Genomic DNA, 115,343 nt, shown 5'->3' with positions numbered 1-115,343 from the left:
GCGATCCGTCGCTGTACAGCGCGCTCGCCGAGCAATGCCGGCGACTCGACGCACTGGGAATCGGCTACGAAATCGTGCCCGGCGTACCGGCTTTCGCCGCCGCCGCCGCCGCGCTGAATCGCGAGCTCACCGTCCCGGGAGTAGCGCAGACCGTCACGCTGACCCGGGTATCGACGCTGTCGACGGCCATGCCGGCCGGCGAAGACCTGCCAACCCTGGCCCAATCCGGCGGCACGCTGGTGCTGCATCTGGCCGCCGCCCAGATCGATGCCATCGTCGCGCAACTCCTGCAAAGCGGCTACCCACCCGAAACACCGACAGCGGTCGTGGCTTACGCAAGCTGGCCGCAAGAAACAACGCTGCGCGGCACGCTGGCCGACATCGCCGGCCAGATGCGCGAGGCCGGCATCACCAAGACCGCCGTTATCATCGTCGGCGATGTGCTTGCCGCCGAAGGCTTTACGGACAGCTACCTGTACTCGACCGGACGAACCCGCGGGAGTCGACACTGATGCGAGTGCTGCTGCTCGGTGGCACCGCAGAGGGGCGCGCGCTCGCCAAAGTATTGCACCCCGATGTCGACGTGATCAGCTCGCTGGCCGGGCGAGTCCCCGACCCGGCACTGCCCGTCGGAGAGGTGCGCATCGGCGGATTCGGTGGCGTCGACGGCCTTAAAAACTGGTTGCGAGAACACGGCGTCGATGCCGTCGTCGACGCCACGCACCCGTTCGCGGCGACCATGACCGCGCACGCCGCGCAAGCCTGTAGGGAACTGCGGATAAGGCACCTGGTGTTGGCTCGCCCGGCGTGGGACCCCGGCACCGCGATCGAAGTCGTCTCCGATAGCGAAGCGGCGAAAACCGTTGCCAACCAACGGTATGAACGGATATTTCTCACCACCGGCCGCTCGGGGACCAAGGCCTTCGCGGAAAGCGACGCGTGGTTTCTGATCCGCGCAGTCACCCAACCCGATGTCCAGGCATTACCCCGCCGCCACCAGGTGCTGTTGTCCCGTGGGCCGTACGACTACGACAACGAAATCGCCATCATGCGCGAGCACCGCATCGACGCCTTGGTGACCAAGAACAGCGGTGGCGACATGACGAAGGCGAAGCTGGATGCGGCTGCGGCACTGGACATTCCGGTGGTCATGGTCCAGCGACCGCCGCTGCCGGACGGCGTGCTGAAGGCCGATACCGTCGAACAGGCGGCGGATTGGGTTGCGCGCCAAGCCTAACCGGTGAGGTCGTCGCGTTCCGCGTCGGCCATTAGCGCATCGCGGGCACGGGCGACACGGGACCGGATGGTGCCCACCGGGCAACCACACACCGCGGCGGCGTCGGCGTAGGGCAGCCCGAGCAGCTGGGTCAGCAGCAGGGCCTCGCGTTGCTCGGGAGTGAGGTTGGCGATCATCGTCGTCACCTCGACCAGGTCCTCGAATCCGCGCGCGTGCCGGTCGCTATTGCGCACGTGCTCGGGATTGGCACCCGGGGCGGTGCGCGGCCGCGACTGGACGTGGCGAATGTGATCGGCGACCACGCGGCGCGCGATGGACAGCAGCCAGGTGCGGGCGCTGGAGCGGCCGGAGAACCGCTCGATCGCCCCGATCGCCCGCAGGAAGGTTTCCTGGGTCAGATCGTCGGCGTTGCCCGCGTCGGAAAGGTAGGTGACGAAGCGCCACACGTCTTGCTGGGTGGCTTTGATGAATGCCTCGAGAGCTCGCTCGTTGCCGCGTGCGGCTGCCAAGGCCAGTTCGGTGACGGCCTCGTCGTCGCTGGACGCGGTCATGGCCAACCACCTTAGTTGCGCGGGTGCGGTCAGTCTACGACGGGCCGTCGTAGACTTTGCGGCGAGGTCCGACGGAGAACGGTTGATCGGCCGCAGATGGCCGCGGCGGCGAGTGGGGAAACTGGCGGGCAGCTCGCCATCGAAAGAATCGAAGTCGGATTCGCCTGACCCGCGGCCGCCGGTCCGTTCGCGCGCCACCAACACCGCGAACGCCAGCCCCAGCAGCACGGGTACGTGACTGGCGACGCGTGTCGCGGTGACCTGGCCGTCCAGGGCGTCGGCGGCCACATAACCCATCAGCCCAAGGGAATACGCACCGGTTATCGCCGCCACGCCGGTCGCCATCACCGGCCACACGCCGGCCGCGATCATGGCGGCCCCCAACGCCAACAACCAGGCCGTCGACTCGTGCAGCAGGTGCTCGCCGGACATCGCGCCGTGCATGTGATGCGACACCATCCCAAAGCTCATGCCGCCGATTTGCGCAGCCGCGATCACCACCTGGAAGGCGCCCACGGCGATGAGTCCCCACCGCGCGTAGCGCGCCCGAACGGCTCGCATCCAGCCGTTACGCGCTGCCGGGTCCTCGTCGATGCTCGCCATGATTCGGGCGACCAGATCTGGGCCGTCACCGGGTTCGATCGAGGCCAGCCGCCGAGTCTGGGTGGCCGCGCCGATCAGCCAGGTTCGACACCCACGGCACGTCTCCAGATGGGCATCCACCTGCTGGGCGAGCACGTCTGTTCGCTCGCCGTCCAATCGGGCGGAAAGCGCTTCACGCGCAACATCACACCGCATCCCTGCATCGTTGCGCATGCGTGCGCCGGGCGCAAAGAAGAAACCCGGTGGGAACTAAATCGCGGGCCGCAACGACCACTAAGGACAGCCCACATCGCCCCGGAAGGCCCGCTTTCATGACCGCCCCGATCTGGCTCGCGTTTCCACCCGAGGTGCATTCCACGCTGCTGAGCAGTGGACCCGGACCGGGGCCGCTGTTGGCGGCGGCCGGGGCGTGGTCGGCGTTGAGCACCGAATACGCCGACGCCGCCGACGAACTCACCGGACTGCTGGGCGCGGTGCAGGCCGGGGAGTGGCAGGGCCCGAGCGCGGAGCAGTACGTTGCCGCCCACGCCCCGTACTTGACCTGGCTGCTTGCCAGCTCCGCGGACAGCACGGCCGCGGCCGCATTGCACGAGACGGCCGCCGGCGCCTACACGGCCGCGCTGGCCGCCATGCCCACGATGGGCGAGCTCGCCGCGAACCACGCGATTCACGGTGCCCTGGTCGCGACGAACTTCTTCGGCATCAACACGATCCCGATCGCCGTCAACGAGGCCGACTATGCGCGCATGTGGGTGCAGGCCGCCACGACGATGAGCACCTATGAGGCGGTCAGCGAATCCGCGCTCGCCGCGGTGCCGCCGTCGACCCCCGCGCCGCAGATCATGGCGGCGGCCGCCAACACGTCGACCACCCAGCAGCAAGCCACCACCGCGGCGCCGCAGTACCCGTCCTGGATGGATCAGCTCGAAGCGTGGTTGCGCCAATACACCAGTAGTTTTGCGTGGCCGGTGTCCAAGGAACTCAACCCCGGTGGCTGGCCGTTCCCGCCGGTGCCCTGGGTCAACAGCCTCGCCTCGTTCTTCACGCAGTTGGGGCTGTCGCCGACGCTGGCCAGCGCGATGGGCTGGGCCATCTTCCACACCCTGATGATCTTCTGGCCGTTCATCCAGGTCGCGGTACAGCTGGCCGTGGTCGCCATCCCGGCCATGATGGCCGTCGCCGCTGCCGGTGCCGCTGGTGCGGCGGCGGGCGCCGCGGCGATCGCGGTGAGCACCGCGGTTCCCCTGTCGATCCAGCCGCCGTTGCCAGCAATGGCGCCCACGCCGATGCCCACCGCGCCGGCTCCAGCGGGTTTTGGCAATGTGCCGACCAGCTCGAGTGTCAGCGCGCCCGCTCCGGCACCCGCGACGGCAACCGCCATGCCCGCGCACGGTGCTCCGCCGGTCGGTGGCGGCCCCGGCGTTGGCTTCGGCCCGACCAGTACGACCGGACTCGGCGCCGGTTTGTCCGACGCGCTGTATGCCGTTGGGCTGTCCGGACTTTCGGGTAGTGCCAGCGCGCGAAACCGGTCTCGCCGCAAGTCCGAGGAGCCCGCGCCGGACGACGCCGACGCCCCGGCCGCGTCGGCTGCCGCATCCGCCAAGGAGCGGTTGAAGGCCCGCCGACGTCGCGGCGGAACCGCGAAGGACAAGGCCTACCGATACGAGTTCATGGACCTCGAGGACACCCCCGCCGCGCCGGACGACGAGCCCGCCACCACGGCCGGGGAGTCCGGTGCGGGGCCGCTCGGATTCGCCGGTGCCGCGGCCAAATCCGGTGCGGACCACGCCGCAGGGCTGACGACGCTGACCGGCGACGGGCTCAATGACGGTCCGTCCGTGCCGATGCTGCCGAAAACCTGGGACAAGGACTAGCCGGCTTCAGGTAGGGTAGCGCCGCGGCGTGAACACCTTGTCGCCGGAATCGTCTGTGTACCACTGGGTTTGAGACGACCCGACAATCAGCAGGCAGCGCATGTCGACGTCGGCCGGATCAAGGTCGGCCAGCCGCACCACGCGGACATCCTCGTCGGGCCCGGACACGTTGCGGCCGATCACCACCGGCGTTCCCGGCTCGCGATGGGTCAGCAGGATGTCGCGCATGGCGCCGACCTGCCAGGTCCGGCTCTTGGACGCGGGGTTGTAGATGGCCAGCACCAGATCGGCCGCCGCCGCGGCGGTCAGGCGCGTCTCGATCATGTCCCACGGCTTGAGCCGATCCGACAGCGAAATCACGGCATAGTCGTGACCCAGCGGCGCACCGACGCGGCTGGCGACGGCCTGGGCCGCGGTCATCGCCGGGATCACGCGAACCTGAACCCCGGGCCACTGTTTGGCCTCTTCCAGCACGGCGGTGGCCATTGCGAACACTCCCGGATCGCCCGACGACACCACCGCGACGGCGCGGCCCTGTTCGGCCAGTGCGCAGGCCAGGCGCGCCCGCGCGGGTTCGTCGGTGTTGTCGCTGGGGTGGCGCTGCTGGCCGTCGCGCACCGGGACGCGATCGAGGTAGTTGCCGTAGCCGATCAGGTCGGTCGCGGCGGCCAGCTCACGTCGGCTCTGCGGTGTCATCCAGTCCTGGTCGCCGGGGCCCAGCCCCACGACGGCGACGGCCCCGACCGCCGAGCGTTCCCGCAACCGGCGTCCGCCCGGCAGCATGGCCAGGGAGAAGTAAGGCACGCTGGCCTCGTCGACGTCAGCGGCCGGCAAGATGCGCTGCGCGGCCGTGCTGGCCCGTTCCACGTAGAACGCTTCGTCCAGTCGCCCGGACGCTGAAAGAGCTTCCCGCACAGTGTGATACGAACGGCCCAACTTGAGCACCACGGCAGCGTCCGCCTCGGCGAGCCGGCGGGTCAACTCGGCGACGGGCAGGGTTCCCGGCAGCACCGACAGCACCTCGTCGCCGGCCACCAGTGGGGTTGCCACGGCCGCCGAAGCGGCGCTTACCGACGTCACTCCGGGCACGATGACGGCGTCGAACCGCTGCGTCAACCGGGTGTGCAGATGCATATACGAGCTGTAGAACAGCGGATCGCCTTCGGCCAGCAGCGCCACGTTGCGTCCCGCGTCGAGGTGCGCGGCGATGCGCTCGGTGGCCTCGATATAGAAGTCCTCCATCGCACCGGCGTAGCCGGCGGGATGATCGCTCACCTCGGTGGTCACCGGATAGACCAGGTGCTCCTCGATCTGGCCGGGCCGCAGATACGGTTCGGCGATGCCGCGCGCGATGCTGCGGCCATGCCGGGCGCTGTGGTACGCGACGACGTCGGCCTCGCCGATCAACCGCGCCGCCTTGACGGTCACCAACTCCGGATCGCCGGGGCCCAGGCCGACGCCCCACAGCGTGCCTCGCTGGTCTGAGGAGTCCGTCATTCGGTGTCGCTCGCGATCGCGTTGACGGCTGCGGCGGCCATCGCGCTGCCGCCGCGGCGGCCCCGCACCACCAGATACGACATTCCGCGTGGGCGTTCGATCAGCTCAACCTTGGACTGTGCCGAACCGACGAATCCCACCGGCCCGCCCAGCACCGCCACCGGTGCCGGCGCGCCCTCGTCGATCAGCTCGAGCAGCCGGAACAGCGCGGTAGGCGCATTGCCGATCGCCAACACCGCACCGTCGAGCCGGTCGGCCCACAGTTCCACGCCCGCCGCCGACCGGGTGATCTGCTGTCGCGCGGCCAACTCGGGTGCGCGAGGGTCGGCCACCAACGACACGACCTCGTTGCCGGCGGGCAGCCGTGCTTTGGTGATCCCGGCGGCCACCATCGACGAATCGCACAGCACGGGAGCACCCTGTCGCAACGCGGCGCCAGTCCGCGCCACCACGTCCCGGGTGAAGGCCACATGCTCGGCGACGTCCACCTGCCCGCAGGTATGGATCAACCGGACGACCACCTGGGCCACGTCGGCGGGGAATCGGGCCAAGTCGGCCTCGGCGCGGATGGTCGCGAACGACTGGCGATAGATCTCCGCCGCGTCGCGGATGTAGTCGAGCACCTGCCCACCCTACGGCCCCCTAACTTCGAAGCAGCCGGTATCCGTCGCCGGTGGCGACCAGCACCTGTCCGGTCGGCGGGCTGCCGCACGCGCGTTCGCAGCCGACCAAGTGACGATGCACCGGCGAATCCGTCCCGACAAGGTCGGCCGCGTCCGCCCGCACGTCGGCGGCCGAGCGAGCGCAGCCCGGACTGCCGGTGCAGGCGCTGATGTCGAGCCAGGGGGAGTTCTCGTCGAATACCAAACCCAGCGGCGCCAGCACCCGCAGCGCGGCGTCGGCGACGCCCTCGTCGAGGTCGCACACCAGCACCGAACGCCACGGCGTGATCACCATCGGGGCCTCGATCACGGCGAGATACTCCGCGACGTGTGCGGGCAGCACACCCAGCGGTACCGCGGCGCCCAATGCAACCCGGCCTTGCTGACCCGGCCAGTCCTGGGCTATCCAGCCCACCGGCGGTTTGGGGACGGGCGCAAACGGGACGGCACCGAAGTCCGCGCCGGGCAGTAGCTCCTCGATATCAGTCAATTCGTTGATACGCCAAGCGCTTTCGCGTATCTCGGTGAATCGGACGGCGATCCCGACCAGCGTCGCGACCACATCGTCGACCGCCATCCGCAGGCCGGTGTCGCGTCCCATCAGCAGTAGTGCGTAGCCGTCGTCGCAGACGTGCACCCCGACGTCGGCGCCCAGCCCGGACACGTCGGCGCGGCCGTCGTCGATGCTGAACCAAAACCGGCCGCCCAGATCGACCAGTTTCGGCTCGGCGCAGATCGCCGCATCCAGCGCGTCCACCCAGGCCCGCACATCCGCGCGTCCCCCCGCACGCCCGGACAGCGGCGAGGCGACGATGTTTCGCACCCGTTCGTGCGTCGCCGACGGCAATAGCCCGGCCTTGGCGATGCCCTCCGCGACGGCCGCCACGTCAGTGATCGCGCGCAACTGCACATTGCCGCGCACCGTCAGTTCCAACGTTCCCGAGCCGAAGCCGCTGGATAGGCCGGCCAGCGCCGCCAATTGCGCGGCGGTGATCATCCCGCCCGGCAGTCGCACGCGCACCAGAGCGCCGTCGGCGGCCTGGTGCACCTGCAGCGCGCCGGGGCACGCGTCACTGTCGCGGGTTCGGGCCATGCAATCCACGGTAGAGCAGAACGCCGCGCTGAAAACCACGATCGTGTGCCCGCCTGGCCCATGAACCGACCTTGTATCGGCACCGGCTAACGGTCGCCGAAGTCATATTTATCCAGACCGTCGTCGTGGCCTTTACACATGAGGTCGGCACAACGCCGCCGTGGCCGCGACGAAATCTGCGTCTGGTGCTTCTCGCCATTCCACTGCGTAACGCCGATGGTGTACAGCTCGGTATCTCCACCGCAGATCGGGCACTTATGGCTCGGGTCACGCTCGATAATCGGTTCGATCGCCATGAAGCTCAAGGCTAGAAGGTTTGCGCCAAAGAGACTGTGGCCCAAAGACCCGCAGCACCGGGCACTTCGTCCCTACCAGTTCTGGCCGTGCCGCAATTAGATGGTCATTGTCCTGGATTAGCCAATCCGTATCGACTCCGGGAGGTCACCATGCCTGAAGGTACCGTCGCGCGCGTCACCGAGATCAGCGCGAGATCCGACACCAGCTTCGAAGATGCCGTGAAGACCGGCATTGCTCGGGCCGAGCAGACCTTACGTGGCGTCAAGTCGGCCTGGATCAAGGAACAGGTAGTGGATGTGGAGAACGGCGGAGTTGTCGCCTACCGCGTCAACATGCTGGTCACATTCGTCCTCGACTAGAGCCGCAGGTAGCCATGTCGACGAGAACCAGCGTTACAGCGCTCGACCATGCAATAGATTCCGCACATACGTGGGTAAATGATGTCGCCGCGGAGTTCGACACCGAGGATCGCGAGTTCGCTTACCGAGTCCTGAGAGCATGGCTGCATACCCTGCGCGATCGGCTCACGGTAGAGGCGAGCGCTCATTTTGCGGCCCAGCTGCCCGACCTGATCAGAGGCGTTTTCTACCAGGCGTGGGACCCCAATGCCGTCCCCGACAAGTACGACGCCGACGCTTATACCGTCCGGTTCTCTCGCGAGGCGAACATCGCACTCTGCGACGTTGGCAAAGCCGCTGCAGCCACTACCGCGGCCGCGTTGCATCATCTGCCGGCTGCCCAGATCGACAAGGCCCTGGGGCAGTTGCCCATCGAAATCCGCAAGATACTGCAACCCCAGTAGGGCAGAAGATAACGCGGGTGGCGGTAAAGGATGGCTTGCCCGGGGCTGACCGCAAATCAGAACGGCGGCGGCTGATTTCGTTCGGCGACGTGAGCGGCGTTTAGTGAACGCTCTGCGTTGATGCGACGGACGCGGTCTTGCTCGCGGGTGCGCCGCCGCTTGGGCATCATGACCCCGCGGCAGTCGAGCCGGTCGGCAGCCCTTGGCGCGCCGGCTAATTCGCCTGTTGGCAGGCACAGCGTGGGAAATAGCAGCAGACTGCCGGGCCGGGTGGTGTAGGTGTGCCCGCTGGGTGAAGTCCAGACAACCGCACCGTCGGGATGCTGTTCGTCCCGCCAAGCTGTCCAGAAAGTCTTGAGCAGGTGATGTTTTCGGCACAGGCATTTGAGGTTCGACGGATGTGTGGGGCCGAACGGGTAGGGGATCGTATGGTCGATGTCGCAGATCTCGGCGGGACGATCGCAATTGGGGAATCGACACGTCAAGTCGCGGCATCGCACAAATGCTTCGAGCGCCGCCGACGGACGGTAACTCGGCTCGCCCGCACTGCCGGCGCCGGGATGACGCAACGGCCGCACCTTCGCACCATCTCGAATCAGCTCGGCGAGCCGTGGCGAGGGAACCGTCCCGCCACCGGTGATCAACGCGGACGGCCGGTTAACGCTCGAGGGTACGGGCGTGCTCTGCAGCGCCGACGGCTCGGTGACGACGTGGATGACGACGCCCGTCGCGCGCTCGTCGGACTCTAGGCGCGCCGCGCATTCGGCATTGTCGCAGCCACAGCTGAGTCGCTCTGCTCCCGCGGCGAGCGCGCCCAACGCATCGGCACGGCGCTGGGCGAGGGTCCGCGGGTCGTCGTCGCAGACATCGTGGGCCATGTGCAGGAGCCGTCGGTCCAAAGCCGCGGCGTCGGTGGCGTACAGCCGGCCCCACACCGCGGCGGTTCCCGACTCGTCATTGGCCAGGTCGACCACCAAGTCCCGGCTGCGCGCAGCCGCTCGGCTCCGGCGCACTGCACCGGGGTCATAGCGGTCGACTATCGCGTCGATGGCCTGCGCCGTCTTATTCACCGACAGTGGCCCGTATCGGGCCGCGCTCTTGGCCAGTGCCGTATCGACCAGCCGCAACGTGTCCGGGTCCTTGATCAATTCCGTGTGCCACACGATGGCCGCGGCCAGCCGAGCGCTGATGGCGCCGTCAAAGAAGAGGGCTGCTACTTCTGGTAGCCGGTCGCGCAATGCCACGGCTTGATGCATCTGACCGGACGCCATGGAGTGACTGATGCCTTGTGCAGCAGACACTTCGGCGGCCATCGCATCCCAGTTGTCACATGACCACATCGCATGGTCGACGGGACCCACCGCGCGGCGGCGCACCAGTTCGGCGATGGCCGCCAGCCGGCGCGATGAAGCGGCGGCTTCGGCTCGCGTCCACTCCGCGATCGCCGCGACCACGGTCGCATCGTCGGCGCGCAGTAGCTCGTCCGCACCCTGCAATCCATCGAACATATGTTCGAGTATACCCCGATCTACTGCCTCAAACTTTTGGCAGGGTCGCAGGTTGTGGATAACTGCGGACGTGACTGAAAGGTTGTTTACACGGTTCGGTCGCGGCGAACAAACATCCGGACCCTCTTCGATGGCGACGCCCTCGACATGGAAATCCAAGACTTCCGGATCGTCTGCAAACCCATCAGACCGCACCCCCAAACAGGCCTACCTCCACCTAGAAACCTGCCAACTTCTTGACGCAAGACAGACGTCCACCGACAAGTCCGAAGATTGCCGCGGGTCGCGGTGGGCACCCTGCTGTGGTGCAGACGATGGAGTACGCCCCAGGACGCTTGGCCGATGTCTTCGGGGATCGAACTCAGCCGGCCGTTCTTGTATGGCACGGCATGCAGGCCAATGCCCGCGCTGTCGTCCGGCCGCTGGCCGGCGTGCTGGCCGACCGCGGCGCCAACGTCGTGGTGGCCGACTGGGATTCGCATTCCCACGACGGAGGCCGCGCGGACTTGTTGGGATCGGTCGAGTTCATGCGCCAGCGCTGCAAGGGCTTCGTGCTCGTCGGGTGGTCGATGGGCGGCCTCGCCGCGGCAGGGTTGACACTGACTCGCCGGGATGTCCCGCTGACCCATACCGTCTGTCTGGCAGGCGCTTTCACGGTCCCCGACCCGATCACGGGTCGCATCCCGGGCGACGGACTGAGTCCCGGCCCGGCCGGTCCGCCGTTCACCCTGCTGCACGGCCTGGACGACGATGTGGTTCCGGTGACGGCCAGCCGCGACTTCGCCGCCCAGCTCGAAGCCGTCGGGTGGCCGGTGCAGCTGGCAGAGTTGGCGGCCGATCACGGGTCGATCGCCGGAGCGGAGTACGACCCGACCGCCGATCGCTACCGCGCGGCCGAGCCTGCTGACGTCGTGGGCGAGGTCGCCGCACGGATCGCGGCGGTACTCCATTGAAAACGATATGAACACGCGCGGGGCGGCGGCATTTGTGGCAATGTTTGCTGAGGGGGAAACGGTACGCACGGAGAGCTGCGATGTTCAAGATAGCGAATCGCTTGGCACTCATCCTCCCGACCGCTTTCGCACTCGCCGCCGCCGCGACCGCGATGTCGCCGGCGATTAGTCGAGCGGCCCAATGTGGCGAAGGGACCGTCTACGACGCGCCATCCAACACGTGCGTCGTCGCCGCCCAAGCGCCGGCCCCCCCGCCGCCGGCTGCCCCGCCGCCCCCGCCCCCGCCGCCGGCTTGGTCCGGCCCGCGGCCACACGTCTGGGTCAGCGTCTGCGCGCCCATCCGTTTCATCAGCATCTGCACCGGGATCTGAGCGGGCGCCGTCCGCCCACCGGTCGCGTTACGGTACGAATGATGAGTGGCTGAGCCGACGATCGTCCTGCTGTCGACATCCGATACCGACCTGATCAGCGCCCGTTCCAGCGGGAAAAACTATCGGTGGGCCAACCCCGCGCGGTTGTCCGACGAAGAGGTGCCCGACCTTTTGGCTGACGCCGAGATTGTGGTGGTCCGGATCCTCGGCGGCTATCGCGCCTGGCAAAGCGGCATCGACACCGTGCTCGCGAGTGGCATTCCGACGATCCTGGTCAGCGGCGAGCAGGCCGCCGACGCCGAGTTGACCGGACTGTCCACACTGGCCGCCGGAATCGCGGTGCAGGCGCACATCTACCTGGCCCATGGTGGCGTGGAGAACCTGCGCCAGCTGCACGCCTTCCTGTCCGACACCGTGCTGATGACGGGCGTCGGCTTCACCGAACCGGTGGTGACCCCGACCTGGGGGGAACTCGAGCGGCCCGCGGCCCGGCAAACGACGGGCCCCACCATCGCGGTGTTGTACTACCGCGCGCAACACCTGGCCGGCAACACCGCCTACATCGAATCGCTTTGCACGGCAATCGAAGACGCCGGCGCACGACCGCTGCCGGTCTACTGCGCGTCGCTGCGCACCGCCGAGCCCGAGCTGCTGCAACGGCTCGGCGACGCCGACGCGATGGTGGTCACGGTGCTGGCCGCCGGGGGACTGCGGCCCGCGGCCGCATCGGCCGGTGGGGACGACGACAGCTGGAACGTCGAACACCTTGCCGCCCTGGACTTTCCGATCTTGCAGGGGCTGTGCCTGACGAGTTCGCGGGATCAGTGGGACGAGAACGACGACGGCCTGTCCCCGCTGGATGTGGCCACTCAGGTGGCGGTGCCCGAGTTCGACGGGCGCATCATCACCGTCCCGTTCTCGTTCAAAGAGATCGACGACGACGGGCTGATCTCCTATGCGGCCGACGCCGAACGCTGCGCGCGGGTCGCGGGCCTGGCTATCCGGCACGCACAGCTGCGACACGTCGCCCCCGCCGATAAGCGGGTGGCCCTGGTGTTCTCGGCGTATCCCACCAAGCACGCCCGCATCGGCAACGCGGTAGGACTGGACACCCCGGCCAGCGCGGTGGCACTGGTCCAGGCGATGCGCGAGCGCGGCTATCGGGTAGGCGATCTGCCCGGAATCGACGCCAATGACGGCGATGCGCTGGTCCACGCGCTGATCGAACGAGGCGGGCAGGACCCCGACTGGCTCACCGAAGAGAAGCTGGCCGGCAACCCGGTCAGGGTGTCCGCCGCCGACTATCGCGCCTGGTTCGCCACCCTGCCCGACGAATTCCGCGAGGCCGTCGAGACCCATTGGGGTCCCGCACCGGGAGAGCTGTTCGTCGATCGCACCCACGATGCTGACGGCGAGATCGTCATTGCTGCAATGCAATCCGACAACCTGGTACTGCTGGTGCAGCCGCCGCGCGGGTTCGGCGAGAACCCGGTGGCCATCTATCACGATCCGGACCTGCCACCGAGCCACCATTATCTGGCCGCCTATCATTGGCTCGACGCCGGATTCGGAGCGCACGCGGTGGTGCACCTGGGCAAGCACGGAAATCTGGAGTGGCTGCCGGGCAAGACGCTGGGCATGTCGGCGGCCTGCGGATCCGACGCCGCACTGGGCAACCTGCCGTTGATCTACCCGTTCCTCGTCAATGACCCTGGCGAGGGCACTCAGGCCAAGCGCCGGGCGCACGCGGTGCTCGTCGACCATCTGATCCCGCCGATGGCCCGCGCCGAAAGCTACGGCGACATCGCGCGTTTGGAGCAACTGCTCGACGAGCATGCCAACGTCGCCGCCCTGGATCCCGGCAAGCTGCCCGCCATCCGCCAGCAGATCTGGACGCTGATCCGGGCCGCCAAGATGGACCACGATCTGGGCCTGACCGAACGGCCCGAAGAAGACTCGTTCGACGACATGCTGCTGCACGTCGACGGCTGGCTGTGTGAGATCAAGGATGTCCAGATCCGCGACGGGCTGCATATCCTCGGGCAAAAGCCCACGGAGGAAGCAGAACTCGACCTCGTCCTGGCCATTCTGCGGGCCCGCCAGCTGTTCGGCGGCGAGCAGGCCATCCCCGGTCTGCGACAAGCACTCGGTCTCGCCGAAGACGGCACCGACGAGCGGACGACTGTCGATCAAACCGAGGCGGCCGCGCGGGAACTGGTCGCATCGCTGCAGGCCAGCGGCTGGAACCCGGACGCCGTCGACACGATCACCGACAACTCCGACGTCGCCACGGTGCTGCGATTCGCGGCCACCGAAGTAGTGCCCCGGCTGGCCGGTACCGCGGCGGAGATCGAACAGGTGCTGCGGGCACTCGACGGCCGGTTCATACCGGCAGGACCGTCGGGGTCACCGTTGCGCGGCCTGATCAATGTGCTGCCCACCGGCCGCAACTTCTACTCCGTCGACCCCAAGGCGATACCGTCGCGGTTGGCCTGGGAAGCCGGTGTCGCGCTTGCCGATTCGCTGCTGAACCGGTATCGCAACGACCACGGGGAGTGGCCGCAGTCGGTCGGACTGTCGGTGTGGGGCACCTCGGCGATGCGTACCGCGGGCGACGACATCGCCGAAGTCTTTGCGTTGCTCGGTGTTCGGCCGGTGTGGGACGACGCGTCGCGTCGCGTGGTCGGATTGACTGCCATTCCGCTGGCCGAGCTGGGCCGCCCGCGGATCGACGTGACGGTCCGCATCTCGGGATTCTTCCGCGACGCGTTCCCGCATGTCGTCACGATGCTTGACGACGCGGTGCGCTTGGTGGCCGAACTCGACGAACCCGCCGACGCCAACTTTGTCCGCGCGCACGCGCAGGCCGACCTGGCCCAGCATGGTGACCAACGACGCTCCACCACAAGGATTTTCGGTTCCAAACCGGGCACGTACGGCGCGGGGCTGCTGCAGCTGATCGACAGCCGGAACTGGCGCGACGATGCTGACCTCGCCCAGGTGTACACGGCCTGGGGTGGGTTCGCCTACGGACGTGACCTCGACGGTCGCGAGGCGGTCGAAGACATGAACCGGCAGTATCGCCGAATTGCCGTGGCCGCCAAGAACACCGACACCCGCGAGCACGATATCGCCGACTCGGACGACTACTTCCAATACCACGGCGGCATGGTCGCCACGGTGCGAGCGCTGACCGGCAAGGCACCGGCCGCCTACATCGGCGACAACACCCGACCCGACGCGATCCGCACCCGCACACTGTCCGAGGAGACCACGCGGGTGTTTCGGGCCCGGGTGGTCAATCCGCGCTGGATGACCGCGATGCGCCGGCACGGCTACAAGGGTGCGTTCGAGATGGCGGCCACCGTCGACTACCTCTTCGGCTACGACGCCACCGCCGGGGTGATGGCGGACTGGATGTATGAACAGCTGACCGAGCATTACGTGCTGGATCCGGAGAACCGCAAATTCATGACGGAATCCAACCCGTGGGCGTTGCACGGCATGGCCGAACGACTGCTGGAGGCCGCCGGGCGCGGTATGTGGGCGCAGCCGCAACCGGAAACCCTGGACGGGCTGCGCCAGGCGCTGCTGGAAACCGAAGGCGATCTCGAAGGCTGACCTAGATGAAGTCGGATCCGCCGTCCACATTCACCGTTGCCCCGGTGACGTAGCCGTTGCGCCGGGACGCCAGATAGGCGGTGATGGATGCGACCTCTTCGGGAAGCCCGGCGCGACCAAGGTCACAGGGTTGATGAAAGTTGTTGTCGATCCAGGTCATGACATCCACCGGGTCGGTGGCGTCCAGGCCGTCGGCTGCCAGGATCTCCCTCAGGTTATCGGTGAAGCTGGCGGTGACGATGGTCCCGGGACACACGCAGTTGACCAAGATGCCATCGGCAGCAAGGCTTTTGGAAAGATTCTTGGTGACGCTGGCCAACGCCGCCTTCGATGCGGTGTAGGCGACGATGCGCGGGTTCTGGCGTTGAACGGAGTGTGCGGACAGCGTCACGATGCGGGCCCAGTCCGCCGCGCGCAGCAGCGGCAACGACGCGCGAATCGACCGCACGGCCGACATCGTGCCCAGCGCGAACGCCTCCTCCCATTGCGTGTCGTCCATCGCCTCGAAGTAGCCGTCGCCCGGGCCGATCGTGTGCACCAGACTGTTGAGTCGGCCCCAGCGTTCGGCCACGGCGGCGAAACCCTCGGCGATGGATTCCGCGTCACCCATGTCCACGCTGATTCCCACGGCGTCGGGTGCGCCGGCTGCCAGAAGCGATTCCACGGCGGCATCGAGCGCTTTTCGGCTGCGCGCCATCACCGCCACGCTGGCGCCTTCAGCCGCAAGGGTTTCGGCGATAGCCAGTCCCATTCCCTTGCTGCCACCGGTCACCACCGCCGTCGATTCGTTAAAACCCAGGTCCATCGCTACTCCCTCGATCAGTCGGGTGAACAGATCTGATTGATCGCACCCAGCGGCACGCCCAACGCACGCAGGCAGAACCGGAGCGCGTCGTTGCGGACCTCGGTGCGGTCGCAATCGCCGGTTCGCCACTGCCGGTTTATGCTTGCCCACACCACGCCCTGGATGAACTCCGCGCCGTTGACCGGGTCGATGTGGTGGAACACCCCGGTCTGCAGCCCCCGCCGCAGCGCGTCGCCGAGCGGCTGGAGCATCTCGGCGTATGCGGGCTGAATCAGGCTGGGGGAGATCGACGTTTGCGATTGAGCTTCCAGCGACAGCCGCCGCAGATCGGATTTGACGGTGTCGTCGAACGCCAGGTCGAGCCGCCCGTCGATCCACGCCGCGACCGCTTCGATCTCGTTGGTGGCAACCGACATTCGCCGCTGCAGCCGCCGCCTCTCCGCGCGTGCGGTCTCCAGGAACACCGCGGCAACCAGTTCGTCCTTCGAGTCGAAATGCCGGTAGAAGGCGCGGGTACTCAACTTGGCGCGGTCCAGCACGGCGGCGATGCTCAAGCCGGGAACCCCCTGCTCGCGCAGGGTCGTCGACGCGGCCGCCAGAATCTCGCGACGCACCGCCGGATCTGGCTCCAGCTTGTCGCGGCGCCGCGTCCGGGCAGCGCTGGCGCGCTCAGGCGGTGGCATCGTAGGCGGCGAGGTAGTCCGCGAAGCGTTGGCGAACCCCCTCCGTGCTCAGGCCGTACTCGGCGAGGTCATAGTCGTGTGCACCGCGAGAGCCGGGTCTGTGGCTTTGCGCCCATTGCGTGACCGCGTTCGAGGCGGCGTCGGTGAAGCTCAACCCCAGGCGTTCGTAGCCGGCCTGCAACGTGCCCACCGGGTCGGTTTGCAAATCGGCGAAGGAAATGTCGGCGAAGCGGTCCCGGCCACCATCCGAGCCCACTCGGGAACGGAAATCCATTGCCCGCCGGACGGCTTCGACCCAGCTGTCGAGTTGCTCGGCGCCCAGCTCGTGCGGATCGTTGCGGTTGCTGCTCCAGCTGCGGACGTACTGGATCAGGCTGCACACCGAACCCAGCACCTTGGCCGGATCGCGGTGACTCCACAGGAATTTGGCGTTCGGGTAGGCCGCGACGAGCGCGTCCAAGGCGAACATGTGCACCGGCGTCTTGAGGTGCCACAGAGTCGGCGGGCAATGCCATTGCAACAACCGCAGCACCCGCCGGTGAAAAATGTAAGTCTCGCGCATGTCGCAGTCCATCAGCCACGCCAGGTATCCGGGGGCACGCACCGCGCCGTCAAAGTGGAAGGTACGAAAGCTCATTCCCATCAGGTCCTGGCATTCGGTCGCGGCCGTCGCTTCGGAGTTGTGCATCGTCTTCATCAACGGGAACATGTCGTCGAGCATCTTCAGGCTCGCCTCGGTCTGTGCGATTCGCGGATCGGTGTGCTGTGTCGCAGCCTCCGGCGGCGGAGTGGGCGCCTGAGATTCCCACGTCCGCAGCGACCGGAATTGCGGATCGGCGGCGACCAGTTGGCTCAATGCCGTAGTGCCGGTGCGGGGCAGGCCGATCACGAACACCGGGCCGCCGACGACCTCGTCGTCGATCTCGGGATGCTGTCGGTAGGTGTCCTCGACCTTGAGGCGCTGGATCAACGCGTTGCTGATCGTCGCGTGCTGGATGACCTGGCCGATGTCATTGAGGTCGGCCTCGGTGTTCAGCGCGTCGACGATGCGATCGAGTCCCTCGCGGTAGTACGGCGAACCGAAATCGTCGAGACCGGTTGCCGCCCTTGCACCGTTCTCCAATTCGTCGGCATCAAACGTCATCGGGCGAACCTTTCGCGCACAGCGGTACGGCGCGCCGCGATGATGCAGGCCCGCTGCTCGGGCGTCACCGACGCGGTGTCCGGCGGCAACGCCGCGCGAATGTCGTCGAACGCCACGACTCGTGTCGACGGCGTCGGCGCCGTTTTGGTTCGCACGCAACGCAAGATGATCGACCCGTTGCTGAAGCCCGCGGTGTCAAGCCAATTCGCGACGCCCGGGTCTTGCGAGCACAGCACCACGCGTACCATTCCGTCGGTATCCACCGCAGCCTGGAAGGCATTCAGGCTGGACTGATGACGACCGTAGTGAATCGTCTCCCACCAGGGATTGCCGATGGAGAAACTCCAGTAAAGCCCTTCGGGCGGTTCGGATTCCACGACCAGTGCCTCGCCCGGGCCCAGCTCCCAGCGGCCGATCACGGGCCGGTTTTCCGCGGCCGCGCCGATATCGGAGCGGTCGATCGGCGGCAGGAATCCGTTCGTCGGTGCCGCGGCGCCGAATTGCAGGAAGAACGCGAGGTTGTCCTTCACGAAATCGCCGAGGGCGACCAGCTGTCGTGACACCGTCACGGCCGGATCGACCGCGCGGCCGGTTGCGCCAACCGGGTCGCCGATCCGTTCGATGCGCAACGACGACGCGACCTCGGTGTTCCAGTCGTAGAAGAAATGCCGCACCGTCAATATCGGGTGATCACCGTCGAGGCGCATCCAATTGCCGGCCGCCTGCTTCGAAGCGGATAACACCACCTCGAAGTTCCCGTCGGCATCCACCTCGAGTTCGTCGACCAGTTCGTTGGCCGTCGCGACGATGCCGTTCATCGTCTGCAGACCGACGTAGCGGGCGGTGCCCCGATTGCCGAACAACCGATAGCTTTCACCCCCGCGCAGCACGGCGCTGGTGTAGATGCAGTCCGGACACTCCATTCCCCAGGTCACGAGATCGTCGGTGCTGGTGCGCTGCACACACAGGATGGGATCGGGGTCGAAACGCAGCACCTCGTGGATGCCGGCGGTGAGCAGCACCAGCAGGTGGCGCATTCCCGCGGCGAGGTCGACCCGATTGCGGCTGGCGGGGTTCGACCGCACGATCCCCGCTGCCTCGCGCAGTTGGTCCTGCAGATAGGACCACGCCTGGGACAGCTCGACATCGTCGACGTCGGGGCCGGCCAGCGCCGCCTCGGTGATCGAGAACGGCAGCCATGTCATCGGCTTGTTCGGATCGCTCACGCGTGTCCTCGCTCCGGTCGTTGCGACAGGTGCTTAAACGAAAATGACGTTCTCAGTTAACACGATTGCAGCCGACTGCTGAGAATGTCAACGTTCACGGGTAGGTTGAGACCGTGACGCCCACCTTTGCCGACCTCGCCAAGGCGCAATACATCTTGCTGACCACCTTCACCAAGGACGGTCGGGCGAAGCCAACCCCGATCTGGACCGCGGTGGACGGCGACCGCCTGCTGGTGATCACGCAGGCAAACTCCTGGAAGGTCAAGCGGATTCGTAATACACCCCGCGTGACGATGGCGACCTGCACCATGCGTGGTCGCCCGACGAGCGAGGCGGTCGAGGGCACCGCGGCCCTGCTCGACAAGTCGGACACCGGCACCGTTTACGACGCGATCGGCAAGCGTTACGGCATCGTCGGCACGGTCTTCAACTTCTTCAGCAAGCTACGCGGCGGTATGGAAAGCAACATCGGTCTCGAACTGCGAGTGGCCCAAGGCTGAAGCCTTCATGAGTACGGTGCTGATCCCGATCCCGGATCGTGACTTCGACCCGACCGAGGTCGCCGTCAGCTGGCGGGTCCTGACCGACAACGGGCACCGGGTGATCTTCGCGACCGAAAGCGGAGCGCCCGGTGTCGCCGACGACATCATGGTTACCGGCCGAGGGCTCGACATCTGGTCCGCGCTGCCGTTAGTGGGCTCACTGTCACTCGTCGGCCTGGCGCTGCGCGCCGACAAGAACGGTCGCGCCGCCTACGCCGCGATGGCGGATTCACCGGAGTACCAGCACCCCGTCAGCTGGCATCAAGCCACGCTGGACGGCGTCGACGCGGTGCTGCTGCCCGGGGGTCATCGCGCCCGTGGGATGCGCAGCTACATCGACAGCGACATCCTGCAGCGCCTCGTCGTCGAGGCCTTTGCCCGCGACATGATCGTGGCCGCGATTTGTCACGGTGTGCTGCTGGCCGCGCGCAGTATCGATCCCAACACGGGTCGCTCGGTGCTGTACGGACGCAAGACCACGGCGCTCACCTGGGCGATGGAGCGGCTGGCCTGGCGGCTGACCCGAATCACCCGATTCTGGGATCCCGATTACTACCGGACCTACACCGAAGCGCCCGGTCAGGCGACAGGCTTTATGTCCGTGCAGTCGGAAGTCACACGCGCGCTTGAAGATCCGACGGATTTCCGCGACGTCGCACGCGGTACGCCGCACTGGCGGCTGAAGTCGTCCGGGATGGCGCGGGACACCGCGACCGACTCGCGGCCCGCATTCGTCGTCGACGACGGCAACTACATCTCGGCGCGCTGGCCCGGCGATACCCACACCTTCGCCGGCGTCGTGTCGGACAAACTACGTCGTTAGGTGCTCCCCGAAGAAGGAGAAGACGCGACTCCAGGCGTCTTCGGTCGCGGCGTCGTCGTAGCCGAAGCCCGTGATGCGCAGCAGTGGTTGGGCGGGAAGGGTATTGGCGAAGCTGTGCCCGGCCTCCGGATAGACCTTGACGTCACTGGTGATCTGCTTGGCCGCAACCACTTCGCGCAACTTCTCGGGTGCGCCCTTGCCCAGCGGGTCGCGCCCGCCGAAGCTTGCCACGATCGGGCACGCCCCCTCTAACGTGTCGTTCAGGTGCCGGGGCAGGGGAGCGCCGTAAAACGGAGCGGAAGCGCCAAAACCCTTGGGCGACATGATGAGTGCAAACTGGCCGCCCATGCAGAAGCCGGCGATCCCAACCTGCCCAGTGCAGTCCGGCCGCTTCAGCAGGTAGTCGCGGGCCGCAAGAATGTCGTCGAGAGCACGGCCGCGCTGTGTCATCAGCTCACGCATCACCCGGGTGATGCATCGGATGCGGCCGCCGCGCGCGTACATGTTCGGCGTGAGCGCCAGATACCCTGCCCGTGCGATGCGGTCGTTGGTCTGCTGCTTGTCCCGGCCGTAGCCGAAGGCGTCGTGGATCACCACCACACCCGGCCAGGGGCCCTCACCGGCCGGTGTGTCCAATAGCGCATCGATCGGTCCGTCCGGCGTATCGATCTCAATCGTGGTCATATCGTCATCTAACTGCAGCCGCGACATCGACCACCAGGGGAACTCGAGTGCAATGCACAGACGTTGGCATCACATGGTGAGCCGGTTGTTACTCGTCTACGCCGTCGTCGAGCTGGCGGCGATCTTCGCGCTGGTCTGGACGGTCGGGTGGGGCTGGACCCTGCTGGCACTGCTGGGCACGTTCGTGATCGGCTGGGGCCTGCTGGCCCCGATCGCGGGGTCGCAGCTGATTCGCGATATCGGGCGGATGCGCTCCGGCCTCAAGGAACCGCGCACCACCCTGGGCGACGGCGCGCTGGTGACGGCGGCGACCGCGCTGGTCCTGGTTCCCGGCTTCGTCACCACGCTGGTGGGGATGCTGCTGCTCCTCCCGCCGGTGCGTGCGGCCGCCGGACCCGGACTGACCCGGGTCGCGCTGCGGAGTTTTCAGCGACACGCACCACTGGTCGTGACCGAGTTCACCCCTAATCGCGGGGACTACATCGACGGCGAGGTCATCGACGTCTACGACGTCGAGCCGGCCGCGCTGCGCGAGAACCGGCCCGCCGACGACCATTGGGGCGGACCGCGCTACGCGTCCGGCCCGTACTGATTGGTTCTCGCTCCACGTAGTTTTGCCCTGTGACACCGATTCCCACCACTCTGCTGCTCAACGGGCGGGTGCACAGCCCCACCAATCCCGACGCGACCGCGATGGCGGTGCGCGGCGAGGTCGTGGCCTGGCTGGGCAGCGACGACGTCGGCCGCCGGCAGTTTCCCGACGCCGAGCTGGTGGACCTCGAGGGTGGCTTCGTGGCCCCGGGATTCGTCGATAGCCACATTCATGTGACCGCGACCGGCCTCACCCTCAGCGGCCTGGACCTGCGGGGGGCCACTTCGCGCGGGCAGTGCCTGCGGATGGTCGCCGACTACGCCGCCGCCCACCCCGGCGAGCCGATCTGGGGGCACGGCTGGGACGAGTCGTCGTGGCCCGAGAACAGCCCGCCGTCGACCGCCGAGCTCGACGCGGTGGTCGGCGACCGGCCGGCCTACCTGGCGCGCGTCGACGTCCACTCCGCGCTGGCCTCGACCGGGTTACGCAGGCTGGTGCCGGACCTGACGGCAGCGCGCGGTTTCACCGCCGACCGGCCGCTGGCCGCAGACGCCCACCACCTGGTCCGTGCGGTCGCCCGCGGCCTGCTCACGCCCGCGCAGCTGACGGAGGCCAGGACCGCCGCGCTGGGCGCCGCGGCCGCGGCCGGCATCGTCGCCGTCCACGAATGCGCGGGGCCCGAGATCGGTGGCCTCGACGACTGGCTACAGCTGGCCGCCGTCGACCACGGCGTCGAGGTGATCGGCTATTGGGGTGAAGCGGTCAGCACCGCCGCGCAGGCCCGCGCGCTGATGGAACAGACCGGCGCCCGGGGCCTGGCCGGTGACCTGTTCGTCGACGGAGCGCTGGGCTCGCACACCGCCTGGCTGCACGAGCCGTACACCGACGCCCCGGACCGCGTCGGCACCTGCTATCTGGATGCCGACGTCATCGAAGCCCATGTACGGGCATGCACCGAGGCGCAGGTGACGGCAGGCTTTCACGTCATCGGCGACGCCGCGGTCTCGGCGGCGGTCGAGGCGTTCGAACGGGTCGTCGCCGGCCTCGGGGTGGTTGCCGTCGCCCGCTGCGGGCACCGGTTGGAGCACCTCGAGATGGTGACGGCCGACCAGGCCGCCAAATTGGGCGCGTGGGGCGTCATCGCCAGCGTGCAGCCCAATTTTGATGCCCTCTGGGGCGGGCGCGACGGCATGTACGCCCACCGCCTCGGCGCAGAACGAGGCGGCCGGCTCAATCCTCTCGCGCTGTTAGCATCCCAAGGCGTGCCCCTCGCGCTAGGTTCCGACGCCCCGGTGACCGGGCTCGACCCGTGGGGAAGCGTGCGCGCGGCCGTCAATCACCACACCGGGGGCAGTGGCGTCTCGGCCCGGGCGGCGTTCGCCGGCGCCACTCGCGGCGGTTGGCGCGCGTGCGGCGTGCGCGACGAAAACATGGGCGCCCTGGTGCCGGGTGCGCCGGCCTCCTACGCGGTCTGGGACGCCGGAGATCTTGATGTGCACGCCCCGGACGACAGCGTCCAGCGGTGGTCCACCGACCCACGGTCGCGGGTTCCGGCGCTGCCGCGCCTGGGCCCGGCCGACGAGCTGCCGCGGTGCCGACGCACCGTGCACCGGGGTGCTGTCATCCATGGTTAGAGACGACGCGGCCGAGGACGACGGCGAAGCCGAGGACGAGCGGGAACCCGACGAGGCCGGCCCGGAGCCTGACGAGGCGGACCCGGAACCCGACCGTCCGGGCCCGGCCGGTCGAATGGCTGCCGGCGGCCACGGACTAGCGCGGCTGGGCAAGCGCGCGATCGCCCGGCTCCCCGGTATGGGAGTCGCGCTGCGGCCCAGGCTGCCGCGGCTGATCGCCGCCATCGCGGGCGGAGCGCTGCTGTGTGCCAGCTTCCCGTCGGTCAACTGGTGGTGGGCGGCCGTCGTCGCCGCCGCGTTGCTGGCCTGGGTGCTCAAGCATCCCGCCACGACACTGGCGGGCGGATTCGGTTACGGATTCCTGTTCGGGTTCGCGTTCTATGCCCCGCTGCTGCCCTGGATCAGCCTGCTGGTGGGCGCCGTCCCGTGGCTGGCATTGGCCACGATGTGCGCGCTGTTCCCCGGCCTGTTCGGCCTGCTCGCCGTCCTGGTGCGTCGACTGCCGGGGTGGCCGCTCTGGTTCGCGCTGCTGTGGACGGCCCAGGAGTGGCTGAAGTCGATCGTCCCGTTCGGCGGCTTTCCCTGGGGCGCGGTCGCCTACGGCCAGGCCGAGGGCCCACTGCTGCCGTTGGTCCAGCTCGGCGGGGTGGCGCTGCTCTCCATGGGGGTCGTCCTGCTGGGCTTCAGCGTGACCGCGATCGCGCTGGAAATCGCCAAGTGGTGGCGGACCGGCAGCCGGGCGCGCGGTGGCGCCGCGGAGGAAGGGGTGGCGGCCGCGGCGCCACCCGCGGTCGTGTTTCCCGGCGTGTGCTTCTGTCTGGTGCTGTTTGCCGCGGTCATGGTCTGGCCACAGGTGCGGCACTCCGGCGCCGGATCGGGTGGCGAACCGACGGTCACGGTCGCGGCCGTGCAGGGCAATGTGCCCAGGCTCGGCCTCGGCTTCAACGAACAACGGCGCGCGGTGCTCGACAACCACGTCGACGAGACCTTGCGATTGGCCGAGGACGTCCGGGCCGGGGCCGCCCCGCAACCACAGTTCGTGATCTGGCCCGAGGATTCCTCCGACATCGACCCCTTCGTCAACGCCGACGCCGCCCAGCGCATCGCGGAGGCGGCGCACGCGATCAATGCGCCGATCCTGATCGGGTCGGTACTCGCGGTGCCAAATCACGACCAAGGACCCGAGCAGTACACCAACACCGCTATCGTCTGGAACCCGGTCACCGGCCCGGCCGGTCGCCACGACAAAGAGATTGTCCAGCCGTTCGGCGAATACCTACCCATGCGGTGGCTATTCGAGCATCTGTCGAGCAAGGCCGGCCTGGCGGGCAATTTCGTCCCCCGCGCGGGCACCGACGTGGTGCAGATCGCCGGCGTGCCCGTCGGCGTGGCCACCTGCTGGGAGGTGATCTTCGACCGGGTGCCGCGCAAGGCCGTGCTCAACGGTGCCCAGTTGTTGGCGGTGCCTGCCAACAACGCCACCTTCAACAAGCGCATGAGTGAGCAACAACTCGCGTTCGCCAAGGTTCGCGCCGTCGAGCACGACCGATACGTCGTGGTCGCCGGCACCACCGGGATCAGTGCGGTGATTGCCCCCGACGGTGCCGAGCTGGTCCGTACCGACTTCTTCCAGCCTGCTTACCTGGACATCCAGGTGCGCCTCAAGACGATGCTGACGCCGGCAACGCAGTGGGCCACGATTGTGCAGTGGGTCTTGGTCGCGGCCGCCGGAGCGGTCATTCTGGCCGGAATACGGCACAATGGGAGCTTCCCGCGTTCGATTCGCCGGCGGTCCAGGTCATCGGCTGAATCGGCAGACGTCGGGGCCGCCCCGGACGAACCCGGGCCCGACGAGGAAGTGCCGGCGACCGCGCACGACGCTGCTCCGGACACACGCGGCGACTACACTGCGCTCCACCACAAGGGCGGCCGACAACCTCGGTATCTCGGGCGACACAGAGGAGATAAATGACCACCGGCGAGCAGGCGACCCGGGCTCCGGCCAATCGTCCCAGCCAGCGTGTCCTGGTTATCATCCCGACCTTCAACGAGCGGGAGAACCTGCCGCTGATTCATCGGCGGCTGACGGACGCCTGCCCCGACGTGCACGTGCTGATCGTCGACGACGGCAGCCCCGACGGGACCGGTGAACTCGCCGACGAGCTGGCCGCTGCCGACGGCGGCCGCACCCACGTCATGCACCGCACGGCCAAGGACGGGCTGGGCGCCGCTTACCTCGCCGGATTCGGCTGGGGATTGAGTCGGGACTACGCGGTGCTCGTCGAGATGGACGCCGACGGCAGTCACGCGCCCGAGCAGCTGCGCCGGCTGCTGGACGCCGTCGACGCCGGAGCCGACCTGGCCATCGGTTCGCGCTACGTCGAGGGCGGAGCGGTGCGTAATTGGCCGAAGCGGCGCTGGGCCCTGTCCTGGACCGCCAACACCTACGCGCGCCTGGCGCTCGACATCGACATCCACGACATCACCGCCGGCTATCGGGCCTACCGGCGCGAGGTGCTCGAGGCGATCGATCTCGACGGCGTGGACTCCAAGGGCTACTGCTTCCAGATCGACCTGACCCGGCGCACCCTGGACAACGGATTCATCGTCGTCGAGGTGCCGATCACCTTCACCGAGCGCGAACTCGGCGTCTCCAAAATGAGCGGATCCAACATTCGCGAGGCGTTGGTGAAGGTCGCGAAATGGGGTATCGAAAGCCGCCGTAACGGCGCTCGGGCCGCCCGCGCCACCAACCGCAGTTAAGCGGCGGGGCTCAGCCGCGCCGCTTGGAGCGGATCAGCTCGAGGCGCTCCTTGAGCAGCTCTTCGAGTTCTTCGACGCTGCGACGCTCCAGCAGCATGTCCCAGTGGGTGCGCGGCGGCTTGACCTTCTTCGGCTCGGGTAGGTCACCCTCGATCAGGGTGCCTTCCATGCCGTTGCGGCAGAGCCAGGTGCCGGGGATGTCGGCGTCGTCGGCGAACGGAACCTCGAATTCCTCGCCGTTCTCGGTGCGGTACTTCGCGAGCTGACGCGGCGCCAGATCGTGGTTGCGGTCGGTCTCATAGCTCACGGCTCCGAGGCGACTGCCCCTCAGTACACGATCAGCCATGGCTGTTACTCCTTTTAATTGCTCTGAGCTGTAGGCTCCGGTGACGCGATTCTAGTCGCATAGCAAACGTTAGAACGTTGTGCGTAGTTCCCGAGTCCGCATGCGGCATATGCGACTCGACCATCAATGATACCGGGATCGCGCAGGGGGGCCGACTAAAGTCGGCAGGCGTGAGCCGCCGTTCCCACCCACAACCATGCCGCTGGTGCGGTCGAGACGTCACCGAAGTCGGGATGGGTCGGCGCCGTCAGTACTGTCGGCAGTCTTGCCGGCAGCGGGCCTACGAGCAGCGGGCTTCGATGAACCGGGGCGAGGTGACGGCCCTGCCGATTGATGCCGTCGTGCTGTCGGCCGACGATGCGTCCGACCTATCAGATCGCGTCTACCAGGTCCGATGCGCTGCGGAGGATGTCGCGACGGCGCTGGACGAAGGCGCCGAGGCGGCCGAACTGCGCGAACTCTGCGAGGTGCTGATCCGCGCGGCCCGGGCCGCCGACGGCTGGCGTCGAGCGGTCGTCTGACCGCACTTGACCACGACAGATGGTTAGCCGGGTACAGTCGCGCCATGGACGGGCGCCCGTTCCTACGGATTACGGGACGTTTTGAAATCCTGTCGGAGTTGGCCATACTCACCAGCGACATCTTGGGTCGTAGCAGCACGACCACGTCGCTCATGCCGCAACTGCCGTGACTCGGCATCCGGTGGTTGAACGGCCAGTGTTAGGCAAGGGGTACTGAGGTGGATCAACTCCAGCATGCGACCGAGGCGCTGCGGAAAGCGCTGGTCCAGGTTGAACGCCTGAAGCGCACCAACCGTGCGCTGCTGGAGCGCTCCAGCGAGCCGATCGCGATCGTCGGCATGTCCTGCCGCTTCCCGGGCGGTGTCGATACCCCCGAGCGCCTGTGGCAGATGGTGGCCGACGGCCGCGACGTCATCTCGGACTTTCCGACCGATCGCGGCTGGGACCTGGCGGGGCTGTTCGACCCGGATCCCGACGCCCGGCACAAGACGTACGCGCGCACCGGAGGGTTCGTCGACGACGTCGCGGACTTCGACCCCGCGTTCTTCGGTATCGCACCCACCGAGGCGCTCGCAATGGACCCCCAGCACCGCATGCTGCTGGAGCTGTCGTGGGAGGCGTTGGAACGCGGCGGTATCGACCCCAGCGGGCTGCGCGGCAGCGCCACCGGAGTGTTCGCCGGACTCATCGTCCAGGGCTACGGCATGCTCGCCGAGGAGATCGAGGGCTACCGCCTGACCGGTATGACCTCCAGCGTCGCCTCCGGGCGGGTGTCCTACGTGCTGGGGTTGGAGGGCCCCGCGGTGTCGGTGGACACCGCGTGCTCGTCGTCGCTGGTGGCACTGCACATGGCGGTCCAGTCGCTGCGGTCCGGCGAGTGCGACCTCGCCCTGGCCGGCGGCGCGACCGTCAATGCCACGCCCACGGTTTTCATCGAGTTCAGTCGCCATCGGGGGCTCGCCCCGGATGGCCGGTGCAAGGCCTACGCCGGCGCGGCCGACGGGGTCGGCTGGTCCGAGGGCGGCGCCATGCTGGTCGTGGAGCGGTTGTCGGATGCGCGCCGACTCGGCCATCCGGTGCTGGCGGTGGTGCGCGGCTCGGCGGTCAATCAGGACGGCGCTTCCAACGGGTTGACCGCGCCCAACGGTCCGTCGCAGCAGCGGGTGGTGCGTGCGGCGTTGGCCAACGCCGGGCTGTCGGCCGCAGACGTCGATGTCGTCGAAGGCCACGGCACGGGTACCACATTGGGCGATCCCATCGAGGCGCAAGCGTTGTTGGCGACCTACGGCCAGGATCGCAGCGAGCCGTTGTGGCTGGGTTCGATCAAGTCGAACATGGGTCACACCCAGGCCGCCGCCGGCGCAGCGGGCGTGATCAAGATGGTGCAGGCGATGCGGCACGAGACGCTGCCCGCGACGTTGCACGTGGATCAGCCCAGCCCGCACGTGGATTGGACCGTGGGCGCGGTGTCGCTGCTGAGCGAGGCGCAGCCTTGGCCCGCGACGGATCACGCACGCCGCGCGGGGATCTCGTCGTTCGGCATCAGCGGCACCAATGCTCATGTGATCGTCGAATCCGCCCCGCCGCAAGAACCGGGCGAAGCCGCCCCAACTCCCGCGGTCGTGCCATGGGTACTGTCGGCAAAGTCATTGTCGGCGTTGGCTTCTCAGGCTTCTCGGTTGGCCGGGCACGTGGCCGCCGATGACGGGCTGGATGTCGCCGACGTGGCGTGGTCGTTGGCGGGCCGGGCCACCTTCGAACACCGGGCCGTGGTCGTCGGTGGTGACCGCGACCGGTTGCTGGCCGGCCTGGAGGAATTGGCCGGCGACCAGCCGGGCGCCTCGATCGTCCGGGGCGCCGCGTTGCCCGCGGGCAAGAACGTCTTCGTCTTTCCCGGTCAGGGCTCGCAATGGGTCGGCATGGGCGTCGAATTGCTCGATACCGCACCGGTATTCGCCCAACACATCGAAGCGTGCGCGCAGGAGTTCGCGGAATTCGTCGACTGGTCGCTGATCGACGTGCTGCGCGGCGCGCCAGGCGCTGCGAGTATGGACCGCGTCGACGTCGTGCAGCCGGTGCTCTTCGCGGTGATGGTGTCGCTGGCCGAATTGTGGAAGTCGGTCGGGGTCAACCCCGACGCGGTGATCGGCCACTCGCAGGGCGAAATCGCCGCGGCCTATGTCGCCGGTGCGCTGTCGTTGCACGACGCCGCGCGCGTGGTGACGCTGCGCAGCAAACTGCTGCGCTCGCTGGCACACCCCGGCGGCATGGTTTCCATCGCGTGCAGCACCGAGCGCGCCCGAGAATTGCTGGCACCCTACGGCAACCGGATCAGCATCGCGGCCGTCAATGGCCCGTCCGCGGTTGTGGTCTCGGGCGAGGTCGCCGCGTTGGAGGAGCTCATCGGCTTCTGCGCCGATCTCGATCTGCGGACCCGCCGTATCGACGTGGACTACGCGTCGCATTCGGTCGAGGTCGAGGCGATTCGCGACGAGCTGACCGCGGCGCTGGCCGGCATCGAGCCGCGCAGCTCGCGGGTCGCCTTCTTCTCCACCGTATCCGGAAGCCGGTTGGACACAGCCGGTTTGGATGCGGCCTACTGGTACCGCAACATTCGCCAGACCGTGCAATTCGAGCAAGCGGTGCGCACCGCGTGCGAAAACGGATACCGGACATTCATCGAATCGAGTCCACATCCCGCATTAGTCGCGGGCATCGAGGACACCTTCAACGACAGCAACACCGCCGGCGACACCGAAGCCATCGTCGTTCCCACCCTGGGTCGTGACGACGGCGGACTCGAGCGGTTCCTGACCTCGGCCGCCGCGGCCTTCACCGCGGGCGTGAACGTGAACTGGCGCGGGGTACTCGACGGAGCCGGCTTCGTCGAACTGCCCACGTATGCCTTTGACCGACGCAGGTTCTGGCTGTCGGGCGAGGGCGTCGGCGCCGACGTCGCAGGCTTGGGGCTGGGCACCAGCGAGCATGCGCTGCTGTCTGCGGTCGTCGAGCTGCCGGCCTCGGGCGGGGTGGCGCTGACCGGACGCCTGTCACCCAGCCAGCAGGGCTGGCTGGCCGATCACGCCGTCTCCGGCACGGTGGTGTTCCCCGGTGCGGGGTTCGTGGAGCTCGCCATCCGCGCCGGCGACGAAGTCGGATGTTCGACGGTCGACGAGCTGACGCTGCAGGCGCCGTTGCTGTTGCCGGCCGGCGATTCCGGATTCGGTTCGGTGGCAGTGCAAGTCGTGGTAGGCCCGGCCGAAGAGTCGGGGCAGCGCAGTGTCGCGATTTTCTCGCGCGTCGACGCCGACTCCGCGTGGGTGTGCCATGCTGACGGGGCCTTGAGCTCCGCGCCGGTCGAGCCGAGTGCCGATCTGTCGGTGTGGCCGCCGGCGGGTGCGGTCGCGGTGAACGCGGCCGACGGCTACGAGAAGCTGGCGGCCCGCGGGTACGGCTACGGCCCGGCGTTCCAGGGCTTGACCGCCACCTGGGTCCGCGGCGACGAGGTGTTCGCCGAGGTGCGACTGCCGGATGCGGCCGGCGGTGTCAGCGGGTTCGGGGTGCACCCGGCATTGCTCGACGCGGCAATGCATTCCATGGTCATGGCTCACCAAGCGGACGACCAGGCCGCCGATGTGGTGTTGCCCTTTGCCTGGCAGGGCATTTCGCTGCACGCCGGGGGCGCGTCGGCGGTTCGCGCACGCATCGCGCCGGCGGGTACCACCGGATTCTCGATCGAGCTTGCCGACGGGCTGGGATTGCCGGTGCTCTCGGTGGGCACCATGGTCGCCCGACCGGTCAACGAGCAGCAACTGCGCGCGGCGATCTCGAGCTCGGGCCCGGACCGGCTGTTCGAGGTGGTGTGGTCGCCGGCGCCGGCAGCCACCGCCGCTAACGGTTCATCCCACCAGCTACTTGAATCCGTTGCCACCGAGGACGATCCGGTTGCGGCTACCTATCCGCGCACCCACCACGTACTTGCGGCCGTGCAGTCGTGGCTGACCGAACACGACTCGGGCGTCTTGGTCGTGGCGACCCGCGGGGCGATGGGATTGCCGGGGGAGGATGTCACGGATCTGCCGGGCGCCGCGGTGTGGGGGCTGGTGCGGTCGGCGCAGACCGAACACCCTGGCCGGATCGTGCTGGTGGATTCCGATGTACCCCTTGACGATGACGCGACAGCCGCAGTGGTAGCGGCCGGTGAGCCTCAGGTATTGCTGCGTGGCGCAACGCTTTACACCCCACGGGTACGGGGCAGCCGCGCGGTCGACGGCATCTTGGTGCCGCCCGCCGAGGGGCCCTGGCGGCTGGGCATCAGCAACGCAGGCACCTTTGAAAACCTGCGCCTGGAACCGGTTCCCAACGCCGGGGCACCGCTGGAGCCGGGCCAGGTTCGGGTGGCACTGCGGGCCATCGCCACCAACTTCCGCGACGTCATGATCACCCTGGGCATGTTCACCCACGACGCCCTGCTCGGCGGCGAGGGTGCGGGTGTGGTGGTCGAAGTGGGTCCGGGCGTCACCGAATTCGCGGTCGGCGATTCGGTCTACGGATTCTTCCCCGACGGCAGCGGCACGCTGGTGCCCGGCGATACCCGTCTGCTGCTGCACAAGCCCGCCGACTGGTCCTACGCCGAAGCCGCCGCCATCTCGGCGGTTTTCACCACCGCATACATGGCGTTCATCCATCTGGCCGACGTCAAGCCGGGCCAGCGGGTGTTGGTGCACGCGGCCGCCGGCGGCGTGGGCATGGCCGCCGTACAGCTCGGCCGGCACCTGGGCCTGGAGATTTTCGCCACCGCGAGCCGCGGCAAGTGGGACACGTTGCGGGCCATGGGCTTTGACGACGACCATATCGGCGACTCGCGCAGCCTGGACTTCGAGGAGAAGTTCCGCACGGTCACCGGCGGGCGCGGCATGGACGTGGTGCTGGACTCGCTGGCCGGTGAATTCGTGGACGCATCGCTGCGTCTGGTCGCTCCCGGCGGCGTGTTCTTGGAGATGGGTAAGACCGACATCCGCGACCCCGGTGTAGTCGCCCGGGAGTACCCGGGTGTGCGCTACCGCGCCTTCGACCTGTTCGAGCCGGGCCGTCCCCGCATGCACGAGTGGATGCTCGAGCTTGCGCAACTGTTCGACAGTCGCGTGCTACGGCCGCTGCCGGTAACGACTTTCGATGTGCGACGGGCCCGTTCGGCGTTGCGGTATCTGAGTCAGGCCCGCCACATCGGCAAGGTGGTTCTCACGTTGCCCGATGCGTGGGCGGCGGGAACCGTGTTGATCACCGGCGGTACCGGGATGGCGGGTTCGACGCTGGCCCGTCACCTGGTGACGCGCCATGGCGTGCGGAACCTGGTGCTGCTGAGCCGCAGCGGCCCGGATGCTCCCGGATCTGCCGAGCTGGTCGCCGAGTTAGAGGCGGCCGGGGCGAGCGCACAGGTGGTCGCCTGCGACGCCGCCGATCGCGCCGAACTGGCCGCCGTGATCGCCGCGATTCCCGAGCTGACCGCGGTCATTCACGCCGCGGGCGTGCTCGACGACGCCGTGGTCACCTCCCTGACGCCCGAGCGAGTGGATGCGGTGTTGCGGGCCAAGGTGGACGCGGCCTGGAACCTGCACGAGCTCACTCGCGAGCTGAATGTGTCTGCGTTCGTGATGTTTTCGTCGATGGCCGGCCTGGTGGGTTCGTCGGGTCAGGCCAACTACGCCGCGGGCAACACCTTCCTGGACGGGCTGGCCGCGCATCGCCGTGCCCACGGACTGCCGGCGATCTCGCTGGGATGGGGGCTGTGGGACCAGGCCAGCGCCATGACCGGCGGACTCGACGCCGCCGACCGCGCCCGCTTGAGCCGCGACGGCATTCTGGCGTTGTCGTCGGATGAGGCGATGGAACTGTTCGACACCGCGCTGATTGTCGACGAGGCCTTCATCGCGCCCGCCCGCCTCGACCTGGCGGCGCTGCGCGCACATGCCGCCGTCGTACCGCCGATGTTCACCGACCTGCTCAACGCGCCGGCCCGCCGCCAGGTCGACGACTCGCTGGCCGCCGCGAAGTCGAAATCGGCTCTGGCGCATCGGCTGCACGGGCTCTCCGAACCCGAGCAGCATGCGGTGCTGTTGGATCTGGTCCGCTCGCACATCGCGACCGTGCTGGGCAACACGACCGTCGAGGCGATCGACCCGGACAAGGCCTTCCAGGACCTCGGCTTCGACTCGCTGACCGCGGTCGAAATGCGCAACCGGCTGAAAACCGCTACCGGACTGGCGCTTTCGCCCACGCTGATCTTCGATTACCCGACGCCGAACGGACTGGCCGGTTACCTGCGCACGGAGCTCGCCGGAGTTCCGCAAGAAATCGCGCACACCCCGGCCGTGGCGGTCACCGGCGACGACCCGATCGTGATCGTGGGCATGTCGTGCCGCTACCCGGGTGGGGTGAGTTCTCCCGAGGACCTGTGGGAGATGCTGACCGAGGGCCGCGATGTGCTCACCGAATTCCCGAGCGATCGCGGCTGGGATATCGCCGGCGTGTACAACCCGGACCCCGATGTTCCGGGCACCTGCTACACCCGCACCGGCGGCTTCGTGGACGGGGTCGGCGACTTCGATCCCGCCTTCTTCGGCATCACGCCGACCGAGGCACTCGCGATGGACCCGCAACAGCGGATGTTCCTCGAACTTTCGTGGGAAGCCTTGGAACGGGCCGGGATTGAGCCCGGCGCGTTGCGGGGCAGCGCGACGGGCATGTTTGCCGGGGTTTACACCCAGGGGTACGGCATCGGCGCCGCACCGACCGCGGAGGGTTTCCGGTTGACCGGTCAGTCCTCGAGCGTCGCGTCGGGCCGAGTGTCCTACGTGCTGGGGTTGGAGGGCCCCGCGGTGTCGGTGGACACCGCGTGCTCGTCGTCGTTGGTCGCGTTGCACATGGCCGCACAGTCGCTGCGCTCCGGCGAGTGCGACCTGGCCCTGGCCGGCGGTGTCACGGTCAACGCCACCCCCGACATCTTCGTGGAGTTCAGCCGGATGCGCGGGCTGTCCGTCGACGGTCGCTGCAAGGCGTACGCGGGGGCCGCCGACGGCACCGGATTCTCCGAAGGTGGCGGCATGCTCGTCGTCGAGCGGCTGTCCGACGCCCGTCGGCTCGGCCATCCGGTACTGGCGGTGGTCCGCGGCTCGGCCATCAATCAGGACGGAGCCTCCAACGGGCTGACCGCCCCCAACGGCCCCTCGCAGCAACGCGTGGTGCGCGCCGCGCTGGCCAGCGCCGGCCTGTCGACAGCCGACGTCGACGTGGTGGAAGGCCACGGCACCGGCACCACCTTGGGCGATCCCATTGAGGCCCAGGCGTTGTTGGCGACCTACGGCCAGCACCGCACCGAGCCGCTGCTGCTGGGTTCGATCAAGTCGAACATGGGTCACACCCAGGCCGCCGCGGGGGTGGCCGGTGTGATCAAGATGGTGCTCGCGATGCGCCACGAGCTGCTGCCGGCGACGTTGCACGTGGATCAGCCCAGCCCGCATGTGGATTGGTCGGCGGGTGCGGTGTCGTTGCTGACCGAGGCGCGGCCGTGGCCCGCCGTGGGGCGCGCGCACCGGGCGGGTGTGTCGTCGTTCGGCATCAGCGGCACCAACGCCCACGTGATCATCGAGGCTGCCCCCACCGACGTCGACGACGTCGAGCGCGCAGTAGGACCGGTGCTGCCGTGGGTTGTGTCAGCAAAGTCGTTGTCGGCGTTGGGCTCTCACGCGTCCCGGCTTGCCGCCTACCTGCGCGGCCACCGTGACCTCGAGTCCGCCGATGTGGCGTGGTCCCTGGCCGGCCGGTCGAACTTCGAACACCGGGCCGTCATTGCCGGCGCCGATCGCGCCCAGTTGCTGGCCGGCCTGGACGAATTGGCCACCGGCGAGGCCGCTTCGGTGATCCGCGGCAGCGCAACCACAGGCAAGACCGTCTTCGTGTTCCCGGGTCAGGGCTCTCAGCTGCTGGGCATGGGCATGGGCCTGCACGCCGGATATCCGGTGTTCGCCGGGGCGTTCAACAGCGTTGTCGCCGAACTCGACCGGCACCTGCTGCGCCCGCTGCGCGACGCCATGTGGGGCCGCGACGAGGCGCTGCTGAACACCACCGAATTCGCGCAACCCGCCTTGTTCGCGGTGGAAGTCGCCCTGTTCCGGCTGCTCGAATCCTGGGGTGTGCGACCCGACTTCGTGATGGGTCACTCGATCGGCGAGGTGGCCGCCGCGCACGTCGCCGGTGTGTTGTCGCTGGAGAACGCCGCGGTGCTGGTGGCCGCCCGGGGTCGCTTCATGCAGGCGCTACCGGCGGGCGGGGCGATGATGGCCGTGCAGGCCGGCGAAGAGCAGGTGCGGCCGTTGCTGACGGCCGACACCGGCATCGCGGCAGTCAATGCGCCGGGCTCCGTGGTGATTTCGGGTGCCGAAGACGCGGTCACCGCGATCGCCGAGCGGTTTCGTGCCGACGGCCGCCGCGTGCACCGGCTGGCCGTCTCGCACGCGTTCCACTCGCCGTTGATGGATCCGATGATCGACGAATTCGGTACGGTCGCGGCCGGACTCGCCATCGGCAAGCCCACCATCCCGATCGTGTCGAATGTGACCGGCCAGCTGGCCGGTGACGACTTCGCCACGGCGGCGTATTGGAAGCGACACGTGCGCGAGGCGGTGCGATTCGCCGACAGCATCCGGTTCGTCAACGCGGCGGGTGCAACCCGGTTTCTCGAAGTCGGGCCCAGCGGCGGCCTGACGGCGTCAATCGAAGAATCGCTTCCCGACGCGCCGATCATCACGATGTCCGCAGTGCGCAAGGACCGTCCGGAGCCGGAAACCCTGACCGCGGCGATCGCCCAGGGGTACGTCGCCGGCATGGACGTCGACTGGCGCGCCGTCATCGGCCGGGCCAAATTCGTCGAGCTCCCCACCTATGCCTTCCAGCGACGGCGCTTTTGGCTGGCCGGCGACGGCGCTCCGGCCGACGCGGCGGGCCTGGGCCTGGCGGCCAGCGAACACCCGTTGCTGGGCGCGGTGGTCGAGCTGCCGGCCTCGGGCGGGGTGGTGCTGACCGGGCGGCTATCGCCGAGCGTGCAGACCTGGTTGAACGACCATGCCGTCGGTGGGGTTGTCCTGTTCCCCGGCGCCGGATTCGTCGAGCTGGCGATCCGCGCCGGTGACGAGGTGGGCTGTGGAATCGTTGACGAATTGAATCTCGCGGCGCCCCTGGTGTTGCCGGCCGGCGGGTCGGTCGCGGTCCAGGTGGTGGTCGGCGGTGCCGACGGGGGCGGTGTTCGCGAGGTGTCGGTATTCTCCCGCGGCGAGGCCGGTTCCGGCTGGTCGTTGCATGCCGAGGGGATGCTGCGCGCGGGCTCGGCCGAGCCGAGCGCAGACCTTTCGGCCTGGCCGCCGGTCGGTGCGGTCGCGGTCGACATCGGCGACGGTTATGAGCGGCTGGCCGAACGCGGCTACGGGTACGGGCCCGCGTTCCGCGGCCTGAGCTCGATGTGGCGTCGCGGCGACGAAGTGTTCGCCGAAGTGACGCTGCCGGCGGACGCCGGGGTGTCGGTGGCCGGGTTCGGGGTTCACCCGGTGGTGCTCGACGCCGCGCTGCATGCGGTGATCCTGGCTTCCGATGCCGACGAGCTTGCCGAAGGTTCGATGCTGGTGCCGTTCTCCTGGCAGCAGGTCTCATTGCATGCAGCGGGTGCGGCGGCGGTCCGGGCGCGGATCGTGCCGGTGGGAGATTCCGCTGTGTCCATCGAGCTGGCGGATGGCCTTGGGCTGCCGGTGCTTTCGGTGGCGTCGATGGTGGCGCGGCCCGTCACCGATCAGCAGTTGCTGGCCGCGGTCTCGAACTCGGGTCCGGACCGGCTCTTCGAACTCGACTGGATCGTGCAGCCGTCATCCTCGGTACAACCGGCCTCGGTGTCTGCCTGGGGTGCAACGGAATCGGAGCCCGTCGAGGGACAACGGCAGGCGGTGGTGTTCGAGTCGACGCCGGTTGTTGACGACATTCTGGCCGGGGTGTACGCCGCCACCCGCGCGGTGCTGCCGGTGCTGCAGTCGTGGTTGGCTCGTGAGGGCGCCGGCACGCTGGTGGTGTCGACCCGGGGTGCGATGACGTTGCCGGGGGAGGACATCACCGATCTGGCGGGTGCCGCGGTGTGGGGCTTGGTGCGCTCGGCGCAGACCGAGCATCCCGGGCGGATCGTACTGGTCGATACCGACGGACCGCTCGACGACGAGGCGGTCGCCGCGGTCCTGGCCGCCGGGGAGCCGCAGGTATTGCTGCGTGGCGCAAAGATTTACATCGCCCGCGTGCACGGTAGTCGCGCGGTCAGCAGTCTCTTGGTGCCGCCTGGTGATGGCCCGTGGCGGCTGGGGATGAGTAATCGCGGCACTTTCGAGAACCTGCGACTGGAACGGATCCCCGACGCCGACGCGCCGCTGGGACCCGGACAGGTCCGGATCGCGCTGTCGGCCATCGCGGCCAACTTCCGCGACGTGATGATCGCGCTTGGTCTCTATCCGGACCCGGATGCGATCATGGGCATCGAGGCGTCCGGCGTCGTCTTGGAAACGGGTCCGCAAACCGCCTCGCAGGGAGGCCGTTTCGTTGTCGGCGATCGCGTCATGGGCCTGTTCCCCGACGGAACCGGAACAATCGCCGTTACCGACGAGCGACTGCTGGCCAAGGTGCCGGCCGGGTGGTCGCACACCGCCGCCGCGACCACCACGGTGGTTTTCGCCACCGCCTACTACGCCCTGACGGATCTGGCCGCGGCCAAGCCCGGTCAGCGGGTGCTGGTGCATGCGGCCGCCGGCGGCGTCGGGATGGCCGCCGTGCAGCTGGCCCGACATCTGGGTCTGGAGGTCTTCGCAACCGCCAGCCGCGGCAAGTGGGACACGTTGCGGGCCATGGGTTTTGACGACGACCACATCTCCGACTCGCGCAGCCTGGACTTCGAGGACAAGTTCCGCGCGGTCACCGCCGGGCGCGGCATGGATGTGGTACTGGATTCGCTGGCCGGCGATTTCGTCGACGCTTCACTGCGGCTGGTGGCTCCCGGCGGAATCTTCCTGGAGATGGGCAAGACGGACATCCGTGAACCCGGTGAGGTCGTCATTGAGCATCCGGGTGTGCGATACCGCGCGTTCGATCTCTTCGAGGCGGGACCCGAGCGCATCCAGCAGATGCTGGACGAGCTGGTCGCACTGTTCGGCGACGACGTGCTGCGGCCGTTGCCGGTCACCAGGTTTGACGTGCGACGTGCTCCGGCGGCGTTGCGCTACCTGAGCCAGGCCCGCCATGTCGGCAAGGTCGTGATGACTGTGCCTGTTGGGCCAGGTAACTGGCTGCGTGCCGGCACCGTGCTGATCACCGGTGGAACCGGCATGGCGGGCTCGGCACTGGCTCGTCATGTGGTGTCGCGGCATGGCGCCCGCAATGTGGTGTTGGTGAGCCGGCGCGGTCTGGATGCACCGGGCGCCGCGGAATTGATGACCGAGCTCAGCGCGACCGGGGCCCAGGTGCAGGTGGTGGCCTGTGACGTGGCCGATCGCGAGGCGCTGGCCAAGGTGATCGCCGATATCCCGGTGACGCGACCGTTGTCCGGCGTGATCCATGCGGCCGGGATGCTCGACGACGCCGTCATCTCCTCGTTGACCCCGGAGCGGGTGGATGCGGTGTTGCGGGCCAAGGTCGATGGCGCCTGGAACCTGCACGAGTTGACCCGCGATCTGGATGTGTCTGCCTTCGTACTGTTTTCGTCGATGGCCGGGTTGGCGGGAGCGTCCGGCCAGGCCAACTACGCCGCCGCCAACTCGTTCCTGGACGGACTGGCGCTGCACCGGCGAAGGACCGGGTTGCCGGCGATGTCGCTGGGGTGGGGGCTGTGGGACCAGGCCAGCGCCATGACCGGTGCGCTCGGCGCCGCCGATCGTGCCCGGTTCGGCCGGGACGGCATCGTCGCGATGTCCTCCGAACAGGCGCTGGAATTGATGGACACCGCACTGATCGTCGACGAGCCGTTCCTGCTGCCCGCTCACATCGACCTTGCCGCGCTGCGGGTGAAGTTCGACGGCGGAACGCTGCCGCCGATGTTCGTCGATCTGATCAACGCGCCGACCCGGCGTCAGGTCGACGATTCGCTGGCCGCTGCCAAGTCGAAATCGGCTCTGCTGCAACGCCTTGAAGGCCTGCCAGAAGACGAGCAGTACGCCGTGCTGCTGGATCTGGTGCGCTCCAACATCGCCACGGTGCTGGGAAGCGCCAGCCCCGAGTCCATCGATGCGGACCGCGCATTCCAGGAGCTCGGCTTTGACTCGCTGACCGCGGTCGAAATGCGCAACCGGTTGAAGTCCGCGACCGGCCTGGCACTTTCACCCACGCTGATCTTCGATTACCCGAACTGCGCGGCGCTGGCCGGCTATATGCACGCCGAGCTCATCGGAACCCAAGAGCAAAGCACTCCGTCGGCCGCGCCCGGGGAAGCCGACATCCAGCGTGTGGTGGGCTCGATCCCGGTGAAGCGACTCCGGCAGGCGGGCGTGCTCGAGTTGCTGCTCGCATTGGCAACCGAAGACGCAACCGTGCAGGTCCCCGCTGCAGGGGTGAGTGCCGAAAAGGACATCGCGGACATGGACCTCGAGGACTTGCTCAATGCCGCGTTGAGCGACGACGAATAGCCGATGAAAGTCGGAAGTCAGTGAGAATCGCGGTCACCGGGGCCAGCGGTGTCCTCGGCCGCGGTCTGTCCTCCAGACTGCTCAGCCAAGGCCACCAGGTCGTGGGCATCGCGCGGCGCCGACCCCAAAGTTGGTCGAGCGCGGCCGATTTCATCGAAGCAGATATCCGGGACGCGAGCGCGGTCAAGCGCGGGATCGGAGGCTCGGACGTCGTCGTGCATCTCGCCTGGGCACGCTGCCCCGGACCCGACGAACGCCTCGGTCATGAGGTCAACGTCGGTGGCACGGTCAACGTCCTGGAAGCGATGGCCGAGACCGGCTCCAGGCGCATTGTTTTCGCGTCGTCCGCGCACGTCTACGGCAGGGCCGACGGGCCGAACGGTGAGCAGCAGCCGATGGTTCCGATGCTGGCCGACGGCGTGCATCAGGCCCGCGTCGAGGACCTGCTGGGTGCGTCGGACGCCGAATGGGTCGCGATCCGCTCGGCGCTGATCGTCGGGCGCAACGTCGACAACTGGGTGCGCGGGCTGCTGGCGTCGCCAGTGTTCCCCGACGGATCTGACGATCGCCGCATCCAGGTCGTCCACCTCGACGACGCACTGCGGCTGTTCACCCGCGCCGTCGCCGACGCCGACATTGCCAACGGCCCAGTCAATCTGGCCGCCGCGGGCGGGCAGACGTTTCGTCAGATCGCTGCCGCGCTGGGTCGCCCGATCCTACGGCTACGCGGGCCGCTGCGGCCCTGGGGACGTGAGCTGGAGCTGGTGCGCGGCGCCGCGCTGATGGATACCGCGCGGCTGAGCGAGCAGTGGGGGTTCGAGCCCGCGTGGAACTGCGACGAATGTATCGAGGACTTCGCGGTCGCGGTGCGCGGCCGCATCGCGTTGGGCAAGCGGGTCGTTTCGTTGCCGTGGCGGCTGGCCAACGTGGTGGACCTGCCGGCCGTCGATGCGGCGGCCGATGACGGGGAGATCCCCAGATTGGCTGGGCCGCCAGGAGTTAACGGCGAGTTCGACACCCCGATCGACCCGCGCTTTCCCACCTTCCTGGCAACCAATTTGTCCGAGGCGCTGCCAGGGCCGTTTTCGCCCGCGTCCGCGTCGGTGACGGTACGCGGGTTGCGCGCCGGCGGTGCCATCATCGCCGAGCGGCTGCGGCCAGGCGGAATGGTCCAGCGCGAAATCGCCATGCGCACCGTCGCGGTTTTTGCCCATCGGTTATACGGGGCGATCACGTCGGCGCACTTCATGGCCGAAACCGTGCCCTTCGCTAAGCCGTCGATGATCGTCAGCAACAGCGGGTTCTTCGGCCCCAGCATGGCTTCGCTGCCCGTGTTCGGCGAGCAGCGCCCCGCCGAAATCAGCCGGGCCCGAAGGCAATTGCGTAATGCTCGCAATATCGGGGTGTTCGGTGTCAATCTCGTGGGCCTGAGCTCCGGGGCGTCCCGCGATACCGAAGAGTTCATCGCCGACGTAGACCGGCTGGAACGGCTGGCCGAAGATGTGACCAAGCTCGATGATCGCCGGTTGCTGAGCCTGATCGGGTTGGCGCGCGACCAGGTGGTGCACGGATGGGTGTTGGCCTCGGCGTCATTCATGCTGTGCGCCGCGTTCAACGTGTTGCTGCGTGGCTTGTGCGGCCGCGACACCTCCCCGGCTGCGGGGCCGGAACTGGTCAGTGCTCGATCGGTAGAGGCGATGCATCGGTTGGTTCTTGCGGCACAAAGTGATCCGAACGTAGTTCGGCTGCTGGACGAACCGGGGGAGCGGCTCGACAAGCTGGCCGTCGACGCGCCGAAATTCCACGCCGCGGTGCTGGCCGAGCTGGCGTTGATCGGTCACCGCGGCCCCGCAGAGCTCGAGATGCTCTCAACGAGCTATGCCGATGACCCCGAGCTGCTGATCCGGATGGTGGCCAGGGCAATGAGCGCGTCCGCGGCGCCCCAGCCGCACCAACCGCGAATTCCGTTGCGGGCCAAGCCGGTAGCGATGTTGGCAGCCCGCCAGTTGCGCGACCGCGAAGCCCGTCGCGACAAGGTGGTGCGTGCCAACTGGGTGCTGCGCGGTCTGCTGCGCGAATACGGCCGCAGGATGGCCGACGCCGGGGTCTTCGACGCCGCCGCCGACGTCTTCTACTTGTTGGTCGATGAACTCGATGCGCTGCCGTTCGACGTCAAAAAGCTGGTGGCACGCCGCCGGGCCGAGCACCGCCGCCTGAATACCGTCGCTCCGCCAACGGTATTCAGCGGGAGCTGGGAGCCGTCCACCAGGTCGGTGCCGGCTCTTTCCAGCGGAGACACCCTGCGCGGCGTCGGCGTGTGCGGGGGACGGGTGCGCGGCCGGGTGCGGATCGTGCGGCCCGAAACGATCGACGACCTGCAACCCGGTGAGATTCTGGTCGCGGAGGTTACCGACGTCGGGTACACCGCGGCTTTCTGCTACGCCGCGGCGGTCGTGACAGAACTCGGCGGCCCGATGTCGCACGCGGCCGTAGTGGCCCGCGAATTCGGGTTCCCCTGTGTGGTCGATGTTCATGGGGCAACCACCTCATTGCCGCCGGGCGCGCTGATCGAAGTCGACGGCAGCACCGGAGAAATCACGGTGGTTGACCTTGCCCCCGAAGAGACACTGCCGAATTAGCCGAATTCGAGGTCCAGATCGAGCGGCCCGATAGGTCACGGGTGCGACGCAGCCTGCTGCTGGGCCGCTTGGCGAGCCAGCCTGTCGTTGTGAATCCTGACGAGTTCGCGGAAACCAAGCCGGTGATATTTCGGGATCGGCTGGATGCCCCACACGTCCTGGGCGGTGGCTTTGCCTTCTGCACCCTCCGGCGGCCCGAGCGGGGGATAGGGGTACTTGCACTCCAAGGTGTCGTTCGAATACCGAATCTTCAAGAGTTCACTGCAGATTTCGGTGAGGCTCAGCGTCGGGTAGCCGTAGTAGACAGCCATGAAGGGCAAGGTGAACGCGCCTTCGATCACCAGAGCCACCAGGCACACCAGCACGGCACGCTTGATCCATTTATGCATTCGTGCGTAGTACGGCGTGGTCCCCGGCTCGAGGCTGTCAGTCGGGGCCTTTTCCTCGGTAGAGGATGGTGCAGTCATGGCAGTGCTCCTAATCCTGTTCAGTCGGAGAAGATTTCTCGGTTGACGGTGTGCAGATAGGGGATGGCGAGGAAGGGGGTGATGTAGAAGATGTCGTAGAGCCACCAGCCGACGACCGGGAACACCACGCCGGCGTAGCGGACGTCGGCGAACATCGTCATGTTGAAGATGTAGGCCGACCAGATCACCACGCCCATCCAGCAGGTGACGACCATCCATTGATGACCCCACCGCTTCATCTGCAGGAAGCCGATCGCCGCGGCCACCCGCATCGAGAACACCGTGAGGATCAGCCCTGCCACATAGGCTTTTTCGCCCGGCCCTGCAGCACCGCCGATCCACAGCTCGTTGTAATGCCAGAAGTAGCCGGCGTCGAACATGTTGCCCCATCCGACCATCAGCACCCGGTTGATCAGGGTGTGGTTGGCGACCAGATCCAGCGACCAGCCCAGACTGTTCAACATGCCGTCGATCAGCGTCAGATAGCCGATCAGCGTCACGATCATCGGGCGCACCGACAGACCGGCACGCAGGGCTTGACGTTGCAGGAATACTCCCCGCATAAAAATTGGGAAACCGATCAGGCCGGGAGCCCACATGCCCATCAGGGCGGCGCCGACGATCATCCACTTGTCGGCTCGCCGCTGAGCATGCCGGGACTCGTCGTGGTGCTCGTCCAGCCCGACGGCATTGGACGCCGGCGTGCCTTCCGAATTGCGGTTGAGCAGTGGAAGATTCACAGATCCCACCAACCCCGTGCAAACGACATATAGAGCTGGATTCCGAACATCGCCAACAGGTAGCCGTAGATGGCGATTTGAAAGACGATGAGCGCCCTCTTACGCTTTTGTTCTTGGCGATCCATGTCGGTGCTCCTTTCCTGAGGTCCTGCTAGCTGCTCGAGGCGATGGCCAGGCTGGCCGCCGCGACTTCGCGTAAACCGTCGGTGATGGCGCCGTCGGTACTCAGCGGCGCGAGTATGCAAGCGTCGGCCGCATCGATTTCCGTTGCGCCCGTGGCGATCAACTGAGCTGCCGTGACCAGCACGCGGGTGGACGGCGGCTCGAAGTGAAACGCTTCGTCGGCAGCGCGGATCGCGACCGCGCATCCGACCAGCCGTTGCGCGCTGGCCAATGAGATTCCGGATTCGGCGACGATCACGTCGGCCTCACGGTCCGGCGGCAAATACCGCATCCCGAGAGTCACGAACCGTTGGCGGAAGGACGGTTTCAGCTCCTTGAGTGAGCTGCGGTAGGCCGGGTTATACGAACACACCAGCATGAACTCCTCCGGCGCGGTGACGACTTCACCGGATCGATCCAGATACAACGACCGCCGGTGATCGGTCAGCGAATGCAGGATGGCCAGAGAATCGTGACGGGCCTCGACGACTTCGTCGAGGTAACAGATGGCGCCGGCTTTGACGGCCCGGGTCAGCGGCCCATCCGTCCAGAGCACGTCGCCACCGCTGACCATGAAGCGGCCGACGAGATCGGAGCTGGTCAGATCGTCGTGGCAACTGATCGTGACGACGGGCCGGTGCAGCAGCACGCCCATGTGTTCGACCAGCCGGGTCTTGCCGCATCCGGTCGGACCCGTCAGCATCACCGGCAGTCGCCGGTGAAAGGCTTGCTCAAACAGCTGGACTTCGTTGGCATTTGCGAAATAGGTGTCGTTGGTCATGCGGCGACCAATTCACGATGGACATGGGCCAGCACTCGTGGAAGCTCCTCTATGCGTCGGATACGTTGCGAACGACGAGGCCCGAACACCTCCGGGAGGGGATCGACTCGCGTCGGTCCAACTCCCACGTAATACATCGACACACCGGCTTCGTTGGCCTCTTCGACGGCGTGTGCTGCATCGGCCCAGGCGTAACGGCCCTCGTAACCTTCATCGGAGATCAGACCGTCGCCGATGACGATCAACAGGCGTCGCTCGGACGGCTGGGTGAGCAGCCGGCTGGTCAGATGGCGAAGCGGCGCACCGAGTCTGGTGTATCCGCGAGTCGACAAACCCAGCCCGCTCGGCGGCACGAACCGGCGGTCCTCGAAGTCCTTCAGACACCGCACTTCGACGCGGTGACGCGTGTTGCCGGTGAAGACAAAGACGCCATGACGCTCTCGTGCCAGCGCCATGGCGCGGGAAAGTGCGTCGGCGCAGGCCAATTCCAGCCGGAACACCCGACCGCCGTGTACCCCCAGCGATGAGCTGCCGTCCAGCAACAGCGCCGTGGTGACGTCTCGGCTGCTCGGCAGCAAGTCGCGAAATACCCTGGGCTCCTCCGCCTCGCCGGTGGTCAGATTGACGTAGTGATTGACGTACTGGTCGACGTCGAGGTCGGAGCCGGCCTCGAGCCGATTTGTCATCGCACGATGAGTGTGTTCCTCGAACCACTTGCGGACGTCGACGGCTACCGGCACCGGACGGCGGATGTGCCGCCCGGCGGCGTGTTCGATGACGGCGACATGGTCGCGCATGAATTGCCGCGTCCACATGTTCCATTCGGGATAGGGAATACCGGGCCGGTGTTCCGGGGTGACATCGAAATCGTTGTCTTGTGGCCGGCTCGGCGGTGGCAGGTTGGGATTGCGGACGCCGCCGTCGCCGCCGACCGGAACCGAATACGGCCGGGGCAGCCGCTGCTGTGTGGTGGTCCAGGGCATCCTGCCGAAGCTGCGGCGAAACTTGTCGGTCAGTCCTTGCGGCGTCGTATAGGCCGATGGCAAGCCGCCCAGCAATGGATGAATCGTCAAGGGCTGTCCCGTGGCGGCCAATGCGATGGCCCGGTTGAGCATTTCCACGGCGTTCAGGTCCGCGGCCTCTGCCCGGACATCCGGGATCAGTCGCCGGACTTCGGGGAGCAGACCCGGCCACCGCCACGTTAACCAGCCGAGGGCGACGCCGGCTTCGACGAGCGTGAGTGCGCGCAGTTCCCGAGTGGACAGCTCGCTTAGGCGATATTCGGTGATCCGCTCCTTCGATGGCGAACATTGCAGGGCCACACCGCAGGTCAGCGTTCGGCGGGTCCAATCGGACGGTGCCGGGTAGGGGACATGAACGTAGGTGAGTGCCGCGTTCAGACCGAAGCCACGGTGAACGCCGGTGACGAGCCGCGCGCCTTCGCGGCGTTGTTCGCTGAGCGCGACCGCGATCAACGCGCAACTGCGTTCCAGCGCCATCGCGCCGGCATCGGGGCTGTCGCTCATCGGCCGGCGTCGCTCAGAACGTACCGATGTTGGAGAAGAGCCAATACCAGAACCAAATGATCAGACCGGTGCCGCCCCACGCCGCGACGTAACGAAGGATTTCCCACACATACCCCACGATGTGACCTCCCGGGATGTCCAAATAGCTGCTGACGCAATGAAATCGGATGAGCTATGTCAATCCGAGAAGAGTTCTCGGTTGACGGTATGCAGGTAGGGGATGGCCAGGAAGGGGGTGATGTAGAAGATGTCGTAGAGCCACCAGCCGACGACCGGCAGCACGACGCCGGCAAAGCGCACGTCGGCGAACATCGTCATGTTGAACACGTAGGTGATCCAGATGACCACGCCCATCCAGCAGGTAATGACCATCCATTGGTGACCCCAGCGCTTCATCTGCAGGAAGCCGATCGCGGCGGCGATGCGCATCGTGAAGACGGTCAGGATGAGTCCGACTTCCAAGGCCTTTTCGCCCGGGCCGGCCGCGCCGCCGACCCATAGCTCGTTGTAGTGCCAGAAGTAGCCGGCATCGAACATGTTGCCCCACCCATTGAGCAGCACGCGGGCCAGGATGGTGTGGTTTGCCACCAGGTCGAGCGCCCACCCGACCGTGTTGATCGCGGCGTCGATGATGACGAGATAGCCGAGCAGCGTGACCAACATCGGCCGAACGGACAGACCATCTCGTTGGGCCCGGCGCAGCAACCGCACTCCCCACAGGAACAGTGGTAGGCCGAAGACACCGAGAGCCGCGGTGCCGATCAGCAAGCTGCCGCAGACAAGCCACTTGTCGGCCTGGCGCTGAGCCAGTTCTGAGCGCTCCAGGTGTTCGTCGATGGTCAGACTCGACTGCGCGGCGCCGCTCGACCCGGCCGCCGCGCCGGTACCGTGATCGCGCTGCTGTAGCTTCGGCGGATTCAAGAGCCCTCCCCGTCATCGGCGCTGATTGGATCGGCTCGTGCACTATAACAGGCTGACTATAGTCAGCAAAACGCCACGAGAGCGGTGCCCGAATGTTCATCGCTACCCGACCCGTCTACCACCGCTTCGCATTGGTATCACCTGGCACAACGGCCGGATTCGCACGCCTTGCCGTCGCCCGAACCTCGTTCCCGGCGGCAGTTTACTGACAAAAGTCAGCTCGGGATCGTTGACACATCCTTTGCGGCGCGCCTACGCTCAGCGAACACTCAGCCGTTCCGGCCATGCAAAGGAGCTGCCATGACCCCCACGCCGCCGGCTGAGAAGAAGTATCGCGTAATCCAGTGGGGCGTCGGCAATGTCGGGACTATCGCACTCCGCCACTTTGCGCACAACCCCGCCTACGAACTGGTTGGAGTGCTGTGCAATCGGCCGGAAAAGGTGGGCAAGGACGCCGGTGAACTCTGCGGCAAGGCGCCAACCGGCGTGCGGGCGACCAACGATAAGGCCGTCATCGAAGCACTGGATGCCGATTGCGTGTTCTATGCACCCTTGTGGTCCGATCCCGACGAGGTGTGCCGGCTGCTGCGCAGCGGCAAAAACGTCGTCGCGTCGGGTGGCGCATGGTGGTATCGAACCGAGCACAGTCAGGCGGACATCGACAAGATCGATGCCGCGTGCCACGAGGGCGGTACGTCGTTTCATGCGGGCGGTGTCAATCCGGGTTTCGCCGGAGACCTACTCGTCCTGACACTGGCCCGAATCGTCAGCCAGATCGACACGATTCACATCTACGAGGTGGTGAATTTCGGGCGGGACACCCTGAAGTACCTGTTCGAGATGGGAATGGGGAGCGATCCGGCCGGGTTCGAGGACGGCCCGAATCTGTTGGGGCAAGCATGGCCACTGTTCGCGCAGTCGATGGCAATGATTGTCGAGGGAATGGGCAAGACGGTCGAGAAGTACACGACTGAGGTGGAGCTGGGAACTGCCACACGCGATATCTCCTTCGAAGGGGGAGCGACCAGCGACATGCCCGGCTTCAAGGGCGTCATCAAGAAGGGCACCGTCGCGCGGCAGCATCACAAGTGGACAGCCTGGGTGGACGGTAGGCCGCTGGTAGTCTTTCACGAGATCTATACGATGGATACCTTCGATGCCATTGAGCCGCAGGAGGATTGGCTTCAGCACTACCACTATCGCATAGTGATCGAGGGAGATTCGTCCACCGAGCTGATCCTGCAGGGGGCGCAGGACCCGAATGGTGGCTACGCGCTGCCCGGCTACACGTGGACCGCGATGGGGCCCGCGAACGCGATTCCCGCGGTCTGCGACGCCGCGCCGGGATTCATGTCCCACAACGAACTCGGCCTGATGCCGCTGCGTGGTGTAATCCGGCCCTAGGGCCTAAGGCTACGCAAAGTCCTTGCGACGTAGTCTTCCAGCAGGGTGTGGCCCGTCGGCCAGTGGTTCGTGGTGATCAACAGCGCGTAGAGACCAAGCAAGAAGAACACCGCGCTGTTCATTGGGTTGGCTTCCGGATCGGTTTCGCCCCGTTCTTGGGCGAGCGCGATTTCCTCGGCGACCAGGACGATCAAGGGGTGATCCCTGCCGTCTTCGGTCTGCGGTCGAGTTTGCGAAAAGTGCAGCGCCAGAAAGTCATTGAACAACCGATCACCGAGTCGGCGTTCCAGCCCGACCACCAGGCGAACCGCCTCGTTCAGTGCGGAACCAAGATCGTGCTTGGACTTCAGGAATTGCGCGAACTGCTTGGCTATGCGTTCCTCTTCTCGATGCTCCAGCTCCAGCAGTACATGCTCCTTGGTGGGGAAGTGGAAGAAGAAGGTACCGTGGGCAACTCCGGCAGCGGCCACGATCGCACTGACGTCGGCTTCGGCCATGCCGGCGCGAGCGAATTCCGCGATCGAGGCGCCCATCAAGCGCTCTCGCGTCTGCAAGCGCTTGGCTTCTCGTGCCGACACTCGATCCGTCACAGCCATTTCTTTCCTCACGATTGACCTGACTCATGCGAGAGCATCGAGACTAACCAAACCATTATGCCGTGTTGTCGCCAAAAAGGCTTGCATAACTTGGTCATTGTGGGTGCAGGCTCGCCACTTCCGATGACCGCCGTCCATGCTCGTTGACTTTAGTCAGCAAGCTCCATAGATTGAACGCGCGGACGTCACATACGATCAAAGGAGCTCGGCATGGCGTTGGAGCAGTTCCGGCTGGACGGGCAGGTCGCGATCGTCACGGGCGCCGGGAAGGGCGTCGGAGCGGGCATCGCCCGGGTCTTGGCAGAGGCGGGTACGACGGTCGTCGGCACCGCCCGCACCGAGGCGGATATCGTTGGCACGATTGCGGGCATCGAGGACAGCGGGGGCAAGGGGCTGGCGCTCGTCGCGGACGCGATTAGTCGTCCCGACGGAGAGCGGGTCGTGACTACGGCCATGGAACGGTTCGGCCGCATCGACATTCTGGTCAACAACGTCGGCGGCTCCACCTATGCGCGGTTCCTGGACATCACCGACGAAGACTTCCGGCACACCTTCGACTGGTGTGTGACATCGGCTTTCATCATGAGTCAGCTCGCGGCCCCGCACATGCTCAGCGCCGGACACGGTTCCATCATCAACATCTCGTCGGGCTCGGCCCGATTCGGCATCCGGGCGCTGACCGCCTATTGCGTGGCGAAGGGCGGCCTCGAAGCGCTCACCCGTGCGATGGCGCAGGAACTCGCCCCGAAGATTCGCGTCAACGCCATCGCCCTCGGCTCCTTCGCCACTGACGGACTGAAGGGCAGCCTGGACCTGATGCCCGGGTCACTGGAGAAGATGATGGAGGCCACGCCGTTGCATCGGCTCGGCGATGTCGAGGACCTCGGGCGGCTCGCGGTGTACCTGTCCACGCGCGATTGCTACGCAACCAACGCCACTTTCCACGTCGACGGCGGTATCGACTCGAACAACTCCCCACTGCCGATACCCGATTACTGAGTCCGTCGCACCGAAAGCGATACAGTATCGTCCACGGGGACAGTGAGGTAGCGATGCGCAGAGTCATACAGTTCTCCACCGGCAACGTGGGGCGGCATTCGTTGCGGGCGATCATCGGCCGGCCTGACCTGGAGCTGGTCGGCGTGCACGCCGCCAGCCCCGACAAGATCGGCAAGGACGCCGCGCAACTGTGCGGACTCGACGCACCGACCGGCGTCGTCGCCACCGACGACATCGACGCCCTGGTGAACCTCGGCGCCGATTGCGTGGTGTACACCTCGCAGGGCGAGACCCGGCCGATGGAAGCGATCGAGCAGATGTCCAAGTTCCTCGCCGCGGGCACCAACGTCGTCGGCACCTCGATGGTCTGGCTGGTCACGCCGCACCACGCCGACGACTGGTTGCGCGAGCCGTTGCAAAAGGCTTGCGAGGCCGGGAACACCTCGCTCTACGTCAACGGCATCGATCCCGGCTTCTCCGGCGACACGCTCGTGCACGCGGCGGTCAGCCTCACCACGCGGGTGGATTCGATCACCGTGCAGGAGATCTTCGACTACGGAAACTACGACGATGCCGAGTTCACCGGTGCTGCAATGGGTTTCGGGACAACTGAAGACGACGATTCGCCGATGATGTTTCTGCCCGGGGTGATCGTGTCGATGTGGGGCGGTCAGGTCCGCAGTCTGGCGGACAACCTGGACATCAAGCTCGACGAGGTGCGTCAGCGCGTCGAACCCTGGTACACGCCACAACGAATCGAATGCACGATGATGACGGTCGAGCCGGGGCAGATGGGTGCGGTGCGCTTTGCGACCGAAGGGGTGTGCGACGGCAAGCCGGTGATCACCCTCGAACACGTCACCCGGCTCACCACCGCGGCGGCACCGGACTGGGAATTCCCGCCCGAGGGCCACACCGGCGTGCACCGCGTCGTTGTGGAGGGCGAGCCGCGCGTCGAGATCAACACGCATGTCTCGCACCCGGTGCTGGATTCCACTGACGCAGGCTGCATTTCGACGGCCGGTCGCGCGGTCAACGCGATCGAGTGGGTGTGTCGCGCACCGCAGGGACTTGTTGCGGTGGAGGACATTCCGCTGTCCGCGACCATGCGCGGCGCGATGTGGGCCGAGGGTTAATGGGAAACGCGGGATATGTCAACAACTTCCGAAGTGCGTTCTGACGCCGAACTTCCGGTGCTGCCGGTGCCACGGCCGGCGCGGTGCCCGCTTGCGCCGCCCGTCGAATTCGCGGACTGGCGGGAACGGCCCGGGCTACGACAGGCGATGTTCCAGGGCAACCCGGTCTGGGTGGTCAGCCGCTACCAGGACATCAGGGCGGCGCTGGTCGATCCGCGCTTGTCCGCCAAGACCATTCCGGACTCGATCATGCCGAAGGACGACGAGAACAGGGTCCCGGTGATGTTCGCCCGCACCGACGATCCCGAGCATCACCGATTGCGGCGGATGATGACCACCAACTTCACCTTCCGGCGCTGCGAAGCCATGCGGCCGCACATCCAGGAAACGGTCGACCACTATCTGGGACAAATGATCGCCGGAGGTGCGCCGGCCGACCTGGTACGCGAATTCGCCTTGCCCGTGCCGTCATTGGTGATCGCACTGCTACTGGGAGTGCCGCCCGAAGATCTCGAGATCTTCCAGCGCCACACCACCACCGGGTTGGACCAGAGGTCCACCGACGAGCAAAAAGGCCAAGCTTTCGGGGCGATGTACGCCTACATCGAGGAGTTGGTGGAGCGCAAAGCGCGTGAACCCGGCGACGACTTGATCAGCCGTCTGGTCACCGAATATGTCGCGACGGGCCAACTAGACCATGCCACCACCGCGATGAACGGTGTGATCATGATGCAGGCCGGTCACGAAACCACGGCCAACATGATCTCGTTGGGAACGGTTGTGCTGCTGGACCATCCCGATGTGTTCGAGCGACTTGGCCAGACAGACGACGCTGCCGTCGTCGCGAACGTCGTCGAAGAGTTGATGCGCTACCTGACCATTGTGCACAGCCAGGTCGATCGCGTAGCGACCGAAGATCTGGTGATCGGCGGTCAGCTGATTCACGCGGGCGAGTTCGTCATGATGAGCCTGCTCGCCGGGAACTGGGACGCGGACTTCGTCGCCAATCCCGAATCCTTCGACGTCAGCCGAAACACCCGCGGGCACTTGGGCTTCGGATACGGCGTGCATCAATGCATCGGTGCGAACCTGGCCCGTGTCGAGATGCAGGTCGCGTTCGCGACACTGGCACGCCGCCTGCCCGGGCTCAAGCTGGCGGTATCGCCCGAGCAGTTGAGGTTCAAGGAAGCCAATATCTACGGCATGAAAGAGCTCCCGGTGAGCTGGTGAACGAGCTGCGGTTCGACGATCAGGTCGCCGTCATCACCGGCGCCGGCGGCGGCCTGGGCAAGCAGTACGCGCTGCTGCTGGCCTCTCGGGGTGCGCGAGTCGTCGTCAACGACATCGGTGGCTCGGTGACGGGGGATGGCTCGAGCAACCGAGTGGCGGACGCTGCCGCACGCGAGATTCGAGAGCTGGGCGGTCAGGCCGTCGCGGACACTCACAGCGTGACCAGTGCCGAAGGGGGACAGGCGATTATCGATACCGCCCTGAGCACATGGGGTTGCGTCGATATCCTGATCAACAATGCGGGAATCGTGCGGGATGCGCCGTTCGAGGACATGACCGCCGAGCGCTTCGAGCCGCTGCTGGACGTCCATTTGCGGGGTGCGTTTCACGTGACGCAACCGGCATGGAAGGCGATGCGCGAGCAGGGGTATGGCCGGATCCTCAACACCACGTCGGCAGCCGGCATCCTGGGCAACGTCGGAATGAGTAACTACGGCTCGGCCAAGACCGGGCTGCTCGGTTTGACCCGCGTGCTGGCCGCCGAAGGTTTCGACCGCGATATCAAGGTCAACGCCCTCGCCCCGATCGCCTACACGAGGATGCTGACGCACTCGATCGAGGCTGCCGCACCCCCGGCCGACCCGGCGGCGCAGGCCGTGCTGGACGACCTGACGAACCAATACCTCAAGAAGCTGGATCCGGCCCTGGTTGCCCCGGTGGCGGCTTTCCTGACCCACCGCGATTGTCCGGTGTCGGGCGAGGTCTATACCGTTGGTGCAGGCCATGTTTCGCGGTTTTTCATCGGGCGGACCAAGGGCTTCTACAGCCCCGAATTGTCGATCGAAGAGGTGGCCGACCACCTGGGGCAAATCCGCGACGAAGCCGGCTACACGGTGCCGGGCGGGCCCGCCGATGAGATGGCCGAGCTCTTCGCGATGATCCTGGCCGAGCAAGCGGACTGACGACGCGACTCGCCGCGGGTGTGCGAATAAGTCCTCAGCAGCTGAACGCAATGCCGATGCCATCGGGCGGCGGCACCGACCGCAGACAGCCGAACTGCTGGATTCCGGCGCCGCTGAACCGTACGGCGGACTGGCGGGCGTAGTTCACGCAAAACAGGCCGGCTTGGTCGGCCCGGCAGCGATAGTCGTCGTAGGACAATGTGTCCCCGCCCGCCAGTTCGGACCCATTGCCGTAGACGAACGGCCCCGGATCGGCGCGGGCCGCCCCGATCTGCAGGTTGGTCCCGTCGAACGTGACCCAGCCGCCTTTCCATTCGCCGTAGGCGGTGTCCGGGCGGGGCGGCGGATTGGCCAGATCGACCAGGCAGGTCAGCGCACCGCCGGTGTGCGCGGAATCCGTCGTGCACGCGAGCTTGGCGGCCGGCACGCTGAAGGCGACGTCGGCTCCGAGCTGGGTGGTGACGCCGTCGCGGGTGACCGCGTGATAGCGGGCCGGATCGGCGGGATGACCTGCCTCGATCCAGCTGATCACGTCCGAGATCGGCGCGCCGGCCGCTGGTGGGGCCGGCGGCCCCGGCGGTTTACTCCCGGCTGAGACCGTGCTGGTCGGGGAAAACCCCGACACCGCCGTCGTGTTCGGCGCCTGGCTGGGCGCCGACTGACCCCCGCCGCCATGCGAGCATCCGGCAACCAACACCGAGAGTGTGACCAAGACGGCCATTCGCATGCCGACAGGCTATCCGTCACACCGTGGATTTGGCCGCTACGCGCGCCCTATATACGTAGTGTCGGCTACCGTCGGCGTATGCACGAGCGCACTGTCCGCGCACGCACCGCCCACGGCATCGTCGAAGGCTTCACCCGCGATGGCGTCAACCGGTGGCGATCCATTCCCTACGCCCGGCCGCCGGTCGGACGGCTGCGGTTGCGGGCGCCGCAGCCGCCGCAAGCCTGGTCGGGTGTGCGTCATTGCCACGGTTTCACCAACTGCGCGCCCCAGCAGCGCCGCTACACCATGCTGGGTGTCGGCCGATATCAGCCGATGAGCGAGGATTGCCTCACCCTCAACGTCGTTGCGCCGGAGTCGGGGCACGACGAACCGTTGCCGGTCATGGTCTTCATTCACGGCGGCGGATACATCCTGGGCAGCTCCGCGGTCCCGCTCTACGACGGCGCGGCGATGGCCCGCCGCGGCTGTGTGTACGTTTCGGTCAACTACCGGCTGGGTGCGCTGGGATGTCTTGACCTGTCGTCGTTGTCGACCGCGGATACCACCATCGACAGCAACCTGTACCTGCGCGACCTGGTGATGGCGCTGCAATGGATTCGGGAGAACATCGCGGGCTTCGGCGGCGATCCCGGTAACGTCACCATCTTCGGCGAAAGCGCCGGCGCCTGTATCGCTGCCACGTTGTTGGCGGTGCCGGCAGCCGTTGGTCTGTTCGCGCGGGCGATCGCGGAAAGCCCGGCGTCGGGCCTGGTTCGGTCGAAGGAGATTTCGGCCCAGTTCGCGACGAGGTTCGCCGAGTTGCTGGGCGCGCGTCCCGAGGACGCCGCCAACGCGCTGATGCAGGCATCCCCGGCGCAACTAGTCGAGACCCAGCACCGGCTGATCGACCAGGGCATGGAGAACCGGCTGGGCGCCTTCCCGATCGGCCCGGTGATCGGCGACGACTGCCTGCCCGAAGACCCTGTCGTGGCGATGGAGAACGGCCGGGCGCATCGAGTCCCGCTGATCGTGGGCACCAACGCCGAAGAAGGCCGGCTGTTCACCAGGTTCCTCAAGATGCTGCCGACCAACGAGTCGATGATCGAGGAGTTGCTGGCCGACCTGGAACCGGTTGCCCGCGAACGCATTATGGCCGCTTACCCGGGTTACCCGTCGTCCTCGGCATGCATCCAGCTGGGCGGGGACTTCGCGTTCAGCTCGGCGGCCTGGCAGCTGGCCGAGGCGCACAGTGGTCACGCCCCGACGTATTTGTATCGCTACGACTACGCGCCCCGGATGCTGCGCTGGTCGGGGTTGGGCGCGACTCATGCCACCGAGTTGTTGGCCGTTTTCGACTTCTATCGGACGCGGCTCGGCGCATTCTTGACCGCGGCGGCCGATCAGCGCGCCGCACTTCGAGTCAGCAACCAGGTGCAGCGCCGTTGGCGAGCGTTCAGTCGCAGCGGGGTGCCGGGTGAGGACTGGCCCGCCTACACCGTGGACGACCGCGCTGTGATGGTCTTCGACAACAAGAGCCGTGTCGAATTCGATCCGCATCCGCATCGCCGGATTGCCTGGGCAGGCTTCTCATTGGCGCAGTGACCTGGCACGCTGACGTGGCACGCTGAACCCGTCAGCGAAGATTCGGCCAAAGGACGTCAATGCAGACCCAGCCAGTCGAACGACCCAGTGATCTCACCGCTTCGTGGTTGACCGCCACCATCGGCGCCGGCGAGGTTGCCGACTTCCAGACCGAACGCATCGGCACCGGCCAAATGAGTGAGTGCTACCGGGTCCGGCTGCGCTACGGGGATGGGGCCGCGGGACCGGAGTCGGTGGTGTTGAAGGTCGCGGCCAGCGATCCGATCAGTCGGCAAACCGGGTTGGCGCTGGGCCTCTACGAGCGTGAAGTCCGCTTCTACAGCGATATCGCGCCACGCCTGGGCGGACCGATCGCACCGTGCTACCACGCCGCGATCGACACCTCGACCGGCGTCTTTGATCTGCTGCTCGGCGACGCCGTTCCGGCAGTTGTCGGCAACGAAATCGCCGGTGCCACAATCGAACAGGCCACCATCGCGGTCGTCCAGCTGGGGCAGCTGCACGGCCCGCTGCTCGGCGATACGTCGCTGGCCGACGCGCCCTGGCTCAACCGGGATGCTCCACTCAACCAGGCCATGATCGCCCCGCTGTATGCCGGCTTCCTCGACCGCTACGGCGACCAGATCGCGCCGGCGCACCGCACGGTGTGCGAACGCCTGGTCGGAGCGTTCGATGCTTATCTGGCCGCTGAAACACAACGAAACCAGATCCTGGGCCTGGTCCACGGCGACTATCGGCTGGACAACCTGTTGTTCGGCGCCGACGGAGCCGATCGCGCGCTGACCGTCGTGGACTGGCAGACCGTGTCCTGGGGTGCGCCGGTTACCGACCTGGCCTACTTCCTCGGCTGCGCACTGCGGACGCAGGATCGTCGGGCACACTACGACGCATTGCTGCGGGCTTACCATGAGGCGCTCGGTCCTCAAGCGCCGATCACGCTTGCCGATGTCGCCGAAGGTGTTCGGCGGCAAAGCTTTTTCGGCGTGATGATGGCGATCGTGTCGTCGATGCTAGTGGAACGCACCGAGCGCGGCGACGAGATGTTTATGACGATGCTGGCGCGGCACTGCGATCATGTGCTCGACACCGACGCACTGGCGACGCTGCCCGATGCGGTCGTGCCCGAACCGCTGCGGCCAACCGAGGACGACGAACGCGCGCATGTGCCGACCGACGAACCGCTGTGGAGCGAGAGCTGGTATGCCGACTTTGTCGACGCGGCACAGGGATTCGGTGGCTGGTTTCGCGTCGGCCTGGTCGCCAACCAGCAGGTTGCCTGGGTTCAGGTGCTGCTGTGCGGACCGGACCTGCCCACCGTGGCGGTGCTCGATTACGAAGTTCCGCTGCCCGAAGACCCGTGGGTGTTGCGCACCGACGCCTTCGAAATCAGCCACGCCGCCAGCGCACCATTGCAGACCTACCGGGTCGACGTGCGGGCGAAGGGACAGTCCTACGCGGACCCGTCGGCGATATTGCGCGGCGAAGCGGGAACACCCATCGACCTGACAATGAATCTGGTGTGGACCACCGACGGTGCTCCATACAAGTACCGGGTGACGACGCGCTACGAAATCCCCTGCACCGTAACGGGAACCGTCACCGTCAACGGCACTACCTATCGGATGGATTCCGTTGCGGGACAACGTGATCACTCGTGGGGTGTTCGTGACTGGTGGAGCATGGACTGGATGTGGAGTGCGCTGCACCTCGGCGACGGCACCCACCTGCATGGGTTGGACATCACCATCCCGAATGTTCCCCCGTTGGGTATCGGTTACATCCAGGACGCCGACCGCAACGTCACCGAATTGCACACCGTGACGAACCCAAGAGCATTCGCAGACAACGGTTTACCGCTGAAAATGACCTTGAGTCTGGACCCCGGTGGCCTCAGTGGCGATGTCGACATCCAAGGCCACGCCCCAGTGCTGCTGACCGGCCCGGACGGACAGGTCAGTCAGTTCGCCCGGGCCTGGGTCAGTATCGACACCGCGGACGGCCGCACCGGCGTCGGCTGGATGGAATGGAACCGCAACCTCGCGCGACAGACCTAGGCGCTGTGCCGACCGCAGCGGGGTATCCCATCGTGGTGATGGGCGTCTCCGGATCGGGCAAGTCGACAGTGGGCCGCGCGCTCGCCCAGCGGTTGCGGGTGCCCTTCGTCGACGCCGACAGTCTGCATCCGCCGGCCAACGTGGCCAAGATGACCGCCGGGCAGCCGCTTACCGACCAGGATCGCGACCCGTGGCTGGAACGCGTCGGGGAGTGGCTGGCCGATCACCGTGCCGGTGGCATAGCGAGTTGCTCGGCGCTCAAACGCAGCTATCGCGACCGGTTGCGGACACAGTGTCCGAGCGTGGAGTTCCTGTACCTGAGCGGTTCACCGAAATTGATCGGTGCGCGGCTGGCGGCCAGGTCGGACCACTTCATGCCGGCCGCGTTGCTGCGGTCCCAACTTGACACGTTGGAACCGCTGGGGGCCGACGAGCCCGGGGTCACCGTCGACATCGATCAAGGAGTCGACGCCATCGTCGATACCTTCCTGGCCGCTACCAGGGACGACGACGGGTCTTGACCTGCCCGCCGACGCGGTCGCGCGCCGCGTCGGCCAACTGGTTGCCGTGCGTGCGTGCGGATTCGGCGAATTCCTCGCCCCGCGCCCGCGCGTTCTTGGCCAGCTTTTCGCTGCGCTTGCGCGCCTTCTTCGCCAGCGGTCCGGCCTTCTCGGCGGCCTCTTCCGCCAGCTTTTCGCTGCGCCTGCGCGCCTTTTCTGCCCGCTCGGCCACCTCGTCGGCCAGCTGCTCGCCGCGCTTGCGTGCCTTCTTGGCCAGCGGCTCGGCGCGTTCGGCGGCGGCACTGGCCAGTTCCCGACCGCGGTCCAGGGCGAGCTCGGCGTACGGCGCGCCGCGCTCGGCAGCGGTGCTGGCCAGTTCGCGACCGCGGTCCAGGGCGGCCTCGGCGTAGGGGGCGCTTCGTTCGGCTGCTGTGCTGGCCAGCTCACGACCGCGTTCGGCGCCAACGTGCAGGCCGTGCGCGATCTTTTCGCCGAGCTCGCCGAGGTCGGCGTCGAACAACGTGTCGTCGGACCCGGGCAGCACCGAGGACACCCGGTCGGACAGACGCTCGGCTGCCTTGCGGCCGCGCCATCCCAGCGACGGCTTGCCGGCGGTGTCGGCGGACGCGATCATCAGCCCACCCAGCAGGCTCAGGTCTTTCAGGAACTCGCGGCGTCGCTCGGCTTTGCGCTGCGGGTCGCTCTCGTTCCAGAACGAGTACGAGCCGAAGTTGGCCGGCAGCACCGTCAGGGCAAGTACGGCCGACGCGACGCGGGGCATTTTCCCGGTGGCCAGCAGCAGCCCGCCGCCGATCTGAACACCGGCGGTTATCTGGGCGAACGTTTGCGGGTCGTTGGGCATACTGCGGGCCACCTGGTCCGGCAACGCCTGCAGGCCATCCACCGCGGGGGCCGCGGCTTCGGCCGCAGCCTTGGGATTAAGCAGGGATTCAACTCCTTGGCCGATAAAGGCAACCGACAAGAGGGGACGTGCGATTCTGCGGATCACCATGGCAGGGGGTGTACCCGAGGAGTCGGCAAACAAACCGACTCGGCCGCAGTTGACGGCGATATGGTGGAGTGCGTGCGAGCGTTGATCATCGTCGACGTGCAGAACGACTTTTGCGCGGGCGGCTCGCTGCCCGTCAGCGGCGGCGCTGAAGTGGCGGGTGCCATCAACGACTATCTGGCCCGCGAGCCCGGCTACCAACACGTGGTGGCCACCAAGGATTTCCATATCGACCCGGGCGACCATTTCTCCGACCACCCCGACTACTCGTCGTCCTGGCCGCCGCACTGCGTCGCCGGGAGTCCGGGCGTGGAATTTCGCCCCGACCTCGACACCCGGCCGATCGAGGCGGTATTCCGCAAGGGTGCCCACGCGGCGGCCTACAGCGGCTTCGAGGGTGCCGACGAGAGCGGGACGTCGCTGCTCGAGTGGTTGCGGCAGCGCGGCGTCGACGAAGTCGACATCGTCGGCATTGCCACCGACCACTGCGTCCGGCGAACCGCCGAGGACGCGGCGCACAAGGGTTTGAGCACCCGGGTGTTGCTGGACCTGACCGCGGCGGTGTCGCCGAGTTCGGCCGCGCAGGCGCTGGCCGAGATGCGAAGTGCCGGAATCGAATTGGTCGAGGGCATTTGATGGTGGTGCCACTGGACCGCGAGTCCCTGTTGGCCGCGGTGGAGCGCTCGCCCCGGGCGGCCGCCGCGCACGACCGCGCGGGTTGGGTGGGGTTGTTCACCGACGACGGCCGCATCGAAGACCCGGTCGGCTCGCGACCGCATCTGGGCGGGGTCCAGATCGGGAAGTTCTACGACACCTTCATCGGTCCGCGAGCGATCAAGTTCCATCGCGACCTCGACATCGTCTTCGGCACCGTCGTGCTGCGTGACCTCGAACTCGAGGTGTCGATGGGTGCGGCCGTCACGATGTATATACCAGCGTTCCTGCGTTACGACCTGCGAGAAGCGAACGGTCAGTGGCAGATTGCTCATCTGCGCGCGTATTGGGAGCTACCGGCGATGATGCTGCAGTTCCTGCGGACCGGGTCGTCGGCCGTGTCGCCCGCGGTGGCACTGTCGCGAGATCTGCTCAACAACCAAGGGCTGCCTGGAACTGCGGGCTTCATGACCGGCTTTCGCCGGCCGGGCGCCCGGCACAAGAGGCTGGTGCAGACATTCCTCGGCGCTGTTTCGCGCGGCGATACGCCGGCTGCGGCTCACGCGCTAACACCTGCTGCCGCAATCACTTTGGGTGACATTGACCCGCTCGACATCGCCGAATTCGCGGCGGAACTCGCTGGAGCGACCTGGACCAAGATGATCGGTGCGGGTTCCACGATCACCGTCTCGCTCAATTCGACTCACGGGCGCGGCATCATGTTCGCCGACCTGGGCCGACGCGGCACAGCGATCGATCACGTCCGCTATTTTCCGGCCTGAGCGTGCCCTGATCGGCTCGCTATGAGCGCCGCCCGCAACGACGGCGGAGTTCGCAGGTCACTGCCGCTCGTTCGGCCCCGCGTACCGGATGGTCGCATGTATTGCCGAGAACCTGATAGGTGCCGTAGAAATAGCTGTCATGAAACGGAGGCAAGCGATGAGTGTGATACGAACCGTCGGCGTTGGGGTGGCGGTCACCGCCTTGCTGACCGTCACGACAGCCTGTGGCAAAGATGAAAAGTCATCTTCCTCTTCATCGTCGTCATCGACGTCCTCGTCGACCTCGGCGGCATCGTCGAGTTCGGCAGCGTCCTCGTCGGCTTCGAGTGCGGCGCCTTCGGGAACCGCGCCGCTGGCCGACTACTCCAATTTGCTGATCTCGGCCGCCGACATCGGCGCCGACACGACTTTAGGTCCGCCGGAGCAGAACCCCGGCGGCGTGGCCGGGGTGGCGGTGACCTTCAGCAACACCTCCAAGACCCACACGATCACCGATCTGCTCGTCGTGTTTACCGACGCGGCGTCGGCCGCCCAAGGCGCCAAGGACCGCCCAGCCTCCCTGGGCAAATACGTCACCGGTGCCCCGCAGCCATTCGCGGTGGGAACCAACGGAGTCATGGTGGTCGGGCCGTCGCCCGATAACACCAAATCGGTGACCTACGTGGTGTTCTCCGAGGGCAAGGTCATCGTCGACCTGGAGTTCGACAGCGGGCCCAACGACGCCGCTCCGCAGGACTTCGTGATGGATGTGGCCAAGAAGCAGGACGACGCGGTCAAGAGCCGCATGACCAGCTAGTAGCGGACACTCACCAGCAGCGCCAGTGACGCCGCGGACAGGCACAGGAACGCGCCCGGAAAGGCGATGTTGTACAAGACGTGTGCCCTGACGTGAGTCAGCACCGCCCCGATGAAGAACAGCACCAGGCCAGCAGCGGCCGCGATACCTAACGCCGGCAGACCGACCAGCCCGGCGACCAGTCCAACGGCCCCGGCCAGCTTCGTCAACGCCAACGCCGGTAGCCACGAACGAGGCACGCCGACCTCGGCCGAGTTCGCCAGCACGAATTTCGCCGGGATGAGGTCGGCGACGGCGATCCCGCCGGTGGCGATCACGGTGATCACGGTAATCACCAGGTATGCGACGTGCATGCCGATCAGGTCCTTCCTTCGTTCAAACCGTTGTGGTGCAGCTAGTTCCGCTGCGGCGAGCCCGGTGGCTGCGGTGCCCGCCGCGGCGCACAATCGGTAGGGTCCATGGTGTTGTTCTCTGTGATGCAAAGAGCTCGATCGATGCGGTCATCTTCTTGACGACTCCCGTGCGGAAAAGGTGACCCAGTGAATGCAACAACCGAAAATCCAGTGGACCTCGCCGATCTGGCGCAGCGGTTCGACGCCGATCGCCAGCACTTGCGGGCGGTGGCGTATCGGCTGCTCGGCTCGACCGCGGATGCCGACGACGCGGTGCAGTCCGCGTGGCTGAAGGCCAGCCGGGCCCACGGCGTCGGCGATGTCGGCAACCTGACCGGTTGGTTCACCACGATCACCGCACACGAGGCGTTCGATCAGCTGCGCGCGCGAAAGCGCCGCGCCGAGCAGCCGGTGGCCGACCCACACGAATTCGACCGGCTGACGGCTGCGTCGGCGGCGGCGGACGAGGACGCGCTGCTGGCCGACTCGGTCGGCACCGCGATGCTGGTGGTGCTCGATCGCCTGTCGCCGGCGCAGCGAGTCGCGTTCGTGCTGCACGATGTGTTCGCCGTGCCGTTCGAGACGATCGGCGACGTGCTGGGCAGGTCACCGACCGCCGCGAAGAAGCTGGCGAGTCGGGCCCGTTTGCGACTGCAGGGTGGCTCGCCCGCCCAACCCCGCCGCCTCGCCGCGCACCTCGAGGTCGTCGAAGCGTTTCTGACGGCATCCCGCGGCGGTGATATCGCCACGCTGCTCGAGCTGCTGGCCCCCGATGTGGTGCGCAGGGTCGATCGCGTGTTGGTTCCCGACCCTGGATCTGAGGCAGTGGCCTTGCAGGTTCGCGGGGCCCGCGAGGTCGCCGAGGAGACGCGTCGATTCGCGCGGCGTGCGCAGGCGGGCGTGGTCATGTTGATCGACGGGTCGCCAGGCATCGTGATCGCGCCGCGCGGGCGCCCGCAGATTCTGCTGCAGCTCGAGATCGGCGGCGACAACCGCATTCACACCATCGACATCACCGCCGACGGCGGCGGTCCGCGGCGGGCCGAACTCGCCCTGGCGCATTGGCCGTCTCAGACATATCCCAGCCCCATCGGGTACCAAGGACATGGGATACGGCCGGCGGGGGCGTCGGCGACGGGGCGAGAACGGGAGCACGATGCCCGATAAGCCGTTCGGACGGCGCAGTTTGATGCGGGGCGCCGGCGCGCTTACGGCTGCGGCGCTGGTGCCGTGGGCCGGCGGGTGTGCTTCCGACGACGACGCGTTGACGTTTTTCTTCGCCGCCAACCCGGACGAGGCCGCCGCCCGCCTGCGTGTCGTCGCCGAGTTCGAACGCCGCCACCCCGACATCAAGGTTCGGGCGGTGCGGTCTGGGCCCGGAGTGATGCAGCAGTTGTCCACGTTCTGCGCGGGTGGCAAATGCCCGGATGTGCTGCAGACGTGGGACCTGAGCTATGCCGAATTGGCCGCCCGGGGGGTGTTGCTCGACTTGAACGACCGATTGGCGCGCGATCAGGCCTTCGCCGCCCAGCTCAAGGCGGACAGCGTTGGGCCGCTCTATGACACCTTCACGTTCAACGATCAGCAATCGGCTTTTCCGGAGCAGTGGTCGGGAAACTTCCTGTTTTACAACACGCGGCTATTCGCCGACGCCGGCGTGGCGCCCCCACCCGCGTCGTGGGACAAGACGTGGACGTTCGCCGAATTCCTGGACACGGCCAAGGCCTTGACCAAGCGGGACGGATCGGGACGCGTCACGCAGTGGGGTTTCGTCAACACCTTTGTCTCGTACTACTCGGCCGGATTGTTCGCGATGAACAACGGCGTACCGTGGTCGACGCCGATTCGGAATCCGACCCATTTCAATTTCGACAACCCGGCTTTCATGGAGGCCGTGCAGTTCTACGCCGACCTCGCCAACAAACACAAGGTGGCACCGAATGCGTCCGAGGTGCAATCGATGTCGACGCCAGATCTGTTCGCCGCGGGCAAGGCGGCCATGGCGCTGGGCGGTCACTGGCGATACCAGACCTTCATTCGCGCAGACGGCTTGGATTTCGACGTTGCGCCGCTACCGGTGGGGCCATCGTTGCCCAGCGGACACAGCGCTTGCTCCAACATCGGCACCACCGGACTGTCCGTCTCGGCGAGCAGCCGACACCAGGACCAGGCATGGCAATTCGTCAAGTTCGCCTGCGGTCCCGTGGGTCAAGCGATCATCGCCCAATCCTGCCTGTTCGTGCCTGTGTTGCGATCCGTGCTTGCCTCGGACGGTTTCGCCAAAGCCCATCAGAGGATTCGCAATCTCACGGTGCTTACCGAAGGACCCGCTTATTCCGAACCCCTGCCCGTCACCCCGGCCTGGGAAAAGGTCGTTGCGCTGATGGATCGCAACATGGGACCAGTCCTGCGCGGCTCGCGCCCCGCGACATCGCTGACCGGGTTGTCGGTCGCAGTTGACGAGGTGCTGCGCAACCCATGACATCGGTCAACAGATCAGCCGTGCGCATCCCGGCCGCCACGAAACGCCGTCCCCAGGGTCCGTATCCGTCACGGCGGCGAGCCTGGGCGGGACGCTTGTTCGTCGCGCCCAACCTGGCCGCGGTCGCGGTGTTCATGCTGTTTCCGCTCGGGTTCTCGCTGTACATGAGCTTTCAGCAGTGGGACGTGTTCAGGCCGCCAAAGTTCGTGGGCCTCAAGAACTTCGAAGACCTCTTCACGTCAGACCCGTTGTTCCTCATCGCGATCCGCAACACCCTGGTCTTCACTGTCGGAACGGTCATACCGACGGTCGTCATCAGTCTCATCGTGGCGGCCGTGCTGAATCGGAAAGCCAAGGGCATAGCCATCGTTCGGACAATCGTCTTCATGCCCCTGGCGATCTCCTCAGTGGTGCTGGCGGTCGTCTGGCAGTTCGTCTTCAACACCGACAACGGGCTGCTCAACATCATGCTCGGCTGGGTGGGACTCGGTCCGGTCCCGTGGCTCGTCGACCCCAATTGGGCGATGGCCTCGCTCTGCGTGGTCGCCGTGTGGCGCAGTGTGCCGTTCGCGACCGTCATTCTGCTGGCCGCAATGCAAGGCGTGCCGCAAACCGTCTACGAGGCAGCGAAAATCGATGGTGCCGGCGAGATACGGCAGTTCTGGTCGATCACGGTGCCGCTGATCCGCGGCTCGGTGTCGTTCGTCGTCGTCATCTCAATCATCCACGCGTTTCAGGCGTTTGACATGGTCTACGTTCTCAATGGTTCCAATGGCGGCCCGGAGACATCGACCTATGTGCTGGGCATCATGCTGTTCCAGCACGCTTTCTCATTCTTGGAATTCGGGTACGCCTCGGCGCTGGCCTGGGTGATGTTCGCGATCTTGCTGGTATTGACCCTGGTGCAGTTGCGGCTGACGCATCGGCGATCGTGGGAGGCTTCGCGTGGCCTTAGCTGAGGGAGTGTTCAAGCGCAGTGCTTTTCGCGCCGTGGTGGTCTACACGCTGCTGATCACCATCGCCTGGTGCTGGCTTTTCCCGGTCGCCTGGGCGGTGTCGGGTTCGCTGAAGAGGGAGGGCGAGATCAGCGAGGCGAAGCTGCTGCCGTCCCACCCGAGGTGGTCGAACTACGCCGAGGTGTTCAATGTGATGCCGTTCTGGCGAATGTTTTTCAATACCGTGCTGTACGCCGGATGCGTGACCGCGGGACAGGTGTTCTTTTGCTCGCTGGCCGGATATGCCTTCGCGCGACTGCAATTCCGGGGCCGCGACACGCTGTTCGTGTTGTACCTGGGGACGCTGATGGTACCGCTGACAGTGACGGTGATTCCGCAGTTCATCTTGATGCGGACGGCGGGCTGGGTTGATACGCCCTGGGCGATGATTGTGCCCGGCCTGTTCGGCAGTGCGTTCGGCACCTACCTGATGCGGCAGTTCTTCCAGACGCTGCCCGCGGATCTGGAGGAAGCCGCGATCCTCGACGGTTGCACGCCGTGGCAGATCTACTGGAGGATTCTGTTGCCCCATGCCAGGCCGGCGGTGATGGTGCTTGCCGTACTCACCTGGGTCAACGTCTGGAACGACTTTTTGTGGCCGCTGTTGATGATTCAGCGCAACAGCCTGGCCACGCTGACGCTCGGCCTGGTGCGGCTGCGGGGAGAGTACGTTGCCCGCTGGCCGATCATCATGGCTGCCTCGATCATCATCATGGTGCCGCTGGTGATCATCTATGCGGTCGCGCAGCGTTCCTTCGTGCGCGGCATCGCCGTGACCGGGCTGGGTGGGTGAATCGTGGCGTCAGTGAGTTGGGAGCAGGCGACACGACACTTCCCGGGCGCGGATCGCCCAGCCTTGGACGGCCTCGACCTGTTTGTCGGCGACGGCGAGTTCGTCGTCCTGGTCGGGCCGTCGGGATGCGGCAAGACGACTTCGTTGCGGATGGTCGCCGGACTGGAAACGCTGGACGCCGGATGCGTCCGCATCGGTGAGCGCGACGTAACCCATGTCGACCCCAAGGATCGCGACGTGGCGATGGTGTTCCAAAACTACGCGTTGTACCCGCATATGACGGTCGCTCAGAACATGGGCTTCGCGTTGAAGATCGCGAAAACCTCCAAGGCCGAAATCACGGATCGGGTGCTCGCCGCTGCGAAACTGCTTGATCTGGAACCATATCTGGATCGCAAACCCAAGGACCTCTCCGGCGGGCAACGCCAGCGGGTGGCGATGGGACGCGCGATCGTGCGGCGCCCGCACGTGTTTCTGATGGACGAGCCGCTGTCAAATCTCGATGCCAAACTCCGGGTGCAAACCCGCAATCAGATCGCCGCGCTACAGCGACGGCTTCAGACCACGACCGTTTACGTCACCCACGACCAGGTCGAGGCCATGACGATGGGGGACCGCGTGGCGGTGCTGCGCGACGGCGTGCTGCAGCAATTCGCGGCGCCACGCGAGCTCTACCGCAACCCCGCCAACGTGTTTGTGGCCGGATTCATCGGGTCACCGGCAATGAACCTGTTTACTCTGCCGATCATTGATTCCGCTGTGTCGCTGGGGGATTGGCCGATCCAGCTGCCGCGTGGGATTGCCAACAGTGCGAGCGAGATCGTAGTCGGTGTCCGGCCGGAGCACTTTGAGCTGGGCGGCCTCGGTGTCGAGATGGAGGTCGACGTCGTCGAGGAACTCGGGGCCGACGCCTACCTCTACGGCCGGATTACCGACTCCGCGAAGGCAATCGACCAAGACGTCGTCGCTCGCGCCGATGGGCGCAATCCGCCCCAGAAGGGCAGCCGGGTGCGGTTGCATCCGGAGCCCGGACATGTGCACTTCTTCGGGATCGACGGCGAGCGGATCTCATGAGCTCGCAGCCCGTCGATCTGGTCTGCGAGGGCGGCGGCGTCCGAGGTATCGGCCTGGTGGGGGCGGTGGACGCGCTGTCTGCGGCCGGTTACCGGTTCCCTCGGGTGGCCGGGACGAGCGCGGGCGCGATCGTCGCGTCGCTGGTGGCGGCCCTGCAGGCGGCGGGCGAACCACTCAGCCGGCTCGCCGAGATCATGCGTTCGCTGGACTACCGAAAGTTCCTGGACCGCAACCTGATCGGGCATGTTCCGCTGATCGGTGGTGGACTGTCATTGCTGGTTTCGGACGGGGTGTACCGCGGCGCCTATCTCGAACACCTGCTGGCCGGACTGCTGGCCGACCTTGGTGTGCGGACCTTCGGCGACCTGCGCACCGGTGAAGAACCCGAACAATTCGCGTGGTCACTGGTCGTCACCGCCAGCGATCTGTCCCGGCGCCGGCTGGTGCGCATTCCGTGGGACCTTGACTCGTACGGAATCGACCCGAACGACTTCTCCGTGGCACGCGCGGTGCACGCCTCGGCGGCTATTCCCTACGTGTTCGAACCGGTCCGAGTGGGCGGCGCAACTTGGGTCGACGGCGGCTTGTTGTCGAGCTTTCCGGTGGAGCTGTTCGACCGGGCTCAGCCGCGGTGGCCGACGTTCGGCATCCGGCTATCGGCGCGGCCGGGCATTCCGCCCACGCATCCGGTGCACGGGCCGGTGTCGTTGGGCATCGCGGCGATAGAGACGCTGGTGAGCAATCAGGACAACGCCTACATCGACGATCCATGCACGGTGCGACGCACCATCTTCGTGCCCGCCGACGAGGTCAGCCCGATCGACTTCGACATCACCGCCGCGCAGCGCGACGCTCTCTACCAGCGCGGATTGGTCGCGGGCCAGGAATTTTTTAAGACCTGGAATTATGCCGACTATCTGGCGGCCTGCGGCGGCCCGATCGAACAGGATTAACGCCGTGCGCACCCCATCGCATCGAGCCTTTGCTCGACGCGCGCGATGTCGTCCAGCGAGGGCACCTCGTTCGTGATCCGAAAGATCGCGACTCCGACATCGACGATGCTGACCGGCGCTGCTTTGCGCGCCATGAATTCACTTGTGATGGTGGTGATTTCGTCATCGGTGACGCGACGGCGCAGCAGCGCCAGCAGCGGCACGTAGCCGTGCTCCGGCGCCGCGGTCGGGTAGCCGGCGCGCAAAAACGCGACAGCCTTCGATACCAGGCCGGCAATCCCCATTGCTTCCACCTCATCAACTGCTGCGCGCAAGGCGCACCTAAGTAACGTAGCAGCAAAGCGCTCTTTCGCGGGTGAGACAACGCGGTCCTTACGGGTTCGGCGCCGATCTTGCCGCTTTGTTTATGCCCGTCGGGAGGTGCCCATGGGCGCGCCGATCACCGATTTCGGCCGCGGGCGTTCCTAGTATTGCCCGCGTGATGGATCGCTACGGAACCGATGTGCTGGCCGCCGGTCGGCGCAAGCCACGCTCGACCGAACACCCTGCCGACCTGGGACTTGTTGTCGAAGATGTCGAGACCGGTTACGTCGGTGCGGTGGTGCGGGTCGAGTACGGACGCATCGACCTCGAAGACCGGCATGGCCACGTCCGTGGCTTTCCACTGGGGCCCGGATACCTGCTGGAGGGGCGTCCGGTGATCCTCACCGAGCCGCGCCGCGTGGCGCCGGCCGCGGCGAGCCGTACCGCCTCCGGATCCGTCGCGGTACCGGGCGCTCGCGCCCGCGTCGCGCGTGCCAGCCGGATCTACGTCGAAGGCCGTCACGACGCGGAACTCATTGCACAGGTCTGGGGCGAGGACCTGCGTATCGAAGGTGTCGTCGTCGAGCATCTCGGTGGCATCGACGATTTGGTGGGCATCGTGGCCGAGTTCGCTCCCGGTCCGGGGCGCCGGCTCGGGGTTCTCGTCGACCACCTCGTCACGGGTTCGAAAGAGGCACGCATTGCCGAGGCGGTGCGCCGGGGACCCGGCGGGCCGGACACGTTGGTCGTCGGCCATCCCTATGTCGACATCTGGCAGGCGGTGAAGCCGCAGCGGCTCGGCCTGGCGGCCTGGCCCGAGGTGCCGCGGCACGTCGAATGGAAGCACGGTGTGTGCCAGGCGCTTCGATTGCCGCACGCCAACCAGGCCGACATCGCCCGGGCGTGGCAGCGCATCCGGTCGCGGGTGCGGGACTGGAACGACCTGGAACCGGCGCTGATCAGCAAAGTCGAAGAACTCATCGACTTCGTGACCGAGCCCGGTCGCTGACGCGGACGGAAGTGCCAGCGCTCTTAATCGCGACGGCAGGTTAGGTTAGGCTAAGTCGAAGGTCCCGATCCACGGGATGGGAATCGGACGCATGCAAGGCGTATTCGGCGTTTTCCTCGGCACGTTCCTCATCGGCCTGCGCGAAGGGCTGGAGGCGACGCTCATCGTGAGCATCGTTGCGGCCTTCCTCAAGCGAAATGGGCAGTCGACCCGCCCGATGTTTGTCGGTGTGGCCTTGGCGGTGCTGATCAGCGTCGCGGTAGGCGTCGGTCTGGATCTGTTCTCGGCGACGCTTCCACAGGCCCAGCAGGAGATGATGGAGACGGTCATCAACGCCATCGCCGTGGTGTTCGTGACCTCGATGATCATCTGGATGAACCGCAACTCCAGGCGGCTCAAAGGCGAACTCGAGCGCGAAGCCCAACAGGCACTCAACCGTGGCGGCGCGTTGGCGCTCGTCGCGATGGCGTTCCTCGCCGTGCTCAAGGAAGGCTTCGAGACATCGGTCTTCCTGCTGGCGGCCGCACAGACGTCGCACGGCAACCGATGGTTCGCCGTGCTGGGTGGCGGGGTCGGGCTCGGGGCATCGATCGTGCTGGGTGTCGGTCTGTACTTCGGCGGTCTGAAGCTCAATCTCGGCCGCTTCTTCCGAATCACCGGGGTGTTCCTGGTGCTGATTGCCGCCGGACTGGTGCTGGGCGCGCTGCGCACCGCACACGAGGCGGGCTGGGTGAGCATCGGCCAGCAGCAGGTGCTCGACTTCTCGTCCTGGGTACCGAGCCAGTCCGTGCTGGGCGCGTTGCTCGCCGGCGTGTTCGGCATCCCCACCGACCCGCGCCTCATCGAGGTGCTGGGCTGGCTGCTGTACGCGGTGCCCGTGCTCGTCGCCTTCCTGTGGCCCACGCACCTGGCCGCGACGCCGCGAAGCCGCTCCCGGCTACAGCTGGCCGCCGCGGCGGTGCTGGTCATCATCGCGGCGGCGATGGCGACGATGGCGCCCGCCGGTAGCTCGTCGCCCAGCGCGCGGGTGCGCACCGTCATCGACCACTCCGGGCACACGGCCCGGGTGTCGATCACGACCGGGCCGCACGGGCGCGAATTAATTGTCACCGCCGACGGCGTCCCGACCGGTCGCAGCATTGCGCTGATCCCGGCGGACGACCAAACCGTGGACGGCTTGGCGGTCCAGGCATGGCAAGCTTCCGAGCCCGCCGGCGCCGATGGTGCGCCGGCTGTCACGCTGGATCAGTTGCGCAGCATGGCGGGGGGCCGGCTGCCGGTCGGTCTCACGGCTGGCCGCACCCCGGGGCCGTTTGTCGGGCAATGGGCGACGACTACCGCGTATACCGTTCTTACACAGGGCGATTCCGTGATCAGTGCGCAAGCGACGAGCAACCGCACGGCGATCTTGACCGGCGGTGGGTTGACCGGGGCCAAGACCGTCAGTCTTGGTGGGCTACCAACAGACTGGTCGACCACCGCCGCCGAAGATCAGTCGACCGCCGCCCAAATCGCCGCAGGGACCCAGAAAAACGCCGACCGACAGTTATGGCGGGTCTGGCTCCCGTTGGTACTGGCCTGCTTTGCGCTGGCTTATGCCCTTGGCGCCATAATCTCGATGCGCAGCGACGCGCGCGGCCAACAGGAGAGGAAAACGAGTGATAGCGAATCGCACCGCCCGGGCAAGGTCGCGGTCTCGTGAATTCTGGTTGACCGCGCCGACTTTGGTTGTCGTTACGGTCCTGGCCGCGGCTGGCTGCCATCACTCGAATCCAGCCTCCGGCCCCCCGCCGTCTCGACAAGCCAGTCCAGCCGGCGGGAACAACGCTGTCAAAGTAACGATGGCCAACAGCGGTGGAAAAGACGGTTGCGTGCTGGACACCACCAGCGTGCCGGCGGGTCCGGTGACCTTCACCGTCGTCAACACCAGCGCGCCGGGCATCAGCGAGATGGAGTTGCTCCGAGATCAGCGCATCGTTGGCGAGAAGGAGAACCTCGCACCCGGACTGAACCCGGTGTCGTTTACCGTCACCCTGGACGGCGGCTCGTATCAGCTGTATTGCCCCGGAGCGAGTGCGGAATACCAAACTCTGACGGTCACCGGTCAGGCGCCCGCGGGGCCGACCGGCACGGTGGCGAGCATCCTGGGACAGGGCACCAAGGACTACGCGACCTACATCGTGACTCAGATCGGCCAGCTCAGTGACCAAGTAAAAGCACTCGATGCCGTCATCCAGTCCGGCAACCTTGACGCCGCCAGGGCGGCCTACGCCAAAGCCCGCCTGTTCTATGAACGCGCGGAATCCTCCGTCGAAGGCTTCGTCCTGCCGGGTTTCGCGGTCGGCGACAACGCGGGCAGCCTGGACTATCTGATCGACATGCGCGCTTCCACTCCGGTGGACGCCAAGGTTGGGTGGAAGGGCTTCCACGCCATTGAGCGCGACCTATGGCAGGGTAACGCGATCACGCCCGGCACCAAGGCGTTGAGCACCGAATTGGTCGGTAACGTAGGAAAATTGAAAGATGTGGTCTCCGGCTTGCAATACAAACCGGAGGATTTGGCAAACGGAGCAAGTGATTTGATCGAAGAGGTGCAGAACACCAAGATCACCGGCGAAGAAGAGGCATTCAGTCACATTGACCTGGTTGACTTTTCGGGCAATGTCGAAGGTGCCCAACAGGCTTACGCTTCGCTTCGGCCGGGCTTGGAGAAGATCGACGCCAACTTGGTCAGTCAGATCGACCAGCAGTTCCGTGCGGTGCTGGGCGTGCTGGACGGCTACCGCGACCCGGCCGCGCTGGGCGGCTACCGGACATACACTCCGGCACTGCAGGGCAGCGATGCGCCGAAACTGACCGCGGTGATTCAGCCACTGCACCAGAGCCTGTCCATGGTCGCCCAAAAAGTGGTCTCCGCCAACTGATCATGGCTGACGACGAACTGGCCGAACCAGACGGCGCCGAGACCCCGGCCGATAACGTGTCGGTATCACGGCGGCGGATGCTCGGCGGCGCGATGCTGGCCGGTCTCACCGGGACCGCGATCGGCGCCGTCGGCGGCGGGTTCGCCGGCTATGCGTCCGCGACAGCACACCACGGCGGCTCGGATGCTGGAGACGACATCGTGGACATGCGCCGTAGCTATCCCTTTTACGGCCAGGTGCATCAGGGCGGAATCGCCACGCTCCCACAGCGTTACGCCGTCTTCATGTCGTTCTCGTTGGCTTCGGCCGCGGCTCGCGCCGATGTCCAGGGGCTATTGGCGCGCTGGTCGGCCGCGGTGGCGGTGCTGCAGCAGGGTAAGCCCGTCGGCACGGTCCAGCCGCAGGTCGAGGTGCAGCCTCCCACCGACACCGGGGAGGCCTACGGGCTGAGTCCCGCCAGTCTCACCGTCACGATCGGATTGGGGCCGTCGCTGTTCGGTGATCGGTTCGGTCTTGCCGCGCGGCGTCCGGCGGTATTCACTGATCTGCCGCCGCTCAACGGGGACAACCTCGATCCGAGGCTGCACGGTGGCGATCTGTCGGTGCAAGCCTGCGCCGACGACCCGCAGGTCTGCTACCACGCGGTGCGTAATCTGGCCCGCCTCGGCCGCAACATCGTGTCGCCGTTCTGGGCGGTGCTGGGCTTCGGCCGAGCCTCGGCCGGCCCCGGTCAGCAGACCCCCCGAAACCTGTTGGGATTCAAGGACGGTACCCGCAACGTCGCCACCGAGGCGGAGTACGACCGGTTCGTCTGGGTCGACAACAGCGACCAGTCGTGGATGAACGGAGGCACCTATCAGGTGGTCCGCAAGATCCGGATGCTGCTCGAGACATGGGACGTCGACCGGATCGGCAACCAGCAGAAGATCTTCGGCCGTACCAAGCAGGACGGAGCGCCGCTGAGCGGCAAAGCCGAATTCGACGCGCCGAACTTCGCCGCCAAAGGCGCCGACGGCGAACCGCTGATCGATCCGCGCTCACACGTCGGCTTGGCCGCCCGGGAAAACAATGACGGCATCATGATCCGCCGCCGCTCGTACAACTACACCGACGGCCTGGACCCCAACGGCCAACTGAACGCCGGACTGCTGTTCATCTCGTATCAAAAAGATCCGCAAGATTTTATTCGTTTGCAGAACCGGCTGGGCGCCAACGACCTACTCAACGAGTACATCCGTCACATCGGTTCAGCTATCTTCGCAATTCCACCCGCGCCCGCAGAAGGCCACTACATCGCCCAAAGTCTGTTCGACTGAGCAAATCTCGCCCTGGCTTACCGGTCACCGGGGGCGACGGCCGTTAAGGGCGGGTGAAATCTCGCGTCGGTCCGGTAAATCAAACCGACCCGCCGTCACGCACGGGCGTCCGCCGAGCACTAACCCGGGGGAGACCAAAATCAGTGAGAAACGGAGGAACTCCATGACCGATGCGCTCGTCATCGACGCGGAAGGGCTCGACCGGCTGTCCTGTAATGCCAAGGCGGACCCCACCACCGGCAAGAAGACCCTGAAGGCCAAAACGGTGTGTGAAGCCGGGTTTCGCAACATGACCTACGTGCGCGACCTCGCACCACTGCTCGTCGGGGAACCACCGGCACTGCTGGGCGACGACTCCGCGCCCAACCCTTCCGAGACCGCCCTGGCCGCCTTGGGGTCCTGCATCTCGGTCGGGCTGTTGGCCAACGCTACTCACCGCGGCGTGACGCTCACCAAGATTGAGGTCGAGATGGAAGGCGACATCGACATCTCCGCGGTGTGGGGAGTCGGCGACACCCCGGACGGCAAAGTGCTCGGCTTCACCGCGGTCCGCTGCAAGGTGGCGTTGGCCGGTGACACCGACGACGAGACGCTCAGGCAGATCCACGACAACGCCATCGCCTGGTCGCCGGTGGTGAACACATTCAGACGCCCGGCGAGCGTCGACTCGACCCTGGTCGTCGATTAGTCCTCGAAACACACCGAACAGGAGTCGCTGCCTTGACCTCAACCGTGGATGCCGCAGTCGAGCGGATAGATCCACAGCTGCTGGCCGACATTCGTGCCCATGCGAGCGCACTGGACCGCGGCGAGGAAACCTCGCGCCGCAGCTTCACCCGGCTGGGTGCGGCCGGCCTGCTCGGCCTCGGTGCCCCGGGAAACGCCGATGGGCGGCTCCCGCAGATGGCCGACGTCATCGGCCTCATCTCCGGGGAGTGCATGAGCACGGGATTCTCGATGTGGGCCCATCGCATGACGCTGGAGTATCTGCTCACCGCCGCAACGCCATTCAGTCTCGCAGCGGCCCAGTCGCTGCTGGCCGGGACCACGCTGGGAGTGACCGCAATGGCGTCGGCATTCAAGGAGGCGGCCGGTTGCGGCGCCCTCGATCTGACCGCGGAAGCGGTCGATGGTGGATACCGGCTGAACGGTTCGATCAGGTGGGCCAGCAATCTCTATCCCGACTCGACGATGGTGACCGCGGCACGCACCGATGCGGGCGAGAGGTTGATCGTGGCGCTCCGGCTGGATACGCCGGGCGTTACTGTCGGTGACCACTTCGACCTGTTGGCCCTGGGGAGCACGGCGTCGTCATATCTGACGTTGAACAACGCATATGTGAGTTCGGAACAGTTGCTGTCCAATGACTTTGACGCGTTTCTGCAGAATGTGCGGCCGACATTTCTCGTGCTGCAATCGGCGATGTGCCTGGGGCTGACCAGGACCACTGTCGAGCAGAGCAAGCTCGGGCTCACCGGGGTCAACTCGGTGTTCACCGCCGAGGTCGACGCCATCGCTGACAAGCTCGCGGCGGCGGCGACCACGCTGGCCGAGATGGCCGGTGCGGTCGGCGGGGCGAACTCGCCGTCGAAGCGCGAACTGCTGTCGCTGCGCCTTGCCGCTGCTGAATTATCCAGTGCCAGTGCTAATTTAGAAATCCGCACCGCCGGTGGCAAAGGATATGCGAGCCGGACCTCCGCGAGTCGCCGCTACCGGGAGGCGGCGTTCATCCCGGTGCAATCGCCGTCGGAGGCGCAATTGCGCTGGGAACTAGGTAGATGCGCTTGAGTTCGGGCCGATGGTGAGCCCGGCGGTGGTGCCTCCGGAGGACACTGCGCATCTGGTCGGTGGGATTCCGCTGGCCAGTTTGGTCCGCGACTTTCACCGGCCGATGGTGAATTTCGCTCGCACGATGGTGGATTCGACGACGGTAGCCGAAGAAGCGGTGCAGGAGGCGTGGGTGCAGGTTTTGCAGTCGTCCGCTTCGTTCGAAGGGCGCTCCTCGGTGGGGACCTGGTTGTTCGCAATCGTCAAGAACACCGCCTCGCGGCATCGCCGCCGCGAATCCCGGATTCGTGACCACGAGGTGCTGTCCGCCACCGAGACCGACCCGCTGTCCGGCCGGATGCATCCCGCCGGCCATCCCGACGCCGGGCATTGGAATGACCCGCCGTCTCGGCGCTTTCTGCCGGAGGACCGCACCGTGGCCCGGGAGCTGATCGGCTACGTACGGGCGGCGCTGGACGCGCTGCCGGCACGGCAGCGGCAACTCGTCATCCTGCGTGACCTCGTCGGCACGTCGGCCGAAGAGGCGGCCGCGATACTCGACCTTTCCGCCGAGGGACAGCGCGCACTCCTGTACCGCGCGCGGGGCAACCTCCGTAATGAACTAGAGAAGTGGTACCGCCAATGACCGTCCACGACAACACAGTTCCCGCCATCGACTGCGTCGATTTCGTCCGGCTGGTCGACGACCTGGTCGACTCTAGTGCCGACCAGTGGGGTCCGATCGTGGTCAAACACCTCGAGGATTGCCCGCCGTGTCTGGTTTATCTGCAACAGATGGCCGACCTGAAGGTTCTGCTCAATCACGTCTTTGACGGGGAGAAGCTCAGCGAGGACCACATCGCCGGAGTCGTCAACGCAATCAACACGTTCAAGGACAGCCAACGCGGATAGTTCGGCACCCGGGCGCCGCGACGGGACGGCGACCGGTCAATCCGCGGCCCCCTCGCGAAGGTCCTGAAGTCCCGGTGGTTGGGGACCAAAGCCCCACGACCGACACCCCGCCGGTCAATAGCGTTATTCCTGACGAAAGGAATACGAAATGTCGGCAGCACCTGTCAAACCACTCGGTATCGTTGTCGCGGTCGATGGTTCACCCGCCTCGGACACCGCTGTTGTCTGGGCGGCCCGCGACGCGGCGATGCACAACATTCCGCTGACCCTTTTCCACGCGGTGGTGACTCCCACCACTACTTGGCCTCCCGTTCCCTACCCCGACTCTTTGTTGGTGAAGCTGGAAGATGATTGCCGCCAGCAACTCGCTCACGCTTACAAGTTGGCCGAGGAGGCGATCCCGGCAGGCCGTAACGTCACCATCACCAAGGAGTTTGTCTACTCGACTCCGGCGCTGGCCCTGATCAAGATGTCCGACGACGCCGAGATGATCGTCGTCGGCAGCTCGGGCCGCGGGCTGCTGGCGCGCGGTGTGCTCGGTTCGGTCAGTTCAACCGTGGTGCGCCACGCTAAGTGCCCGGTCGCGGTCATCCGCGACGAAGACGTGCCGGACCCGCAGCACGGCCCCGTTCTGGTGGGAATCGACGGTTCGCCGGCGTCGGAACTCGCCACGGCGATCGCGTTCGATCAAGCGTCTCACCGGGGAGTCGACCTGGTCGCGCTGCACGCATGGAGTGACGTCGCAATCCTCGAACTTCCCGCATTCGACTGGGAGTCGGTAGAGGCCGAGGCCGAGCGCAGTCTCACCGAAAGGCTCGCCGGTTGGCACGAACAATATCCCGATGTCACCGTGCGCCGTCTCCTGGCTCGGGATCTGCCGGCCCAACAAATCATTCAACAGACAAAGTCTCTAGAAGCGCAGCTGGTGGTGGTGGGCAGTCACGGCCGCGGTGGTCTCACCGGCCTGATCTTGGGCTCGGTCAGCAATACCGTCCTGCATTCGGTGTTGGTACCGGTCATCGTTGCGCGGCCGACGCAGGCGTAGGCCCGAATCGTCCATTGACGACGCCACTTGCCCATGCGCACAGCGCGTCGACGTTGCGCCCCGCGCGCATAACCGTCCCATCCGGGCGGACTAGTGCCGTCGTAGCGTGGCCTTCGCGCAGCCAGCTCGCAAGTTCGTCGCCTGGCTGGGCAACCAGCACGGTGAAGCCGCGCTGTGTGAGCGCGGCTTCATCGGCGGCGTTCGGGCTGCGGGTGGTGATCAGGCCGAAGCCGCTTCCTAACACCTCGTCGAGCCGCTGATCGTCGCCCAGCCGCGGGTTCGGGCATAGCGTGCCGGCGAGGCGGCCGGATCGGCGTGATCTGTACACCAGCGCGGAAGAAGATAGTGCCGGCGTGGTGGAGTCGACCACCTTGTCACGCAGACCAGGGATCAGCCGCAGCCGGGGCAGCACCATGCGGCGTAGCGCATTGCCTATTCGGGCGCCGCCAGTCATCGCACGACCGACGTTGAGCGCCAACCGAATCAGGCTTCGGGTATGCGGTTTACGTTCCTGCTCATAGGTATCCAGAACGGCCGGAGCAAGGTTGCCATGGTGAACTCCGGCGATCTTCCAGGCGAGATTCATCGCGTCGCGCACCCCGGCTCCCATGCCCTGGCCGATAAACGGGGGAGTGAGGTGCGCCGCGTCGCCGAGGATGAAGATGTTGCCCCGGCGCCAGCGCTCGGCAATCTGGGCGCGAAACGTGTACTCCGTGACGCGCAGCAGCGCCAGTTCGTGGTCCTCGACGCCGGTGGTCCAAGGTGCGATCAGTGGCCGCAAAGCGGTCAAAGTGCCGAATTGGTCGGCACATTCGCCGTCGAGCAACTGAAACTCCCAGCGGTAGCGTGACGCTCCGATGCGCATGTAGGTTCCCGCGCGCGTCGGATCGCACACCTGATGCACGCCTTCCCACTGGTGCAGATCGGCCTCGGTGGCGACATCGACGACCAGCCACCGCTGTTCGAAGTTCAAATCCTTGATAGCTGAGCCTATTTGGGCGCGCACCAGGCTGTTGGCTCCGTCGCAACCCAGCAGGTAGTCGGTATCGACCTGGTGCACGGTGCCGTCGGTGCGGTCGGTGAAGGTGACGCGCACGTATTCGCCGGTGTCGGTCACATCGGTAACCTCGGCGTCGCCGCGCAGCTGAGCCTGTGGGTTCCGCTTGAGGTTTACCCGTAGTAGTGCTTCCAACTCCGGTTGGTCGAACATGTTGGCCTGCGGAAATCCATTGCGGCTGCGGGCGGTGTCGCGAGTGAACTCGGCGAGTACGCGTAGACGACCGTCGAGCAATCGCAAGCCCAGCGTCGGCCGCGAGATAGCGGCGAACTCGTCGGCGATGCCGAGCCGGGCGATGATGCGGTATATCTCGTCGTCCAGATGAACGGCGCGTGGTTGTTGATAGACGCCGCGCCAACGATCGAGGATCAGGTTGTCGATGCCGTACTGCGCCAACAGTGTGGCGGCGGTGATGCCGGTGGGTCCGGCGCCGACGATCACGACGGGAACGCGCCGAATTGCCTTAGCGCTCACGCGAATCGGACTGCGTTGCGCTGTGCCCCGAGGTCGATGGCTCCGTCATCGGTGGCGACCGACGCCTCGACGATGTCACCGTGTCGCAGATAATTCGGGTTGCCGGCCTGCCGACTGAAGAACACCTTCCACTTGAGGGAGGTCGGCAGCAGGTTCCCGATCATCGCCAGCGGCTTGGGTGGAGCGCTGAGCGCGGTGCCGGCCGGGGTGCCGGTGAGCACCAAGTCGCCCGGGGCGAGTTCCTGGAACTGGGTGAGTGACTGCAGAGCTTGCAGCGGCCGATACAACATGTCCCCGTCGACCAGCGCGTTCTGACGTTCGACGCCGTTGACGCTCAGCCGCAGCCGCAGATCGCCGAAGCGGGCGAGCTCGTCGGCCGTCAGCAACACCAGCTCCGGTCCGACCGGGGTGAACGTCGGATACGACTTGGCCTCGTAGAACTGGGTTTGCGGAAGCTGCACGTCGCGGGCCGAAACATCATTGGCGACCACCAATCCGGCGATGAAATCGGCCAAGTTCGCCTCGGAAATGGTGGTGCCGACCGGGATTGCGCGCCCGATTACCAACCCGATTTCCACCTCGTAGTCGAGCAGCTGAACATGTGGCGGTTTGACGATCTCGTCGAACGGACCGGTGATCGATGCCGAGGCCTTGCGAAAGAACGTCAGCGGGACCGATGCCGGGTCCATGCCCGCGTCCCGGACGTGTGACTCAAAGTTGGTCATTTGAGCGACTACTCGGCACGGCCGGGTCACCGGCGAGAGCAACGGGAGGTCGGCTACCGGCACGGTGTCGGCGTTTGCGGCGGCTTCGATTGCCGCCCGATCCGCCAGCAGCGCGCTCGTCGTCGTCGCCGCGGTGTCGATCTTCGCCGCACCCGTCCCGGTTTTGAGCCACCAGGCGTCGGCAGTACGAAGGACGGAAACGGTCATGATGTGGGTACTTTCAGTAGGCCGATGAGGCGGCTGATATCGAACTCGTTGCGGGTGCGCAGCGCGGTGATCATCGAAACCATTTCGTGGCGAGCTGATTTCAGATCAGTTCCCAAAAAGTCTCTGGTCGCCGCCGGACCCCACTGGGCCAGGCCGGAGGCGCGCAACGGCGCCCAGCCGGGCTCGACGGTGTTGTCGAACAGGTCGCCGTCGGCAAAGTGCTCGACCAGAAAGCCGTCGGGATCGCGCCAATAGTCGAAGATCTGGCTGCCCTGGATGTGCCTGCCGATGCCCCACGACCGGAAGTAGCCACACTCACGCAGGTATTCGCCGCCCGCGGCCAGGGCATCGAGATCGCTGACCTGATAAGCGGAATGGACGTAGCGGTTCGCCGGACCCAGAGCCATCGCCAGTGTGTGGTGATCGGCGGGGGTCGCTCCTCGATCGCACCGGATGAAGCTCATGGTCGGTCCGCGCTCGCGCTGCCCTGGAAAGAACAGGAAGTCGCTGACGACCATCCCCAGATTGTCCAGATACCAATTCAGGGTTTCGACGTATTTCGTGGTCTGCAGCACCAGGTGACCCAACCGTTGCACTCGGGCGGGCACCCGCGCCGGGCGCTGGCCGGTGTTGATCCGCTGCGGGTGGTCTCCGAAGTTGAATGTGTGGGGTTGCTGGCTCGGTAGTTCCGGCAGCTCGTGCATGCCGGCGACCACGCGGACCGGCATGCCGCTGGGGTCGATCAAGTCGACCGTCACGCCGCCGAGGGAATCCGGCAGCGGCCGCGCGCGGGTGCCGCACGCGTCGGCCAGGCGCAGCACGTCGGCCTCGTCACCGGCCCGAAAGGCCGCGCCGGTGAACCGGGTTCGGGGTCCGCGTCGCACGATCACACATGGTGCGCCCGCCCGGGTACCACGGAGCTGAATTTCGTCCGGGCTGCGCTGTGCCGATTCAAACCCGAAGGCACGCGCGAATGCCTCGGAGCGGGGCAGGTCCGGCTTCTCGAACTCGAGCCACGCGATGTCGACGACCTTGATCACCGGGTCCCGGGACCGGCCGCTGGGCTCCCCCGGGAGTGCGCCCTGCTCGCTGTGCAGATCCCGGTGCGTGGTGCTGGCTTGAGAAAACATAACTGACGAAATCGTCACATACGAGACAATGCTCAGTCAAGGCTTCTGACGAAATCCTCAAAAGTGATGCATGCTTTGTGAGATGAGCGCGATGCCTGAGGAAGCCGACCCGCCCAATCGGCTGGCGCGACGCAAGCAGCGCACCCGGGCAGCGCTGATCCAGGCGGCGCAGCGGTTGATCGCCGAGGGCAAACTCAACGTGCCGGTGCTCGAGATCACCCAGGCCGCCGACGTCGGAATGGGTTCCTTTTACAACCACTTCGACACCAAGGAGGAGTTGTTCGCGGCGGCGGTCGCCGACGTACTCGATGCCTACGGGGCGATGCTGGATCGGCTGACCGAATCGATCGAGGATCCGGCGGAAACCTTCGCCGCCAGTTTCCGGCTGACCGGTCGGCTCTTTCGTCAGCGTCCCCAGGAGAGCGAGATTCTGCTGGCGCATGGTCCCGCACTACTGTCGTCCGACCGCGGCCTGGCTCCCCGGGCGCTGCGCGATATCAAGGCCGGCGTCGATGCGGGCAGGTTCGACATCGACGACCCGGAACTCGCCCTCGCCATGGCCGGCGGCGCATTGCTCGGCCTCGGAAAGCTGCTGCGCGACGACCCGGGCCGCGACGACGCGCGTGCGGCCGACACCGTCACCGAAAATGTGCTGCGCCTGTTCGGGTTGGGGGCCGACGAGGCCCGCGAAGTCTGTCGGCGTCCGCTGCCCGACGCTTTCAGCCAGGGGTAGATCAGCCGTAATCGGGATCATGGCGGCGGGAACAAGCCGCGCATGCCGCGTTCCGGCGCTCAACCTGTCGTCGACGCGGGCGCCGCGGGACGTGGGCTGACCTGTTTGGGACGAAGCGCCACCAGGAGCGCGCCGACCGCGAAGACCGCGACCGTAATCCGGGCAAAGTGCCCGTCCGGGGCGAACCCGTCGGCGGCGACGAACTCAAGGCCGTATGCGGCAAGCACGGCTCCCAGCAACATGAGCGGTTCGGCCCAGCGCTGCGGCAGCGGAATGCCGAGCAGGGGGAGTGGAGCGGCGAACAGGCGCCTTCCCCACCACAACAGCACCATCTCGACCGCCGTCACGAGTCCCAGAATGGCAACCCATTGCAGCCGGCCCAGCCACCACTGGGCCGTGCCCTCCGCGGGTTGCATCAACAATCCGGCCGGGTAACCGACGAGGGCCACGATCACGACGGGAATCATGTGCCACAGATAGAGGGCCATCACGTTGTTGTTGCCGACGGCGAGCACCCGTTGGATCGTGCCCCCGCGCAGGATGCGATTGAGCGCCGGGGCGGCTGCCATCGCGAGTCCGGCCTGCGCGCAGCCGAATGCGAGCATGGCGACCGTCGGCGGTGAGGTGTTCTGCACGGCTTGGCCGGGTACGCCGATCATGCTGACCGGATAGCCCGCCAGCCAGATCAGGAGGGCAAGGGCCACAGCAGATCCGGTGGCGAGCAGCAGGGGCCTCCGGCCGGCCAATAGCCCACCATGCCAAGCGATGCCGAGCAGATACAGGGTTCCCCAACAGAACAAGTAGTTCAGCCAGCCGAGGTCGTGCAACGGCCCCCGCTTCAACGTGGTGTCCACCACGGTGACTGCCACAGCGACCACTACCGGCACCCACAGCCCCCAACGGCGTTGTGCGGCAATCGCAATCGGGGTCAGCGAAACCACTAAGACGTAAACGGCGAGGAACCACAAGTGCATCGCTACCGCCCAGCCCGCATATTCCAGTAGCGAACCGCCGACACCGTAGGCCGCCGCAGCCACCACGATCGCCGACACCAGCGCGACGTACACCACGGTCGGACCCAGAACTCGCGCGAGCCGGCGCCGAAGCCAGGCCTGGCGCGACACCCCGCCGCTCTCGCGGTGATGTGTCCAGGACACCGCACCGGCATAACCGGCCACCAGGAAGAACACTGGGACCGCCTGGAACGGCCAGGTCAGCCACTGCGTCCAGGGCATGTCGACGAGTGGATTCTGTCGTCCGAATTGACCGTCATGGTAGGTCACGGATCCGGCCAGCCAGTGTCCCAGCACGATCAGGATCACGCCCGAGACGCGGTAGTAATCCACTGCCAGATTGCGGTCCGGACGCGTGGTGTTTGCCTGGTCCATCAGGTCGCGCGAAGCTCGAGCGGATACACAGCGCCACGGTACCTGTTCGAGGTCAAACCACAGCGGAGATCAGCTGGTGGAAATTAGCTGGTTGCGGCGAGCCGATTTTCAGAGCGCGTGGCGCAGCTCCCGCGATTCGGCCCCCGCGGCGGTGTCGCCAGCGGCTGACACGATCTGGGCAACCAGCTTGCCGCCACGGACGACCTCGATCGTCTGCCCGGCGGCAACCTTGTCGAAATAGCGCCCCGCACGCTTTCGCAGTTCGCCGAGTTCGATCCGTCGACCAGCGTCCGCCGTGGTCGGGGTCATCCTCGGATGGTCCGCCGGCACGATCCGTGCCAGCAACCTGCCGCCTCGGACGACACAAAGCGTCTCCCCGGCTGCCACCCGGTCCAGGCACCGCCCGGCGCGCGTTCGCAGTTCGTCCAGCCCGACCCAGCCGCCGGCGTCCGGTGCTACGACCTTGGCGGATCGTGCGGGAATCGGAGCCACCCTCCAGTCTCCGACCGACACGATCCGTGCCACCACCTTGCCGCGACGGACGACATCGATAGTCTCCCCGGCGGCTACCTGCTCTAGATACGCACACGCGTTGCTCCGGAGTTGGCCTAGGCCAATCACTTCCCGCATTTCGCTCCGATCTCGGTGTGCGCCCGCCGGCCGTGGTCATCAGTATATGACTGTACGTGCGGTCAGTGTCAACCTTTCGTCGGGCCCTCCGCTGAGTCGGGGAAACCAGCGCGACGAGGGTGAGGGCTGGACGGGTTTGCTTGAAAAGTGTTGTGAATAAGAGAGATTGACGCGATGGGGATCAGCCGGGCGGTGCGAGCATGTCCTTCCAGCCGTCGTCTCCCGTTTTGGTCGAATTTTGGACGGAGTACTTGACACCGTCGGGCCCCACCAGTTCACCGCTTTGTGGACTGTAGACGGCCGGGGGAGGGGCGCCCGGGGTGTAGACGCAGGGATTCGGCTGTTGCCCATTGCATTGCACGGTCCCCGAACCCGGCCGCTGCAGCACATCGCTGATCGGCGGCGGTGTGCCCGCTACCCGGTCGGAAGGCGCCGGGTTGAGGCCGTTGTCGATCGACGGCGCGGGGATCACCTGGCCGGGTTTTACCGGCTGGTCGCAGCGCGCCGCGGGCGCCGGGCAGGTCAGGATTTGGTTCGGGTCGCCGTACCAGGGGTTGGTGCCCGACGGAACGTAGGGCTTAGGGTCACGGCACTCCCGGGGGGTCGCGGCGCGCTTGCCGGGGACGTCGACACACGGGAGGTTGCGTGCCCCGCGAACGGCGTTCGCCGGAAAGTCCTGCGGGATCTTGCAATACGTTCCGGACGGCATCGGCGCCAGACTGGTATCCGCCGGAGACCGCCACTGCGAGGCCGGGAGAAAGCCGGTCAGGCACGGCGGGGGCTGGTTGATCGTCAGCGAGGTGCCCAGCGCAGCGTAGCCCGGGAAAGGTGTCGTCACCGTCTGGCCTTCCGCTGCGCCCTGCGGATATGCGACCAGCAGTTGCTCAACGCCTTTGTGGTAGCGCTTGAGCATGTCCAGCACGATCTCGAGATTCGCCAGTGTCTGCGGCAGCGACTCCCGGACGTCGTTGAACACCGCATCGACCTGATCGGCGGTCGGCGCGGCGTGGGTCAAAATGCTCTGCACCCGCTGGTCGTTCTCTGCGCTCTGGGCGGCCAGGATGTCCAGGTTGTGCGACCAGCGCCGGATCGAATCGGCCGAATCGACCTGGCTGTCGATGATCGGCCCAGAGTTTCGGATGATGTCGTCGACGTCGCCGATGTTGCTCTTGAAGTCGCCGGCGATCGCCTGCGTCGCATCGACCAGGCGTTGCAGCGCGGGCCCCAAACCTCCTACCGCTTGCGCTGTTTCGTCAAGCAGGGAAGCGATTTTCTCCTTGGGCAGGGCCGCCAGGCCGCGGTTGGCCGCGTCCACCGCGGGCCCGATCTCGGTGGGCACGCTGCCCTTGGTAACCGTCTGTCCCGGCGCGAAGTAGGTGCCCGGGTTTCCTGCCGACACCAGATCCAGATACTGCTCACCGACCGCGGACACCGAGTGCACGTTCGCCGACGCGTCAGTCGGGATCTTGTAGCTGTCGGCGATACTCATGGTCACTCGCGCGCCCGTCTCGGTCGGTTCGACCGCGGTCACCGTGCCGATGGTTTCGCCGCGATAAGTCACGTTGGCGGTTTTGTACAGACCGCCCGATGCGGGCAGGTCCGCCTTCAGCGTGTACCGACCGATTCCCGCCGCGGTGGGGATTTGCAAGTAGTACCACCCCAAGGCGATCGCCGTGATCACGCTGAGGATGCTGAAGATGATCAGCTGGCGCCAGATAAAGCGCGTCAGCATTGCCTATCCGCTCTTTCGACCAGCGGACCGCCCGGGGCATCGTTGGGGTTCGGCGTGTATCGAACGTCGGGGATCATCGTTTCGGGGTCGCGGCCCCACGACTGCTCGAGCGCGCGCAACCCGCCGGAGAAGCCGGTCCCGGTGAGAATTGCGTTGTCGACCGAGCTGAGGGTCAGATCGAGCGTCAGCGAAAGGTTGAAGTAGTCGCCGCGGAACGACTTCGGCACGGCGTCAACGTCGAAGGGCCGCACGAGGATCAGCTTGAGGGCGCGGATCAGATACGGCGAGGCCCGGCCGAGTTCACGCAACGGGCATTGCAGGGACAGCAGGTCGGAATGCAGGTCGCTTCGGGAGCCGGAAAGATATTGGTCGGCTACTGCGCTGAGCCGTCCTGTCGCGTCGACCGCGTCGACCAGAAGCTGCTGCTTGTCGGCGAAATGCTTGAGCAGCGGCGGGAACTCGGTGAGGACCCGATCCAAGACATCCGAGCGCGAGCTCACGTACGCCAACAACCGGTCGGTGGAATCGATCGCTCGAGTGATGTCCTCGCGTTGCTCGTCGAGTCGGGCGGTGAAGGTGTCGAGCTTGCCCAGGAAGGAGTGAATCTGCTCGGCCCGCCCGTTGAGGATGTTGTATACCTCGTTCTGCAGCACTTCGAGGTTGGGAATACCCCCGCCGCGCAAGATCAGCGCCAGACTGGCCAGTGTCTGCTCGGTCGTGGGGTAGGCGAACGAGTTCGTCAGCGGGATGGTGTCGCCGTCCCTGAGGGGCTCCGCGGACGGGTTGGGTGGGGAGGTCAGCTCAATGTGTTGAGAACCCAGGAGGCTGGTCTGTCCGATCTTGGCGGTGGCGTTCTTGGGCAGCTTGACGTTCTTGTCCAGACGCAGCGTCAGCGTGGCCACCCAGTTCTTCAGTTGGATCGCGCGCACCGTGCCGACAAAGACGTCGGCTACCCGAACCCGGCTATTGTCGTTCAGCGCCAGCGTGTCGGGCATCTGGACGTAGACGGTGTAGGAGCCGGGCCCGCTGCCCGGGCCCCCGGGCATCGGAATGTTCGCGATTCCGTGCCACTTCGAGCACGACGTCAGCGTCACTGCGGTCGCGAGCAGAGCTAGCCCCTGCCACGCGCGGTGGCGACTACGAGAACCCCACGTGCGCAACATGGTTGAACCTGTCATGAGCCCGGTCCCGTCGACGCGGCCGGCGGTGGTCCGGGTGGAGTCGGTGCGACCGGTCCCGGGATCACGCCCGGCGCCGGTGGTGGTGGCGGAATCGGCACCTGTGGCAGGCCCATGACAGGCGCGATTGGGTTCTCGTCGTAGGCATTCGGCGGTCCGGGCGGCGTCTGCAGCCCGGACGCCGGGGGTGTGATGTCGGGGCCGCCCATCAGTTCAGCCAGCGATTCGGGGGTCAACAGGCCGCCCGTGATCGGGCCCACCTGGACGCCCTGCATGCCGGGCGCGACAACCCAGCCGGGCTGGGTGTTGCGGTGCGACAACGGCGTATCGGGCACCCAGACCCCCGGAACGGTGGTGTCCTTGTACCCGTTGGGGGGCTGCAACCGCGGCTCGGAGTAGGCGACTTCCTTGGGCAGCGTCTCGGCGGTGCTGAACAGGTTCAGCCCGAATGGCAGGTAGTTGAACTTGATCGCATCCAGAATCGGCGCCAGGTACTGCGCACACAATTCGGCGGAATCTTGATAACCGAGCCTGCTGCCGGCCTGAATCATGCTGCACACGAACTGCATTGGATTCGCGAAGTTCGGTATCGCCGGAATCGACATAACCGCGCCGTGTGCGGGGTGGTAAATCTGGCTGAGGTTGGTCTCCAGCGTCGGCAGCACATGCAACGCGGTCTCCAAACCATTCAGCGGCTCGGGTTGTACCAGCGTGGTGGTCAGGTTGGCGAGGTTGTCGATGTCGTGTGCGAACACGGCACGGTTCTTGTCCAGAAACGGGCGCAGTGTCGAGAGCAGGCCGTCGAATTGCTGTATCGCCGTGGCAAGCTCGCCGTCAGACCCGGTCAACCTGTCGGTGAATTGAGCCAGGTTGCGATTCAACGCGACGAATTGTTGGTCGTCTTTGTGCAAGGCGTTGACGAACAAAGCCAAGCTGTGCACCACCGCGAAGAAATCGCCCCGGCCCTGGTTCAGCGCGGTGAGCGCCCGCGACAGGCTGTCCAGCGTGGCGTTGATCTGCTTGCCCTTACCGGCCAGTCCGTCCGCATAAGCCTCGATGAAGTCACCGAAGGGGCCTTTGGGCTGCTCGGGGGTCGGGCCGAGTTTGTTGATGGTGTTGGCGACGCTCTCGCGCAGTTCGTCGAACTCCGTCGGTACCTGGGTGCGCTCGATCGGGATGACCGCGTTATCGGTCATCACCGGGCCACCCTTATACGGTGGCTCCAATTGAATGCTGCGCGACGCCACCAGGGTTGGGTTCACGACCACGGCGGACGCGTTGGCGGGCACCTTGTATTTGTTGTTGTAGTGAAACGTCACCTTCATCTTGCCGCCGGCCGGCTCGATCTTGTCGACTGAACCCACCCGAACGCCCATGATCTGGACTTTGTCCCCGGAATAGAGCGCGTTGGCGGCCGGGAGATAAGCGACGACGGTATTGGTGGTCAACTTCTGGTAGAGCCGCCAGCCGGCGAACCCGGCGGCAAGGGCCAGCACCAGCACCAGCACCCCGATGACGCTGCGACGCCCCGGGCGGTGGAAATTAAAGACAGCGCTCAATTCTGGCTACCTCCCGTGATGCCGCTGCCTCCCGTGCCGGCGGGGTTGATGAACGGCGCCGGCAGCTGGTTCCCGGGTCCAGGCGGCGCGGGTGGCCCCGGCGGTAGGTCTGGCGGGAACGTCGACGGTTGCGGGACGGGGCCGGCGGGTTGCAGGTTCTCGGTGCGCGCACCCGGCGGTGCCTGGGCAGGCAGCGGTGCCGGTGTGCCCGGCACGTCGGGCGGTGGTTCACCCGGACGCCCGGCGATCGCGATTCCCGCTGTCGGTGGCAGCCCATTGGGGTTTGGGGGTGAGGTCTGCACGTCGATCGGCGCGGGGAAGCTGCCACCGAACGGCCCGGTGTCTATTCCCATGCAGGGCAGCGGGTTCCACGGCCGCGGGGGCGCCCCGGGCGCCGGAACGTACGAACACGCCGTTCCCGGCGGGACCGCGGGCCCGGGGTGATCCGGGGTGCCTTCGGACACCGGGGGTGCGGGCGGTGGCGCGCCGTTGGGGAACCGGGTGCCGTTGGGGTCGGGCCAGCGGAACGCGGGCAGGCCGGCGCTGCGCCAGAAGTCCTCCGAGTCGATCCCACGCTTCTTGAAGGCGGCATCGACGGACGGCTGCAGCACCCAGTACGGCAGCAGATTGGACAGGACAATCTTGAAGAATGGCCCGGATGCCACGGATTCGCCCAACGATGCCGCGAATTGACTTACGTACGTGAGCGTTTGAGCTAAGTCGTCCTTGCGCGCCACCAGCACATCGCTGAGGGCGCGCAACTGTTCGAGGACGCGATTCAGGTTCGGGTTGTCGTTGATGAATCCCTGCACCTGTGTCGAGAAGGCCGAAATATTCTGCAGCAGTGCGTCAATCGCTCGGCCACGTTCGTTGAACGCGGCCAGCAGCTTCTTGGTGTTGACGAGCAGCCGATTGATCTGTTCGCTGCGATCACCGAGCACGCTGGCAACCTGGCTGGCCTGAGCGAGCAGGTGCTTGATCGCTTCGTCGCGCTTGCCGATGGTGTCGGAGAATTTGGTCAATCCGTCCAGGGCGGGGCTCAGGTGCGGATACGTCTGATCGATGGTCTGCGACAACACATTCAGCGATTGCTTGACCCTGCCGATGTCCCAGCCTGCGGCGGCCCTGTTGACATCGAAGACCGCGTCGTAGAGCTGGTAGGGGGTGGTGCTTTGGCCTAGCGGCAACACGCCACCCGGCCGCAACGTCTGTGCTCCCCGCGGCTCGATCTCGAGCACCTTCTTACCGAGGATGGTGTCGGTCTTGATTGCGAGCCTGCTCTCGGTGCCGATGGTGTTGGCGCCGATGGAGAACTTGATCACGACGTGGTCGCCGTCGATGTCGAGCGCCTCGACCGTGCCGACGTTCACACCGCTGATGCGCACCTTGTCGTTCTTGTTCAGTTGACCGGTATCGCTGAACTGCCCGTAGTAGCTGGGACTGGCGAACAGCATCGGAACACTGGTGAAGCTTTGGCCGACGGCGACGGCGAGAGCGAGCACGGTGATGCCCATCAGCCCGACCCGGCCGCGGTTGAATTCCGTCAGCGTTCTCATTGCGGCGTGCACCTGCCCGTGGGCTGCTGCCAGAGCCTGACCGTGCGGACCGGGCCACCGGGCTGCAGTCCGTTCCACTTGATCGTGAGGTCGCAGAGGTAGAAGTTCACCCAGTCGCCGTAGAGTCCGATGCTGCGCCCGATCAGGTTCAGAGCTGTCGGAGTCTTGCGGATCAGGTCGTCGAGCTGATCGCTGCGGTCGATGAGCGGCTGCTGCAGCGCCTGCAGGTAGTTGATCTCCTTGTGCAGCAGAGCGCGGTCCTCGGCCAGCAGGTCGGCCACCGTTCCGGCGGCGTTACTGATGTTCGCGGTGCCCGCCGCCAGCGGATCGGCGTGATTGGCCAGCCCCGTGATCAATTTCTCGAAATTGTCTACGGTTTGGTCGAATTCCTTGCGATGCCTAACCGTGGTGTCCAGCACGATGTTCAGATTTTTGACCACCTCGCCGATGGCCTGGTCGCGTTCGGCCAGGTGCGCGGTCAACCGTGCGGTCTGGTCGAGGATGTCGTTGATGGTGCCGCCCTGCCCCTGAAACACCGTGATGATGGCCGACGCGATCGTGTTGACCTTTTCGGGATCGAGCGCCCGGAACAGCGGCTTGAAACCACCGATCAGGGCATCGAGATCCAGCGCCGGTGACGTTCGAGACAGCGGGATGAACCCGCCCGGCGGCAGGACCCGCTCGGCGCCCTCGCCTTCGCCGCGTTTGAGCTCCAGATAGCGGTCGGCGAACAGGTTCAGATAGCGGATCTGGGCGGTGGTGGACTGGTAGAGCGGTATCGAGCGGTCGACGGTGAAGTCCACTCGCACGCGCGTGCCGCCTTGTACCAGCTGCACATTTTTGACCTTGCCGATCTCGACTCCGGCGGCACGGACGAACTGGCCGTCCTTCAGGCCGGTGGCATTGCTGAATTCCGCGGAATAGCTGTTGGTGCTGTTGAAGCGCATCTGACCGAACACCACAACGATCGACAGGGTGATCAGCAGCAGGACGAACGAGATGGTGCCGAGCTTGATGGCGGGTCCGGTGATTTTCATGGGTTGATCGTGTTGTCCCCGACCTGGCGGCCCCACACATACTCGATTGCGTACGGGGAGCCGGTTTCTAGATGGTTATATGGCGCGAGACTGGCGCCGGTGTCCACCACCAAGGACGGTGCCGGCCACAGGTCATGGGTGATGGCCTGCCAGCAACCCGGAGCGCCCCCGGGGCCGCCCCGAGCGTTTACCCGCGGCAGATTGTCGGGATACACATAGGGATTCGGTGCTCCGCCCACCACACCGGCCAGCCCGAGGAGCCCCATGGTGGCCGCGGTGCCGGCCAGTCCCGGCAGGGTCAGCAGGCCTCCCAACCCTGACGTCAGCTCTGTCATGGTGTGCAGCGCGTAGCCGTTCCCGCCGCCCGTTGTCTCATAGGCGTGGGGTTCTTCGTCGTAGTAATTGCGGATGGTGCAGAAGATTTCGGGGCTGTAGGTGTCGAGCAGCTGTGCGGTGGGCAGCAGATCGGCGGTCCCGCGCTGCAGGTAGGGCCCGCCTCTCCGGACGATGTCCTCGCCCGTGTTGCCGAATCCCGCGGCGGCCAACAAGGCGGCATCCAAGTCGGATTCCTGGCGGTGCAGCGTACGCGCCGTTATCACGGAGTTGTTGAGGGCGTCGAACAGAGCCGGTGCCGCATCGGCATAGGTGTCACCCAATGCCGCCAGTTGCCCGATGTCGTGCCGGATCTGCGGCATCTGCGGATTGATGTCGTCGAGAATCGCGTTGGCGTTGACGATCGAGCGCCCGAACTTGTCGCCCAACCCGGTGAATGCCTGCGCCGCCGCGGCCAGCGTCAGGTTCACCTTGACCGGGTCCACCTTCTCGGTGATCGAGTTGAGGGTCTCGAACAACGTATTGAATTCCGTCGTCACCGATCTCGCATCAATGACTTGATGAGGTGTAATACGTTGCGGTGTAGGATTTTTCGGCGATGTGAGCGACACGTACTTGTTACCGAACACCGTGGTGGCCTTGATATTGGCGTCCACGTTCGCCGGAATGAGCTTGACGTATCTCGGATCGACATCCAAGACGACTTTGGCCGCCGGGACACCGTCACGTTCGATCTCCGAAATGCTGGATACCCGACCGATTTCCGCGCCGTTGTAGGTGACCTTCGAACCCGGATCCATCACCAATCCGGATCGGGGGGCCAGCATCGTCAAGGTCGTCTTCGGCGTGAGCTCGCCCCGGAACTGCAACCATACGAGCGCCAGCACCATCGCCGCGACCGCCAAGAACACCGCAGCCGCGGTCTTATACGGCGGGATACGCGGCTTGTTTTCCTTCACCGGGGTCGTCATGGCGGCTACACGGTGAGGTTGAAGTTCGGGCTTTTGCCATAGACCGCCATGGCGGTCAGTACGACCACGACGACGATCGTGATCAAGGACAGCCGCATCGACCGGCCGACCGCTTCACCGACGCCGACCGGGCCGCCGGTGGCGGTGTAACCGTAGTAGCAATGGGTGGTCATCACGACCACCGCGACCAGGATCACCTCCGCGAAAGACCACCCGACGTCGGTGAGGCGCAGGAACGTGTGGAAATAGTGGTTGTAGGTGCCGATGGACTGCCCGTAGAAGAACACCGTGGTGACCTGCTGGGACAGGAAGGCCATCGTCATCGCGAATCCGTAGAGCGGGACGATGACGACCAGACCCGCCATCACGCGGGTCGAGGCCAGAAAAGCCACCGACCTGATCCCCATCACTTCCAGGGCGTCGATCTCCTCGCTGATGCGCATCGCGCCCAATTCCGCGGTGGCCCCAGCACCGACTGTGGCGGCCAGCGCCTGACCGGCGGCGACCGGTGCCACAAACCGCACATTGACCAGTGCGGCCAGAAAACCGGTGAATGCTTCGACACCGATGTTTCCCAGCGTCGCGTAACCCTGAATGGCGACCAGGGAGCCGGCGGACAAGGTGATGAAGCCGACGATGGCGGCCGTGCCGCCGACTACGGCCATGGCGCCGGTGCCCATCCCCATCTGGGCCACCATCCGTAGCAACTCTTTGCGGTAGTTGTGCAGCGCGAACGGAATCTGTGCCACCGCGCTCAGCGCGAACCAGACCATCTCGCCGATCTCGACCATCAGCCGCACCGGGATGTGCCGGTATCGAAGCATGGCGGCCCGGGGGAAACGGATATGGGGCGCAGCGGCTGTCGTCATCTCATCGGCCCGTTCCGAACCGGACGCCGATGGTGGTCAGCGCGGCGTTAACCGCGAACAGCGCGATGAAACACAGCACCACCGTCTCGTTGACAGCAGTGCCCAGACCTTTGGATCCGCCACGGACGATCAGCCCGCGATAGCAGCCGACCAATCCGGCGATCAGTCCGAACGTGGCAGCCTTGATGAACGCGATCACCACCTCCGGTAAGCCGGTGAGCGCCGTCAACGTCGAGAGGTAAGCCCCGCTCGAGACGTTTTGCAGGTACACGCTGAACAGGTAGCCGCCGCCCAGGCCCACGGCGACCACGAGGCCGTTGAGCAGCACGGCGACCATCGTCGAGGCGACCACGCGCGGCAGGACCAGCCGGTGGATCGGGTCGATGCCCAATACTTCCAGCGCATCGATCTCCTCGCGGATGGTGCGGGCACCGAGGTCGGCACAGATGGCGGTGCCGCCGGCGCCGGCGACCACCAGCACCGTCACGATCGGGCCGAGCTGGGTGACTGCGCCGATCGCGGCACCGGCACCGGAGACGTCGGCGGCGCCGATCTCGGCGAGCAGGAGGTTGAGGGTGAAGATCAGCAGCACGGTTTCCGGGATGGACACCGCGATGGTGGGCAGCAGCGACACCCGCATCAGGAACCAGCCGTTCCAAATGAACTCGCGCCACTCGAACGGCTGCTTGAGGGCTTTGGCGGTCAGCACGCACATTCGGAAGAACCCGCCGGCAACTTCTGTTCCCGGTCGGATCCTGGCGAGCACTCTGCCGCCAATCACGTTCGTCGTTGTCATTGGCGATGCCTTCGGCGTAACCACGCTCGGCGCGTCGCATCCACAGCCGCTGTCTTCGTCGCCGTCGTCATATGCGCCCGCGATAAAGGGTTGCTGCGAAATGCACTGCTTCATATGGGATTTCGGAGCCGGTCGGGACGAAGGCGATTTTCGGCCTTTTCGCGCCGAGTCCCGCAGTCCGGGTTATCGCCCCCAGGATCCCTGTCGGCCGCGTTTGCTCCACGCAGCAACTATCGCATTAGACCGTACGGTCAGTCAATAACTCGGACGGTATGGTCCGACCGCTGTACTGCGGGCAACGAGCCGCTTGTAGGTGACGACGCGTCTGTGCTTGCTTGGCGGGCCCCGCAGCGTCGGATCCGCTTTGAAAACACCGCGTTCAGCGGCAAAAGGCCACCGACGGCTCGGCGGTTCGGATTAATTTGTTTGCGGCAATTCCCCTGGTGCGCAGGATAATCTGCGCTATGCGGTCAAGCCGTCGCACTCGTGACTGCGGCAAGGCATTCGCGGACCACCGAGACGACGTTCGCCGACGGGTCCGCCCACCTACTCAGCCCTAAGCGGTCGAGTAACAGCCCGCCGAGAAACACGTCTACGAAAGCGGCGCCCACTTGTTCGGGAGTTCGGGAATCGGCGGGATCGAACCAAACCCACATCCACTGCAGTGACCCCCACAGTTGCAATGCGGCCAGCTCGACGTCAACGCTGCGGAACACGCCGCTCTCAATCCCGCTGCGGATCTCGTCGACTGCAAGAGCTTGTAATTGATGACGCAGCTTACGCACTTGCTGCATGGCCGGATCGTCGGACAACTGCACGACTTCACGCTGGCTTGCCACCGTCGCATTGCGGGCGATCACTTGCAGCATCGCCGAGGCGTAAATGATTGCTGCGATGCGTTCGTGCGGCGTGGCCAGCCGATCCCACACCATCCCCAGCGCGTCGAGCTGCAAGCCCAGGTGGGCTTCTTCCAACTCCCGCAACATCTGCGCTTTGGTTCCGAAGTGGTGGACGATGGTGCCTTTCGACATGCCGAGCTCGTCGGCGATGTCACCCATATTCGTTCTGTCGTAACCGCGTTCGGCGACATAGCGGACAAACGCGTCGAGAATCTCGCTCCGTCTACCAGGCAATCGGGGCATCACGAACCCTTCGGCTAACCGTACGAACGGTCTATCATAACCTCCGGTACGTGAAGAAGCCGCCAACCGGTCCGGCCGGCGTGGGCCGTGTCCGGTAGTTCAGAGGGCCTTCAATGTCCGCGAGCCGGTCGCATCCGGTGCGGTGATCACGTGCGTGTTCGCTCCGGGTGCTGACTTGATCTCGCCGGCGGTGTATATGGTCATGAGCTCTCTGCCATCACTGTCCGCAATACACACATAGGTGTCAGTCTCTGGGTCATAGTCGAAGCTGTCCCAAGCCAATACGAAGGCCAAGCAATTTCCGTCGCGGTCTGTGACGACCAGCTTGTGCACACCCGACTCTTTCAAGATTTTGGCGTCCTGCGCGCGCTGCTGAGGGGACCGATTGTGGTGGACCGTTACGCTGTTCGACATTTGCGTACTCCTTTGCCGATGCAATCTTCGTCTGCCCGAGCGGCTCAAATACTGCCAATCTCCTGAACATTACTTCCCGCATATCGCCGGAACGAGGGCATTACGGCCCCTTCCACGAGGCCGTAGGTCGCATTGCGCAGCGTCGGTTTGCGGCTGAGAAATGGGTTATGCCGCGCTGCGGTGGCTGACGGACTTCAACCAGATTCGTTGGGGCTGAATGTCAGAACCTCACCGAGTGGCCGCCGCGGCGTCATTGGGGCCGCCTCGGTGGGGCCGAGTGCTTCGCCGACACGGATCAGCAGTTGTGGCATCGCCGCCCGCCCAATCAGGGTCGCGATGAGATCGCGGCTGGCCCACAGTTCGGTGAGTTGAGTCAGTGTGCACGTCGCCATCCCGGCTAACGTGCACTCCAACAGCACCGCGGACAACGCTTCGCCACAACGCAGAGCATCAGCGGGCGTGTCCTCGTCCGTCGACAAGACGAGCACGATGGATTGGTCTTTTCCCAGCGGAGTGTGCCGCTCATTGTGCGGACTTACGGGGAAGGCCCTTCCGATGTCGACCTGATCGTTCTCGGCTGCCGACAACAGGGAGGTGCGCGGAATTCCATCGACGTTCTCGAAATGGCCTGTCCACCAGTCTAATTCGGTATGATACGAGGTATCGTATAGCCGCAGCGACTCGGTGAGCCGCGACGCCCGGGCTAATTGTGGCCGCAGCTCTTCGGGGATCACGTCGAGGTGAACCGTGGCGGTTTCCGCTGCTGTGCGCAGCCTTGCTTCTAAGTCTGCCCAGTTGCTCGGTGGGGAGAAGGGGAGCCGATCGGTGCGCCGGTGCGCGATGGCCTCGGCCCGTCGGCGTTGGTCATCGGTGACGGGGCGCTGCGGGCCGAGGTCGACTGACGCCAGAAGATCGGAGTTGTCCGGGTCGGGAAAGAGATCGACCTGGCTTGCCCACCCTGTTGCGGCCAACGCCACGCGCAGATGGTCGAGCACGGCGCCGCAGCTGATCAGTGCCTCGCGGCCGGATTTGTCGGCGGCCGGCAGGCTGCGGCTTTCATCGATGTAGAGGAGCAACCGTGAGCCGGTAGCAACCCACTGCCAGGGCTGGCTGTTGTGCAACGACGGCGCCCGGCAGGCCAACTGCACGGCGTCCCTGAGTACGTCGATGTCCACCAACGCATCCGGCATGTTCGACCTCCAATCTAAGGTCAATCGTGGAACACGGGCGCAGACAGCGCCAGGGTCGTTGGTCCCCGAGTCCAATAACGGCACGACGGAACAGGAGAACGTGGCATGAAACAGGCTCACCTCGGCGACCTGCAGGTCGGCCGTATCGGCTTGGGCGCGATGGGCATGTCCGCCGCGTACTCGATCGGCGGCTTCGACGACGCCGAATCCATCCGCACAGTGCACCGCGCCATCGATCTCGGTGTCACGCTGATCGACACCGCGGAGATTTACGGTCCCTTCGTCAACGAGGAGCTGCTCGCCCGCGCCCTGGCGGGCCGGCGTGATCGCGTGGTGCTGGCCACCAAATTCGGCCTGATCTCGCACACCGGACGCAACGGCCTCGACAGCAGCCCCGCCAGCATCCGCGTCGCCGTCGACGGATCGTTGAAAAGGCTGGCGACCGACCACATTGACCTCTACTACCAACACCGCCTGGACCGCGATACTCCGATCGAGGACACCGTGGGAGCGCTAGCGGAGTTGGTCGCCGCCGGCAAGATTCGGCACATCGGCCTTTCCGAGGTCGGTGTCAACACCATCCGCCGTGCGCACGCGGTGCACCCAATCGCCGCCGTGCAATCGGAGTATTCACTGTGGACCCGCGATCCCGAAGACGGGATCCTGGCGGTGCTGCGCGAGCTGGGAATCGGGTTCGTCCCCTATTCACCGTTGGGCCGAGGCTTCCTCACCGGCGCAATACGATCCAACGCGGAGCTTCCCGACACCGACTACTGCAAGACCAACCCGCGCTTCTTCGACGAGAACTTCCAGCACAACCTGCGCAGCGCGGACGAGCTGCGCGAGATCAGCACCGACATCGGCGCCACCCCGGCTCAGGTCGCACTGGCCTGGCTATTGGCCAAGGGGCCCGACATCGTGCCCATTCCGGGAACCAAAAAGGTTGCACGCCTTGAAGAAAACGTCGGTGCCGACGACGTCGAACTTTCGCCCGAGCAGCTCTCCCGGCTGGACCAACTCACCCCGGCCGCCGGAGGCCATCACGCCGAAGCGCAGATGGGATGGATCGACCGCTAGCCGCTGGCTACAACGAAGGTTTCAGCGCGGCAACGGTTTCCAGGTCATCGAGGGCCGCGACACCGCGTCGCAGGCCTTCCACCGCGATGTCTTCGACCTGCATTCCGCCCATGCCTGCGGTGATCAACGGGGCGACATACGCATACAGCGCACCCTGCCGGTAGCGCAGCCAGAGCTCGTCGCGGTCCAGATCGGGTCCGCCGGCTGCGACCAGTGCCTGTCGATAGACGTCGAGCAGTTCGCGCTGAGCGCTCTGGCGGTCCTCAGGCGTGAGGCTTGTGATCAGGGTGTAGGCCAGTTCGCGGGACGGATGGCCGCGTCGCACGGCCTGCCAGTCCAGTAGCCCGGCCTCGCCGTCGCGGAAGTAGATGTTGCCCGGGTGGGCGTCGCCGTGCATCACGGTATGCGGTGCGGTGTCGATCACCGCGGCGACCGCGCGGTAGTTCTCGGCGATGAATCGGCCGTTCTCCACCGGGATGGTGGTGCGCTCGGCGAGGCGCTTCATCGAGGTGGTCATCAGTGAACCGGTCAACAGTGATGTGACGTCATCCGACGGCGTGTAGAGCCAGCCGAGCGGCCCCCGCCCGTTCTGGCGCATACGGTTCCAGAACGTGGCGTGCAGGGTCGCCAGCAGCTCGACGACGAGGCCGGCCTGATCGGTGGACAGCGGGTGCAACGTGTCGGGGAAGACGCACGACTCGGGCAGGTCTTCCAGCACCAGCAGGTAGCGACCGGTCCAGGTGTCAAAAGCCGCGCCGTAGGCGATCGGGACGCCCGGGAGTTCGGGGGCGAGCTGGCTGTAGAAGCGCACCTCGGTGTTGCCCAGCCGGCCCAGCTCACCGATCAGCCGGGTGGCGGCGGTCTGTGCCGTGATCTTGACGAAGACCGACTCCGGGACGTCGTCGCCGGTCAGCACCAGCCGGGCCCGCGACGAGGTGCCGGCATCGCTGTTGAGCACCCGGATCGACCTGACATTGCGGCCCATCACGCGCGACAGCGCCGCGGTGGTGAGGTCGCCGACCGTGCGGGGCAGCCCTGCCCGGCTGCCGACGACGGCGTCGGCGGTCACCCGGCCGATTCCCCGGCCGAGATGTGCGGCCAGTCCGACAACGGAAAGGGCCTGTTCAACGGCATTTGTCATGACTGTCCATCCCTGGGTGCGCTGCCGCCGGAACCAACGAGCGGCGCGCGTGTACGAGTTGCCAAGACAAAAATAACTCAATGTCTGGACATCAGACAAAGTGAGACTAATGTCTGATCTGTGGCACCAGGGCCCGTACCAGGAACTGCTCGACGAATTCGCGCTTGTCGGCAACCGGGCGCAGTCGCCATGCCGGCGACAGCAGGAACAACGTCGTCGTGCTCAGCCATTGCACGATTGAGCGGGGGTCGAGGTCGCTGTACAGGTTGCCCGCGTCCTTCCACCGCTGCAGCAGCGGGCCGTAATGCGTCAACATCAGCTCTATCATCGGTTCGGACCCCAGCTGGAGAGCCGCGGGCACGGCGGTGCTCTCCGCGGCGAACAGCGCCTCGTTCAACGGGTTGCCCGCCACCGACTCCACCCGCGCCAACACCATCTCGGGTAACGAGCGCACCGGGTCGTCGGGGTGGGGCAGCGAGCCGACCAACTCGCCCAGCGCCGCGTCGACCCGCGCCAGCATCAAACCCAGCAGGACCTCGTCGCGGTTGGGGAAGTAGCGGTACACCGTCGAGCGGGATACCCCAGCCTCATCGGCCAACTCGGCCATCCGGATCTGGGCGTTGCCCCGACGCACGATGCAGCGGCCCGCAGCGTCCAGCAGACGCCGTCGCGCCTCCTCGTCATCGAGGATCGCGCGGTCATCGCCCCACCACCGGCTCGGCTCCATTGCAGCGATAGTAGGGGATGTGTTGTGCCATTGAGTATCTGATGCACGAGGTTTCGTCACAAATTTTCAGCCAACCTGATGTAGTCGCTAAACCCTTTCGGCGACAGTCGATTTCGCTCTCCGGGAGAAAGGCAATTCATGGGTTACAGTGCCGCCGACGAGTCATTCACCCATCAGCTGCCGACGACATTCGATCAGGTGCATGATCCCGATCCGACTTGGTCGGACCGATGTTACTTCTTTGCCGCCTCGCCGGACGGCACTCTACTGCTGGCCAGCGGCTACGGTAACAACCCGAACACCGGCACCGGGTTGGGATACGTCAAGGTCAGCCTCGCCGATGGCCGGCACTGGGATCTGCTGGCCGGCCATCCGATTGACGGTGGCGGCCGCGGTGATCTGAGCGCCGGGCCGATGCGGTGGACCTGTGTCGAGCCCCTGAAGAAATGGCGTCTCGACGTGGAGCCAAACGACTCCGGGATCGCGTGGGAGCTCTATTACGAGCCCACCGCGCCGATGTGGGAGCTGTTGCCAATGAAGGTGCACGACTCCGACGGCCGGATGCTGGCCGACATGTACCACATGAAAGAGCCGGGAAGCTGGACCGGCTGGGTACAGATCGACGGCGAGCGGATCAGTGTGGATGGCTTCCGCGGTGGCCGGGATCGCACCTTCGGGGTGCGTGTCTCCGATAAGATCGATTTCTGGTTGTGGCTCGACGCCGGTTTCGAAAACCGTGCGATCGAGGCATGGATCATCGAATCGTCTGATGGCACAGTCAACTACGTAGACGGCGGCATCACCCACAATGACGGCACGCTGTCGAAGCGGTTTGTGAAAATCGAGCACGACGTCGAATTCGACGCCGACCGCAAACGGCCCGCGCGGGCGGTGCTCGTTTTCACCGACGAGGACGGCACAACTTACCGGGTCGCGGCCGACACACCGCATCAACACGTCAACGCCTACTATGGCCTGCCGATGGCGCACTGCCAGTATCAGGACCTCGGTGACGGTGCGTACTTTATCCACTTCCAATGGGACAGCAACGATTCTGCGCAACTCGGCGAGACCGAGGGTAAATCGATGGCGCTGGACCAGTTGATGCGATTCGAGCTCGACGGCGACACCGGTTGGGGCATCTTCGAATTGCTGATGGGCGGCCGGGGCTATGCCCGTTACCCGAACTGGGCGGCGATGGACATGTCGGCCTTCACTCAGGACAAAACCCCGGTCGAACGGCTGCCGGACGATGGAGTACGCCAATGACGCAGGACACCAACCTCGCTGAGCGTTTGACCGCCTGGCTGCGCACCCAACTCAACGCCGCCGACGTCCGCATCGAGGGTCTCGACCGGGTGAACTTCGGCCACTCCGCCGAGATGATGGTGCTCACGGTCGTCAGCGGGGACACCCGCCGCGACGTAGTGTTGCGGCTGCGCCCCACACCGCCCGCGTTGCTGGAACCTTACGATCTCGCGCGTCAGTTCTCGATCCTGCGTGCGTTGCAGGACAGCGCCGTTCGTGTTCCGCCGGCACTGTGGCTCGAGGACAGCGGCGACATCCTGGGCCGGCCATTCTTCGTGATGGAGCGGGTCGGCGGCGACGTCTACGAAATGGAGGCACCCGGCGACGCACCGGGCGCGATGGTGGTGCGGATGTGTCAGAGCCTGGCCGAACAGCTTGCGGCCATCCATTCCGTCGACCTCCAGCAGACCGGGCTCGACGCCCTTGACGACGGGAGCAAACACCTGCGCCGCGAACTCGACCATTGGGCAACCGAAATGAGCCGGGTCAAGCGGGATTCATTACCCGCGCTGGAACGGCTCTTGCAGGCACTGCGTGACAGCCAGCCGGAGCCGTGCCCGAAAGTCAGTCTGGTGCACGGGGACGCCAAGCCAGGCAACTTCGCGTTCACCGACGGCGAGGTCAGTGCGGTCTTCGACTGGGAGATGACCACCGTCGGTGACCCTCTGACTGATATCGGCTGGCTCGAACTGCTCTGGATGCAGCCCGTCGGCATCGCCAGCCACCCTGACGCGCTGGACATCGAGGCACTGCTCGAGCACTACCAAACGGTCAGCGGGATCACGCTGCAGAACCGATCCTGGTATCGCGCGTTCAACGCATACAAGATGGCCGTCATTTGCCTGATCGGTGCGATGCTCGTCGATGGTGGGCATAGCGACGATCAAAAATTGCTGCTCGCCGCCTACGGCACCTCGATGCTCACCCAAGTCGGGCTGTCGGAGTTCGGTATCACCGAGCCGATCGACGACGGTCCGGTTCTGCCACGTGAGGAACGCATCCGGCAACTGCAGCCAAGCGTCGGCTAGGCGCGCAAGTCCGCTTACTTATCGGCGTGGGCCAGCGCCGCAGGCCCATACTTGTCTGCGATCATCGCCCACGGGTCGGCGTAGGGGCCACGGCCTTCGGAGCGGTTCTGCAGCTTGATCACGATGCGCAGCACCGGCCGCAGTATCGGACCCAGGACGCGTAGGACGAGGCGCGTTTTCCCCTGCGATTTACCAACCCAGTCCATGGTCTGATGCCAGTCGTGCTCTTGAAAGCCAAGCAGCGCTTGCGCTTCGGTGGTGTCGTACCAGCCGGTGAAACTCCAGCCCCGGTCGTCGTCGGGATCGCCGGTCAGACCCGCCGACGGACCGAGGCGACCCAGACCGACGGCGGTCATCAGGTCACCCTCGAGTTCATGCTGAAGCATGACGCACGTTTCGTTTCCGCCAATCAACAGCGCCTTGCCGGAAATCGTGGCTTCGCGATCGACTCCGTTGGCAAATGCCAGCGCCGCGTCTCGTGCGTCTACCGTGTGAATCCGGTTGTCGACGGGCATAGAACGCATGATCACCAGGTTGTCGCCGGCGACCCCACCCGATTGGGTATCCGGTGAGATGACGCCGGCCAGCCGGTACATCGCATGCGGGAGACCGCTGGCCCGAACCGCGGCTTCGGCCAGCACTTTGTCCTGCCCGTACTGATCGATGGGGTGCACCGGGGTATCGGGGGTGATCCGTTCCGGAAACCGGTGGGGATTGCGCGAGCCGTAGACCGCGGCACTGGAGGCCAGCAGAAACAGCGGGGGCCGCGGCAGCGCGGTGGCCGCCGCCAACAGGTTTTCGGTGCCCCCGACGTTGACCTTTCGTGCCAGCGCGGGATTTCCGTACGACACCGGTGCGACCACCGCGGCCAGATGAATGATGGCTCCGGGCTGGTGGGCCATGATCAACTCGTGCACCGCGTCGGCGTCGGTCAAGTCGACGTAGGTGGTAATCAGCGCCTCGGGTTTGGCGATGGCCGACAATTCTTTTGCACCGCAACGGTTTGGTCGGTTCGTAGGTCGGTCGCGATGACCGTTCGGCCCCGCTCGAGCAGAATCTGAGCGCATCGCTTGCCGACCTGTCCGAACGCGCCGGTGACCAGGATGGTGTCGACAGTCATGAAGTCTCCTATTTCTCCAGCAGCCGGTTGGCTAACCTGGCGGCGGTATTGCGGATTCGGTTGGAGATGTAGAACGAGAAAACCGGCGTGACGATGTCCTCACGCAGTCGAGTTAGCTTGGAGCTCTTGATAAGCCACTGCCCGGCCACGTTTTCGTAGGTCTCGTGGTAATGGCCGTAGCCCACCAGGCTCACACCGGGACCGAACCGCACGACATCTTGCAGCGCCCATACCCCGCGCGCCGTCGTCGCGGACGTGAGCTCGATCTCGGGGGCGTGTACCTGGTGTGCCGTGGCCTGTGCGGCGCGTCCGATGCTCTTGCGGGTGAACGCGACGAAGTCGTCGGCGCCGGTGATCAGCTTGCCGCCCGCCTCGGAGGTGTCGCTGACGAAGTCGTCGGCGAAGATGGCACGCCACGCGGCCCAATCCTTGGTGTCCAGGTAGCGGCAGTAGCGGGCCTTGAGTTGCTTGATCGACTCGATCGCCAGCAGTGCGCCGGCCTGATCGTCAGCGATCACATCATTCGCGCGCTCGGTCATTGCGGCTCAATTCTGGTGCACCGGTGTTTCTCGAATTCAGCCCAGCCTGACATTCATCCGCGAGCCGCTCATCGGCGGGGCCGATCAGGCCTTGAAGTAGACGATCTGATGCGTGCTCGCCAGCAGCACGCCGTGGCGACTCCACACTTGCGCGCTCTGATCGGAGTATCCGTGGGTGAACCGATCGGCGTGAGCGCAGGCCAGGACGAAGTCGCCGCCAAGCGCGTCCAGCTCCTGCTGATCGGCATGGAAGTAGGTGGTCATCGAGATGGTCCCGACCGGGACGACGCCGCCGCGGCGCTGAAACACCCGCGGATAGAACACGTCGCACAGGGCTGCCAGCGCCGGATAGTCGACCGGGCGCTGCGCGCGGTCGCGCACCCACAGTGCGATCTCCGATGTCGTGCTGGGCCGGGCGCCGGGGCCGGGAAACGCACCCTCGGCGAAGCGCATGTCGTACAGGCTCGCCCAGGCGACGACGATCTCCGGGCCGCCTCCGGAGGTCAGTTGTTCCGGGGGAGGCGCGCTCGGTGGCCGGGCTTCGGTGTCGGCCCAGGTATCGCGCCGGATACCGAAGACCGCGGTCGCGGTGGTCTTGACGTCACCGTCTTGGCTGAGCTCGGCAATCCAGTGCTGACTGCTGCGGTTGGTGCGCGGCGCCCGAAGGCAGATGTCGAAGTCGCCGTCGGCGACGGGGCCGGCGAAGTTGATGGTCACCGCCAGCGGCTCACCGATACAGCCGGGGTGAGTCTCGATGGCACGCAGCAGGATTGCCGTGGTGATCCCGCCGAACGGGCCGACCATGTTGGCCCACTCCGGATGCGTGCGGCCGCGCCTGGTGTCGGCGTCCACGACATCGAGCCGGAGGGCTCTGTCGAAAGGGTGGGTCGGCGTCATGCTGACGGCAGACTACTTCGCGGCGACCCGAACTCCGGACACCGGGGTTATCACATTCGGCTGAGGTCCCCGGCGCACCGGAAATCGGTGTTATTTTGAGAACTCGCCGCGGCTGCCTGGGAGGGCCGATATGACCGAGTCGTCGACGCGGGCGTTGCTCACGGCACTGGTGGCCGCGTTCGGCGATGCCGAGCGCGTCACCGAACTGCTAGCGCCCAAGGCGCAGTGGTGGATCACCCCGACGGTCGGGGTGCTGGGCAGCCCGACCGTGGGGCGCGACGCGATCCGAGCCGGCATGCGCATTATTTTCGGCCAGCTGTATGCCGACGTGCGGACGACGGTGCACCACGTGCTCTGTGCTGACGACATGGGCGCGGCGCGCTTCACGATGCGGGCAACCGCGTTGTTCGCCGGGCGGCAACCCTACGAGAACGAGTACTGCGTGTGGGTGCAGGTGCAGGACGGGTTGATTATCCGGGTCTGGGAGTATCTCGACGTTGCCCATGCGACAGCGCAATTCAGCTCCTGATTGATCGAGGTTGCAGCAGGAGTTGCGCCGACGCATGACACCATGATTACACTGTGATTTCGCTGTAAGGAATTCTCGATGCCGCGAGTACGGCGATGGTGAGGAACACGATGGCGTGGGATTTCGAGACGGATCCGGATTTCGCTGAAAAGCTGTCCTGGATGCGCGATTTCATCGATTCCGAGGTCATCCCGCTGGAACCGATCCTCGCCGAGATTTCGCCCGAGCAGTGGCAGCCGGTCAAGCGCTACCTGCAGGGCAAGGTCAAGGCGCAGGAGTTATGGGGTTTGTTCCTGGATCCCGGCCTGGGCGGTGCCGGGCTGGGCCAGCTCAAGCTCGCGCTGATGTCGGAGATCATCGGCCGGTGCATGGTGTCAATGGAGCTGTTCGGGGTCCAGGCGCCCGACAGCGGGAACATGGAGCTGCTGGCACACGGGGCGAGCGACGCGCAGAAGCAGCGCTGGCTGTACCCCAACCTCAACGGGGAGATATCGAGCGCGTTCGCGCTGACCGAACCGTTCCTGGCCGGCGCCGACCCGACCGTCATCGCCACCACCGCCGTGCTCGACGGCGAAGACTGGATCATCAACGGCCACAAGTGGTTTACCACCAACGCGTCCTGTGCCGACATCATCTTGGTGGTCGCGGAGACCGATCCCGCCGGCCGCCCGCACCGGCACGCGTCGATCTTCGTGGTGCCGACCGGAACGCCGGGGTGCAACATCGTGCGGGACATTCCCACCATGGCGCATCCGGACCCGGAGTTCGGCCGCCGTGGCAACCATGCCGAGGTGGTGTTCACCGACTGTCGGGTTCCCGCGGATCACCTGATCGGCCCGCGTGGCGGCGGATTCGTGCTGGCGCAGCAGCGTCTCGGCGGCGGACGTGTTCACCACTCGATGCGTTGGCTCGGGCAGGCGCAGCGCGCCCTGGACATCATGGGTGAACGTGCGGTCTCGCGCCGGTCGCACGGCCGCCTATTGGGCGAACACCAAATGGTGCAGGACTATATCGCGTTGTCGCACACAGAGATTCAGGCCGCACGATTGCTGACCTTCCAGACCGCGTGGAAGATGGACCGTTTCGGCGCGGGGGAGGTGCGTGCCGAGCTGGGCATGATCAAGGCTCATGTGTCGAAGGTGGTGCTCGCGGTGCTCGATCGCACCATCCAGGTGTGCGGGGCGCTGGGGTACTCCGGGGACCTGCCGGTCGAATCCTGGTATCGGATGACGCGGTTCGGATCGATCGGCGACGGGCCCGACGAGCTGCACAAGTCGGTGTTGGCCCGGCATGTGCTCAAGAAGTACCGTCCGGTGCAAGGCTGGCCGACCGACCACCTTCCGTCGCGGCGGCCGGCAGCGGAACAGAAGTGGCAGGCACTACGTCAGGAGGCAGGCGTCGCATGAGTATTCCGGACCGTCAGCAGGCCATCGTCATGCCCGGGCCCGGCGAGCCCGTGCAGACCGTCGAAAGGCCGGTGGGCGAGCCCGGTCCCGGGCAGGTGCTGGTCAAGGTCAACGCCTCCAGCCTTAATTTCCACGACAACATCAACCTGATGGGCCTGCTGCCCGGGCCCTGGCCGCGCGTACCGATGACCGACGGCGCCGGGGAAGTGGTGGCGATCGGGCCGGGAGTCGACGAGCTGCGGCCCGGGGATCGGGTGATGGGAGCGTTTCACCCGGGCTGGCCCGACGGGCCGCCCAACCCGGACGCCAAGCGTGAGGTGCCCGGTGACACCTGCGACGGGTGGCTGCAGCAATACCGGGTCGAACATGTCGCCGGCCTGGTCCGCACGCCTGCGCACCTCAGCGACGTCGAAGCCGCGACGATCCCCTGCGCGGGCGTCACGGCGTGGAGTGCGTTGGTGGAAGCCAACATCGGCGAGGGTGACGTGGTGGTGACCCAGGGCACCGGCGGGGTTTCGCTGTTCGCCGTGCAACTGGCCCGGGTGCGGGGTGCCACCGTGATCCTGACTTCGTCGTCCGACGACAAACTCAAGGTCGGATCGGATTTAGGGGCAACGTATCTCGTCAATTACCGAACCACCCCGGACTGGGAGACGCAGGTCAAGGAACTGACCGCCGGTCGCGGCGCCAAGTTGGTCGTCGATCTCGGCGGTCCTGCGACGCTGCCGCATTCGCTGCACGCGGCCGCCGTGGGCGGAACAATCGCGGTGATCGGTGTGCTCAGCGGATTCGACATGGCGTCCATCGCGGTTGCCGAGGTGATGCTGAACAACCTGCGTGTCATCGGAATCACGGTGGGCAGCGTGCGCGCTCACCGCGAGATGTGCGAGGTGGTGTCCAAGGCCGGCATCAAACCGCAGATCAGCCACGTTCTCGACTGGGAGCAACTCGACGAGGCGCTTCGGGTGATGCGGGCAAATGAACACATCGGCAAGATCGCCCTGACTATCCGCTAGCTTGCGAGGAGTGCCGACGTGCCCAGCGAACTGGAGCTCGACGCGGACCAGATCGTTGCTGCCGCAGTGGAAATCATGCGGGAAAGCGGATTGGACGCGATCAGCATGCGCAGCGTGGCTAGCCGGTTGGGTGTCACGCCGCCACCGGTGTACTCCAGAATCGGAAACAAGGATGCGCTCATCGATGCGGTCGCCGAACATCTGCTCGACGATCTCGCTCCAGAGCTGGAAAGCGACGAACCCTGGCCGGACTACGCGCGACGCTGGACCCGTCAACTCCGGGCACGGCTGACCGCCGCCGCCGACTGCCGGCTCTTCCTGCAGGCGAAGCGCCCGGCCTATCTGAAAGCATCGCGCCCGCTGCTGAAAAGCATGCGCCGCGACGGTATGTCGGCCGATATGTCGGTGCGGGCCTGCCGTCTATTGACCTGGGCGGTCGTGGGGTTCGTAGCGATGGACCATCCGCCGGGCACGAACTCGACGCGCCGGAAGGGCCGTCTTGCCGGCAGCGACCCGGCAGGCGTGACTCGCGAGGAAGTCGACGAGTTGTTCGCTACGCACATCGACTACCTGATCGAAGGTATTCGCCGCGACAGCGCTTAGCCTGCAGTGTCGGCGCGGCCAGGGCTTGTACGATGCAGCGATGGCCAAGCCGCTGATCCCGGCCGACGACATCCTCACCCACGCGTTGGACATGCTGGATTCCGAAGGTATCGAGGCTCTCAGCGTTCGTCGACTCTCGGCCGCACTCAAGATCTCGCCGCGGACGCTGTATCAACAGGTCGGCAATCGCGAAGCATTGATCAGGGCGCTGGTCGCGCGCCACTTCGCGCAGCTGAAGCTCGACTTCAAGGAATACGACACCTGGGAGTCGACGGCACTGCATTGGTGTCAGGCATTGCACGACGCCTTGCGAGCGCATCCGTTTCTGACTGAGCTGATGACCATCGACGACCGCAGCGCCGTTGCCGATTATGTCAACGCCTTACTCAAAGCCACTCTGCAAGAGGGAATTCCGCGCCCGCTGGCCACCGAGTGCTGCCGTGGCCTAGCGCACTTGACGATCAACCATTCCATCGTCGAGGTGCGCGGGCTGCGTGAACCGAAGCGCTCGGAATCCGCGACGGCCAAGATCGAACAGAATTTTCCCCGGCTGATCGAGTGGGTGATCTCCGGGGTGCGAGCCGAGGCCGGGGGCGTCGATGCCACGGCGAAGCGGTGCCGCTGATCAGCCAGAAACGCCCCCGTCGACGGTCATGAGTGACCCGGTGGTGTAACTCGACGCGTCGGAGAGCAAATAGAGGACAGCTCCGACGATCTCGTCGGGCCGGCCCACCCGGCCGAGCGCGATGCGGCGGAGCACCTCGGGCAGCAGGTCGGGGTTGCGGACGAAACCCGACGCCGCGTCGGTATCGAAGGTCCCGCAGATGATCCCGTTGACCCGCACGCCGACACCGGCGTATTCGACGGCCGAGGCGGTGGTCAGCGCGTTGAGGCCGGCTTTGGCCGCCGCGTAGACCGTGGTGACGGGGGTGGGTTTCACCGACGCCAGCGAACTGATGTTGATGATCGATCCACCGCCGGTCGCGGCCATTGCCGTGGCAGCCAGCGCCGTCAACCGGGTTGGGCCTTTCAGGTTGACGCCGATCACCTTGTCGAACAACACCTCTGAGGTTTCCAGCAGCGAGGGTGCAAGCGGGCTCATACCGGCGTTGTTGACCAAGCCGTCCAGCCGTCCCCACCGGGAAACGGCGGCTTCGACGACGCCGGGCAAGGACTCCCAATCGCCGACATGGCAGGCCAACGGGTGCGCTTGCCCGCCCGACTCGGTGATCGTGGCAGCCAATGCCTCGCACGACGCAATTTTCCGGCTGGCGATCACCACTCGTGCGCCGCGCGCGGCCAGCCCGACACTCATCGCGGCACCCAGTCCGCGGCTGCCGCCGGTGACCAGTATGACCCGGTCGGCCACGTCGAACAGCTCGTCGGTCATTGCGCGAACCTCCTTGCGCGGCTGAGCAGTTCGTCGATGACGGCCCCGAAGAACTCATGGACCGGATTGCGGGACTCACCGCGCAGAAACTTCGCGTAGGACGCCTCCAGGACGATCGCCAGCTTCCACGCGCTGAACACCTGATACCAGCCGAACGGTGACAGGTCGCGGCCGGTGGCCTCGGCGTAGCGCTCGATCAGTTGATCCGGTGTCTGGCAATGGTCGCGATCAATGCCATGCGGTGCGTCCGGCGACCCCAGCGCGATGGGGTTTCCGGTCTCGGGCCAGAAGATCATCGCCCATGCCAGGTCGATCAGGGGATCGCCCACCGTCGTCATCTCGAAGTCGACGACGGAGACGATTCGCGGTGGCGGCGCCGGCGACCAGATGACGTTGTCCAGCTTGTAGTCGCCGTGCATGACGGTGAGATCGCCGTCTGCGGGCAGGTTCTCGCGCAGCCAGCCGGCCAGCTCGTCCACACCGTCCAATGCGCGGGTCTGATAACTCTGCAGTTGCGCGAGCCACCGATCGACTTGGCGCGGCAGAAACCCCTGCGGGTGCGACAATTCGGCCAGCGCCGTGCCCGTCCAGTCGACCGCGTGCAAAGCGACCAGGGTGTCGATCAGCTGTTCGCCGATCAAGTGGTGTGACGACGGATCCCGGTGCAGCGCTTCGGGAAGTCCGTCGCGGCGGATCACCCCGCCGTCGACGTACGACATCACGAAAAAGGGGGCGCCGAGTATGGCGGGGTCGTCGCTGCGAGCCAGCACCGTGGGCACCGGTATTCCTGCGGCGCCGAGCGTCTCCATGATGCGCGCCTCACGGATCACCTGGTGAGCGGTGTCGGAGACCGTGGCCAATGGCGCCCGGCGCACCACCCAGGTCTGCCCCAGGCGGTCGATGCGGAACATCTCGCAGCTGCCGCCTCCGCGAATCGGCACCACCGACACGTCGGCCGCCTCGCCGGTTGCCTCGGCCAGCCAATCGCGAAACCGGGGAACGTCGAAACCCGTTGCCGCAGCAACCATGCGCGATCCTCCGATCGCTCGGTTAAAATAGCGCCGATTCCCAAACATAGCAGCCCCGGACGCGTAATCCGGAGGCGGACTCGTTGACCTGCGACGGCGCGACGTCGATGTGTACAGTCAATAGCCGGGCGCTGTACGGTCGCCCAGCGCACACTCGAGGTTTGGACACGACAACGGCGTCGAAAGGTCAGCGGCGATGACGCACAAACGAATTCGGCACTCCTGGTGACCGACGAGACCGTAGCGGAGTTTCGCAGCCGGGCCAGGGCCTGGCTGGCCGAGAACATGCCGCGGCAGGGTCCCGCCGAAGCAGCGCTTCTCGAACGCGATGCGGAGGCGTCCTGGCACCGGGCGCGTGAACTGCAAAAGAAGTTGTACGACGGCGGATTCGCCGGCATCTGCTTTCCCCGGGAGTACGGCGGCCTGGGGCTGGGTTACGAGTACAAGAAAGCCTTCGACGCCGAGGCGCAGGGCTATGAAACACCGTTGCTGCTCAACGTGCCGTCCTTCGCCATCTGCTGCGCCACCATCCTGGACATGGGCAGCGAGGAGCAGAAGCGCACCCACATCCGAGCGGCGCTGCGTGGCGACGAAGTGCTGGTCCAACTGCTGTCCGAGCCGAGCGGGGGATCGGACCTCGCGGGCGTCATCACCCGTGCCGACCGCCGGGACGGGCGGTGGATCATCAACGGTGCCAAGACGTGGAGCACCTGGGCGTTCGCCGCGGATTATGGGTTATGCCTGGCCCGGACCGATTGGGATGTACCAAAGCACGAAGGCCTGACGATGTTCCTGGTGCCGCTCAAGCACCCCGGAATAACGATCAACCGCATCCAGCAGATCAACGGCTCCATCGAATTCTGCGAGGAGTTCTTCGACGACGTCGAGGTGGGCGACGACGCCGTCGTCGGCGAACCGGGCCAGGGGTGGGACGTTGCCTCGCGACAGCTCTACCACGAACGGCGCAGCATGGGCGACGGCTCGGAGTACACCAGCGGCCCGGGAATCTCTGAGGCCGAGGATGTTTCGATCGATCTGCTGGCGCTGGCCGAACAGACGAACCAGCTGGACTGCGAACGCGTCGGTGAGATGATCGGACGTGCCCTGGTCCACCGAACGGTGGCGCGTCAACTCAGCGAGCACGTCTTCCACGCCGTGGCCGGCGGTGCGCTGCCGCCGACCGCGGGATCGATCATTCGCTTGCAGATGGCCGCGGTCCACGACGTGGAAATCGATACCGCGATTGCGGTCGCGGGGACGTCCGCGGTCGTCGAGGACGACGCGCGGCTGCTCGATATCGGCATCCGGTATCTGGGCCGCCAGATCGCCAGCATCGGCGGCGGCACCACCGAAATGGCGCGCAACGTGATCGGCGAGCGGGTGTTGAACTTTCCCCGCGAGTACGCCGCCGACCGGGGCGTGCCGTTCAACCAAGTGCGGCGAAACAGACTGTCCTGACGGATGCGAAGTCGGGGAGAGGTGGCAAAGTGAGTGACCAACTGCGAGACATCCGAGAGTTGGCCGGCGACGCCGATGCCTACCGCGATGAGCTGTACCGCCGGTGGACGGGTCTGCTCAGTTACCGCTACATCGGTCGCAAGCACTCGTCGATGGACATCGGCGACGTCGACGACACCGTCGTGATCCGCCGTGACATGCGCAACGAGGCAGGCGGCATTATGGTTGCGCCGCTGGCTATCTCGTCGCCCGAGGGGTGTCAGACCGACATGGCTGCGGTGCCCAATCCGGTCATCGCGTCGGTGCAGATCATCGACCCCGGTTACGACGTCTCTCGCGTCGAGATCGTCGGCTCCGGCATCGTGCACCAAGGCCGGACTATGGGGTACGGGCGGTGCAAGATCGTCGACGCCGACAACCCGGACCGGGTGATCGCGTTCAACGAGGGCCAGGGCGCGATCATCGGGATCCCGCCGGAAGGGCTTGACAGGATGGATGTTTCGGGCACCGAACTCGTTGTGGAAGACTCACCCGACCTGCCGCCGCTGTGGGCTGCCTTCGGTGCCTGCAGGCGCGACGACGGGCACTGGATATTGCCCGCGCTCAGCCCGGAACTCGCCTCGCCGGACGCGGCGCTGCACATCGGGCCCCAGCACGTCGTGCTGGAGACCGCGGCGATCGACCTGGCCGCTACTCTCGCCGGCACCCGCAAGATGCAGGTCGTCAGCTGGCACGTCATGTTCATGTCGCGCGGGAAGGTCGGGCCGTTCCGGGTGGAGGGCACCGCCCATGCCGGCGGTCCCGGACGCATCGGCGTGCGCATGCTGCTGCACGACGAAGGCAACGCGGACAAGGCCGTCACGTCCGCCGCGGCGATCTTCGAGGTGGTCGGCTGACCGCGCCGCAGGGCTACTGAGATGTCGGGGTTCGGCTTCGAGACGCTGGCGCTGCTGGTCGCGGTGGGTTTTGCCGGCCCGCTGGTGGCTTCGCTGCCGCGCCTGCGGATTCCGCTGATCGTCGGTGAGCTGCTCGCGGGACTCGTCCTCGGCAAAACCGGCATCGGTGTGCTCGACGAGTCGAACCCGACGTTTCAGTTATTCGCGAACATCGGTTTCGCGCTGGTGATGTTCGTCGCGGGCACCCATGTGCCGGTGCGAAATCCTGACGTGCGCGGGGCACTGCCGCGGGCGTTGGCGCGAGCGGTGCTGTGCGGCGTCGTCGCAACGGCCCTCGGTGTGGCGTTGGCGTGGTATTTCGGTACCGGCCACGCGGCACTGTACGCGGTGCTGATGGCGTCGTCATCGGCTGCGCTGGCATTACCGGTGATCGGCTCGCTGCGGCTGCAGGGGCCGCCGGTGCTCTCGCTCACCGCACAGATCGCTATCGCCGATACGGCCTCTATCGTGTTGCTGCCCTTGGTGATCGACCTGAGCAGGGCGCCCACGGCGGCACTCGGTGCGCTGGCGATCGCGACGTGTGCGGGACTGCTGTACCTGGTCCTACTCGCGGTCGATCGCCGGGGCTGGCGCCAACGCGCGCACGCCTTTTCCGAGGATCATAAATTCGCGCTGGAGTTGCGCACGAATCTACTGGCGTTGTTCGCACTGGCGGCACTGGCGCTGCGCACCCACGTGTCGATCATGTTGGCCGGCTTCGCATTGGGATTGGTGATCGCGTCGGTGGGGGAGCCGCGACGGCTAGCGCGCCAGCTGTTCGGGATCACCGAGGGGTTCTTCGGTCCGTTGTTCTTCGTCTGGCTGGGCGCCTCGCTGCACGTGCGCGAGCTGGGTGCGCACCCGAAATTGATTCTGTTGGGCGTGGCGCTAGGGCTGGGTGCCGTGTTGGCCCACTGCGTGGGCAGGCTGCTCGGCCAGCCGGTAACCCTGGCCGTGCTCTCGGCCGCCCAACTCGGTGTGCCAGTGGCCGCGGCCACGATCGGGAACGAGGAAAACCTGCTCGCGCCGGGCGAAGGTTCGGCGCTGATGCTTGGCGCCCTGCTGACGGTTGCGGCCACCTCGATCGCCGGCGCATTGGCGGCACGTCGACAGCCGGCCACGGGCGCCGACAGCACAGCGCCAAGCCACAGACGCGACTAACGGGGCCCGTTGCGGACGCACAATGGGCGGGTACTGCGGACTCGCCGAGTACCGCCACAGGGCGGGTGGGTTGCGGTCGTCGTCGAAGGACCTTGGGCCTGCAGCGTCCGGGGACCAAAGGCCCACGGGACAGGGACTTCGGCGTGGTCGTCAGTGCGACCGAAGCACCGCTGGCCGGTTGCGTTCGCCTCTATTGGCCCCATCGGCCAACTGGTCGGATTGGTCTCAAGGCCGGTGGAGGAGGCTGCGATGAGATTCGTCAAGCACACAACGCATGGTGAGCGGATGTATTGCGTTACCGATCGCCTGCACGGTGGCCGCACGGTTCATGTGCACGGTGACGAGATCGCGGCCATCGTCACGACGTGGCTGCAAGAGCTGGGTACCTACAGCCCGCTGGTTGAGGACCTGGCGCGAGCAGCGTGTCTCGGCGACTGGTCTGCGGCCTACGCGCTGGGCAACCAGTTGTCCGTTGAAGTGACCCTTGCGTCGGCTGCCTAGCACTTGTGGCCCGAACAGCACCGGGGCGTGGCCCAAAGTCCCTCGCATCAAGGTCGTCGTCCCCTCTTCCCGTGGCGGTAAACCCGGAATCGTTGACACCAGAATTTTTAGAAAGGGGCGAACTGCCATGAATGCACGCTTTCCCGATGCGGGCACGATTCGCACGGCCCTGGCTCTGGCATCACGAGCCCCCTCCGTCCACAACACCCAACCCTGGCGATGGCTGGTGGGCGAGCAGAGCCTGCATCTCTACTCCGACGCAACCCGGCAGCTACCCAACACCGACCCGGACGGGCGCGACTTGATCCTGAGCTGCGGCGCGACGCTGAATCACTGCGTCGTCGCATTCGCGGCGGTCGGATGGCACGCCAAAGTGTCTCGCCTGCCTAACCCAGCGGATCCGAACCACCTTGCCGCGATTGAACTTTCACCGCATTCCGCTGACGCCTCCGACATTGCGCTCGCCGCGGCGATACCACGGCGGCGAACCGACCGCCGGCACTACAGCTCCTGGCAGGTACCCGTCGGCGACATCGCGCTGATGGCGGCGCGTTCGGCGCGCCACGGTGTGACGCTTTGCCAGGTGGAAGACACCGACAAGCTGAACAAGATCGTGGCGCAGTCCGTGTGGGATCACATGAATCACGACTATCTCGCCGAGCTCACCGAGTGGAGCGGCCGCTACGGCTCTCTAGCCGGCGTTCCGGCTCGCAACACGCCAAAGTCCGATCGTGAGGCCACGATTCCTGGCCGGTACTTCGCCGGTCCCGTACTCGCCGAGCCGCCCGGCTCGTCGTCCGCCGAAGACAACGCCGTGGTTCTCGCGCTCGGGACGCGTGCCGACGACCGGTTGTCGCGGCTGCGCGCCGGCGAGGCCACCAGTGCCGTGCTGCTCACCGCTACGTCGACGGGCCTGGCCAGTTGCCCGGTTACCGAACCACTCGAGGTCGCCGAGACACGCGAGGCCGTACGCGCCGAGATTTTCGGGAGCGACAGTTATCCACAGATGCTGCTACGGGTGGGCTGGGCACCGATAAATGCGGATCCGTTGCCATCGACACCGCGGCGTGAACTCTCCGATTTCGTCGGGTGGATATCGGACCTCGCAGATGCCGGCGAGTAGGCGCCAAACGCGAAACGCTCCGTCGCGCAGGGGAGTTGAGATGGAGACATTCACGCTAGACCCACGCTGCT

The 115,343-nt window shown here is 66.1% G+C and carries 100 protein-coding genes and 3 pseudogenes (2 of these 103 running past the window's edge); 56 read left to right on the top strand and 47 right to left on the bottom strand.

All coding sequences use genetic code 11. The annotated features are described in order from the left end of the window. Together cobM and ACAG21_RS12805 are read left to right on the top strand one after the other, a co-directional pair. Positions 1–512, top strand: the 3' portion of a protein-coding gene (gene cobM / locus ACAG21_RS12810; RefSeq protein WP_370496491.1) for a precorrin-4 C(11)-methyltransferase. It extends 244 nt beyond the left edge of the window; only the last 512 of its 756 coding nucleotides appear in the window; its start codon lies beyond the left edge, outside the window; its stop codon occupies positions 510–512. Beyond that, positions 512–1,237, top strand: coding sequence for a cobalt-precorrin-6A reductase (locus ACAG21_RS12805; protein WP_370496490.1), 726 nt, complete (start codon positions 512–514; stop codon positions 1,235–1,237). Before cobM ends, ACAG21_RS12805 begins: the two co-directional genes overlap by 1 nt. Here ACAG21_RS12805 and sigC read toward each other — a convergent pair. Further along, the gene (gene sigC, locus ACAG21_RS12800) at positions 1,234–1,788 is read right to left on the bottom strand and encodes an RNA polymerase sigma factor SigC (RefSeq protein ID WP_243394144.1); all 555 of its coding nucleotides are present in this window, start codon (positions 1,786–1,788) and stop codon (positions 1,234–1,236) included. The two genes, ACAG21_RS12805 and sigC, sit on opposite strands and share 4 nt — an antisense overlap. A 180-nt stretch (positions 1,789–1,968) precedes the next feature. Beyond that, positions 1,969–2,586, bottom strand: a pseudogene (locus ACAG21_RS12795) (DUF2275 domain-containing protein); the annotation flags it as partial. 116 nt (positions 2,587–2,702) lie between these two features. Here ACAG21_RS12795 and ACAG21_RS12790 point away from each other — a divergent pair. Then, positions 2,703–4,265 (top strand): PPE family protein, encoded by a 1,563-nt coding sequence (locus tag ACAG21_RS12790; RefSeq protein WP_370496489.1) that lies wholly within the window; start codon positions 2,703–2,705, stop codon positions 4,263–4,265. 6 nt (positions 4,266–4,271) lie between these two features. Here the strand turns inward: ACAG21_RS12790 and ACAG21_RS12785 are convergent, their stop codons facing one another. The 4 genes from ACAG21_RS12785 to ACAG21_RS12770 all read right to left on the bottom strand — a co-directional run bounded on the left by ACAG21_RS12785 (position 4,272) and on the right by ACAG21_RS12770 (position 7,813). Next, positions 4,272–5,762, bottom strand: a complete 1,491-nt coding sequence (locus tag ACAG21_RS12785) for a precorrin-2 C(20)-methyltransferase (RefSeq protein WP_370496488.1) — start codon at positions 5,760–5,762, stop codon at positions 4,272–4,274. Next, positions 5,759–6,385, bottom strand: a complete 627-nt coding sequence (locus ACAG21_RS12780; RefSeq protein WP_370496487.1) for a precorrin-8X methylmutase — start codon at positions 6,383–6,385, stop codon at positions 5,759–5,761. Before ACAG21_RS12780 ends, ACAG21_RS12785 begins: the two co-directional genes overlap by 4 nt. A 19-nt stretch (positions 6,386–6,404) precedes the next feature. After that, positions 6,405–7,517: a precorrin-3B synthase gene (cobG, locus tag ACAG21_RS12775; protein WP_370496486.1), complete on the bottom strand. Its 1,113-nt coding sequence runs from the start codon at positions 7,515–7,517 to the stop codon at positions 6,405–6,407. Between the two features lie 86 nt (positions 7,518–7,603). After that, positions 7,604–7,813 (bottom strand): hypothetical protein, encoded by a 210-nt coding sequence (locus tag ACAG21_RS12770; protein ID WP_370496485.1) that lies wholly within the window; start codon positions 7,811–7,813, stop codon positions 7,604–7,606. Between the two features lie 150 nt (positions 7,814–7,963). On the opposite strand from ACAG21_RS12770, the gene ACAG21_RS12765 reads away from it, so the two are divergent. Both ACAG21_RS12765 and ACAG21_RS12760 read left to right on the top strand, forming a co-directional pair. Then, positions 7,964–8,173 carry a dodecin family protein gene (locus ACAG21_RS12765; RefSeq protein WP_370496484.1) on the top strand — a complete coding sequence of 70 codons (210 nt, stop codon included), beginning with the start codon at positions 7,964–7,966 and terminating at the stop codon, positions 8,171–8,173. A gap of 14 nt (positions 8,174–8,187) precedes the next feature. After that, complete coding sequence (locus ACAG21_RS12760) at positions 8,188–8,616, top strand: DUF2267 domain-containing protein (protein WP_370496483.1); 429 nt, start codon at positions 8,188–8,190, stop codon at positions 8,614–8,616. A gap of 56 nt (positions 8,617–8,672) precedes the next feature. Here ACAG21_RS12760 and ACAG21_RS12755 read toward each other — a convergent pair whose 3' ends face one another. After that, positions 8,673–10,124 (bottom strand): DUF222 domain-containing protein, encoded by a 1,452-nt coding sequence (locus ACAG21_RS12755; RefSeq protein ID WP_370496482.1) that lies wholly within the window; start codon positions 10,122–10,124, stop codon positions 8,673–8,675. A gap of 305 nt (positions 10,125–10,429) precedes the next feature. Between ACAG21_RS12755 and ACAG21_RS12750 the strand changes: the two genes are divergently transcribed. Together ACAG21_RS12750 and cobN are read left to right on the top strand one after the other, a co-directional pair. After that, positions 10,430–11,077, top strand: a complete 648-nt coding sequence (locus tag ACAG21_RS12750; protein WP_370496481.1) for an alpha/beta hydrolase — start codon at positions 10,430–10,432, stop codon at positions 11,075–11,077. A 416-nt stretch (positions 11,078–11,493) separates the two neighbouring features. Continuing rightward, positions 11,494–15,069 carry a cobaltochelatase subunit CobN gene (gene cobN / locus ACAG21_RS12745; RefSeq protein ID WP_370496480.1) on the top strand — a complete coding sequence of 1,192 codons (3,576 nt, stop codon included), beginning with the start codon at positions 11,494–11,496 and terminating at the stop codon, positions 15,067–15,069. A 1-nt stretch (position 15,070) separates the two neighbouring features. Here the strand turns inward: cobN and ACAG21_RS12740 are convergent, their stop codons facing one another. From ACAG21_RS12740 to ACAG21_RS12725, 4 genes are read right to left on the bottom strand one after another with little or no spacing between them, the layout of a single operon-like run. Next, positions 15,071–15,874, bottom strand: coding sequence for an SDR family NAD(P)-dependent oxidoreductase (locus ACAG21_RS12740; protein ID WP_370496479.1), 804 nt, complete (start codon positions 15,872–15,874; stop codon positions 15,071–15,073). A 14-nt stretch (positions 15,875–15,888) separates the two neighbouring features. Further along, positions 15,889–16,557 carry a TetR/AcrR family transcriptional regulator gene (locus ACAG21_RS12735; RefSeq protein WP_370496478.1) on the bottom strand — a complete coding sequence of 223 codons (669 nt, stop codon included), beginning with the start codon at positions 16,555–16,557 and terminating at the stop codon, positions 15,889–15,891. Continuing rightward, complete coding sequence (locus tag ACAG21_RS12730; protein ID WP_370496477.1) at positions 16,544–17,701, bottom strand: sulfotransferase; 1,158 nt, start codon at positions 17,699–17,701, stop codon at positions 16,544–16,546. Before ACAG21_RS12730 ends, ACAG21_RS12735 begins: the two co-directional genes overlap by 14 nt. Next, a complete protein-coding gene (locus ACAG21_RS12725) occupies positions 17,698–18,927 on the bottom strand; it encodes a hypothetical protein (RefSeq protein ID WP_370496476.1) in 1,230 nt (409 codons plus the stop codon). Before ACAG21_RS12725 ends, ACAG21_RS12730 begins: the two co-directional genes overlap by 4 nt. A gap of 113 nt (positions 18,928–19,040) precedes the next feature. On the opposite strand from ACAG21_RS12725, the gene ACAG21_RS12720 reads away from it, so the two are divergent. Together ACAG21_RS12720 and ACAG21_RS12715 are read left to right on the top strand one after the other, a co-directional pair. Beyond that, positions 19,041–19,427 (top strand): PPOX class F420-dependent oxidoreductase, encoded by a 387-nt coding sequence (locus ACAG21_RS12720; protein ID WP_370496475.1) that lies wholly within the window; start codon positions 19,041–19,043, stop codon positions 19,425–19,427. 7 nt (positions 19,428–19,434) lie between these two features. After that, entirely contained in the window at positions 19,435–20,292 is an 858-nt protein-coding gene (locus ACAG21_RS12715; protein WP_370496474.1) for a type 1 glutamine amidotransferase domain-containing protein, read from the top strand. Here ACAG21_RS12715 and ACAG21_RS12710 read toward each other — a convergent pair. Next, positions 20,281–20,976 (bottom strand): dienelactone hydrolase family protein, encoded by a 696-nt coding sequence (locus ACAG21_RS12710; protein ID WP_370496633.1) that lies wholly within the window; start codon positions 20,974–20,976, stop codon positions 20,281–20,283. The two genes, ACAG21_RS12715 and ACAG21_RS12710, sit on opposite strands and share 12 nt — an antisense overlap. Before the next feature lie 73 nt (positions 20,977–21,049). Between ACAG21_RS12710 and ACAG21_RS12705 the strand changes: the two genes are divergently transcribed. The 3 genes and pseudogenes from ACAG21_RS12705 (at position 21,050) to lnt (ending at position 25,965) form a co-directional block, all read left to right on the top strand. Continuing rightward, entirely contained in the window at positions 21,050–21,568 is a 519-nt protein-coding gene (locus ACAG21_RS12705; RefSeq protein ID WP_370496632.1) for an FxsA family protein, read from the top strand. 29 nt (positions 21,569–21,597) lie between these two features. Continuing rightward, a complete protein-coding gene (locus ACAG21_RS12700; protein ID WP_370496473.1) occupies positions 21,598–23,202 on the top strand; it encodes an amidohydrolase in 1,605 nt (534 codons plus the stop codon). Between the two features lie 115 nt (positions 23,203–23,317). Then, positions 23,318–25,965 (top strand): annotated as a pseudogene (gene lnt, locus ACAG21_RS12695) (apolipoprotein N-acyltransferase). A 10-nt stretch (positions 25,966–25,975) separates the two neighbouring features. Here lnt and rbpA read toward each other — a convergent pair. Continuing rightward, the gene (gene rbpA, locus ACAG21_RS12690; RefSeq protein WP_090603109.1) at positions 25,976–26,311 is read right to left on the bottom strand and encodes an RNA polymerase-binding protein RbpA; all 336 of its coding nucleotides are present in this window, start codon (positions 26,309–26,311) and stop codon (positions 25,976–25,978) included. Between the two features lie 170 nt (positions 26,312–26,481). Here rbpA and ACAG21_RS12685 point away from each other — a divergent pair, with 170 nt between their 5' ends. From ACAG21_RS12685 to ACAG21_RS12675, 3 genes are all read left to right on the top strand, one after another. After that, positions 26,482–26,832 carry a hypothetical protein gene (locus ACAG21_RS12685; RefSeq protein WP_370496472.1) on the top strand — a complete coding sequence of 117 codons (351 nt, stop codon included), beginning with the start codon at positions 26,482–26,484 and terminating at the stop codon, positions 26,830–26,832. 218 nt (positions 26,833–27,050) lie between these two features. Beyond that, positions 27,051–39,530: an SDR family NAD(P)-dependent oxidoreductase gene (locus tag ACAG21_RS12680; protein WP_370496471.1), complete on the top strand. Its 12,480-nt coding sequence runs from the start codon at positions 27,051–27,053 to the stop codon at positions 39,528–39,530. A gap of 20 nt (positions 39,531–39,550) precedes the next feature. Further along, positions 39,551–42,169, top strand: a complete 2,619-nt coding sequence (locus ACAG21_RS12675; protein WP_370496470.1) for a sugar epimerase family protein — start codon at positions 39,551–39,553, stop codon at positions 42,167–42,169. A gap of 35 nt (positions 42,170–42,204) precedes the next feature. Here ACAG21_RS12675 and ACAG21_RS12670 read toward each other — a convergent pair whose 3' ends face one another. From ACAG21_RS12670 to ACAG21_RS12645, 6 genes are all read right to left on the bottom strand, one after another. Further along, positions 42,205–42,636, bottom strand: coding sequence for a hypothetical protein (locus ACAG21_RS12670; RefSeq protein ID WP_370496469.1), 432 nt, complete (start codon positions 42,634–42,636; stop codon positions 42,205–42,207). A gap of 20 nt (positions 42,637–42,656) precedes the next feature. After that, entirely contained in the window at positions 42,657–43,376 is a 720-nt protein-coding gene (locus ACAG21_RS12665) for a hypothetical protein (RefSeq protein WP_370496468.1), read from the bottom strand. Continuing rightward, positions 43,373–43,501: a hypothetical protein gene (locus tag ACAG21_RS12660; protein ID WP_261859545.1), complete on the bottom strand. Its 129-nt coding sequence runs from the start codon at positions 43,499–43,501 to the stop codon at positions 43,373–43,375. The genes ACAG21_RS12665 and ACAG21_RS12660 overlap by 4 nt, the downstream gene beginning before the upstream one ends. A gap of 26 nt (positions 43,502–43,527) precedes the next feature. Continuing rightward, the gene (locus ACAG21_RS12655) at positions 43,528–44,319 is read right to left on the bottom strand and encodes a CbbQ/NirQ/NorQ/GpvN family protein (RefSeq protein ID WP_370496467.1); all 792 of its coding nucleotides are present in this window, start codon (positions 44,317–44,319) and stop codon (positions 43,528–43,530) included. After that, complete coding sequence (locus ACAG21_RS12650) at positions 44,316–45,845, bottom strand: nitric oxide reductase activation protein NorD (RefSeq protein ID WP_370496466.1); 1,530 nt, start codon at positions 45,843–45,845, stop codon at positions 44,316–44,318. Before ACAG21_RS12650 ends, ACAG21_RS12655 begins: the two co-directional genes overlap by 4 nt. Positions 45,846–46,022: 177 nt before the next feature. Beyond that, positions 46,023–46,766, bottom strand: a complete 744-nt coding sequence (locus ACAG21_RS12645) for a hypothetical protein (protein ID WP_370496464.1) — start codon at positions 46,764–46,766, stop codon at positions 46,023–46,025. Positions 46,767–47,066: 300 nt separating this feature from the next. On the opposite strand from ACAG21_RS12645, the gene ACAG21_RS12640 reads away from it, so the two are divergent. Then, complete coding sequence (locus ACAG21_RS12640; protein WP_370496463.1) at positions 47,067–48,170, top strand: dihydrodipicolinate reductase; 1,104 nt, start codon at positions 47,067–47,069, stop codon at positions 48,168–48,170. Here ACAG21_RS12640 and ACAG21_RS12635 read toward each other — a convergent pair. After that, on the bottom strand, positions 48,167–48,766 hold the full coding sequence (locus ACAG21_RS12635; RefSeq protein ID WP_370496462.1) for a TetR/AcrR family transcriptional regulator: 600 nt from the start codon (positions 48,764–48,766) through the stop codon (positions 48,167–48,169). The two genes, ACAG21_RS12640 and ACAG21_RS12635, sit on opposite strands and share 4 nt — an antisense overlap. A 210-nt stretch (positions 48,767–48,976) precedes the next feature. On the opposite strand from ACAG21_RS12635, the gene ACAG21_RS12630 reads away from it, so the two are divergent. From ACAG21_RS12630 to ACAG21_RS12615, 4 genes are read left to right on the top strand one after another with little or no spacing between them, the layout of a single operon-like run. Next, complete coding sequence (locus ACAG21_RS12630) at positions 48,977–49,765, top strand: SDR family NAD(P)-dependent oxidoreductase (RefSeq protein ID WP_370496461.1); 789 nt, start codon at positions 48,977–48,979, stop codon at positions 49,763–49,765. A gap of 53 nt (positions 49,766–49,818) precedes the next feature. Beyond that, positions 49,819–50,901 (top strand): dihydrodipicolinate reductase, encoded by a 1,083-nt coding sequence (locus ACAG21_RS12625; RefSeq protein WP_370496459.1) that lies wholly within the window; start codon positions 49,819–49,821, stop codon positions 50,899–50,901. Positions 50,902–50,916: 15 nt separating this feature from the next. Next, positions 50,917–52,131 carry a cytochrome P450 gene (locus ACAG21_RS12620; protein WP_370496458.1) on the top strand — a complete coding sequence of 405 codons (1,215 nt, stop codon included), beginning with the start codon at positions 50,917–50,919 and terminating at the stop codon, positions 52,129–52,131. Beyond that, positions 52,128–53,093 (top strand): SDR family NAD(P)-dependent oxidoreductase, encoded by a 966-nt coding sequence (locus tag ACAG21_RS12615; RefSeq protein WP_370496457.1) that lies wholly within the window; start codon positions 52,128–52,130, stop codon positions 53,091–53,093. Before ACAG21_RS12620 ends, ACAG21_RS12615 begins: the two co-directional genes overlap by 4 nt. Before the next feature lie 34 nt (positions 53,094–53,127). Here the strand turns inward: ACAG21_RS12615 and ACAG21_RS12610 are convergent, their stop codons facing one another. Further along, entirely contained in the window at positions 53,128–53,820 is a 693-nt protein-coding gene (locus ACAG21_RS12610; RefSeq protein ID WP_370496456.1) for a hypothetical protein, read from the bottom strand. A gap of 78 nt (positions 53,821–53,898) precedes the next feature. Between ACAG21_RS12610 and ACAG21_RS12605 the strand changes: the two genes are divergently transcribed. From ACAG21_RS12605 to ACAG21_RS12595, 3 genes are read left to right on the top strand one after another with little or no spacing between them, the layout of a single operon-like run. Beyond that, the gene (locus tag ACAG21_RS12605) at positions 53,899–55,404 is read left to right on the top strand and encodes a carboxylesterase/lipase family protein (protein WP_370496455.1); all 1,506 of its coding nucleotides are present in this window, start codon (positions 53,899–53,901) and stop codon (positions 55,402–55,404) included. Positions 55,405–55,463: 59 nt separating this feature from the next. Further along, entirely contained in the window at positions 55,464–57,458 is a 1,995-nt protein-coding gene (locus ACAG21_RS12600; RefSeq protein WP_370496454.1) for a phosphotransferase, read from the top strand. A 38-nt stretch (positions 57,459–57,496) separates the two neighbouring features. Further along, the gene (locus tag ACAG21_RS12595; protein ID WP_370496631.1) at positions 57,497–57,979 is read left to right on the top strand and encodes a gluconokinase; all 483 of its coding nucleotides are present in this window, start codon (positions 57,497–57,499) and stop codon (positions 57,977–57,979) included. Here ACAG21_RS12595 and ACAG21_RS12590 read toward each other — a convergent pair. Continuing rightward, complete coding sequence (locus tag ACAG21_RS12590; protein WP_370496453.1) at positions 57,954–58,970, bottom strand: DoxX family membrane protein; 1,017 nt, start codon at positions 58,968–58,970, stop codon at positions 57,954–57,956. The genes ACAG21_RS12595 and ACAG21_RS12590 overlap by 26 nt on opposite strands. 72 nt (positions 58,971–59,042) lie before the next feature. On the opposite strand from ACAG21_RS12590, the gene pncA reads away from it, so the two are divergent. From pncA to ACAG21_RS12575, 3 genes are all read left to right on the top strand, one after another. Beyond that, on the top strand, positions 59,043–59,603 hold the full coding sequence (gene pncA / locus ACAG21_RS12585) for a pyrazinamidase PncA (RefSeq protein ID WP_370496452.1): 561 nt from the start codon (positions 59,043–59,045) through the stop codon (positions 59,601–59,603). Continuing rightward, positions 59,603–60,403: a ketosteroid isomerase family protein gene (locus ACAG21_RS12580; protein ID WP_370496451.1), complete on the top strand. Its 801-nt coding sequence runs from the start codon at positions 59,603–59,605 to the stop codon at positions 60,401–60,403. Before pncA ends, ACAG21_RS12580 begins: the two co-directional genes overlap by 1 nt. A gap of 157 nt (positions 60,404–60,560) precedes the next feature. Beyond that, entirely contained in the window at positions 60,561–61,199 is a 639-nt protein-coding gene (locus ACAG21_RS12575; RefSeq protein ID WP_370496449.1) for a hypothetical protein, read from the top strand. Here the strand turns inward: ACAG21_RS12575 and ACAG21_RS12570 are convergent. Further along, a complete protein-coding gene (locus tag ACAG21_RS12570; protein WP_370496448.1) occupies positions 61,196–61,552 on the bottom strand; it encodes a DoxX family protein in 357 nt (118 codons plus the stop codon). The genes ACAG21_RS12575 and ACAG21_RS12570 overlap by 4 nt on opposite strands. Before the next feature lie 186 nt (positions 61,553–61,738). Here ACAG21_RS12570 and ACAG21_RS12565 point away from each other — a divergent pair, with 186 nt between their 5' ends. Genes ACAG21_RS12565 through ACAG21_RS12540 form a run of 6 tightly spaced genes read left to right on the top strand, consistent with a single transcriptional unit; the run spans position 61,739 to position 67,888 of the window. Next, on the top strand, positions 61,739–62,758 hold the full coding sequence (locus ACAG21_RS12565; protein ID WP_370496447.1) for a sigma-70 family RNA polymerase sigma factor: 1,020 nt from the start codon (positions 61,739–61,741) through the stop codon (positions 62,756–62,758). Continuing rightward, positions 62,748–64,073: a sugar ABC transporter substrate-binding protein gene (locus tag ACAG21_RS12560; protein ID WP_370496446.1), complete on the top strand. Its 1,326-nt coding sequence runs from the start codon at positions 62,748–62,750 to the stop codon at positions 64,071–64,073. The genes ACAG21_RS12565 and ACAG21_RS12560 overlap by 11 nt, the downstream gene beginning before the upstream one ends. After that, positions 64,070–65,032, top strand: a complete 963-nt coding sequence (locus ACAG21_RS12555; protein ID WP_370496445.1) for a carbohydrate ABC transporter permease — start codon at positions 64,070–64,072, stop codon at positions 65,030–65,032. The genes ACAG21_RS12560 and ACAG21_RS12555 overlap by 4 nt, the downstream gene beginning before the upstream one ends. Beyond that, positions 65,019–65,861 (top strand): carbohydrate ABC transporter permease, encoded by an 843-nt coding sequence (locus ACAG21_RS12550; RefSeq protein ID WP_370496443.1) that lies wholly within the window; start codon positions 65,019–65,021, stop codon positions 65,859–65,861. Before ACAG21_RS12555 ends, ACAG21_RS12550 begins: the two co-directional genes overlap by 14 nt. Before the next feature lie 3 nt (positions 65,862–65,864). Further along, positions 65,865–66,935: an ABC transporter ATP-binding protein gene (locus tag ACAG21_RS12545; RefSeq protein WP_370496442.1), complete on the top strand. Its 1,071-nt coding sequence runs from the start codon at positions 65,865–65,867 to the stop codon at positions 66,933–66,935. Next, positions 66,932–67,888 carry a patatin-like phospholipase family protein gene (locus ACAG21_RS12540; protein ID WP_370496441.1) on the top strand — a complete coding sequence of 319 codons (957 nt, stop codon included), beginning with the start codon at positions 66,932–66,934 and terminating at the stop codon, positions 67,886–67,888. The genes ACAG21_RS12545 and ACAG21_RS12540 overlap by 4 nt, the downstream gene beginning before the upstream one ends. Here ACAG21_RS12540 and ACAG21_RS12535 read toward each other — a convergent pair. Next, the gene (locus ACAG21_RS12535; RefSeq protein WP_370496439.1) at positions 67,885–68,172 is read right to left on the bottom strand and encodes a DUF3349 domain-containing protein; all 288 of its coding nucleotides are present in this window, start codon (positions 68,170–68,172) and stop codon (positions 67,885–67,887) included. The genes ACAG21_RS12540 and ACAG21_RS12535 overlap by 4 nt on opposite strands. A gap of 194 nt (positions 68,173–68,366) precedes the next feature. Between ACAG21_RS12535 and ACAG21_RS12530 the strand changes: the two genes are divergently transcribed. From ACAG21_RS12530 to ACAG21_RS12490, 9 genes are all read left to right on the top strand, one after another. Next, a complete protein-coding gene (locus tag ACAG21_RS12530; RefSeq protein WP_370496438.1) occupies positions 68,367–69,200 on the top strand; it encodes a DUF3097 domain-containing protein in 834 nt (277 codons plus the stop codon). 91 nt (positions 69,201–69,291) lie between these two features. Next, complete coding sequence (gene efeU / locus ACAG21_RS12525; protein WP_370496630.1) at positions 69,292–70,902, top strand: iron uptake transporter permease EfeU; 1,611 nt, start codon at positions 69,292–69,294, stop codon at positions 70,900–70,902. A 7-nt stretch (positions 70,903–70,909) separates the two neighbouring features. Beyond that, positions 70,910–72,124: an iron uptake system protein EfeO gene (gene efeO, locus ACAG21_RS12520; RefSeq protein ID WP_370496437.1), complete on the top strand. Its 1,215-nt coding sequence runs from the start codon at positions 70,910–70,912 to the stop codon at positions 72,122–72,124. A gap of 2 nt (positions 72,125–72,126) precedes the next feature. After that, positions 72,127–73,440 (top strand): iron uptake transporter deferrochelatase/peroxidase subunit, encoded by a 1,314-nt coding sequence (efeB, locus tag ACAG21_RS12515; protein ID WP_370496436.1) that lies wholly within the window; start codon positions 72,127–72,129, stop codon positions 73,438–73,440. A gap of 163 nt (positions 73,441–73,603) precedes the next feature. Further along, complete coding sequence (locus ACAG21_RS12510) at positions 73,604–74,128, top strand: OsmC family protein (RefSeq protein ID WP_370496435.1); 525 nt, start codon at positions 73,604–73,606, stop codon at positions 74,126–74,128. Positions 74,129–74,160: 32 nt separating this feature from the next. After that, the gene (locus ACAG21_RS12505; protein ID WP_370496434.1) at positions 74,161–75,228 is read left to right on the top strand and encodes an acyl-CoA dehydrogenase; all 1,068 of its coding nucleotides are present in this window, start codon (positions 74,161–74,163) and stop codon (positions 75,226–75,228) included. Between the two features lie 10 nt (positions 75,229–75,238). Beyond that, on the top strand, positions 75,239–75,853 hold the full coding sequence (locus ACAG21_RS12500) for an RNA polymerase sigma factor (protein ID WP_370496433.1): 615 nt from the start codon (positions 75,239–75,241) through the stop codon (positions 75,851–75,853). After that, positions 75,850–76,119, top strand: coding sequence for a hypothetical protein (locus tag ACAG21_RS12495; RefSeq protein WP_370496432.1), 270 nt, complete (start codon positions 75,850–75,852; stop codon positions 76,117–76,119). Before ACAG21_RS12500 ends, ACAG21_RS12495 begins: the two co-directional genes overlap by 4 nt. 148 nt (positions 76,120–76,267) lie before the next feature. Then, on the top strand, positions 76,268–77,164 hold the full coding sequence (locus ACAG21_RS12490) for a universal stress protein (RefSeq protein ID WP_370496431.1): 897 nt from the start codon (positions 76,268–76,270) through the stop codon (positions 77,162–77,164). Here ACAG21_RS12490 and ACAG21_RS12485 read toward each other — a convergent pair. From ACAG21_RS12485 to ACAG21_RS12475, 3 genes are read right to left on the bottom strand one after another with little or no spacing between them, the layout of a single operon-like run. After that, a complete protein-coding gene (locus tag ACAG21_RS12485) occupies positions 77,136–78,695 on the bottom strand; it encodes a bifunctional 3-(3-hydroxy-phenyl)propionate/3-hydroxycinnamic acid hydroxylase (protein ID WP_370496429.1) in 1,560 nt (519 codons plus the stop codon). The two genes, ACAG21_RS12490 and ACAG21_RS12485, sit on opposite strands and share 29 nt — an antisense overlap. Beyond that, entirely contained in the window at positions 78,692–79,627 is a 936-nt protein-coding gene (locus ACAG21_RS12480) for a fumarylacetoacetate hydrolase family protein (protein ID WP_370496428.1), read from the bottom strand. The genes ACAG21_RS12485 and ACAG21_RS12480 overlap by 4 nt, the downstream gene beginning before the upstream one ends. Beyond that, positions 79,624–80,757 carry a VOC family protein gene (locus ACAG21_RS12475; protein ID WP_370496427.1) on the bottom strand — a complete coding sequence of 378 codons (1,134 nt, stop codon included), beginning with the start codon at positions 80,755–80,757 and terminating at the stop codon, positions 79,624–79,626. Before ACAG21_RS12475 ends, ACAG21_RS12480 begins: the two co-directional genes overlap by 4 nt. Positions 80,758–80,839: 82 nt before the next feature. On the opposite strand from ACAG21_RS12475, the gene ACAG21_RS12470 reads away from it, so the two are divergent. Then, positions 80,840–81,490, top strand: coding sequence for a TetR/AcrR family transcriptional regulator (locus ACAG21_RS12470; RefSeq protein WP_370496426.1), 651 nt, complete (start codon positions 80,840–80,842; stop codon positions 81,488–81,490). A gap of 59 nt (positions 81,491–81,549) precedes the next feature. On the opposite strand, the gene ACAG21_RS12465 is transcribed toward ACAG21_RS12470, so the two are convergent. The 13 genes from ACAG21_RS12465 to ACAG21_RS12405 form a co-directional block, all read right to left on the bottom strand. Beyond that, a complete protein-coding gene (locus tag ACAG21_RS12465) occupies positions 81,550–82,878 on the bottom strand; it encodes an acyltransferase (protein ID WP_370496425.1) in 1,329 nt (442 codons plus the stop codon). 108 nt (positions 82,879–82,986) lie between these two features. After that, positions 82,987–83,187: a type II toxin-antitoxin system Phd/YefM family antitoxin gene (locus ACAG21_RS12460; RefSeq protein ID WP_370496424.1), complete on the bottom strand. Its 201-nt coding sequence runs from the start codon at positions 83,185–83,187 to the stop codon at positions 82,987–82,989. Between the two features lie 502 nt (positions 83,188–83,689). Next, complete coding sequence (locus tag ACAG21_RS12455; RefSeq protein ID WP_370496422.1) at positions 83,690–85,240, bottom strand: MCE family protein; 1,551 nt, start codon at positions 85,238–85,240, stop codon at positions 83,690–83,692. After that, positions 85,234–86,418, bottom strand: coding sequence for a virulence factor Mce family protein (locus ACAG21_RS12450; RefSeq protein WP_370496421.1), 1,185 nt, complete (start codon positions 86,416–86,418; stop codon positions 85,234–85,236). Before ACAG21_RS12450 ends, ACAG21_RS12455 begins: the two co-directional genes overlap by 7 nt. Next, positions 86,415–87,977, bottom strand: a complete 1,563-nt coding sequence (locus ACAG21_RS12445) for a virulence factor Mce family protein (RefSeq protein ID WP_370496420.1) — start codon at positions 87,975–87,977, stop codon at positions 86,415–86,417. Before ACAG21_RS12445 ends, ACAG21_RS12450 begins: the two co-directional genes overlap by 4 nt. Beyond that, positions 87,974–89,533, bottom strand: coding sequence for an MCE family protein (locus ACAG21_RS12440; protein ID WP_370496419.1), 1,560 nt, complete (start codon positions 89,531–89,533; stop codon positions 87,974–87,976). The genes ACAG21_RS12445 and ACAG21_RS12440 overlap by 4 nt, the downstream gene beginning before the upstream one ends. Continuing rightward, positions 89,530–90,570, bottom strand: coding sequence for a virulence factor Mce family protein (locus tag ACAG21_RS12435; protein ID WP_370496418.1), 1,041 nt, complete (start codon positions 90,568–90,570; stop codon positions 89,530–89,532). The genes ACAG21_RS12440 and ACAG21_RS12435 overlap by 4 nt, the downstream gene beginning before the upstream one ends. Next, complete coding sequence (locus tag ACAG21_RS12430) at positions 90,567–91,874, bottom strand: MCE family protein (protein ID WP_370496417.1); 1,308 nt, start codon at positions 91,872–91,874, stop codon at positions 90,567–90,569. The genes ACAG21_RS12435 and ACAG21_RS12430 overlap by 4 nt, the downstream gene beginning before the upstream one ends. Positions 91,875–91,879: 5 nt before the next feature. Continuing rightward, complete coding sequence (locus tag ACAG21_RS12425) at positions 91,880–92,743, bottom strand: ABC transporter permease (protein ID WP_370496415.1); 864 nt, start codon at positions 92,741–92,743, stop codon at positions 91,880–91,882. 1 nt (position 92,744) lies between these two features. Next, the gene (locus ACAG21_RS12420; protein ID WP_370496629.1) at positions 92,745–93,458 is read right to left on the bottom strand and encodes an MlaE family ABC transporter permease; all 714 of its coding nucleotides are present in this window, start codon (positions 93,456–93,458) and stop codon (positions 92,745–92,747) included. Between the two features lie 551 nt (positions 93,459–94,009). Beyond that, positions 94,010–94,681, bottom strand: a complete 672-nt coding sequence (locus ACAG21_RS12415) for a TetR/AcrR family transcriptional regulator (protein WP_370496414.1) — start codon at positions 94,679–94,681, stop codon at positions 94,010–94,012. Positions 94,682–94,780: 99 nt separating this feature from the next. Continuing rightward, on the bottom strand, positions 94,781–95,095 hold the full coding sequence (locus ACAG21_RS12410) for a hypothetical protein (RefSeq protein WP_370496413.1): 315 nt from the start codon (positions 95,093–95,095) through the stop codon (positions 94,781–94,783). Between the two features lie 194 nt (positions 95,096–95,289). Continuing rightward, positions 95,290–96,285, bottom strand: a complete 996-nt coding sequence (locus tag ACAG21_RS12405; protein ID WP_370496412.1) for an NAD(P)H nitroreductase — start codon at positions 96,283–96,285, stop codon at positions 95,290–95,292. Positions 96,286–96,390: 105 nt separating this feature from the next. Here ACAG21_RS12405 and ACAG21_RS12400 point away from each other — a divergent pair, with 105 nt between their 5' ends. Continuing rightward, positions 96,391–97,362, top strand: coding sequence for an aldo/keto reductase (locus ACAG21_RS12400; RefSeq protein ID WP_370496411.1), 972 nt, complete (start codon positions 96,391–96,393; stop codon positions 97,360–97,362). A gap of 7 nt (positions 97,363–97,369) precedes the next feature. Here ACAG21_RS12400 and ACAG21_RS12395 read toward each other — a convergent pair whose 3' ends face one another. Continuing rightward, positions 97,370–98,503 (bottom strand): phosphotransferase, encoded by a 1,134-nt coding sequence (locus ACAG21_RS12395; protein ID WP_370496410.1) that lies wholly within the window; start codon positions 98,501–98,503, stop codon positions 97,370–97,372. Positions 98,504–98,609: 106 nt separating this feature from the next. Next, positions 98,610–99,230, bottom strand: a complete 621-nt coding sequence (locus tag ACAG21_RS12390) for a TetR/AcrR family transcriptional regulator (RefSeq protein WP_370496409.1) — start codon at positions 99,228–99,230, stop codon at positions 98,610–98,612. Between the two features lie 138 nt (positions 99,231–99,368). Here ACAG21_RS12390 and ACAG21_RS12385 point away from each other — a divergent pair, with 138 nt between their 5' ends. Together ACAG21_RS12385 and ACAG21_RS12380 are read left to right on the top strand one after the other, a co-directional pair. Next, positions 99,369–100,499, top strand: coding sequence for a hypothetical protein (locus ACAG21_RS12385; protein WP_370496408.1), 1,131 nt, complete (start codon positions 99,369–99,371; stop codon positions 100,497–100,499). Further along, positions 100,496–101,566, top strand: coding sequence for a phosphotransferase family protein (locus ACAG21_RS12380; protein WP_370496407.1), 1,071 nt, complete (start codon positions 100,496–100,498; stop codon positions 101,564–101,566). Before ACAG21_RS12385 ends, ACAG21_RS12380 begins: the two co-directional genes overlap by 4 nt. Before the next feature lie 14 nt (positions 101,567–101,580). Here ACAG21_RS12380 and ACAG21_RS12375 read toward each other — a convergent pair. The 3 genes and pseudogenes from ACAG21_RS12375 to ACAG21_RS12365 all read right to left on the bottom strand — a co-directional run bounded on the left by ACAG21_RS12375 (position 101,581) and on the right by ACAG21_RS12365 (position 104,122). After that, positions 101,581–102,686: pseudogene (locus tag ACAG21_RS12375) on the bottom strand (NAD-dependent epimerase/dehydratase family protein). A gap of 8 nt (positions 102,687–102,694) precedes the next feature. Beyond that, a complete protein-coding gene (locus ACAG21_RS12370; RefSeq protein WP_370496405.1) occupies positions 102,695–103,225 on the bottom strand; it encodes a nuclear transport factor 2 family protein in 531 nt (176 codons plus the stop codon). Between the two features lie 84 nt (positions 103,226–103,309). Further along, positions 103,310–104,122 carry an acyl-CoA thioesterase gene (locus ACAG21_RS12365; RefSeq protein ID WP_370496404.1) on the bottom strand — a complete coding sequence of 271 codons (813 nt, stop codon included), beginning with the start codon at positions 104,120–104,122 and terminating at the stop codon, positions 103,310–103,312. A 130-nt stretch (positions 104,123–104,252) separates the two neighbouring features. Here ACAG21_RS12365 and ACAG21_RS12360 point away from each other — a divergent pair, with 130 nt between their 5' ends. The 5 genes from ACAG21_RS12360 to ACAG21_RS12340 all read left to right on the top strand — a co-directional run bounded on the left by ACAG21_RS12360 (position 104,253) and on the right by ACAG21_RS12340 (position 108,301). Then, complete coding sequence (locus ACAG21_RS12360) at positions 104,253–104,651, top strand: nuclear transport factor 2 family protein (RefSeq protein WP_370496403.1); 399 nt, start codon at positions 104,253–104,255, stop codon at positions 104,649–104,651. Between the two features lie 110 nt (positions 104,652–104,761). Further along, entirely contained in the window at positions 104,762–106,057 is a 1,296-nt protein-coding gene (locus tag ACAG21_RS12355; protein ID WP_370496402.1) for an acyl-CoA dehydrogenase family protein, read from the top strand. Next, a complete protein-coding gene (locus ACAG21_RS12350; RefSeq protein WP_370496400.1) occupies positions 106,054–107,073 on the top strand; it encodes an NAD(P)-dependent alcohol dehydrogenase in 1,020 nt (339 codons plus the stop codon). The genes ACAG21_RS12355 and ACAG21_RS12350 overlap by 4 nt, the downstream gene beginning before the upstream one ends. Positions 107,074–107,091: 18 nt before the next feature. Then, positions 107,092–107,676 carry a TetR/AcrR family transcriptional regulator gene (locus ACAG21_RS12345; RefSeq protein WP_370496399.1) on the top strand — a complete coding sequence of 195 codons (585 nt, stop codon included), beginning with the start codon at positions 107,092–107,094 and terminating at the stop codon, positions 107,674–107,676. A 40-nt stretch (positions 107,677–107,716) separates the two neighbouring features. Continuing rightward, entirely contained in the window at positions 107,717–108,301 is a 585-nt protein-coding gene (locus ACAG21_RS12340; protein ID WP_370496398.1) for a TetR/AcrR family transcriptional regulator, read from the top strand. Here the strand turns inward: ACAG21_RS12340 and ACAG21_RS12335 are convergent, their stop codons facing one another. Together ACAG21_RS12335 and ACAG21_RS12330 are read right to left on the bottom strand one after the other, a co-directional pair. Next, positions 108,302–109,066, bottom strand: a complete 765-nt coding sequence (locus ACAG21_RS12335; RefSeq protein WP_370496397.1) for an SDR family NAD(P)-dependent oxidoreductase — start codon at positions 109,064–109,066, stop codon at positions 108,302–108,304. Further along, positions 109,063–110,094: a phosphotransferase family protein gene (locus ACAG21_RS12330; RefSeq protein ID WP_370496396.1), complete on the bottom strand. Its 1,032-nt coding sequence runs from the start codon at positions 110,092–110,094 to the stop codon at positions 109,063–109,065. Before ACAG21_RS12330 ends, ACAG21_RS12335 begins: the two co-directional genes overlap by 4 nt. 225 nt (positions 110,095–110,319) lie before the next feature. Here ACAG21_RS12330 and ACAG21_RS12325 point away from each other — a divergent pair, with 225 nt between their 5' ends. The 6 genes from ACAG21_RS12325 to ACAG21_RS12300 all read left to right on the top strand — a co-directional run. After that, entirely contained in the window at positions 110,320–111,552 is a 1,233-nt protein-coding gene (locus tag ACAG21_RS12325; protein WP_370496395.1) for an acyl-CoA dehydrogenase family protein, read from the top strand. Between the two features lie 29 nt (positions 111,553–111,581). Then, complete coding sequence (locus tag ACAG21_RS12320; protein ID WP_370496394.1) at positions 111,582–112,448, top strand: hypothetical protein; 867 nt, start codon at positions 111,582–111,584, stop codon at positions 112,446–112,448. 21 nt (positions 112,449–112,469) lie between these two features. Beyond that, complete coding sequence (locus ACAG21_RS12315) at positions 112,470–113,648, top strand: cation:proton antiporter (protein ID WP_370496393.1); 1,179 nt, start codon at positions 112,470–112,472, stop codon at positions 113,646–113,648. A 249-nt stretch (positions 113,649–113,897) separates the two neighbouring features. Further along, positions 113,898–114,149 carry a hypothetical protein gene (locus ACAG21_RS12310; protein ID WP_370496392.1) on the top strand — a complete coding sequence of 84 codons (252 nt, stop codon included), beginning with the start codon at positions 113,898–113,900 and terminating at the stop codon, positions 114,147–114,149. A 127-nt stretch (positions 114,150–114,276) separates the two neighbouring features. After that, complete coding sequence (locus ACAG21_RS12305; RefSeq protein WP_370496390.1) at positions 114,277–115,272, top strand: NAD(P)H nitroreductase; 996 nt, start codon at positions 114,277–114,279, stop codon at positions 115,270–115,272. A gap of 40 nt (positions 115,273–115,312) precedes the next feature. Continuing rightward, positions 115,313–115,343, top strand: partial view of a hypothetical protein gene (locus ACAG21_RS12300; protein ID WP_370496389.1) — the start only. It continues 545 nt past the right edge of the window; 31 of the gene's 576 nt are visible here — the first part of the coding sequence; the start codon lies at positions 115,313–115,315; the stop codon falls past the right edge of the window.

The organism is Mycobacterium sp. pR1184, from assembly GCF_041287235.1.
In the GTDB taxonomy this organism is placed as follows: Bacteria; Actinomycetota; Actinomycetes; order Mycobacteriales; family Mycobacteriaceae; genus Mycobacterium.
Note: the sequence above shows the minus strand (reverse complement) of the source record. Positions and strands in the feature narration are given on the sequence as shown.

What these genes read in the sequence shown, in the direction of transcription:
- ACAG21_RS12510 (WP_370496435.1), top strand. Translation starts at nt 73,604, where the DNA reads ATGACCGATGCGCTCGTCATCGACGCGGAAGGGCTCGACCGGCTGTCC.
- rbpA (WP_090603109.1), bottom strand. Translation starts at nt 26,311, where the DNA reads ATGGCTGATCGTGTACTGAGGGGCAGTCGCCTCGGAGCCGTGAGCTAT.
- ACAG21_RS12420 (WP_370496629.1), bottom strand. Translation starts at nt 93,458, where the DNA reads ATGTGCGTGCTGACCGCCAAAGCCCTCAAGCAGCCGTTCGAGTGGCGC.
- ACAG21_RS12575 (WP_370496449.1), top strand. Translation starts at nt 60,561, where the DNA reads ATGAGTGTGATACGAACCGTCGGCGTTGGGGTGGCGGTCACCGCCTTG.
- ACAG21_RS12580 (WP_370496451.1), top strand. Translation starts at nt 59,603, where the DNA reads ATGGTGGTGCCACTGGACCGCGAGTCCCTGTTGGCCGCGGTGGAGCGC.
- cobG (WP_370496486.1), bottom strand. Translation starts at nt 7,517, where the DNA reads ATGGCCCGAACCCGCGACAGTGACGCGTGCCCCGGCGCGCTGCAGGTG.
- ACAG21_RS12730 (WP_370496477.1), bottom strand. Translation starts at nt 17,701, where the DNA reads ATGACGTTTGATGCCGACGAATTGGAGAACGGTGCAAGGGCGGCAACC.
- ACAG21_RS12455 (WP_370496422.1), bottom strand. Translation starts at nt 85,240, where the DNA reads ATGCTGACGCGCTTTATCTGGCGCCAGCTGATCATCTTCAGCATCCTC.
- efeB (WP_370496436.1), top strand. Translation starts at nt 72,127, where the DNA reads ATGGCTGACGACGAACTGGCCGAACCAGACGGCGCCGAGACCCCGGCC.
- ACAG21_RS12705 (WP_370496632.1), top strand. Translation starts at nt 21,050, where the DNA reads ATGGTGAGCCGGTTGTTACTCGTCTACGCCGTCGTCGAGCTGGCGGCG.
- ACAG21_RS12340 (WP_370496398.1), top strand. Translation starts at nt 107,717, where the DNA reads ATGGCCAAGCCGCTGATCCCGGCCGACGACATCCTCACCCACGCGTTG.
- ACAG21_RS12755 (WP_370496482.1), bottom strand. Translation starts at nt 10,124, where the DNA reads ATGTTCGATGGATTGCAGGGTGCGGACGAGCTACTGCGCGCCGACGAT.
- ACAG21_RS12535 (WP_370496439.1), bottom strand. Translation starts at nt 68,172, where the DNA reads ATGGGGATTGCCGGCCTGGTATCGAAGGCTGTCGCGTTTTTGCGCGCC.
- ACAG21_RS12305 (WP_370496390.1), top strand. Translation starts at nt 114,277, where the DNA reads ATGAATGCACGCTTTCCCGATGCGGGCACGATTCGCACGGCCCTGGCT.
- ACAG21_RS12335 (WP_370496397.1), bottom strand. Translation starts at nt 109,066, where the DNA reads ATGACCGACGAGCTGTTCGACGTGGCCGACCGGGTCATACTGGTCACC.
- ACAG21_RS12430 (WP_370496417.1), bottom strand. Translation starts at nt 91,874, where the DNA reads ATGACGACCCCGGTGAAGGAAAACAAGCCGCGTATCCCGCCGTATAAG.
- ACAG21_RS12390 (WP_370496409.1), bottom strand. Translation starts at nt 99,230, where the DNA reads ATGGAGCCGAGCCGGTGGTGGGGCGATGACCGCGCGATCCTCGATGAC.
- ACAG21_RS12380 (WP_370496407.1), top strand. Translation starts at nt 100,496, where the DNA reads ATGACGCAGGACACCAACCTCGCTGAGCGTTTGACCGCCTGGCTGCGC.
- ACAG21_RS12405 (WP_370496412.1), bottom strand. Translation starts at nt 96,285, where the DNA reads ATGCCGGATGCGTTGGTGGACATCGACGTACTCAGGGACGCCGTGCAG.
- ACAG21_RS12400 (WP_370496411.1), top strand. Translation starts at nt 96,391, where the DNA reads ATGAAACAGGCTCACCTCGGCGACCTGCAGGTCGGCCGTATCGGCTTG.
- ACAG21_RS12620 (WP_370496458.1), top strand. Translation starts at nt 50,917, where the DNA reads ATGTCAACAACTTCCGAAGTGCGTTCTGACGCCGAACTTCCGGTGCTG.
- ACAG21_RS12710 (WP_370496633.1), bottom strand. Translation starts at nt 20,976, where the DNA reads ATGACCACGATTGAGATCGATACGCCGGACGGACCGATCGATGCGCTA.
- ACAG21_RS12595 (WP_370496631.1), top strand. Translation starts at nt 57,497, where the DNA reads ATGGGCGTCTCCGGATCGGGCAAGTCGACAGTGGGCCGCGCGCTCGCC.
- ACAG21_RS12630 (WP_370496461.1), top strand. Translation starts at nt 48,977, where the DNA reads ATGGCGTTGGAGCAGTTCCGGCTGGACGGGCAGGTCGCGATCGTCACG.
- ACAG21_RS12790 (WP_370496489.1), top strand. Translation starts at nt 2,703, where the DNA reads ATGACCGCCCCGATCTGGCTCGCGTTTCCACCCGAGGTGCATTCCACG.
- ACAG21_RS12570 (WP_370496448.1), bottom strand. Translation starts at nt 61,552, where the DNA reads ATGCACGTCGCATACCTGGTGATTACCGTGATCACCGTGATCGCCACC.
- ACAG21_RS12315 (WP_370496393.1), top strand. Translation starts at nt 112,470, where the DNA reads ATGTCGGGGTTCGGCTTCGAGACGCTGGCGCTGCTGGTCGCGGTGGGT.
- ACAG21_RS12360 (WP_370496403.1), top strand. Translation starts at nt 104,253, where the DNA reads ATGACCGAGTCGTCGACGCGGGCGTTGCTCACGGCACTGGTGGCCGCG.
- ACAG21_RS12370 (WP_370496405.1), bottom strand. Translation starts at nt 103,225, where the DNA reads ATGACCGAGCGCGCGAATGATGTGATCGCTGACGATCAGGCCGGCGCA.
- ACAG21_RS12765 (WP_370496484.1), top strand. Translation starts at nt 7,964, where the DNA reads ATGCCTGAAGGTACCGTCGCGCGCGTCACCGAGATCAGCGCGAGATCC.
- ACAG21_RS12640 (WP_370496463.1), top strand. Translation starts at nt 47,067, where the DNA reads ATGACCCCCACGCCGCCGGCTGAGAAGAAGTATCGCGTAATCCAGTGG.
- ACAG21_RS12655 (WP_370496467.1), bottom strand. Translation starts at nt 44,319, where the DNA reads ATGACCAACGACACCTATTTCGCAAATGCCAACGAAGTCCAGCTGTTT.
- ACAG21_RS12495 (WP_370496432.1), top strand. Translation starts at nt 75,850, where the DNA reads ATGACCGTCCACGACAACACAGTTCCCGCCATCGACTGCGTCGATTTC.
- ACAG21_RS12425 (WP_370496415.1), bottom strand. Translation starts at nt 92,743, where the DNA reads ATGACGACAGCCGCTGCGCCCCATATCCGTTTCCCCCGGGCCGCCATG.
- ACAG21_RS12540 (WP_370496441.1), top strand. Translation starts at nt 66,932, where the DNA reads ATGAGCTCGCAGCCCGTCGATCTGGTCTGCGAGGGCGGCGGCGTCCGA.
- ACAG21_RS12740 (WP_370496479.1), bottom strand. Translation starts at nt 15,874, where the DNA reads ATGGACCTGGGTTTTAACGAATCGACGGCGGTGGTGACCGGTGGCAGC.
- ACAG21_RS12735 (WP_370496478.1), bottom strand. Translation starts at nt 16,557, where the DNA reads ATGCCACCGCCTGAGCGCGCCAGCGCTGCCCGGACGCGGCGCCGCGAC.
- ACAG21_RS12590 (WP_370496453.1), bottom strand. Translation starts at nt 58,970, where the DNA reads ATGGTGATCCGCAGAATCGCACGTCCCCTCTTGTCGGTTGCCTTTATC.
- ACAG21_RS12415 (WP_370496414.1), bottom strand. Translation starts at nt 94,681, where the DNA reads ATGCCCCGATTGCCTGGTAGACGGAGCGAGATTCTCGACGCGTTTGTC.
- sigC (WP_243394144.1), bottom strand. Translation starts at nt 1,788, where the DNA reads ATGACCGCGTCCAGCGACGACGAGGCCGTCACCGAACTGGCCTTGGCA.
- ACAG21_RS12625 (WP_370496459.1), top strand. Translation starts at nt 49,819, where the DNA reads ATGCGCAGAGTCATACAGTTCTCCACCGGCAACGTGGGGCGGCATTCG.
- ACAG21_RS12355 (WP_370496402.1), top strand. Translation starts at nt 104,762, where the DNA reads ATGGCGTGGGATTTCGAGACGGATCCGGATTTCGCTGAAAAGCTGTCC.
- ACAG21_RS12365 (WP_370496404.1), bottom strand. Translation starts at nt 104,122, where the DNA reads ATGACGCCGACCCACCCTTTCGACAGAGCCCTCCGGCTCGATGTCGTG.
- ACAG21_RS12465 (WP_370496425.1), bottom strand. Translation starts at nt 82,878, where the DNA reads ATGGACCAGGCAAACACCACGCGTCCGGACCGCAATCTGGCAGTGGAT.
- ACAG21_RS12395 (WP_370496410.1), bottom strand. Translation starts at nt 98,503, where the DNA reads ATGACAAATGCCGTTGAACAGGCCCTTTCCGTTGTCGGACTGGCCGCA.
- ACAG21_RS12410 (WP_370496413.1), bottom strand. Translation starts at nt 95,095, where the DNA reads ATGTCGAACAGCGTAACGGTCCACCACAATCGGTCCCCTCAGCAGCGC.
- ACAG21_RS12475 (WP_370496427.1), bottom strand. Translation starts at nt 80,757, where the DNA reads ATGTTTTCTCAAGCCAGCACCACGCACCGGGATCTGCACAGCGAGCAG.
- ACAG21_RS12450 (WP_370496421.1), bottom strand. Translation starts at nt 86,418, where the DNA reads ATGACAGGTTCAACCATGTTGCGCACGTGGGGTTCTCGTAGTCGCCAC.
- ACAG21_RS12635 (WP_370496462.1), bottom strand. Translation starts at nt 48,766, where the DNA reads ATGGCTGTGACGGATCGAGTGTCGGCACGAGAAGCCAAGCGCTTGCAG.
- ACAG21_RS12330 (WP_370496396.1), bottom strand. Translation starts at nt 110,094, where the DNA reads ATGGTTGCTGCGGCAACGGGTTTCGACGTTCCCCGGTTTCGCGATTGG.
- ACAG21_RS12555 (WP_370496445.1), top strand. Translation starts at nt 64,070, where the DNA reads ATGACATCGGTCAACAGATCAGCCGTGCGCATCCCGGCCGCCACGAAA.
- ACAG21_RS12460 (WP_370496424.1), bottom strand. Translation starts at nt 83,187, where the DNA reads ATGACCCCGACCACGGCGGACGCTGGTCGACGGATCGAACTCGGCGAA.
- ACAG21_RS12350 (WP_370496400.1), top strand. Translation starts at nt 106,054, where the DNA reads ATGAGTATTCCGGACCGTCAGCAGGCCATCGTCATGCCCGGGCCCGGC.
- ACAG21_RS12470 (WP_370496426.1), top strand. Translation starts at nt 80,840, where the DNA reads ATGAGCGCGATGCCTGAGGAAGCCGACCCGCCCAATCGGCTGGCGCGA.
- ACAG21_RS12650 (WP_370496466.1), bottom strand. Translation starts at nt 45,845, where the DNA reads ATGAGCGACAGCCCCGATGCCGGCGCGATGGCGCTGGAACGCAGTTGC.
- ACAG21_RS12785 (WP_370496488.1), bottom strand. Translation starts at nt 5,762, where the DNA reads ATGACGGACTCCTCAGACCAGCGAGGCACGCTGTGGGGCGTCGGCCTG.
- ACAG21_RS12435 (WP_370496418.1), bottom strand. Translation starts at nt 90,570, where the DNA reads ATGAAAATCACCGGACCCGCCATCAAGCTCGGCACCATCTCGTTCGTC.
- efeU (WP_370496630.1), top strand. Translation starts at nt 69,292, where the DNA reads ATGCAAGGCGTATTCGGCGTTTTCCTCGGCACGTTCCTCATCGGCCTG.
- ACAG21_RS12770 (WP_370496485.1), bottom strand. Translation starts at nt 7,813, where the DNA reads ATGGCGATCGAACCGATTATCGAGCGTGACCCGAGCCATAAGTGCCCG.
- ACAG21_RS12715 (WP_370496474.1), top strand. Translation starts at nt 19,435, where the DNA reads ATGAGTACGGTGCTGATCCCGATCCCGGATCGTGACTTCGACCCGACC.
- ACAG21_RS12560 (WP_370496446.1), top strand. Translation starts at nt 62,748, where the DNA reads ATGCCCGATAAGCCGTTCGGACGGCGCAGTTTGATGCGGGGCGCCGGC.
- ACAG21_RS12600 (WP_370496454.1), top strand. Translation starts at nt 55,464, where the DNA reads ATGCAGACCCAGCCAGTCGAACGACCCAGTGATCTCACCGCTTCGTGG.
- ACAG21_RS12605 (WP_370496455.1), top strand. Translation starts at nt 53,899, where the DNA reads ATGCACGAGCGCACTGTCCGCGCACGCACCGCCCACGGCATCGTCGAA.
- ACAG21_RS12440 (WP_370496419.1), bottom strand. Translation starts at nt 89,533, where the DNA reads ATGAGAACGCTGACGGAATTCAACCGCGGCCGGGTCGGGCTGATGGGC.
- ACAG21_RS12310 (WP_370496392.1), top strand. Translation starts at nt 113,898, where the DNA reads ATGAGATTCGTCAAGCACACAACGCATGGTGAGCGGATGTATTGCGTT.
- ACAG21_RS12760 (WP_370496483.1), top strand. Translation starts at nt 8,188, where the DNA reads ATGTCGACGAGAACCAGCGTTACAGCGCTCGACCATGCAATAGATTCC.
- ACAG21_RS12610 (WP_370496456.1), bottom strand. Translation starts at nt 53,820, where the DNA reads ATGCGAATGGCCGTCTTGGTCACACTCTCGGTGTTGGTTGCCGGATGC.
- ACAG21_RS12480 (WP_370496428.1), bottom strand. Translation starts at nt 79,627, where the DNA reads ATGACCGTTTCCGTCCTTCGTACTGCCGACGCCTGGTGGCTCAAAACC.
- ACAG21_RS12500 (WP_370496433.1), top strand. Translation starts at nt 75,239, where the DNA reads ATGGTGAGCCCGGCGGTGGTGCCTCCGGAGGACACTGCGCATCTGGTC.
- ACAG21_RS12660 (WP_261859545.1), bottom strand. Translation starts at nt 43,501, where the DNA reads ATGGATCGCCAAGAACAAAAGCGTAAGAGGGCGCTCATCGTCTTTCAA.
- ACAG21_RS12670 (WP_370496469.1), bottom strand. Translation starts at nt 42,636, where the DNA reads ATGACTGCACCATCCTCTACCGAGGAAAAGGCCCCGACTGACAGCCTC.
- ACAG21_RS12490 (WP_370496431.1), top strand. Translation starts at nt 76,268, where the DNA reads ATGTCGGCAGCACCTGTCAAACCACTCGGTATCGTTGTCGCGGTCGAT.
- ACAG21_RS12385 (WP_370496408.1), top strand. Translation starts at nt 99,369, where the DNA reads ATGGGTTACAGTGCCGCCGACGAGTCATTCACCCATCAGCTGCCGACG.
- ACAG21_RS12805 (WP_370496490.1), top strand. Translation starts at nt 512, where the DNA reads ATGCGAGTGCTGCTGCTCGGTGGCACCGCAGAGGGGCGCGCGCTCGCC.